General features: G+C 37.3%; 129 protein-coding genes, 1 tRNA gene, 1 other RNA gene, 1 pseudogene and 1 other annotated feature (2 of these 133 cut by a window edge). Of the genes and pseudogenes, 101 read left to right on the top strand and 31 right to left on the bottom strand.

The window, feature by feature from the left end:
- The 14 genes from JZO85_RS00925 to JZO85_RS00860 form a co-directional block, all read left to right on the top strand.
- Nucleotides 1-743 carry the 3' portion of a heterodisulfide reductase-related iron-sulfur binding cluster gene (locus JZO85_RS00925; protein WP_207106621.1) on the top strand. It extends 13 nt beyond the left edge of the window, so only the last 743 of its 756 coding nucleotides appear in the window; its start codon lies off the left edge, out of view; it ends in the stop codon at nt 741-743.
- A gap of 9 nt (nt 744-752) precedes the next feature.
- Complete coding sequence (locus JZO85_RS00920; protein WP_207106620.1) at nt 753-1991, top strand: ABC transporter substrate-binding protein; 1239 nt, start codon at nt 753-755, stop codon at nt 1989-1991.
- Nucleotides 1984-2838, top strand: coding sequence for an ABC transporter permease (locus JZO85_RS00915; protein WP_207106619.1), 855 nt, complete (start codon nt 1984-1986; stop codon nt 2836-2838). The genes JZO85_RS00920 and JZO85_RS00915 overlap by 8 nt, the downstream gene beginning before the upstream one ends.
- Nucleotides 2835-3629, top strand: coding sequence for an ABC transporter permease (locus tag JZO85_RS00910; RefSeq protein WP_207106618.1), 795 nt, complete (start codon nt 2835-2837; stop codon nt 3627-3629). Before JZO85_RS00915 ends, JZO85_RS00910 begins: the two co-directional genes overlap by 4 nt.
- Nucleotides 3613-4608 (top strand): ATP-binding cassette domain-containing protein, encoded by a 996-nt coding sequence (locus tag JZO85_RS00905; RefSeq protein WP_207106617.1) that lies wholly within the window; start codon nt 3613-3615, stop codon nt 4606-4608. The genes JZO85_RS00910 and JZO85_RS00905 overlap by 17 nt, the downstream gene beginning before the upstream one ends.
- Nucleotides 4605-5285 carry a TIGR04283 family arsenosugar biosynthesis glycosyltransferase gene (locus JZO85_RS00900; RefSeq protein WP_207106616.1) on the top strand — a complete coding sequence of 227 codons (681 nt, stop codon included), beginning with the start codon at nt 4605-4607 and terminating at the stop codon, nt 5283-5285. Before JZO85_RS00905 ends, JZO85_RS00900 begins: the two co-directional genes overlap by 4 nt.
- A 13-nt stretch (nt 5286-5298) precedes the next feature.
- Nucleotides 5299-6294, top strand: coding sequence for a phosphotransferase family protein (locus JZO85_RS00895; protein WP_207106615.1), 996 nt, complete (start codon nt 5299-5301; stop codon nt 6292-6294).
- On the top strand, nt 6287-6952 hold the full coding sequence (locus JZO85_RS00890) for a TIGR04282 family arsenosugar biosynthesis glycosyltransferase (protein WP_207106614.1): 666 nt from the start codon (nt 6287-6289) through the stop codon (nt 6950-6952). Before JZO85_RS00895 ends, JZO85_RS00890 begins: the two co-directional genes overlap by 8 nt.
- Complete coding sequence (locus JZO85_RS00885; RefSeq protein ID WP_207106613.1) at nt 6949-7800, top strand: nucleoside hydrolase; 852 nt, start codon at nt 6949-6951, stop codon at nt 7798-7800. Before JZO85_RS00890 ends, JZO85_RS00885 begins: the two co-directional genes overlap by 4 nt.
- 34 nt (nt 7801-7834) lie before the next feature.
- The gene (locus tag JZO85_RS00880; protein WP_207106612.1) at nt 7835-8509 is read left to right on the top strand and encodes a TVP38/TMEM64 family protein; all 675 of its coding nucleotides are present in this window, start codon (nt 7835-7837) and stop codon (nt 8507-8509) included.
- A gap of 142 nt (nt 8510-8651) precedes the next feature.
- Complete coding sequence (locus tag JZO85_RS00875) at nt 8652-9776, top strand: helix-turn-helix domain-containing protein (RefSeq protein WP_207106611.1); 1125 nt, start codon at nt 8652-8654, stop codon at nt 9774-9776.
- Nucleotides 9769-9978 carry a PLD nuclease N-terminal domain-containing protein gene (locus JZO85_RS00870; protein WP_207106610.1) on the top strand — a complete coding sequence of 70 codons (210 nt, stop codon included), beginning with the start codon at nt 9769-9771 and terminating at the stop codon, nt 9976-9978. The genes JZO85_RS00875 and JZO85_RS00870 overlap by 8 nt, the downstream gene beginning before the upstream one ends.
- The gene (locus JZO85_RS00865) at nt 9978-10913 is read left to right on the top strand and encodes an ABC transporter ATP-binding protein (protein ID WP_207106609.1); all 936 of its coding nucleotides are present in this window, start codon (nt 9978-9980) and stop codon (nt 10911-10913) included. Before JZO85_RS00870 ends, JZO85_RS00865 begins: the two co-directional genes overlap by 1 nt.
- Nucleotides 10910-11674 carry an ABC transporter permease subunit gene (locus tag JZO85_RS00860; RefSeq protein WP_207106608.1) on the top strand — a complete coding sequence of 255 codons (765 nt, stop codon included), beginning with the start codon at nt 10910-10912 and terminating at the stop codon, nt 11672-11674. The genes JZO85_RS00865 and JZO85_RS00860 overlap by 4 nt, the downstream gene beginning before the upstream one ends.
- Before the next feature lie 387 nt (nt 11675-12061).
- On the opposite strand, the gene JZO85_RS00855 is transcribed toward JZO85_RS00860, so the two are convergent.
- Nucleotides 12062-12379, bottom strand: coding sequence for a hypothetical protein (locus JZO85_RS00855; protein ID WP_207106607.1), 318 nt, complete (start codon nt 12377-12379; stop codon nt 12062-12064).
- A gap of 710 nt (nt 12380-13089) precedes the next feature.
- Here JZO85_RS00855 and JZO85_RS00850 point away from each other — a divergent pair.
- Nucleotides 13090-14343 (top strand): glycoside hydrolase family 73 protein, encoded by a 1254-nt coding sequence (locus JZO85_RS00850; RefSeq protein ID WP_207106606.1) that lies wholly within the window; start codon nt 13090-13092, stop codon nt 14341-14343.
- A gap of 40 nt (nt 14344-14383) precedes the next feature.
- Here JZO85_RS00850 and JZO85_RS00845 read toward each other — a convergent pair whose 3' ends face one another.
- The 3 genes from JZO85_RS00845 to JZO85_RS00835 all read right to left on the bottom strand — a co-directional run bounded on the left by JZO85_RS00845 (nt 14384) and on the right by JZO85_RS00835 (nt 15713).
- Entirely contained in the window at nt 14384-14602 is a 219-nt protein-coding gene (locus tag JZO85_RS00845) for a hypothetical protein (RefSeq protein WP_207106605.1), read from the bottom strand.
- 87 nt (nt 14603-14689) lie between these two features.
- Nucleotides 14690-15010, bottom strand: coding sequence for an AzlD domain-containing protein (locus tag JZO85_RS00840; RefSeq protein WP_207106604.1), 321 nt, complete (start codon nt 15008-15010; stop codon nt 14690-14692).
- A complete protein-coding gene (locus JZO85_RS00835; protein ID WP_207106603.1) occupies nt 15003-15713 on the bottom strand; it encodes an AzlC family ABC transporter permease in 711 nt (236 codons plus the stop codon). Before JZO85_RS00835 ends, JZO85_RS00840 begins: the two co-directional genes overlap by 8 nt.
- A 282-nt stretch (nt 15714-15995) precedes the next feature.
- Between JZO85_RS00835 and JZO85_RS00830 the strand changes: the two genes are divergently transcribed.
- Entirely contained in the window at nt 15996-16427 is a 432-nt protein-coding gene (locus JZO85_RS00830) for a universal stress protein (RefSeq protein ID WP_207106602.1), read from the top strand.
- Between the two features lie 252 nt (nt 16428-16679).
- On the opposite strand, the gene JZO85_RS00825 is transcribed toward JZO85_RS00830, so the two are convergent.
- The 4 genes and pseudogenes from JZO85_RS00825 to JZO85_RS00810 form a co-directional block, all read right to left on the bottom strand.
- Complete coding sequence (locus JZO85_RS00825; protein WP_207106601.1) at nt 16680-17837, bottom strand: site-specific integrase; 1158 nt, start codon at nt 17835-17837, stop codon at nt 16680-16682.
- A gap of 123 nt (nt 17838-17960) precedes the next feature.
- Nucleotides 17961-18269 (bottom strand): annotated as a pseudogene (locus JZO85_RS23480) (Ltp family lipoprotein); the annotation flags it as partial.
- Between the two features lie 667 nt (nt 18270-18936).
- Nucleotides 18937-19377 carry an ImmA/IrrE family metallo-endopeptidase gene (locus tag JZO85_RS00815; RefSeq protein WP_207106600.1) on the bottom strand — a complete coding sequence of 147 codons (441 nt, stop codon included), beginning with the start codon at nt 19375-19377 and terminating at the stop codon, nt 18937-18939.
- 3 nt (nt 19378-19380) lie between these two features.
- A complete protein-coding gene (locus tag JZO85_RS00810; protein ID WP_207106599.1) occupies nt 19381-19857 on the bottom strand; it encodes a helix-turn-helix domain-containing protein in 477 nt (158 codons plus the stop codon).
- Between the two features lie 174 nt (nt 19858-20031).
- Between JZO85_RS00810 and JZO85_RS00805 the strand changes: the two genes are divergently transcribed.
- The 15 genes from JZO85_RS00805 to JZO85_RS00735 all read left to right on the top strand — a co-directional run bounded on the left by JZO85_RS00805 (nt 20032) and on the right by JZO85_RS00735 (nt 26749).
- Nucleotides 20032-20229 carry a helix-turn-helix domain-containing protein gene (locus tag JZO85_RS00805; protein ID WP_242550136.1) on the top strand — a complete coding sequence of 66 codons (198 nt, stop codon included), beginning with the start codon at nt 20032-20034 and terminating at the stop codon, nt 20227-20229.
- A 71-nt stretch (nt 20230-20300) separates the two neighbouring features.
- Nucleotides 20301-20585 (top strand): hypothetical protein, encoded by a 285-nt coding sequence (locus JZO85_RS00800; RefSeq protein WP_207106598.1) that lies wholly within the window; start codon nt 20301-20303, stop codon nt 20583-20585.
- A 2-nt stretch (nt 20586-20587) separates the two neighbouring features.
- Nucleotides 20588-20743: a hypothetical protein gene (locus JZO85_RS00795; RefSeq protein WP_207106597.1), complete on the top strand. Its 156-nt coding sequence runs from the start codon at nt 20588-20590 to the stop codon at nt 20741-20743.
- 2 nt (nt 20744-20745) lie between these two features.
- Nucleotides 20746-20991 (top strand): hypothetical protein, encoded by a 246-nt coding sequence (locus tag JZO85_RS00790; RefSeq protein WP_207106596.1) that lies wholly within the window; start codon nt 20746-20748, stop codon nt 20989-20991.
- The gene (locus JZO85_RS00785; RefSeq protein ID WP_207106595.1) at nt 20988-21194 is read left to right on the top strand and encodes a hypothetical protein; all 207 of its coding nucleotides are present in this window, start codon (nt 20988-20990) and stop codon (nt 21192-21194) included. The genes JZO85_RS00790 and JZO85_RS00785 overlap by 4 nt, the downstream gene beginning before the upstream one ends.
- A gap of 32 nt (nt 21195-21226) precedes the next feature.
- Complete coding sequence (locus JZO85_RS00780) at nt 21227-21619, top strand: hypothetical protein (protein ID WP_207106594.1); 393 nt, start codon at nt 21227-21229, stop codon at nt 21617-21619.
- The gene (locus JZO85_RS00775) at nt 21612-22868 is read left to right on the top strand and encodes an SNF2-related protein (protein ID WP_207106593.1); all 1257 of its coding nucleotides are present in this window, start codon (nt 21612-21614) and stop codon (nt 22866-22868) included. Before JZO85_RS00780 ends, JZO85_RS00775 begins: the two co-directional genes overlap by 8 nt.
- The gene (locus tag JZO85_RS00770; protein ID WP_207106592.1) at nt 22865-23104 is read left to right on the top strand and encodes a hypothetical protein; all 240 of its coding nucleotides are present in this window, start codon (nt 22865-22867) and stop codon (nt 23102-23104) included. The genes JZO85_RS00775 and JZO85_RS00770 overlap by 4 nt, the downstream gene beginning before the upstream one ends.
- A complete protein-coding gene (locus tag JZO85_RS00765; protein WP_207106591.1) occupies nt 23101-23382 on the top strand; it encodes a VRR-NUC domain-containing protein in 282 nt (93 codons plus the stop codon). Before JZO85_RS00770 ends, JZO85_RS00765 begins: the two co-directional genes overlap by 4 nt.
- On the top strand, nt 23379-23603 hold the full coding sequence (locus JZO85_RS00760) for a hypothetical protein (RefSeq protein ID WP_207106590.1): 225 nt from the start codon (nt 23379-23381) through the stop codon (nt 23601-23603). Before JZO85_RS00765 ends, JZO85_RS00760 begins: the two co-directional genes overlap by 4 nt.
- On the top strand, nt 23593-25491 hold the full coding sequence (locus JZO85_RS00755) for an AAA family ATPase (protein ID WP_207106589.1): 1899 nt from the start codon (nt 23593-23595) through the stop codon (nt 25489-25491). The genes JZO85_RS00760 and JZO85_RS00755 overlap by 11 nt, the downstream gene beginning before the upstream one ends.
- A 45-nt stretch (nt 25492-25536) precedes the next feature.
- Nucleotides 25537-25683 (top strand): hypothetical protein, encoded by a 147-nt coding sequence (locus JZO85_RS00750; RefSeq protein ID WP_207106588.1) that lies wholly within the window; start codon nt 25537-25539, stop codon nt 25681-25683.
- On the top strand, nt 25676-25960 hold the full coding sequence (locus tag JZO85_RS00745) for a hypothetical protein (protein ID WP_207106587.1): 285 nt from the start codon (nt 25676-25678) through the stop codon (nt 25958-25960). The genes JZO85_RS00750 and JZO85_RS00745 overlap by 8 nt, the downstream gene beginning before the upstream one ends.
- A 118-nt stretch (nt 25961-26078) precedes the next feature.
- A complete protein-coding gene (locus tag JZO85_RS00740) occupies nt 26079-26258 on the top strand; it encodes a hypothetical protein (protein WP_207106586.1) in 180 nt (59 codons plus the stop codon).
- Nucleotides 26258-26749, top strand: coding sequence for a DUF669 domain-containing protein (locus JZO85_RS00735; protein ID WP_207106585.1), 492 nt, complete (start codon nt 26258-26260; stop codon nt 26747-26749). Before JZO85_RS00740 ends, JZO85_RS00735 begins: the two co-directional genes overlap by 1 nt.
- A gap of 34 nt (nt 26750-26783) precedes the next feature.
- Here the strand turns inward: JZO85_RS00735 and JZO85_RS00730 are convergent, their stop codons facing one another.
- Nucleotides 26784-27197, bottom strand: coding sequence for a hypothetical protein (locus JZO85_RS00730; RefSeq protein WP_207106584.1), 414 nt, complete (start codon nt 27195-27197; stop codon nt 26784-26786).
- A 76-nt stretch (nt 27198-27273) separates the two neighbouring features.
- On the opposite strand from JZO85_RS00730, the gene JZO85_RS00725 reads away from it, so the two are divergent.
- Nucleotides 27274-28944 (top strand): DNA polymerase family B protein, encoded by a 1671-nt coding sequence (locus JZO85_RS00725; protein ID WP_207106583.1) that lies wholly within the window; start codon nt 27274-27276, stop codon nt 28942-28944.
- Between the two features lie 82 nt (nt 28945-29026).
- On the top strand, nt 29027-29914 hold the full coding sequence (locus JZO85_RS00720; protein WP_207106582.1) for a DNA cytosine methyltransferase: 888 nt from the start codon (nt 29027-29029) through the stop codon (nt 29912-29914).
- A 124-nt stretch (nt 29915-30038) separates the two neighbouring features.
- Here JZO85_RS00720 and JZO85_RS00715 read toward each other — a convergent pair whose 3' ends face one another.
- Nucleotides 30039-31103 (bottom strand): protein NO VEIN domain-containing protein, encoded by a 1065-nt coding sequence (locus JZO85_RS00715; protein ID WP_207106581.1) that lies wholly within the window; start codon nt 31101-31103, stop codon nt 30039-30041.
- Nucleotides 31104-31313: 210 nt separating this feature from the next.
- On the opposite strand from JZO85_RS00715, the gene JZO85_RS00710 reads away from it, so the two are divergent.
- The 23 genes from JZO85_RS00710 to JZO85_RS00600 all read left to right on the top strand — a co-directional run bounded on the left by JZO85_RS00710 (nt 31314) and on the right by JZO85_RS00600 (nt 51931).
- On the top strand, nt 31314-33047 hold the full coding sequence (locus JZO85_RS00710) for a phage/plasmid primase, P4 family (RefSeq protein WP_207106580.1): 1734 nt from the start codon (nt 31314-31316) through the stop codon (nt 33045-33047).
- Between the two features lie 386 nt (nt 33048-33433).
- Entirely contained in the window at nt 33434-33853 is a 420-nt protein-coding gene (locus JZO85_RS00705) for a hypothetical protein (protein WP_207106579.1), read from the top strand.
- A 151-nt stretch (nt 33854-34004) separates the two neighbouring features.
- Nucleotides 34005-34340, top strand: coding sequence for an HNH endonuclease (locus JZO85_RS00700; protein ID WP_207106578.1), 336 nt, complete (start codon nt 34005-34007; stop codon nt 34338-34340).
- A 25-nt stretch (nt 34341-34365) separates the two neighbouring features.
- Nucleotides 34366-34647, top strand: a complete 282-nt coding sequence (locus JZO85_RS00695) for a hypothetical protein (protein ID WP_207106577.1) — start codon at nt 34366-34368, stop codon at nt 34645-34647.
- 132 nt (nt 34648-34779) lie between these two features.
- Nucleotides 34780-35118, top strand: coding sequence for a P27 family phage terminase small subunit (locus tag JZO85_RS00690; RefSeq protein WP_207106576.1), 339 nt, complete (start codon nt 34780-34782; stop codon nt 35116-35118).
- On the top strand, nt 35096-36790 hold the full coding sequence (locus JZO85_RS00685) for a terminase TerL endonuclease subunit (RefSeq protein WP_207106575.1): 1695 nt from the start codon (nt 35096-35098) through the stop codon (nt 36788-36790). The genes JZO85_RS00690 and JZO85_RS00685 overlap by 23 nt, the downstream gene beginning before the upstream one ends.
- A gap of 15 nt (nt 36791-36805) precedes the next feature.
- The gene (locus JZO85_RS00680; protein ID WP_207106574.1) at nt 36806-37984 is read left to right on the top strand and encodes a phage portal protein; all 1179 of its coding nucleotides are present in this window, start codon (nt 36806-36808) and stop codon (nt 37982-37984) included.
- Nucleotides 37956-38624, top strand: coding sequence for a head maturation protease, ClpP-related (locus JZO85_RS00675; protein WP_207106675.1), 669 nt, complete (start codon nt 37956-37958; stop codon nt 38622-38624). Before JZO85_RS00680 ends, JZO85_RS00675 begins: the two co-directional genes overlap by 29 nt.
- 12 nt (nt 38625-38636) lie before the next feature.
- Nucleotides 38637-39779, top strand: a complete 1143-nt coding sequence (locus tag JZO85_RS00670) for a phage major capsid protein (RefSeq protein WP_207106573.1) — start codon at nt 38637-38639, stop codon at nt 39777-39779.
- Between the two features lie 31 nt (nt 39780-39810).
- Entirely contained in the window at nt 39811-39933 is a 123-nt protein-coding gene (locus JZO85_RS23025) for a hypothetical protein (RefSeq protein WP_242550134.1), read from the top strand.
- Nucleotides 39923-40240 (top strand): phage head-tail connector protein, encoded by a 318-nt coding sequence (locus JZO85_RS00660; protein ID WP_207106571.1) that lies wholly within the window; start codon nt 39923-39925, stop codon nt 40238-40240. Before JZO85_RS23025 ends, JZO85_RS00660 begins: the two co-directional genes overlap by 11 nt.
- Entirely contained in the window at nt 40218-40586 is a 369-nt protein-coding gene (locus tag JZO85_RS00655; protein WP_207106570.1) for a head-tail adaptor protein, read from the top strand. Before JZO85_RS00660 ends, JZO85_RS00655 begins: the two co-directional genes overlap by 23 nt.
- Nucleotides 40555-40971 carry a hypothetical protein gene (locus JZO85_RS00650; protein ID WP_347401772.1) on the top strand — a complete coding sequence of 139 codons (417 nt, stop codon included), beginning with the start codon at nt 40555-40557 and terminating at the stop codon, nt 40969-40971. The genes JZO85_RS00655 and JZO85_RS00650 overlap by 32 nt, the downstream gene beginning before the upstream one ends.
- Nucleotides 40971-41372, top strand: coding sequence for an HK97 gp10 family phage protein (locus tag JZO85_RS00645; RefSeq protein WP_207106569.1), 402 nt, complete (start codon nt 40971-40973; stop codon nt 41370-41372). The genes JZO85_RS00650 and JZO85_RS00645 overlap by 1 nt, the downstream gene beginning before the upstream one ends.
- A 12-nt stretch (nt 41373-41384) precedes the next feature.
- Entirely contained in the window at nt 41385-41993 is a 609-nt protein-coding gene (locus JZO85_RS00640) for a phage tail protein (protein WP_207106568.1), read from the top strand.
- Nucleotides 41994-42036: 43 nt separating this feature from the next.
- Nucleotides 42037-42408: a hypothetical protein gene (locus tag JZO85_RS00635; protein WP_207106567.1), complete on the top strand. Its 372-nt coding sequence runs from the start codon at nt 42037-42039 to the stop codon at nt 42406-42408.
- Nucleotides 42409-42601: 193 nt separating this feature from the next.
- Nucleotides 42602-45904 (top strand): phage tail tape measure protein, encoded by a 3303-nt coding sequence (locus tag JZO85_RS00630; protein WP_207106566.1) that lies wholly within the window; start codon nt 42602-42604, stop codon nt 45902-45904.
- A 68-nt stretch (nt 45905-45972) separates the two neighbouring features.
- Nucleotides 45973-46821, top strand: coding sequence for a hypothetical protein (locus JZO85_RS00625; RefSeq protein ID WP_207106565.1), 849 nt, complete (start codon nt 45973-45975; stop codon nt 46819-46821).
- Nucleotides 46821-48041, top strand: coding sequence for a phage tail spike protein (locus JZO85_RS00620; protein ID WP_207106564.1), 1221 nt, complete (start codon nt 46821-46823; stop codon nt 48039-48041). Before JZO85_RS00625 ends, JZO85_RS00620 begins: the two co-directional genes overlap by 1 nt.
- 17 nt (nt 48042-48058) lie before the next feature.
- Nucleotides 48059-50425, top strand: a complete 2367-nt coding sequence (locus JZO85_RS00615) for a hypothetical protein (RefSeq protein ID WP_207106563.1) — start codon at nt 48059-48061, stop codon at nt 50423-50425.
- 63 nt (nt 50426-50488) lie between these two features.
- A complete protein-coding gene (locus JZO85_RS00610; protein WP_207106562.1) occupies nt 50489-50710 on the top strand; it encodes a hypothetical protein in 222 nt (73 codons plus the stop codon).
- The gene (locus tag JZO85_RS00605) at nt 50710-50907 is read left to right on the top strand and encodes a hypothetical protein (protein ID WP_207106561.1); all 198 of its coding nucleotides are present in this window, start codon (nt 50710-50712) and stop codon (nt 50905-50907) included. Before JZO85_RS00610 ends, JZO85_RS00605 begins: the two co-directional genes overlap by 1 nt.
- 10 nt (nt 50908-50917) lie before the next feature.
- A complete protein-coding gene (locus JZO85_RS00600; protein WP_207106560.1) occupies nt 50918-51931 on the top strand; it encodes a peptidoglycan recognition protein family protein in 1014 nt (337 codons plus the stop codon).
- A 19-nt stretch (nt 51932-51950) separates the two neighbouring features.
- Here JZO85_RS00600 and JZO85_RS00595 read toward each other — a convergent pair whose 3' ends face one another.
- Entirely contained in the window at nt 51951-52187 is a 237-nt protein-coding gene (locus JZO85_RS00595; protein ID WP_207106559.1) for a hypothetical protein, read from the bottom strand.
- An 828-nt stretch (nt 52188-53015) separates the two neighbouring features.
- Here JZO85_RS00595 and JZO85_RS00590 point away from each other — a divergent pair.
- The gene (locus JZO85_RS00590) at nt 53016-53336 is read left to right on the top strand and encodes a hypothetical protein (protein WP_207106558.1); all 321 of its coding nucleotides are present in this window, start codon (nt 53016-53018) and stop codon (nt 53334-53336) included.
- Nucleotides 53337-53454: 118 nt separating this feature from the next.
- On the opposite strand, the gene JZO85_RS00585 is transcribed toward JZO85_RS00590, so the two are convergent.
- The 3 genes from JZO85_RS00585 to JZO85_RS00575 all read right to left on the bottom strand — a co-directional run bounded on the left by JZO85_RS00585 (nt 53455) and on the right by JZO85_RS00575 (nt 54569).
- A tRNA-Gln gene (locus tag JZO85_RS00585) sits at nt 53455-53527 on the bottom strand.
- Between the two features lie 58 nt (nt 53528-53585).
- Nucleotides 53586-53981, bottom strand: coding sequence for a hypothetical protein (locus tag JZO85_RS00580; protein WP_207106557.1), 396 nt, complete (start codon nt 53979-53981; stop codon nt 53586-53588).
- Between the two features lie 60 nt (nt 53982-54041).
- Nucleotides 54042-54569 carry an HdeD family acid-resistance protein gene (locus JZO85_RS00575; RefSeq protein WP_207106556.1) on the bottom strand — a complete coding sequence of 176 codons (528 nt, stop codon included), beginning with the start codon at nt 54567-54569 and terminating at the stop codon, nt 54042-54044.
- 161 nt (nt 54570-54730) lie between these two features.
- On the opposite strand from JZO85_RS00575, the gene JZO85_RS00570 reads away from it, so the two are divergent.
- Complete coding sequence (locus JZO85_RS00570; protein WP_016180129.1) at nt 54731-54934, top strand: hypothetical protein; 204 nt, start codon at nt 54731-54733, stop codon at nt 54932-54934.
- Nucleotides 54935-54947: 13 nt separating this feature from the next.
- The gene (locus JZO85_RS00565) at nt 54948-55442 is read left to right on the top strand and encodes a hypothetical protein (RefSeq protein ID WP_207106555.1); all 495 of its coding nucleotides are present in this window, start codon (nt 54948-54950) and stop codon (nt 55440-55442) included.
- A gap of 100 nt (nt 55443-55542) precedes the next feature.
- Here the strand turns inward: JZO85_RS00565 and JZO85_RS00560 are convergent, their stop codons facing one another.
- A complete protein-coding gene (locus tag JZO85_RS00560) occupies nt 55543-56139 on the bottom strand; it encodes a nitroreductase family protein (RefSeq protein ID WP_207106673.1) in 597 nt (198 codons plus the stop codon).
- A 185-nt stretch (nt 56140-56324) separates the two neighbouring features.
- Between JZO85_RS00560 and lepB the strand changes: the two genes are divergently transcribed.
- The 6 genes from lepB to pheT all read left to right on the top strand — a co-directional run bounded on the left by lepB (nt 56325) and on the right by pheT (nt 68592).
- Nucleotides 56325-56867 (top strand): signal peptidase I, encoded by a 543-nt coding sequence (gene lepB, locus JZO85_RS00555; RefSeq protein WP_207106554.1) that lies wholly within the window; start codon nt 56325-56327, stop codon nt 56865-56867.
- A gap of 115 nt (nt 56868-56982) precedes the next feature.
- Complete coding sequence (locus JZO85_RS00550; protein ID WP_207106553.1) at nt 56983-60465, top strand: PD-(D/E)XK nuclease family protein; 3483 nt, start codon at nt 56983-56985, stop codon at nt 60463-60465.
- A complete protein-coding gene (addA, locus tag JZO85_RS00545) occupies nt 60455-64138 on the top strand; it encodes a helicase-exonuclease AddAB subunit AddA (protein WP_207106552.1) in 3684 nt (1227 codons plus the stop codon). The genes JZO85_RS00550 and addA overlap by 11 nt, the downstream gene beginning before the upstream one ends.
- 66 nt (nt 64139-64204) lie before the next feature.
- Entirely contained in the window at nt 64205-64549 is a 345-nt protein-coding gene (locus JZO85_RS00540) for a winged helix-turn-helix transcriptional regulator (protein WP_207106551.1), read from the top strand.
- A 47-nt stretch (nt 64550-64596) separates the two neighbouring features.
- Nucleotides 64597-64796 (top strand) — a binding site (T-box leader).
- A 328-nt stretch (nt 64797-65124) separates the two neighbouring features.
- The gene (gene pheS / locus JZO85_RS00535) at nt 65125-66168 is read left to right on the top strand and encodes a phenylalanine--tRNA ligase subunit alpha (RefSeq protein ID WP_207106550.1); all 1044 of its coding nucleotides are present in this window, start codon (nt 65125-65127) and stop codon (nt 66166-66168) included.
- A 6-nt stretch (nt 66169-66174) separates the two neighbouring features.
- Nucleotides 66175-68592 carry a phenylalanine--tRNA ligase subunit beta gene (gene pheT / locus JZO85_RS00530; RefSeq protein WP_207106549.1) on the top strand — a complete coding sequence of 806 codons (2418 nt, stop codon included), beginning with the start codon at nt 66175-66177 and terminating at the stop codon, nt 68590-68592.
- 60 nt (nt 68593-68652) lie between these two features.
- Here pheT and JZO85_RS00525 read toward each other — a convergent pair whose 3' ends face one another.
- The 5 genes from JZO85_RS00525 to JZO85_RS00505 all read right to left on the bottom strand — a co-directional run bounded on the left by JZO85_RS00525 (nt 68653) and on the right by JZO85_RS00505 (nt 73600).
- Nucleotides 68653-69006 carry a DUF1667 domain-containing protein gene (locus tag JZO85_RS00525; RefSeq protein ID WP_207106548.1) on the bottom strand — a complete coding sequence of 118 codons (354 nt, stop codon included), beginning with the start codon at nt 69004-69006 and terminating at the stop codon, nt 68653-68655.
- Entirely contained in the window at nt 69003-70265 is a 1263-nt protein-coding gene (locus tag JZO85_RS00520; protein WP_207106547.1) for an NAD(P)/FAD-dependent oxidoreductase, read from the bottom strand. The genes JZO85_RS00525 and JZO85_RS00520 overlap by 4 nt, the downstream gene beginning before the upstream one ends.
- Before the next feature lies 1 nt (nt 70266).
- Entirely contained in the window at nt 70267-71715 is a 1449-nt protein-coding gene (locus JZO85_RS00515) for an NAD(P)/FAD-dependent oxidoreductase (protein ID WP_207106546.1), read from the bottom strand.
- A gap of 182 nt (nt 71716-71897) precedes the next feature.
- Nucleotides 71898-72467, bottom strand: a complete 570-nt coding sequence (locus JZO85_RS00510; protein ID WP_207106545.1) for a glycerol-3-phosphate responsive antiterminator — start codon at nt 72465-72467, stop codon at nt 71898-71900.
- 158 nt (nt 72468-72625) lie between these two features.
- Nucleotides 72626-73600 (bottom strand): polyprenyl synthetase family protein, encoded by a 975-nt coding sequence (locus JZO85_RS00505; RefSeq protein WP_207106544.1) that lies wholly within the window; start codon nt 73598-73600, stop codon nt 72626-72628.
- A gap of 181 nt (nt 73601-73781) precedes the next feature.
- Here JZO85_RS00505 and JZO85_RS00500 point away from each other — a divergent pair, with 181 nt between their 5' ends.
- The gene (locus JZO85_RS00500) at nt 73782-74684 is read left to right on the top strand and encodes a prenyltransferase (protein WP_207106543.1); all 903 of its coding nucleotides are present in this window, start codon (nt 73782-73784) and stop codon (nt 74682-74684) included.
- A gap of 14 nt (nt 74685-74698) precedes the next feature.
- Complete coding sequence (locus JZO85_RS00495; protein WP_207106542.1) at nt 74699-75907, top strand: NAD(P)/FAD-dependent oxidoreductase; 1209 nt, start codon at nt 74699-74701, stop codon at nt 75905-75907.
- 111 nt (nt 75908-76018) lie between these two features.
- Here the strand turns inward: JZO85_RS00495 and trpS are convergent, their stop codons facing one another.
- Complete coding sequence (gene trpS / locus JZO85_RS00490) at nt 76019-77029, bottom strand: tryptophan--tRNA ligase (RefSeq protein ID WP_207106541.1); 1011 nt, start codon at nt 77027-77029, stop codon at nt 76019-76021.
- 261 nt (nt 77030-77290) lie between these two features.
- Here trpS and JZO85_RS00485 point away from each other — a divergent pair, with 261 nt between their 5' ends.
- From JZO85_RS00485 to JZO85_RS00470, 4 genes are read left to right on the top strand one after another with little or no spacing between them, the layout of a single operon-like run.
- Complete coding sequence (locus JZO85_RS00485; protein ID WP_207106540.1) at nt 77291-78028, top strand: amino acid ABC transporter ATP-binding protein; 738 nt, start codon at nt 77291-77293, stop codon at nt 78026-78028.
- 11 nt (nt 78029-78039) lie between these two features.
- Nucleotides 78040-78873, top strand: coding sequence for a transporter substrate-binding domain-containing protein (locus JZO85_RS00480; protein WP_207106539.1), 834 nt, complete (start codon nt 78040-78042; stop codon nt 78871-78873).
- The gene (locus tag JZO85_RS00475) at nt 78873-79517 is read left to right on the top strand and encodes an amino acid ABC transporter permease (RefSeq protein WP_207106538.1); all 645 of its coding nucleotides are present in this window, start codon (nt 78873-78875) and stop codon (nt 79515-79517) included. The genes JZO85_RS00480 and JZO85_RS00475 overlap by 1 nt, the downstream gene beginning before the upstream one ends.
- A 19-nt stretch (nt 79518-79536) precedes the next feature.
- Complete coding sequence (locus tag JZO85_RS00470; RefSeq protein ID WP_207106537.1) at nt 79537-80187, top strand: amino acid ABC transporter permease; 651 nt, start codon at nt 79537-79539, stop codon at nt 80185-80187.
- Nucleotides 80188-80304: 117 nt separating this feature from the next.
- Here JZO85_RS00470 and JZO85_RS00465 read toward each other — a convergent pair whose 3' ends face one another.
- Nucleotides 80305-80538: a hypothetical protein gene (locus JZO85_RS00465; protein WP_207106536.1), complete on the bottom strand. Its 234-nt coding sequence runs from the start codon at nt 80536-80538 to the stop codon at nt 80305-80307.
- Nucleotides 80539-80678: 140 nt separating this feature from the next.
- Here JZO85_RS00465 and racE point away from each other — a divergent pair, with 140 nt between their 5' ends.
- From racE to JZO85_RS00435, 6 genes are all read left to right on the top strand, one after another.
- Entirely contained in the window at nt 80679-81500 is an 822-nt protein-coding gene (gene racE / locus JZO85_RS00460; protein WP_277988911.1) for a glutamate racemase, read from the top strand.
- A 1-nt stretch (nt 81501) separates the two neighbouring features.
- Nucleotides 81502-82839, top strand: coding sequence for a ribonuclease PH (gene rph / locus JZO85_RS00455; RefSeq protein ID WP_207106534.1), 1338 nt, complete (start codon nt 81502-81504; stop codon nt 82837-82839).
- Complete coding sequence (locus tag JZO85_RS00450) at nt 82836-83348, top strand: metallophosphoesterase (protein WP_207106533.1); 513 nt, start codon at nt 82836-82838, stop codon at nt 83346-83348. Before rph ends, JZO85_RS00450 begins: the two co-directional genes overlap by 4 nt.
- Before the next feature lie 91 nt (nt 83349-83439).
- Entirely contained in the window at nt 83440-83922 is a 483-nt protein-coding gene (cbpB, locus tag JZO85_RS00445; RefSeq protein ID WP_207106532.1) for a cyclic-di-AMP-binding protein CbpB, read from the top strand.
- A gap of 322 nt (nt 83923-84244) precedes the next feature.
- Nucleotides 84245-84514 (top strand): 30S ribosomal protein S14, encoded by a 270-nt coding sequence (rpsN, locus tag JZO85_RS00440; protein ID WP_207106531.1) that lies wholly within the window; start codon nt 84245-84247, stop codon nt 84512-84514.
- An 89-nt stretch (nt 84515-84603) separates the two neighbouring features.
- Complete coding sequence (locus JZO85_RS00435; protein ID WP_207106530.1) at nt 84604-85191, top strand: DJ-1/PfpI family protein; 588 nt, start codon at nt 84604-84606, stop codon at nt 85189-85191.
- Nucleotides 85192-85229: 38 nt separating this feature from the next.
- Here JZO85_RS00435 and JZO85_RS00430 read toward each other — a convergent pair whose 3' ends face one another.
- Nucleotides 85230-86144, bottom strand: coding sequence for a mechanosensitive ion channel family protein (locus JZO85_RS00430; RefSeq protein WP_207106529.1), 915 nt, complete (start codon nt 86142-86144; stop codon nt 85230-85232).
- Between the two features lie 158 nt (nt 86145-86302).
- Here JZO85_RS00430 and JZO85_RS00425 point away from each other — a divergent pair, with 158 nt between their 5' ends.
- Entirely contained in the window at nt 86303-87316 is a 1014-nt protein-coding gene (locus JZO85_RS00425) for a branched-chain amino acid aminotransferase (protein ID WP_207106528.1), read from the top strand.
- Nucleotides 87317-87345: 29 nt separating this feature from the next.
- A complete protein-coding gene (locus JZO85_RS00420; RefSeq protein WP_207106527.1) occupies nt 87346-87501 on the top strand; it encodes a hypothetical protein in 156 nt (51 codons plus the stop codon).
- A 121-nt stretch (nt 87502-87622) separates the two neighbouring features.
- Here JZO85_RS00420 and fabI read toward each other — a convergent pair whose 3' ends face one another.
- A complete protein-coding gene (gene fabI / locus JZO85_RS00415) occupies nt 87623-88378 on the bottom strand; it encodes an enoyl-ACP reductase FabI (RefSeq protein ID WP_207106526.1) in 756 nt (251 codons plus the stop codon).
- Between the two features lie 162 nt (nt 88379-88540).
- Between fabI and fabZ the strand changes: the two genes are divergently transcribed.
- Nucleotides 88541-88990 (top strand): 3-hydroxyacyl-ACP dehydratase FabZ, encoded by a 450-nt coding sequence (fabZ, locus tag JZO85_RS00410; protein ID WP_207106525.1) that lies wholly within the window; start codon nt 88541-88543, stop codon nt 88988-88990.
- A gap of 59 nt (nt 88991-89049) precedes the next feature.
- Here fabZ and JZO85_RS00405 read toward each other — a convergent pair whose 3' ends face one another.
- Both JZO85_RS00405 and gap read right to left on the bottom strand, forming a co-directional pair.
- Complete coding sequence (locus JZO85_RS00405) at nt 89050-89799, bottom strand: peptidylprolyl isomerase (RefSeq protein WP_207106524.1); 750 nt, start codon at nt 89797-89799, stop codon at nt 89050-89052.
- A 155-nt stretch (nt 89800-89954) separates the two neighbouring features.
- On the bottom strand, nt 89955-90965 hold the full coding sequence (gap, locus tag JZO85_RS00400; protein WP_207106523.1) for a type I glyceraldehyde-3-phosphate dehydrogenase: 1011 nt from the start codon (nt 90963-90965) through the stop codon (nt 89955-89957).
- A gap of 246 nt (nt 90966-91211) precedes the next feature.
- Between gap and obgE the strand changes: the two genes are divergently transcribed.
- From obgE to JZO85_RS00360, 8 genes are all read left to right on the top strand, one after another.
- Nucleotides 91212-92525 carry a GTPase ObgE gene (obgE, locus tag JZO85_RS00395; protein ID WP_207106522.1) on the top strand — a complete coding sequence of 438 codons (1314 nt, stop codon included), beginning with the start codon at nt 91212-91214 and terminating at the stop codon, nt 92523-92525.
- A 713-nt stretch (nt 92526-93238) separates the two neighbouring features.
- Nucleotides 93239-93973, top strand: coding sequence for a winged helix-turn-helix domain-containing protein (locus JZO85_RS00390; RefSeq protein WP_207106521.1), 735 nt, complete (start codon nt 93239-93241; stop codon nt 93971-93973).
- 133 nt (nt 93974-94106) lie between these two features.
- Complete coding sequence (locus tag JZO85_RS00385) at nt 94107-94652, top strand: DUF456 domain-containing protein (RefSeq protein ID WP_207106520.1); 546 nt, start codon at nt 94107-94109, stop codon at nt 94650-94652.
- Nucleotides 94653-94738: 86 nt separating this feature from the next.
- A complete protein-coding gene (rnz, locus tag JZO85_RS00380) occupies nt 94739-95662 on the top strand; it encodes a ribonuclease Z (RefSeq protein WP_207106519.1) in 924 nt (307 codons plus the stop codon).
- A 37-nt stretch (nt 95663-95699) separates the two neighbouring features.
- Nucleotides 95700-96488, top strand: coding sequence for an SDR family NAD(P)-dependent oxidoreductase (locus JZO85_RS00375; RefSeq protein ID WP_207106518.1), 789 nt, complete (start codon nt 95700-95702; stop codon nt 96486-96488).
- 8 nt (nt 96489-96496) lie between these two features.
- The gene (locus JZO85_RS00370; protein WP_207106517.1) at nt 96497-96925 is read left to right on the top strand and encodes a LapA family protein; all 429 of its coding nucleotides are present in this window, start codon (nt 96497-96499) and stop codon (nt 96923-96925) included.
- Nucleotides 96926-97014: 89 nt separating this feature from the next.
- Nucleotides 97015-99294 (top strand): single-stranded-DNA-specific exonuclease RecJ, encoded by a 2280-nt coding sequence (gene recJ, locus JZO85_RS00365; protein WP_207106516.1) that lies wholly within the window; start codon nt 97015-97017, stop codon nt 99292-99294.
- Between the two features lie 14 nt (nt 99295-99308).
- Complete coding sequence (locus JZO85_RS00360) at nt 99309-99821, top strand: adenine phosphoribosyltransferase (RefSeq protein WP_207106515.1); 513 nt, start codon at nt 99309-99311, stop codon at nt 99819-99821.
- A 104-nt stretch (nt 99822-99925) separates the two neighbouring features.
- Here the strand turns inward: JZO85_RS00360 and JZO85_RS00355 are convergent, their stop codons facing one another.
- Nucleotides 99926-100192: a hypothetical protein gene (locus tag JZO85_RS00355; protein ID WP_207106514.1), complete on the bottom strand. Its 267-nt coding sequence runs from the start codon at nt 100190-100192 to the stop codon at nt 99926-99928.
- 245 nt (nt 100193-100437) lie between these two features.
- On the bottom strand, nt 100438-101061 hold the full coding sequence (gene lexA / locus JZO85_RS00350; RefSeq protein ID WP_207106513.1) for a transcriptional repressor LexA: 624 nt from the start codon (nt 101059-101061) through the stop codon (nt 100438-100440).
- A 132-nt stretch (nt 101062-101193) separates the two neighbouring features.
- Between lexA and JZO85_RS00345 the strand changes: the two genes are divergently transcribed.
- From JZO85_RS00345 to nth, 5 genes are all read left to right on the top strand, one after another.
- A complete protein-coding gene (locus JZO85_RS00345; protein ID WP_207106512.1) occupies nt 101194-101436 on the top strand; it encodes a DUF896 family protein in 243 nt (80 codons plus the stop codon).
- A gap of 92 nt (nt 101437-101528) precedes the next feature.
- On the top strand, nt 101529-103523 hold the full coding sequence (gene tkt / locus JZO85_RS00340) for a transketolase (RefSeq protein ID WP_207106511.1): 1995 nt from the start codon (nt 101529-101531) through the stop codon (nt 103521-103523).
- A gap of 276 nt (nt 103524-103799) precedes the next feature.
- Nucleotides 103800-105143, top strand: a complete 1344-nt coding sequence (locus tag JZO85_RS00335) for an FAD-dependent oxidoreductase (protein ID WP_207106510.1) — start codon at nt 103800-103802, stop codon at nt 105141-105143.
- Between the two features lie 108 nt (nt 105144-105251).
- Nucleotides 105252-105962, top strand: coding sequence for a DnaD domain protein (locus JZO85_RS00330; protein WP_207106509.1), 711 nt, complete (start codon nt 105252-105254; stop codon nt 105960-105962).
- A complete protein-coding gene (nth, locus tag JZO85_RS00325) occupies nt 105955-106608 on the top strand; it encodes an endonuclease III (protein WP_207106508.1) in 654 nt (217 codons plus the stop codon). The genes JZO85_RS00330 and nth overlap by 8 nt, the downstream gene beginning before the upstream one ends.
- A 17-nt stretch (nt 106609-106625) precedes the next feature.
- Here the strand turns inward: nth and JZO85_RS00320 are convergent, their stop codons facing one another.
- Nucleotides 106626-108926, bottom strand: coding sequence for a PBP1A family penicillin-binding protein (locus JZO85_RS00320; protein ID WP_207106507.1), 2301 nt, complete (start codon nt 108924-108926; stop codon nt 106626-106628).
- A gap of 4 nt (nt 108927-108930) precedes the next feature.
- Complete coding sequence (recU, locus tag JZO85_RS00315) at nt 108931-109536, bottom strand: Holliday junction resolvase RecU (RefSeq protein ID WP_207106506.1); 606 nt, start codon at nt 109534-109536, stop codon at nt 108931-108933.
- 80 nt (nt 109537-109616) lie between these two features.
- Here recU and JZO85_RS00310 point away from each other — a divergent pair, with 80 nt between their 5' ends.
- The 6 genes from JZO85_RS00310 to JZO85_RS00285 all read left to right on the top strand — a co-directional run bounded on the left by JZO85_RS00310 (nt 109617) and on the right by JZO85_RS00285 (nt 113480).
- A complete protein-coding gene (locus tag JZO85_RS00310; RefSeq protein WP_207106505.1) occupies nt 109617-110174 on the top strand; it encodes an SLOG family protein in 558 nt (185 codons plus the stop codon).
- A gap of 68 nt (nt 110175-110242) precedes the next feature.
- Nucleotides 110243-110644, top strand: a complete 402-nt coding sequence (gene gpsB / locus JZO85_RS00305) for a cell division regulator GpsB (protein WP_207106504.1) — start codon at nt 110243-110245, stop codon at nt 110642-110644.
- A gap of 14 nt (nt 110645-110658) precedes the next feature.
- Nucleotides 110659-111031: RNase P RNA component class B (rnpB, locus tag JZO85_RS00300), an RNA gene on the top strand.
- Nucleotides 111032-111219: 188 nt separating this feature from the next.
- Nucleotides 111220-112383 (top strand): THUMP domain-containing class I SAM-dependent RNA methyltransferase, encoded by a 1164-nt coding sequence (locus JZO85_RS00295; protein ID WP_207106503.1) that lies wholly within the window; start codon nt 111220-111222, stop codon nt 112381-112383.
- Nucleotides 112373-113020: an HD domain-containing protein gene (locus JZO85_RS00290; RefSeq protein ID WP_207106502.1), complete on the top strand. Its 648-nt coding sequence runs from the start codon at nt 112373-112375 to the stop codon at nt 113018-113020. The genes JZO85_RS00295 and JZO85_RS00290 overlap by 11 nt, the downstream gene beginning before the upstream one ends.
- Nucleotides 113021-113132: 112 nt before the next feature.
- Complete coding sequence (locus JZO85_RS00285) at nt 113133-113480, top strand: hypothetical protein (RefSeq protein WP_207106501.1); 348 nt, start codon at nt 113133-113135, stop codon at nt 113478-113480.
- Between the two features lie 12 nt (nt 113481-113492).
- On the opposite strand, the gene JZO85_RS00280 is transcribed toward JZO85_RS00285, so the two are convergent.
- Nucleotides 113493-113807: a hypothetical protein gene (locus tag JZO85_RS00280; RefSeq protein WP_207106500.1), complete on the bottom strand. Its 315-nt coding sequence runs from the start codon at nt 113805-113807 to the stop codon at nt 113493-113495.
- Nucleotides 113808-113918: 111 nt separating this feature from the next.
- On the opposite strand from JZO85_RS00280, the gene JZO85_RS00275 reads away from it, so the two are divergent.
- Both JZO85_RS00275 and JZO85_RS00270 read left to right on the top strand, forming a co-directional pair.
- Complete coding sequence (locus JZO85_RS00275) at nt 113919-115067, top strand: VanZ family protein (protein ID WP_207106499.1); 1149 nt, start codon at nt 113919-113921, stop codon at nt 115065-115067.
- Nucleotide 115068: 1 nt separating this feature from the next.
- A protein-coding gene (locus JZO85_RS00270) for a DEAD/DEAH box helicase (RefSeq protein WP_207106498.1) crosses the window boundary here: on the top strand, nt 115069-115343 show its start. Its footprint extends 1075 nt past the window's final position; the window shows 275 of its 1350 coding nt (coding positions 1-275); it begins with the start codon at nt 115069-115071; its stop codon lies beyond the right edge, outside the window.

Below are 115343 nucleotides of genomic sequence, written 5' to 3'. Positions count from 1 at the left end.
TTATGGCAGGATGTGCACTAAGTTCAAGCAATCCAAAGCAAATTGGCCTAATTATCGAGTACCTAAAAAAATATTATCCTGATTTAGCGATTATTCAAGGATGTTGCGGGAAACCAACACGAATGATCGGACAAGAGCAATTGTTTCAAAAACGCTTCAGCCGCTTAACTGAACAAGTTCAGTTGGCAAATATCGACGAATTGATTGTAGCATGTCAAGGTTGTATCAAAACAATGACAATTCAGAACCAGTTTCCTACCTCATCATTGTGGGTGAAGATGGCTGAACTGGGATTGCCGCAAGAACTAATTGGTAAAGCAGAGAGAAGTGATGTTGTTTTTTCAGTTCAAGATTCTTGTCCCACCAAAGAAATAACGGAAATTCATCAGGCCGTTCGCTATTTATTAGAGCAATTAGGGTATCAAGTCGCTAAAAATCGGTTAACCGGGAAAAATACGTTGTGTTGCGGTATGGGTGGAATGTGTGGTGTTTCAAACCCAGAATTGGCAAAGGATTTTGCTGAGAAGCGTGTTCAGGATTTTAAAACAGATCACATCGTTACTTATTGTGCCAGCTGTACTTCGGCGATGATACTAGGTGGTGGACAAGCTTGGCATCTATTGGATTTAATATTTGGTGAGGTCATACATAAGAGTGATAAAACTCCAACGCACCCATTAGACAATCCATTACGAGCATGGAAAAATCGTTATCAATCGAAAAGAATAGTAACAAAAGCATAGGAGAGTATGATGAAAAAATGGTTTATTCGTTTGTTGGCAGTAGGAATGCTTTTCTCATTAACTGCCTGCAAAACTAATCAGACAAAGGAAAGTAAAACAGAACAGTCAATTAGCAGCTTCTCTGATGCTGTGAAAAAAAGTAAAGGGGAAACGGTGACTTTTTACGGGTTTGGCGGTGACGAAAAAGCGAATGCGTGGGTGGACGAGATCGTGACACCTGCAATGAAGAAAAAATATGATATTACAGTCAAACGTGTTCCAATGGATATCGATCAAATTTTGAATAAACTGACAACCGAAAAGGAAGCGGGAACTAAAGAAGGAGATATTGATGTTATTTGGATTAATGGCGAGAATTTCTACACTGCTAAACAAGCCAAGTTGCTTTATGGACCCATTACTAAAAAGGTTGAAAGTTTTGATAAGCTAATGGCTGTTGACGGACATAATTCAAGGTATGATTTTGGAGTTGAAATTGATGGCTATGAAGTACCATACGGTAGTGCACAATTAACTTTTGCTGGGAATAGAGAGAAATTTAAGGATGGTTTCCCCAAAAATACACAGGCTTTAATGGAATATGCTAAAGCAAATCCTGGGAAGATCACTTATACGGCACCACCAGAGTTTACTGGCAGTGCATTTGTTCGCAATGTTATTTGTGATATTGTAGGCTATGATAAAGTTGAGGCAGCAAAGGCGAATAAAGAAGAGCTTTATAAGGTTATCAAACCCGGGCTAGACTATTTAAATGAAATCAAACCATACTTATGGCAAGAGGGAAAAACATATCCGACAACAACAGCAGAGCTAGATGAGATGTTTTCAGCCGGACAAATCGATATGAGCTACAGCTATTCTCAAATGCATGTAGCGAAAAAAAGAAATGATAATGAGTTCAAGCAAACATCTGAATCATTCTTATTTGATAAGGGGACGATTGCGAATCAAAGCTATTTAGCAATTGCCAGAACTTCAAAAGTTAAAGCAGGTGCGTTAGTCTTAATTAATGAGATGACCAGTGAATCTGCTCAACTAAAAAAAGCAGAAGCAAAGTATGGGTATAGCATACCTCCATTTGATCCAGAAAAATTAACTAAAGAGTCTGAACAAAAATTGACAGATCTATATAAAAATCAAGGAGTTCTTTCATTAGAAGAAATGCAGGAAAAACAAATCCCTGAAATTCAAGCGGAAAAAATTCCGATGATCGAAGCCTTATGGAAAGAGTATGTTTTACATGAGTAAAAAAAAATTATTAATCCTTCCTTTTTTATTAATAAATGGTGTTGTCATTTTTGCAGCGCTGTTTAAAGGGATACAAATTAGTTTAGGATACTATCCTCTGATTGGACTAAATCAGATTAGTTTGACAAATTACCAGCAAGTCTTGAATGATCCTTTTTTTCGAAAGTCGCTAGGTTACAGTTGCTACTTAGCACTGACCGCGACTTTTTTGTCATTATTGTTAGGAGTTGTTTTGTCATTTCTACTATTGAAGGTGAAAACTCCTTGGCTGCATAAAATTATCGGTCTGCCCATTTCCTTACCACATATTATTGTTTCATTAATGATTATGCAACTGATTGGACAGACGGGGATAATTTCGAGGATTTTTTTTCAGTTAGGCTTGATTCAAGAGGTCGGTCAGTTTCCCTTATTTATTCATGATCCTGGAGGCGTTGGAATCATCTTGGTGTTTTTATATAAAGAGGTCCCTTATGTTGCAATAACAACTTTAGCAATTTTGCGGCAGTTGCAGTTAGGCTACGTAGAGGTAGCTAGAAATTTAGGAGCTTCGACTATTCGTATTTTTTTCTCAATAATCTTACCAATGATTCAAAAAACCTTAATGACCCTATTTATTATTTTATTCTGCTTCACATTTGCCTCCTTTGAAGTTCCTTATTTATTGGGTAATCCGAGTAATCAGACAGTGGCACTGACTGCCCATGATTTGTTTACCCAAGCAGATTTAACAACTCGTCCTCAAGCTTTTGCATTGAATTTCGTGATGTCTGGCATTTGTTTAGTGGTTGCAACAATCGCTTTGATCATTAGCCGGATTTTACCGGGAGGGAGAAAAGCAGCATGAAAATATTATTTAAAAGGGGCTATTTTTCTTTATTTTTTTCAGTGATACTTGTGCTCTTTCCTTTAATTCTTTTATTTTTATGGTCATTCAGCACAAAGTGGATGTATCCTGCTGTTTATCCACAAGAATTTGCTATAAAAGTTTATAAACAAATGATAAGTGAACCAAATTTTTGGCCGGCAGTAATTAACAGCGTAGTAATTGCCTTTGCTACAACAGGAATAAGCGTTGCCATAGCTTTGCCAGCCGCAAGGTACTTTGCTTTTCAAAAAAAAATAGAGCATCGCTTTATCGAGATCGTGATATATCTACCATTGATTTTGCCTGCAATTGCAATTATTACATCTAGTCAGGTTTTATTTCTGCAGCTTCGTTTGACGGGGACTTTTTTAGGAATAATTCTGCTTCATACATATTTATGTTTACCTTATGCAATGCAAATTTTATTGGAAAGTTATCGTCAGCTGGGAGAGGGATATAGTTTGACTGCTCAGTCTTTGGGCGCTAACTCATGGACGATTTTTCGACAGATTACTTGGCCGTTATTACGACCGGGAATAACGACCTCTGCGATCTTTGTTTTCATTGTCTCTTGTAGTCAGTATTTACCAACTTTCTTTATTGGAGGCGGAAAGATTATTACCTTGCCGTTATTGTTACTTCCTTATGCAAATAATGGTCGCTTCGGATTGGCTTCATCATATAGTTTGGTCTTTTTAGGAGTTACAATGCTTGGGGGTTATATCTTAAAAATAGTTATAGGAGGAGCGCAACGTGGGTCTAAGCATTAGTGAGCTTCAATTAAATTATGGTAAAAATAAAATATTAAAGGACATCTCTTTTAATGTGGTAGAAGATGAGATCATTGCACTTTTTGGACCATCGGGTGTTGGAAAGACCAGTCTTCTTAAAATGATTGCAGGTATTCAGCAAGTCGATAAGGGAACGATTACTTTTACTAATGGGTTTTCCCAAGAAACGACTGTATTAGTTTTTCAGGATTTTTGGCTCTTTCCTCATATGACTGTAGTTGAGAACATCGCCTTTGGATTGAAAGCACGTAAATTTTCTAAAGAAACTATTATTCAGAAAATCAATAAAATCATTAATGTGTTTAATCTTGACGGGCTTGAAAACCATTTTCCAGATCAATTATCAGGGGGACAAAAACAGCGAGTAGCGTTGGCACGAGCCATTGTTCTAGAACCTAAATTGTTGCTACTTGATGAACCCTTTGCTAATTTGGACAGTCATTTGAAAGATTCGATGCGAGATTATATCCGCCGTTTACAAAGAGAATACAGCTTTAGTGTTATCTTGGTTACCCATGACAGGGAAGAAGCATTTCAATTGGCTGATCGGATGATTATTTTGTTGGATGGTAAAATTCAACAAATCGGCAAACCAAAGGATATTTATTTCTATCCGGCCAATCAAAAGGTAGCCGAAACTATCGGAGAAAGTAATTTAATTCCTGGAATTATTTATGAGAATATTTTTCGAATAAATGGTACTGAATTAGTGGTGAAAAATCCAGAAAAAATTCGTGGCGAAGCCTCGCTCTTTGTTCCTTTTGGCACAGAGATTGAAATTAGTGGAGATGGGCTGCCAGCAATGGTTGAATGTATCGAGTGGTCGCCAAAAGGGCAACGTGTTCAAGTAAAAATCGGCGAAACATATTGTACGTTTACTAATATCACACAAAAAATGATTAGTGAAGAGCAAGTATTTTTAACATTTAATGAGAAGCTGCAGGTGATTCCACGATGATATCGATTATTATTCCGGTTTTAAATGAAGAGATGCATATTGAACGTTTATTGCAGCAATTAAGTGAGTTAGAAACAAGTATCTCCTATGAAATAATCGTTGTCGACGGAGGTAGTCAGGATCAAACAGTAATGATTGCTAGAAAATTAGCTCAAGTGTATCAATTAAAGAATACCAATCGCGGTGCACAGCTAAAATATGGGGTCGAAAAAAGTTCTGGTGAATTTTTATGGTTTTTGCATGGTGATAGTCGACTAGGTAGCACTCGAAATCTATTAGAACAAATTCAATCGGCTTTGGGAGATGATGGTTGTAGTGCCGGTTTTTTTAAATTATCATTTGATTCATCCGATTTTTTCTACCGTTATTTAGCTATCACTTCAAATTTACGAGCACGTTATCTTGGTTTAATATTTGGTGATCAGGGGATGTTTACTAAGCGAAGTTGTTATGAAAAGATTGGCGGATTTGAGCCTATCCCGTTAATGGAGGATTGGCGGTTGAGTCGAAGATTAAAACAGCTAGGAAAATTTTATCAATTACCTGTACGAATCATCACATCAAGTCGTCGTTTTCATAAAGGCAAACTGCGAACACACTTAAAAATGCATAAGATCAAGCTATTTTATTTGATGGGGATGTCACCTGATAAGCTGATGCACCGATATTACAAATAAGAAGGAGTCATCCATGATAGAAAAGATACGAGAGTATTTGAAAGAGAGAATGTTAATTGATGAGTTGCGGTTGGAAGAGCCGTTTACAGTAGAGTTTCTAGCGCAGGGAGAATATAACCAAAATTTTCTGATTTCAGACAGCAAAAGGAAATATGTTTTTCGTTTAAATTATGGCAGCCAATTGCATTTAAAGAATCAAATTCGGTATGAGTATCAAGCCTTGAAGTGGCTGGAACGAACAAATAGAACGCCAAAAGTTTATTATGTGGACGATAGTTGCCAAAGCTTTCCTCAAGGGCTGTTGATTATGGAATTTTTATTTGGGTCGCCATTAAATTATAAAAGTGATTTGAAAGAGGCTGCTTTGATTTTTGGAAAAATCCATCAGCAACCAATTGATGAATCAGCAGAGAATTTTTTTATAAAAGAAAAAGCAGGAATTTTGTCTGCTCGTGTGATGGAATGCCAGCATTTGTTAGAGTCAGTTTTAACAAGTAGTTTCGTTCCACTTCAAGCGCAGCGACAATTAGCAGCTGCTTTAGAACGATGTGACAAAAATGTAGGCCAGCAACGTTTTTTTAACGATCTTGATCAATGGTGCATCAATAATACAGAGGTGAACTCTCATAATTTTATTATTGGGAAAAAAGGGTTTTTGATTGATTGGGAAAAACCAGTGATTAGCCACCCTGTTCAAGACATTTCGCAGTTTTTAGCTTCGACTACAACTCTTTGGCGCAGCAACGTGATCTTATCACAAGATGAAAAGCACACTTTTCTTACTAGCTATCTGCAAATAACCGGCTTTGAACGTGAAGCTTTCTGGGAGGCTTTGAAAATCTATCATCCCTACTTGATGCTGCGTGCTTTATCTTGGTCGGCGATGGCTTATGACAGTTATCAAAGTGATACAAAAGAATTAAGGAATCAAGAAATTTTTGAAAAGGTTACTAGCTATTTAGATGAAACATTTTTACGTCAAGCCTTAGGAGAACGAATTATTGAATAAACACGCTTATATTTTATTTACACGAGTTCCTGTACCTAACAAAGTTAAAACTCGTCTACAAAGTTTATTAAGCGGCGAGGAGGCTTGTCAGGTTCAACTCAAGCTGTTACAGGATAGTTTTTCAAAATTTAGAAGTTTAAATGAATCTGGTATTGATCTTTACCTTGCATACTCTAATGAAGGGGATCCATCAGATTTACTTTCGATTCTGCCAAATAGCTTCACTGCTTTTCCACAAAAGGGGGAAACAATCGGTCAACGAATGAATCATGCAATGAAACATCTTTTTGGTAAGGGGTATGAAAAAGTGGTGTTAACCGGCAGCGACATTCCCAATTTAAATGCAGAAATAGTCTTTGATGCCTTTACTCAGATGCAAGAAGTTGTACTAGGACCTTCACCTGATGGCGGTTATTACTTAATCGGCTGTTATCAAGAAATTGATTTAACGCCAATTTTTGAGACAGATATTGATTGGGGAGAAAGTGAAGTACTGAATGAAACCCTGACTCGACTGCCAGGAATTGATGTGACACTATTATCACCGCTACAAGATATTGATTATCCTATAGATTTAAAAAAAATTCGCTATGGATTGAAAGAAGAGAATCATCATTTTAAACACTGGCTGCAAGAAAATAGAGGACTATTAGAATGAGAAAAATTATTTTTGATTGTGACAATACATTCGGTCTATTGAATCGGGATATAGATGATGGCTTAACCTTACTCTATTTGTTAGGAGCGCCAATAGTTGATTTACTAGGTGTAACCTTGACATTTGGAAATGCACGTTTAACAGAAGTGGCTAAAATAACTCAGGAAATGAAAAAGCGTTTTGAATTAGCTTTTGACTTTTATCCTGCGGCTAATTTTCTGGTAGAACAAGTCAATCGTTATCCGAATGAAATTACGATTTTAGCAACGGGGGCTCTAACCAATTTGGCTGATGCTCAGGAAATTGATCCAGCTTTTTTTTCAAAAGTTCATGAGATTGTATTGATGGGCGGTACTATTGAGCCACTGCTAGTAAATCAACAGAAAGTTGCAGAGTTGAACTTTTCGTCTGATCCTATTGCGGCTAAAGCTGTCTTACTAAGTCAAGCAAGAATAACTGTTATGAACGGTCATATGACAGCAGAAGCATTCTTTTCGAAAAAGGAAATGCACGAGTTTTTACTCTCAACAGCAAATGTGATTACACCAGAAGCTCAAAGCTGGCTTAGTGAAACTTTGGAAAACTGGATAAAATGGAACGAAAAAGTTTTCATTTTCAGTGGTTTTTGTAATTGGGATGTGACAACAGCTGTGTATTTAGAGCGGCCAGAGTTATTCAGTGATGAATACTATTTTTTATCAAATGAACAGCCGGAACTATCTAAAGGGCAGATGAGTCTATCTGATGAATCAAAATATATTGTGAAGATGCCTAAAAAACTTTTGAATATTTCTGTTTTTAATCAATTGGTTATTAAACGAATGACAGCCGGACTGAAAAGTAACTGATTTATCTTGGTTTTGAAATGAGAGAGGTGTTTGGTTGAAAAAAATTATTTCATTTATTTTGTTTGTGCTATTGGTAATTTTTCTAGCCTATCAATTTGGGCTAGTTGATTTCTTGACTGATATTGCCGCACTAAGAGCTTATTTAGAAAATCTTGGTTGGCGGGGCTATTTGATTTTTATTCTATTATCTGTGTTAGTAGCTGTCTTTTTATTGCCTGGGCAATTCTTAGCAATTGTGGGCGGCTTGGCTTATGGTGGATTTGTGGGAGGAGCATTGACAATTATTGGTGCTTCTCTTGGGGCAAGTATTTCTTTCGTTCTTGGGAAGTACGTGGCGCGGGACTATATTTTACAACGTTTTGGTAATGATTTGACCTTTCAAAAAATTGAAAAGGGTGTTAGAGAAAATGGCATTTCTTTTTTAATCTTTACTCGATTGGTTCCGATTTTCCCTTATGCAATTCAGAGCTATGCGTATGCAATGACGCCAATGAGTATAAAAAAATTTAGTATCATTTCTTTTGTAACGATGATGCCTGCTAGTTTCATTTATGCGTTCATGGCCTCTGAGATAGCTTCCAAAGGAGTTTCAATGACCTTATTGCTGGAATTTGCAGGTGCAGGGCTTCTTTTAGCTCTATTAGCTTATCTTCCAAAAAAAATCAGCAAGAAAATCAATCAGCTCAATTCAGAGTATAAAAATGATTAATCCATTCTTCAGAACGACTAGAGTAAACACCTCTGGTCGTTTTTTGTTTCTTGTTAGTTGATTATTGTGCGTTAAAGTTAACAATTACTCGATTGTTTTCTCTTAGTAGACATTCTAAAATAGATATGAGGGGGAGATACAGATGGAAATGAATATAGGACCAATCATCATGGAAAAGCGCAAAGAAAAGCAAGTAACTCAGCAGGAGCTAGCGAATTTTGTTGGAGTATCGAAGGCTTCTGTATCAAAATGGGAAACAGGGCAGACCTATCCAGATATTACTTTATTGCCGCTATTGGCGGCGTATTTTGATATAACAATTGATTCATTGCTAACTTACGAACCACAATTAGACAATCATGAGATTCAACGGATTTATGGAATGTTAAAGAATTCATTAGTTACGCAATCACCCGAAGAAGTTTTAGCGACGATTCGCAGCTTTGTTCGGCGATACTACTCATGCTACCCATTTGTGCTGCAAATGGGCTTGTTTCTTCTTAATCATGCGGACTTATTACCTGGTGAGGAAAGCATCCAGACGTATACAAAAGAAGCCCAAGAGCTATTTGTTCATATCAGAACACAGTCAAAAAGTCCTGAGCTGATCACGCAGGCATTGAAGTATGAAGCATATACTTCATTGACTTTAAATGAGTTTGATCAAGTATTGGCTATTTTAGGAGATCAGGTGCCTACTTTATTTCCGATTGAAAGCTTGATCGCAGCGGCCCAGCAACAAAAAGGTGAGAACAGTCAAGCGGTCATCACTTTGCAGAGTGCAATATATCAATATACGACTGTCTTTCTTAGCTTTTTGGGAAATTACTTACAAGTATTGCTTAATGATCAAAAAAAGTTTTCTGAAACGGTCTCTCGAGGACTCGAATTTACAAATATTTTTAATTTTAAACAACTTCATCCAATTGCCTTAATGAATTTCCAATTGTCTGCGATTTCTGGCTATGCTCAAATGCAAAATGAGGCAGCGGTTTTTCCAATACTCAATGATTTTCTTGATGTATTAAAGCAAACAGATTTTCCAGTGGACCTTCATGGGGATGACTATTTTGATCAAGTGGATGAATGGTTGGGACAATTAGAAATTGGTCATCAATTGCCTAGAGATTCAATAAAAGTTAAAGAAAGCTTGATTAATTTTGTGATTGACAATCCAGCTTTTAACAATTTCGAAGATCAAGAACAATTGCAGACTATTTATACTGAACTGCGAATACTTAAAAGGGAGATGTCTAAGAATGAATAATTTTACATTTTTAAAAGATAATCTGCCAATTTTTTTGCCATTGATTATTTTAGAGCTGATTTTAATGATTACGGCGGTCAGACATGTGCTGACACATCCTCAATATCGTTTTGGAAATAAGTCTATGTGGCTGTTTGTCGTTGTGCTTCTTCAAATTATTGGTCCAGTTATTTACTTTGCTTTTGGAAGAGGAGAAGACTGATGAACATTTTGGAGGTGAAGCAAGTTTCAAAAAAATTTGGAATGAAAAAAATTCTGAATAATTTAAATTTAGCGGTGCCAACTGGCTCGATTTTTGGCTTTGTTGGAGAAAATGGTGCGGGAAAAACTACCACAATGAAGATAATCTTAGGCTTAGAAGAAAAAAATAGCGGTGAAATATTAATTAAAAAAATACCAGTTCACTTTGGAGACAATCAAACAAATCATCTAACGGGTTATTTACCTGATGTACCTGAATTTTATAATTACATGTCTGCTAAAGAGTACTTGAAATTTTGCGGTGAAATCACAGGTCTTTCCAAAGAACAGCTGAAGAACAAGATCCCTGAGATTATGTCATTAGTAGGTTTAACTGATGATAAAAAGAAAATTAAAGGATATTCACGGGGAATGAAGCAGCGCTTAGGAATTGCACAGGCTTTATTAAATGATCCAGAGCTATTGATCTGTGATGAACCAACTTCTGCTTTAGATCCTAGCGGACGCAACGATTTTCTCGAGATGTTAGCAACATTGCGAGGAAGAACAACCATTCTATTTTCTACGCACATTTTAAGCGATGTGGAACGAATATGTGATTATGTAGGTATCTTAAATAAAGGTGAACTAGTTGTGAGTGGTAAAATAAATGAACTGAAAAGACAATTTGCGAAAGATCAAATTGAAATTGAATTCTCTAATAAGGATGGAATTAATCGTTTTTCTAGGGAATTAGACAAATTAAACGATCAACAGGTAATCAAAGATTATTCATTTCTATCAAAAAAAAATTCATTCATTTTAAACTATTCGCAAGAGTACGACGCGGTTGCACTCAGACTTTTTCAACTGTTCGAGAACTGTGAGTTGTATCCAAAATCAATCAAAAAAATTGATCCCTCTTTAGAATCCATCTTTTTGGAGGTGATTCAGTGAGGAATTTATACTATTTTACGAAAAAGGAACTATTTGAAAGTTGGCGTACGTATCGTCTTTTACTTTTAGTAATAATATTTTTGATTTTTGGCTTAATGAACCCTTTGTTGGCAAAGCTGACACCGGAAATCGTCAAAATGGCGATCAGCGAAGAAATGGCAAAAACAATTCCTAAACCAACTTCATTAGATTCTTGGACGCAATTTTATAAGAATCTCAATCAAATAGGGCTGATTGTTTTGGCCTTAATGTTTAGCGGAACTGTTAGCAATGAGATCAGTAAAGGAACATTGATCAACTTGGTTACAAAAGGACTCCGACGTTGGACGATCATCATTGGGAAAACAATCAGTTTGATGCTCCAATGGAGTTTTTGTTTGTTAGTGACTTTCTTAGTAACTTGGGGATACACGGCTTACTATTTTCCTGATAATAAAAGTCCATATCTATTCCATGCCGTTTTTCCTTTGTGGCTTTTCGGCCTATTGCTATTGAGTGTGATTCTATTTACTTCAACAATTGCTAGAAATAATTATGAAGGATTATTGATGAGTGGCGGCATGGTGACTTTGTTAGCACTGTTGAATATGTTTGATAAAGTAAAACGGTTTAATCCGATATCACTCACATCTCAAAACATGATCATTCTTCAAAATAGTTCAACGTTTAAAAGCTATGTTCCAGCAATGATACTCAGCATACTTCTCTTTTTTGTAGGTCTTTTTTTGAGTGTTCTGGTTTTTAATAGAAAAAAATTATGAGAGGAGAGCCCAAATTAATCAGGGCTCTTTTTCATCTATTCTAAAATAAATGATGAATGCTTTTCTAGATTTAAGAACTAACCAGTTATATACGTATACCCTTTTAAAAGAGAATGCTTATAATCAAATTTTGACAATTCACGATCCTTTAGAAGTCTATTCTTTACAAAAAAGTGTTGAACGAGAATCGTTTGAAAGTGGGTAATGTCGATAATTATATGACTTCAGAAAGATTAGATGAGAGGGAGTTATAGACTTAACAAGTAGCAAAAAGGCTCCGTAAACTTACAAGGGTAATTCGCTAAGCTAGGCATGGATAACACTACTATTCTTAAGCAAGCTTTTTTACCGTAAAAAAACATCGACAAGCGTCGATGTTTTTGCTAGCTAAATAAAGATGTAAATAACGGAATAGATATAGTAAGACAATAAAAGTAATGCAACAATACACGAGAGTTTAGCCAAGAAACCTCCACGCGCTGGTTTGGTAGAACGGCGTGATTGTCTGCGAGTCATTTCTTCTGGTGCAATATTTGGTATCTCAGGTTTGGATGGACGTAAAAGTACCACAGCCAATAGATCGATAAAAAGCATTCCTTGTAAAACAATGCTAACGATGAAAGTAATTTGATCTCCTCTAACCATCCTGAATAAGAATAAAACAATCATCAGAAGATCAAATAATAGTGTCAATAAAAGCGCCATAACAAAGCTCCTTCAAATAGGTTAGAATAGACAAGCTTTATTATAGCATACAACTAATAAAAAGAATTACGAATTATTTGTGAAAGATTGAAATGGAAGAATCAATTTTTCCGATTCCAGAAGGAGTAAACTATCCAATATAGCATAAAGCTTACTAGTGAAATCAACATTAAAAGAGCCAATGTCCAAGCTCCTTCAACTGGTTGGGTATGAGGATAATTCATAAGAAGATAAATGCACAAAAAAGTCGGGATTAAGGAAAAGTATAAATGAATCAAAGCACGATCTTTTTTGAAAAGATAAAAGTAAATGATTGTCATGAAAAAAAATATTAAATAAATTACGCATGAAACAACATTGCCAATATCCATAAAGACTCCTCCCTCGTAGGTCATTATATCAGATCGATAAGATACACTAAATAACAATAGAATGAGAATTTGCTGACTATACGAGTCATAAATCAACATTTTGAGTGATTCATACACTTACTTACATATAATTAAATTTTTCTATTAAAACTCAAAATTTCTTTAATTTAACAAAATCGGAAATAATTGAGAAACAGGTGCTATCATCGCTTTTCTTATATTCAAAGTTAAAGAAAAAAATTTTACTTTGTGATTAATTTTTGTTACTTTATATAGAGAGAGCTAAGATAAAAAGTATTAATTGTAACCGTTGTTTAATGGTTGCTAGAGGGGGATGACATGAAGTATAAAAAACTGCTATGTAGCGCTATGTTGTTGGGAAGTTTGGGAAGTTCAACACTTGTTGCATTTGGAGAAGAGACAATTGATTCTACTAGTATAGAGGAAAGCACGGCAATATCAGAAACTTCTAGTTCTGTGAAAGCTGTAACCAATGCGCCAGCTACGTCAGAATTAACAATTGAGGAAACTCAGGCATCAACCGTAGCTTCGAGTGAACCGACTGAAGAAGCGACAGGTGTGGATGAAGAAGAATATGATGCGCAGGGAAATCTGCTTTTTCATCATCCGATTCCATTTGAAGAATTTACGATTGAGCCACCTGCTTTTAGAGCTGCGCGAGCAAGTATGACTACACAACAAGCATTTATTAATCAAATCGCTCCCTCCGCAAAGACATTGGCTAGTGCCAATGATTTGTATGCTTCAGTAATGATTGCTCAAGCAATCGTTGAAAGCGGTTGGGGCGGAAGCACACTATCAAAAGCACCGAATTATAACCTATTTGGTATTAAAGGTGAATATAACGGACAATCCGTTACGATGAAAACACAAGAGTGGAGTGAAAAAGAGGGTTGGCACTACGTCAATGCGAAATTCAGAAAATATCCTTCTTATAAGGAATCCTTAGGTGATAATGTTACCGTTCTGAAAAAGACTTCTTTCTCACCAGGAAACTATTATTATTCTGGTGCATGGAAAAGCAACACAAAATCGTATAAAGACGCAACCGCTTTTTTAACAGGAAGGTATGCAACAGCACCAACCTATGGATCGACGTTAAACAATGTCATTGAGACATATAAACTAACGCAATATGATTCCACTGGCGGCGGTTCAAACCCGGCGCCGATTCAGACAAATGCAATGTATCGCTTGTATAATCCCAATAGCGGAGAACACTTTTACACAGCAAATGCGGCCGAACGCGATAAAGTTAAGAAGGCTGGCTGGCGCTATGAAGGTGTTGGTTGGCAAGCACCTAGAAGTGGGACACCAGTCTATCGGCTGTACAATCCAAACGCAGGAGACCATCATTATACACCGCATGTATCAGAAAAAAATCACCTAGTAAAAGTTGGTTGGCGCTATGAGGGGGTTAGCTGGTATTCTGGAGGAAGCAAGCCGCTTTATCGTTTGTATAATCCCAATGCAAAATCAGGAGCCCATCATTATACACTATTGCAAAGTGAGCGGAACAACTTAATCAAGCATGGTTGGCGCAATGAGGGTATCGGTTGGTACGGGCAATAATAAAAAAGCTCTCGATGAAAAATATTCATCGAGAGCTTTTTTAACTGACATCAGATATTTCTGAAATAACAAAAAAACTATGAAGACTATCCGTCGGGTACTCATATTTTTTCCCTATTTCAGATAGAATCTTTTGATCTGATTCCAAAATAGGTTCGTTCCCATCATACAAAGTGTCCGTTGGAAGATGGATTTCGAAAGGTTTTTTTTCCTCAAGCACTAAAGGTTTTTGAAAGAAATATCCAGCGATCTTTTTCATGAGAATTACTCCTTTTTCTATTATTTTGTTATATATTACATCAGAGATGTATGTAAAACCAGAAATAAGCTCTATAACAAATGTAATTTAAAACAGCCGTAAGAGAGCAATTCCAAATACACCTGTTAAAACGATTTTCATTAGATCGTTTGTACGAATTCCAACGATCAAAGCCGGTATGCATGCGAAAAATTCTGGTAAACGTAATGTTGGAAAATATCCTGTTTGAAAATTTAGGAGACTTTGCAATAACAAAGCTGTCAAAATCGTCATTGGCAGGTAACTTAAAAATTTTTCGAAAGTCGGCGGCAAGCTTACAGCCTTTGTCAAAACAAAGGGTAATACACGAGGAATCCAGGTAACTAATGCACAACCAAAAAGGGTTAACAAATAATAGTAGTTACTCATCCTTACTTAACACCCCCGTTAGGCATCCTAGTAAAGTTGCTAAAATGACTGAAAGCTCTGCAGAAGTAAAACGCATCAACACAAAAAGACTAATTACCGTAACTGTCAAAATCTTAATGGTTTTTGTGCGCTGTTTTTTTAATGGTAGCTGTACTTGAAAAAGAAACAACCCAAGGAACATCGCTGTTAATGCAAAATCAAAGCCGAATACAGTTGGGTCGGGAATAAAATTCCCTAGTAAGGCGCCAAGCACAGTTGAAATAATCCATACAAGGTATGCCGTTATATTTAAACCATGCATCCAATTACTGGTTACTTTCTTTTCTTGAGCAAGCGTCGTCATCAAGACACCATAGGATTCGTCTGTTAGTAATGTTCCGATAGCTATACCGTTCAATAAAGAATCCTCTTTGAAATAATGAGCTACGGAAAGACTCATGAGCAGATGCCGTAAATTAACGAGAAAAACTGTAAAAATGATTGACAGAATTGGCGCACTTAGCAGTAGTAATCCGCATAAAATAAATTGGGCACTTCCTGCATATACCAGTGTAGACATTAGAAATATTTGCCAAATCGCGAGGTGGGCAGACTTTCCAACAATTCCCATTGCGATCCCAATGCCTAAATACCCCATGATCGTAGGTAAACAGGCTTTAACTCCGTCAGAAAAACTAGCAGTCTGTATCAAACGATTATCCATATATCCACCCTCTCATTTTGTTCTAATCATATTAGACCAAAACTAATAAAAAAACAAGCGGATAAGTAGTTAAAAAAAGAGCAACAATTCCAATGGCAAAACATACCAATTGGCGGGGAAGATGTTGCTCAATTTATTTTATCATAAAAACATTTTGGTAAATACTAAAAAAAATATTTTTGTTAGGTAAATAATTTGAAATTATCCGATTCAATGAGAGCCGCCTTTAATTTTAAAGAAAGAAGTAGTTGATGTATAATAAAGTCAAGGGAGGCGTTTTCAATGAAAGAAAGCTATAAAAAAATACTCGTTGCAGTGGATGGCTCACCCACATCAACAGATGCATTTTATGAAGCGTTAAATATTGCGGAACGTAACGAGGCTAAACTCTTTATTCTCACTGTAGTCGACTATAAATTTTCAATCGGTGATCCGGCATTTATTAATGATGCACTAAAATTTCATCTAAATAATGCGGAGATTGAACTAGAGCAATTGATCGCCAATTCGAACGTGAGTCAATTTGACTATGAAACTAAAATTGATTCAGGAAATCCTAAGCGCAAGATTATTGATTATGCATTGGAAAATCAAGTGGATCTGATCATACTTGGGGCAACTGGAAGAGGTGCTGTAGAGCAGGCGTTAGTGGGATCAACGACAGCTTATGTAGTAAATCATGCTAACTCTAATGTGATGGTAGTAAAATCCTAATTCATTATGACAAGTAGATCTCTAAAAAAGGGTCTTGCCCCAAAATGGGACAAAACCCTTTTTATTATTGGGATAGCAGGGCTCGAACCTGCACTTACCTGATTCAGAGGAGTAAGTACGTTATTTTTCAAGGTGCAAAACAAACGTAAATACCTTTAAATCAGTACTTATGTACAATCGTAATTTTTTATATATGGTATCGAATGATACTTGTGGTAGTCAAAAGGGTAGTCAAAATCGATTGACTGCATGTTATTTTGAAATATAATCAGCGAACAAATCAGCCGTTTTATCTCTTGCCGCTTCTGTTACATGAGCATAAATGTTCATCGTTGTGGTTATATCAGAATGTCCCAATCGATCTTGTACGGATTTTACTGATGCACCAGCTTCGAATAATAGCGAAGCGTGGGTATGTCTGAATCCATGAGTAGAAATCTGTTTAAAATCTTTTGGAACGTTTTTTTGATTATATATTCTTTTCAACCAGTGTTTGTCAACTGTTGGATGATAGTATTCATTTTCATCAGTAGTGAATAAATTTTGGTCATTCTTTTTAGTCGGATGACCTAGCTTCAATAATAACTGTCTTTGAGTGTTTCTCCAACGTTTTAAATGATTCATAGTATCTTTGTCCATCGAGATAGTTCGAACGCTTCCTTTGGTCTTAGGAGAGCTTATATAGAGTGTCTTATTTTCACCACGAGCTAGACTCTTTGAAATGGATATCTGATTCTTTTCAAAGTCAACATCTTCCCAAGTAAGAGCATAGGCTTCTCCTTTACGCATTCCAGAATAGGCTAGTAATCTGAAAAAAGTATACACTTTGTTTTGATCAAATTCCTGAGCATATGCAAGAAATTTATTTAACTCATCCTTATCGTAAAAACCAATCTTCCTTGGTTCAACCTGTACTCGTGGCATTAGAACTTTCTTCATTGGATTATCATCTACAACACCAATATTAACCGCATAATCAAAAATCTTACCAACATAGAATTTCGACTTCTTGAAAGTTCTAGGACGTTCATCAGCCCAATTGTTCACGATTCTTTGGCAATACATTACATCAATTTTATCAATCAATTTATCTCCGAACATTGGTGTGATGAATAAATCAATGATTGAAACAGTAGCGGTGTATGTCACTTCTTTGACTGTCCTTTTGTAAATTGGTAACCATAGTTTTGTAACCTCACCGAATGTTTTCGCAGGCTTATTAAACTTGAATTTTCCATTTGCAACATCTAATCTAATTTGTGCTAATGCAAGTTCAGCTTCTTTGATGGAAGTAAAGCCACGTCTGGTGGTTCGTTCTTTTTTACCTGTATAAGGATTGGTTCCGATATAAACAGAAAACTCATAATTCATAGAACCATCATTCTTACGGTATTCCTTTATCTTAGCCATAATTGAATCAACTCACTTTCGTATGATACAATAGGCACAACTAAATAAGCCTATCGTTAGGTTTTTTATGTTAGCACGTCACTCAATCTTTGGTCGGGGAGAGAGACGTGTTTTTTTATTAATTTATTGGTTTAAATGTTGTATAGCATAATCAGCTTCTTCGGGAGTGAATTTTTCTCCAGCATCAGAAGTAAGTTGGTCTCTGATTGCTTCGGGTGACATTGCCATTTTATCTTGATACGATTTAGCCTTTTCTAAAGCGTTAGCGTTATAATCTGCTTTGAGATTATCTACAGCATATTGAGCAGCTTCAGGAGTAAACTGTTCCCCGTAATCCGAAGATAATTGATCGTATATTCCTGCTTTAGACATATGCATAGTTTTTGAATACGATTCTGCTTTTCTAAGAGCGGATTTATATTCTGTTGGAATACTTGCTTCTTGTGCTTTTTGCTCTTCGGCTTGTTTTTTTGCGGCTTCATTTTCTGCTTTCTTTTGTGCAGCAGCAGCTAAGACTTGAGCATTTGGCTTTATGGTTACCTTTGAGTTTTTAGTGTTTCCATCCAAAGTTGAGTAAATCGTAATTTCCTTATTAGAATCACCAGAAAGTTCATAATCTAATGAAAAATCCCCATTAGAATCAGCCTCAGTTGAGTCTCCTACAATGCCCATCCCAACTGAAACGTTAGCCTTAGGCGATGTTTTTCCAATAATTTTAGCGACTCCATTATCATCGGTTTCAATCTCAGTAGAATTAAGAGATAATTGTAAATCTGATTCTTTTGAATTTTTACTACTAGATTTTTCTTCCTTCTTTTTACTAACAGTTTCTTTTTTGTCTTCTTTCGTTGTGCTGTCTTCTGACGATGGATTAGTTACACCAACTATCACCATTGAAATTATTGCAAGCCCAATAGCAATATTTCTATTGTTTTTGTTCGGTGATTTTTTTATAAAGTACCAAATCCCCACACAACTAATAATGAAAATAAGTGTAAATAAGTTAGACATTCTTTTTCCCCTTTTCTGTGTTAAAATTACTTTGTCATAAACCTTTGTAAGGGGAGACTAGTCCGTGTGCCAGCACGGGCTATTTTTATTAAAAATAGAATTCATCAAATTCATCACCAATACCAAACTCATTTTTCAAATCTTCTAAGTACATAGGTGAGTTTCCAGTTCTTTCTGTATAGAAATTTAACAATAATGCTGCTGTAAATTTATTTGCTTCATACTCCAATTTGTTTTTCTGTGATACTCCAGATGTGTAATAACTAACTAAACCTGGATGTTCAATTGCATGATAAAGTTCATGTGCCATTACTACAAAACGATAAGGAGAATCAATATATTTTGCATTGATCAGAAGTAACGGTTTTCCAAGTATATAGCTTGTTTCACCATGAAATGCATCTGATGTTTCAATAAACTTGTATTCAATACCAAAATAATCAGCAATAGCGAAGGGATCGAAAGTTGAGTAATTTCGATGTAAAGTTCTTATTAATTGTCGAATATTCTCATAATAGTAATACCTCATATATTAGGACTCTCTTTTCTCTTTAAGCCTTTCCCAAAATACCTGCTCGATTACAGCATTGATTCTTTCTCTATCCTCTTTACTCAACTCAATTCCACCATACGCCATTGGTTGATTAGACTTCAACACTTCTTCCAACTCGATTACATCGTCATCAGTAGCCCAATCAGGAGCATTTTCAGCACGTTTGATAGATTCAAAATGTTTGTCAGTTAATTTACCATCCAAGTCTTTCCAATCAGGTTTCCTATATCTTGGATCAATATCGCTTTTATCTACTCTAAATTTATCAGCGATTATCTCAAGATTATCTTCCTTAATAGTTGATCGTTTAGCAAAATAACCAGAAAGGGTAGATGTTGGGATACCAGTGAGTTCAGAAATTTGAGCTTGAGTCTTTCCTTTAGTAATTCTTTTTAAGTTGTTTGAAATATCTTCACGTAGTTTTCTTTCAAACTCATTAATTGGAGGTCTGCCCATGTTATTTACTCCTTTTTTTATCTATTTGATAAATACTATAATAACGAGTTTTTTCGTTTTAATCAATCATAAACTCGTTAAATAACTTTGTTTTTTAAATAAAAAAACGGAATTAATCGTTGACGAAACGAGTTTAATCGTGTAAAGTTTTGTGTGTAGAAAGGAGGAAACGAAATGACAAAGAAAATTTCTTTAGAAGCAGCTCGTGTATTAATGGGATTATCGCAACAAGAAGCGGCAGAAAAATTCAATGTTCACTATCAAACTCTAGCTAAATGGGAAGAAAATCCAAAATTGATGAAATATGAATATGTAGAGAAAATTCCATCAATTTATATGGTTTCACCTGATGCCATTTTTTTTTGGAAGTAAAAACGAGTTTAGTAGTTACTACCGAGAAAAAACAACGGATTAAGTAGTTAAATAACTAGGAGGTGATAACAGTGTCAGTATTAAGTGATGAGTTTTTGAACAGGTTACGTGAATCTGTTGTTTCAATTGTCCGTGATGCGTTCCAAATCTTCATGAAAGAGAAATCAGACGAAAGCAGGTATCTGCAGCAGAAAGATGCTCGTGCCTATATCGGTGGTATTGACGCTACTGATTTCAACAAATTAGTAAATGACGGATTACCTGAAATTAAACTTGGACCATCTAATAAACATAAACGATATGACAAACGAGCAATTGATGAATACATGTTGACCCACACGAAGAAAGGGGTATGAGGATGAAGCGTATTAACTTCCAAGCAACTCTTTTATCAATGGTAGCAATTCCAGCATTCACTTTAATTAATGTTTGGTTCGCTTATGCCTATATCTGCTTATTTCTATTATCAATTGGTTGGGAAGGGAAACGAAGAACGTTGAGAGGAGATGAATAAAAATGCCAAAGTATAAATCAAAAGACAAATATTCAATTAATGAAGAAGGGCAAAAGGTTTATTCAATCACACCAACAATTTATGTTGGAAAGGGAACTTTAGACAACGGCGAAGAGTTTGAGTTATTAACAACATGGGGACAATCACCAGTAATTAGATTTGCGAATGGTGATGAGGTTAGTTGGTCTTGGAGTGAGCTAGCAAATGAAGCAATGCGATTGAAAACGGAGAAGGAGGGTGAAAAATGAATCCAGTAGAAGAATACTTTTTTGACAACAATATTGAAGTTTGGTCAAAAAAATCAAGTGGAGCACTGACATACATTAGTACCAGTGAAGGTGAATACATTCTTGAGGACAATAATCGACTATACAAAGTTATCGGAAACCGAAAAGAACACATCATTCTAAAAAAAGAGCCAGTATCGTTGGCAGACGATACCAGCCATTAAATAAATATTACTAACTAAGGAGAGTGTAACACATGAAAACATTGAAAGCATCAGTAAGATTTATCAACGATTTGGAAAGACAACGAAGAACGGAAAAGGTTTATCACTATCTCACAATGATCCCTGATTTAAACGAAGGTGATTTAGTGGTTGTTGAAACTCAATATGGTTATGCGGTAGCAGAATTCATTGCGTATAAGGATGTTATTCGTAAAGCAGCTAAATCATTCATCATTCAAAAAGTTGACACTTCTCACATTGATAATCAAAAAGAGCAACAACGAAAAATCGAATCTTTGAAAGCCAAAATTGATGAAAAAGCTAAAGAAGCTTTGCAGCGTAAGAAACTGAATGAATTAGCTCAAGATGACATTGAGTTGAAGATGTTATTGGATACATTGGACAGTTTGGAAGGCAATGTCTAACCTAGTCAAACTCTTCAAACACCAAGAAGAAGCACTCAATGAAACCTATGAAAAGAATCGAGTTGCTTATTACCTTGATATGGGATTAGGAAAGACCTTTGTTGGGTCAGAAAAACTATGGGAATTGAATACACCATACAATTTAGTCGTTTGTCAAAAATCGCAAATATCCGATTGGAAAGAACATTTTGAAACTTACTATCAAGAATACAAAGTAATCGTATATGAGAAACAATCGTTGGAAATCATACCACCAGAATCAGTGTTGATCATCAACTATGACAAGGCGTGGAGAAGGGACGAATTAACTCGTTTAGAAGACTTTACGCTATTACTGGATGAATCTTCCATGATTAAAAACGAACGTTCTAATCGCTCGAAATTCGTCTTAGAGAAGCTACACCCAAACAATGTTATCTTGCTTAGCGGTACACCAGTTAGCGGAAAATATGAAGAGATTGTTTCTCAAGTCAATCTTCTAGGTTGGAAGATCAGTAAAGACTTATTCCTAAAACAGTATACAGAACGTGAATGGGATGAAATTGATGGTGGGTACAAGATCGTTGGTTATAAAAATGTCGATCGCTTGAAGAGAAAGCTAACGAAATATGGTGCGGTATTCATGAAGACGGAAGAAGTCTTTGACCTTCCACCACAAAACCATATCAATGTGAATGTGAAGAATACCAAGCTGTACAAAGAGTTTTCAAAACATCATATCGCTGAATATGAAGGTGAAACCATCGTAGGCGATACTCCAGCAAGCGCTAAAATGTATCTTCGTCAATTTGCTGGATTCATGAACAAGAATAAAGTTCAACGATTAAAAGAGTTGATTCAATCGACGAATGATAGGCTAATAGTTTTCTATAACTTTAAAAAGGAATACGAAATAATAAGTCAATTGTGTGAAGAGTTAGAAAGACCTGTAAGCACTGTAAATGGTCAGATGCGAGATTTATCAGCGTATGAAGAAAAGAACAATAGCATCACGCTAATCCAATATAAGGCAGGAGCAAGAGGGTTAAACCTTCAAAAGTCCAATAAGATTATCTATTTCACACTTACTGATGAAAGTGAACTATTTGAACAAAGTAAAAAAAGAACCCATCGAATTGGTCAAGATCAACCTTGTTTCTATTACTACCTATTATCAGAAGGAAGTATTGAATGGCGAATGTTGCAAGTGTTAAAAGAATACAAAGATTATACGGATGAACTCTTTGAGAAGGAGGAGGTCAAAAAATGAGTGCACCAGTGAGAAAGCATCATCAAGTATCCAAAACAAGAGGGTTATTTACAACTGGAAATCATTTTAACTCAAGGCGAAAGATTGATACGAATCTACAAAATGATGATTTCGCTATTGCTTTTGGATCAGATAAAGTAAGGATTCTCAAAATGTATAACTGTAGTGCGATGGTCGAATATGCCAACCTTGAAAGAACTGTTATCAGTTTCGACAATTTGGTGAAATGCAAATGAGAGAATCAGCATTTCAAAATAAAGTAATCAACTATTTGAAGCAACATGATGTTTGGTATGTGAAGTATTGGGCTGGAAGTAAGTTCACAAAAGAAGGTATTCCCGATATTTTAGCCTGTATTGATGGAACATTTCATGGAATTGAGTTGAAGAATGAAACAGGAACACCAAGTAAGTTGCAACTCTATAACATAAGGAAGATTCAAGAAAACGGTGGTGAAGCATATGTATTGCGACCACAAGATTATGAAGAATGGAAAGAGAGGTGGTTTAGGTGAAGAAAAATAAGACGTTGTATTTACCAATAGGAGTTATTGAGATAGCTCAACTTATAGAAGACGGTAAGGGGGAACAAATCTTTTATGAAGCTGAGGAAGGTGAGTTATTCAATGCTTCAAAAAGTTTCTTTAGCTTCGATGATTTACAGGAGAAAAACTATTACATCCGAACCGAGGATAAACCAGTGATTGAGCTAGGACGTGATATTGATGCAGTATAGCTATTCACGAGTGTCGCTTTTCCAAGATTGTCCGTACCACTTCAAATTACGGTATTTGGATAAATTGACGGAGTTACCAAACTATAGCGCAAGCAGTCCGCTAATTCTTGGTCATGCACTTCATAAAGGGATTGAGACGAATAAAGAAGAAATGTTGAGTGATTATTTCAACTCTTATCCTGTGATCACAGATGATCAAATCAACGAAGCAATTAAGTTAGAAGCGATGTTACCGAAGGTAAAAGAATGGTTAACTCAGTTCGCTGATTACGACGTGATTAATGAATATGAAATCAATGAACCAAGTTATAGAGGTTTCGTTGATTTGATAGTGAAGATGCCGGACGGACAATGCTTAGTAGTAGATTTCAAGTACAGTAATTCAATTGATAGATATATGGAGTCTGAACAGTTACATGTTTACAAGCACTATCTAGAAAAGCATGGTTTCAAAATAGAACAGTTAGCCTATTTATTTGTTGAAAAGACAAATGTTAGACAGGGAAAAAAGGAAGACCTCTTTCAATTTAGAAAGCGATTAGTTGAAAAATTGAGATCAGCGAAAATCACGTTCGTACCAATAGAATATGATCCAAAAAAAGTAAATGATTTTCTGGTAGCAATTAAGAAAATTGAACATGCGAAAGACTATCCAAGAAACGTATCAGGAAATTGTTTTAGTTGTGCAGCAATTGATGCAAAGAAAAAAGGTAAGTGGACCGTTTTAAAAGCACCAGAATATTTAGATGCAATTCAAGATGAGAATGGAGAGATAGAGATGATTTTACCAAAGAATGAACGACGAGAAAAGAAAGTTGATACTAGACCTGATTTATGGATTTATGCAGATAGTTACGTTGGAAAATCAACTTTCATTGATCAGTTTGATAATTTGCTTTTCTTAAATACAGATGGAAATACTGATAACACTACTAGTCCAGTAATGTACATCAATGATGAAGTTACTAAAACAGGGCGCATCACAAAGCGTAAATTTGCATGGGAAACATTCTTAGAAGTTGTTGAAGAATTAGAAGCTGATTCACAGGATTATGAAGCTGTTGCACTAGATTTGTATGAAGACATTCGTGATCACTGCCGCAACTACATCATGGATAAATATAATTGGGAACATGAGTCTGATGGATCATTTGGGAAAGGTTGGTCAATGGTCACAAAAGAGTTCCAAAAAGCTATTAAACGACTAAAAGCAATCGGACTTCAAATCATTTACATCTCTAAAGAATTGAAGAAAGAAGTCACACTTAGAGGTGGAGCTGTTAGAACTACTTTTATGCCAAACATTGATGATAAAACGGCGAACTTTACAACTGGAACTGTTGACTTAACATTGCGTGCTTACGTCGACGAAGAAGATAATCATATGTTGCAATTGAAAAAGGAATCAAATGTTTTTGGTGGAGGTCGCTATGAATTTCTAATAAACGAAGTACCTCTTGAAAAAGAAGCATTTCTGGAAGCACTTATTGACGCTCAGAAAGGGAAAACAGTAAAAAGCAAAACTACATCACAAGAAACGACTAAAGACGTTATTGGAGATAACAAGACTACTAAACGTGGTCGAAAGAAAAAAGAATCCGATACTGATGAAGTAGCAGAAGAAGTAAGTAAGGATACGACGGAAGAAAAAGTTGATGAACCAGTGAAAGAGAAAAAAGAGCGTCGGAAACGTCGTAAGAAAGCAGATGTTGAGGTGACCGACGATGAAACTCCTCCTGGAGAATCTGAACCAGATAACGAAGAGCAAGAAGAAAAAGAAGAACTACCAAAACGGAAACGTCGTGAGCGTAAAAAGGAAGAACCAAAAGAAGAAGAATCTAAAGAAGAAAAATCATCACGCCGTCGTCGCCGTAGAGATTCAAAATAGCTAAGTCATCTTGAAAAACGCAACATCATTCTAGGAGGATTCACAATGGAAGAATTACGTAATTGGAATGTTCAAGTTCTTGATGTAAATGGAAATGTTAAATTCCAAGCGTCTGTATATGGAAATGAAAAAGAAGCAAGATCACTGTTAAAAACATTTGAGGACAAATATTGGAGGAAAAAAAATGCGTAGACAATTAAACACAAAAGAAGAATGGTTTGCTAACACAGAAGAGGAAGCCAACAAAATTGTAGAGGAAGCAAAAGAAGAGTTTCCAGATGAATTGATTGGTCATTCAATCGCTTTGAAATCAAATAAAGCTGGCGAGTATTACTTAGTCAAGTTGGACGTTAAGTACAACACACCAGCAGGAATTATGGAATCAGAATTGAGTAAAGATCAGCAAGAAGATTCTGAGGAATGGGAAGATGAGAAACAAGAAACAGAAGAAGATGGTGACAAGGAATGACCTGTCCAATTTGCGGTGGGAATCTTGAGGAAGAAGTTGCAAACGAACACGGCTTTCACTGTGATACTTGCAGTTATCCTTATTCAGAAGACAAGGATGATAAAGGGGAAGATTAATAATGTGGCTATTCATTGATAGTGAAAATGACAGTGGGTTGCAATCCATCAAAGCCATAGCGGATTCTAAGCGAGAGCTATTAATTGAAATTGCAAAATACACTTTAGAGAAAGATGTGAGCACTGAGTATTTTCAAATCGGACAAATAAAAAATAATGAAATTACGGAGGAAAATGCATAATGACAGAACAAACATTTGATTGGAGCAAATTCGATAAAAAAGTAGACCTTGACGCACTCAAGAATGATGTTAAAGCAGCAGAAGAAAACGGCGGTGGAGATTTCCCTGATATTCCAATAGGCAAATATGAAGTCAAAGTAAAAAACATGGAACTAGGTCAGTCTAAAAAGGGCGATCCAATGTTGAAGGCTCAGTTTGAAATACTTGATGGTGAATTCAAAGGTAACTTGATTTTTTACAATGGCGTAATGCAACCAGAAAACGAAAAAGCCTTTGGCTTCCAAGTGCATAAGAATAATGAATTGTTACGTGCTCTTTGGGATGCAGACGAAGATGAAGTTAAGTTCGATGGATTTAAAGATTACGCTGATTTGGTTCTAGATATTGCGGAAGAAATCATTGAGGATGAATGGGAGTATATTCTAGAAAAAGGCGTTACCAAAAAAGGCTATGACACCTATGAAATCCTAGAAATCCTTAGTGAAGACTAAAAAAATAGGGGCGTATCAAAGCGCCCCTTACTTATTAAAACTCAAATGACATTATAATGTTTGTCTCATCGTTAGTGAAATCAACCTGAACAGTGTCTCCCATTGGAACATTTTTCACCGGTAACTTTTTATAAACAAAGTCAATCTGAGATTCAGTGTTTTCGTTAATAGGATAATTCAATAAGTATTCTTTGGTTACCTCTGAGGGAATCAACTTAATTTGATAAGCTGAGATACTTCCATGATTGACCTTGTGTACTTCTGGAATAGGGATTTCAAAGTTTATAACATTAGAAACTTTTTTATTATTAGAAGTGGTCTTGTATTTAACCGAATACTTAATTGAATTGTCCATCATGCTCAAAATAATATTCTTTATCGATTCTTCCATATTGAGCTTGTTGACACGGTCATTAGAAATTGAGTTCTCACCTGAAAAATTATTCATAAAATACCACCTTTTACAATTTTTAATCATTATCTCATGAAAGGAGTTGAGTGTCATTCTCTTTTATGATTATGAAGTGTTTAAGCACGATTGGCTAGTGGTGATCATGGACACTGATTCGCAGCAGGAACATATCTTTATCAATGACCGCGAAGCACACAATGAGTTTTACAATCAACATAAAAATGATATCTGGATTGGATTTAATTCTAATGGCTACGACAGATATATTTTAAAATCTTTGGTTTGTGGATTTGATCCAAAAGTAGTCAATGATTTCATAATTGAACAAAGAAAAAAGGGATGGGAGTTTTCCAGAACTTTTAATAAGATTCAATTATTCAATTATGATGTGATGGTGAATAGAGCTTATTCATTAAAACAATTAGAAGCCTTTATGGGTCATGATATAAGAGAAACGACAGTATCGTTTGATATTGATCGGAAATTAACGGAGCAGGAATTACAAGAAGTCATTTTTTATTGTCGTCACGACGTTCAAGAAACAATGCAAGTTTTTTCTCATCAGCTCGGAGAGTTTCAGGCTCAAATGGCACTAGTCAATGAGTTTAAACTACCACTTAGAAATATATCAAAAACTCAGGCTCAATTGTCAGCGACTATTTTAGCCGCAACTAAGTTACCAAAAGAGATTACCGAACAAAATGATATTTCTTTTCCTTCAACAATGAAAATTAGTAAATATACTCAAGTGGTGGATTTTTTTAAAAACTACAGTGAAGAGAATAAAGAACTATCAACCACAATTTCTGGAGTACCGCATAAGTTTGGTGGCGGTGGTATTCATGGTGCTATTCCAAAATATCAGTTTGAATGTGGACCGGATGAATATATGATCATGGCTGATGTGGATCAACTGTATCCAACATTAATGATTGTATATGATTTGCTGTCACGAGCGGTTTCTCAACCTGAGAAATTTGAAAATATTCTTTCAACTAGTTTGGAATTGAAAGCTGCTGGAAAGAAAAAGGAACGTGAACCATATAAACGAATTTGTAATATCACCTATGGTTCAGAGGGCGATAAATACAACGCTATGTATGACCCAAGAAATCGGTTGTTAGTATGTATTTTTGGTCAGTTGCTTCTATTAGATTTGATTGAGAAATTGGAACACATTCCAAGTATGAAACTAATTCAATCCAATACTGATGGGATCTTAGTTCGAATAAAGAAAAATGATTTTCAATTGTTTGATGACATTGTTTTTGAATGGGAAGAAAGAACCAAACTTCATATGAGTTTTGACTTCTATAAAAAAATCTATCAAAAGGACGTAAATAACTACATTGTCATTGATTACGATGGAAAGCATAAGTCAAAAGGTGCTTATGTAAAAAAACTAAGCCCTCTTGATTATGATTTACCAATCGTCAACGAAGCAGTGATTAAATATTTTGTTGATGGAACACGAGTAAAGAAAACAATCAATCAATGTAATGAACTAATCAAATTTCAAAAGGTCACAAAAATTAGCGGAAAGTTCGAATATGCCATTTATGGAAAAAGAAGACAATCAGAAAGAGTTTTCCGACTTTTCGCAAGTAAAAACGGTAAACAATTAATGAAAGTAAAAAACGGTACACCGCAAAAAATTGGGTACACACCAGAATCTTGTAAGATAGATAATTCGGATGTAACCAATAAAGCTGTGCCTGATTGGCTAGACAGAGAATGGTATGTGAAGGTGGCAAAAAAGAGAATTAAAGATTTTCTTGGTTAATTAAATTATGGAAGGAGTAGAGGTTTGCTGCAGCAGAAAAAAGCTTTTTACTCTTTTGTAATTAGACTTGCAGAAAATAAATGTGTTATCACTTTTTGATGGAATAAGTTGTGGTCAAGTTGCACTAGAACGAGCAGGAATTGAAGTTGAAAATTACTATGCTAGCGAAATAGACAAACATGCCATTAGCATAACTCAAAAAAATTATCCGTTTACAATTCAGCTCGGAGATGTGAAGAATTGGCGTGAGTGGAAGTTGCCAAAGATTGATTTGATTATGGCCGGTAGTCCATGTACCTATTGGACCATAGCTAAGAATTATAGAGCAAAACAAAAAAAGGAAACAGAACCAATAGGTGAAGGTTGGGATCTGTTTAAACAATTCTATAATACAGTTACTGCTTTGAAACCAACGTATTTTCTATTTGAGAATAATCATCGAATTTCTAAAAATATCATTGATGCTATCACAAAACATTTAGGAGTATCTCCAATCCTGATTGATAGTAGCACTGTTTCAGCTCAAAAAAGGAAACGACTTTATTGGACAAATATTCCCAATATAACGCAACCAATAGATAAAGGATTATTGATAAAGGATATTTACGAATATGATGAAAATCTTATCAAAAAGGATATCCGAATCTTTGATACAGCGGTAATTACAGATAACTACATTAAGTATGACTTGTCATATAAAGGACACTACTCACAACAAGATCGATTGTATTTTCTAGATGGAAAAGCTCCAACTGTGCCGAAAAGTCGAACTGAAACAAAAGTAAATATTCTAATATCGAGGGATGATATTTCAACTTACAAAAAAATAAGTCCTGTTGAAGCAGAACGTCTTCAAACTCTACCTGACAATTATACTTATGGATTACCAAAAACAAGAAGATTTGAAGCGATTGGAAACGGTTGGACAGTTGATGTGATCGTACACATTTTAAGATTCATGAAACATTGAAAAATTTCTTGAGGGAAGAAATACTCTCTGCTGTGAATTTTACGAATCAGCACTAAGGTATAGTTTGGAAGTTTATATTATTAGGAATGGAATATATAAAAAAAAGAGCTGAAAAACAGCTCTGTCACTTACCACCAACAATATAATTTGTTGGTGAAAAATCATAATCATCAGGAAAGTTGTTTAACCAACAATATGTCATGTTTGAATTTTCAGTAAGACTAATTCCATAAATTCTCAGAATATGATATTGATAATTTTCGTATCCATTTAAATTATTCTTGCAACTTTCCATTACGTAATATTCATTTTGAGACATATGAAAAGGTCGATTATCTTTTGAAGTAGTTGATTTTACTTCAATAAGGTGTTTTCCAGTTTTAGTTTCAACTAAAAAGTCAACACCAAATCTATCTCCGCCTCTTTCTTTACAGTATGGTCTCAATTTAGTTATATCCGTAAATTTATCCTTAATTAAATCAAATGCTAAGTCCTCACCCTTATCACCAATTTTTTTGTTATTCTCAGCACGCTTTGTATAATCAATTGAGATAGTAGATTTATCAGAATCAGGATGAGGCGGCGTAGATTTGGCTATTGGTTTAAGCACTTGATTCACTTGTTTCAATTTGGAGTATTCAACAGAGTCATGTTTCACTTCTGTATTGTTATCTAATCTGACATCAGAATCTAGATATTTTAATAATGAATCAGGTATTTCTGTAAGGTAGTTTGCATAACGATAGTTTTTCTCTACAATACTTTTGATTTGTTCAGTATCAACGTCTTTAGCATCAATGTGTACAAGCTTGTCTAAAAACCATATATTCGGGAAGTCAGAATCATTCCATAGCAAACGAGAAATGTCTGGTTTTTCAGTCAATGCTACAACAGCTCTTGCAATGGAAACGTATCTATTGGTTTTAGTGTTTGGATCGTATGTGTAGAAAAGTAAGTAAAAAGGTTCATCAGATTCAAAAAAGTCGGTTATAAACCTTTTATTACCATTTTTCATTCCCCAAACTGGATATGTTGAAGTACCAACACTTTCTTCAATTTGATTTACTATTTCCTGAGATAAAACGTTGTTTGCTAATAAGAATGAGCTGGATTGAGGGTTTTCCACGGTGTGTTTATAGTTAGGATATGCTTTTTGTTTATTAGAGGTGGTAACACTTATTATTTTCACTACGTATTTCCTCCTAAATTATTTTTCATTTATTTTACTTAATACTACCATTCATTGAAAGGCAGGTGAATAAAAATTTATAAAGGATATTTGAAGGGTTCTGAAAAACATGCTGCAGAATCTTTTAAGAATAAAGAAGAAAAATTACTTTCCTATAACACTGTGAGAAAGTTCGATTCTTTTGTAGGAATATTGGAAGACGACTTTGTAATGGTTGATATTGATACACCTGCAGAAGCCAAACTTTTATTAAAGATCATTGATTCTCTCTCTCTTGGTTGTGCTGTTCTAAAAACCAACAAAGGAATTCACATCTATTTCAAGGGTTACGAATTACGGAAGAATAATATCGAATGGTATTCGGCAATTGGTGTAAAGGTAACTACTAAGCTTGGAAGTAAAAATACTGCTGATCCTTTACGAATAAATGGAAAAAGTAGACGTTGGATCAGAAAAACGGATAATTATGATCCTCTTCCTCGGTGGATTTATCCAATGGACAAAAAGAAAAATCACATTACGGATATTGATGAGGGCAATCGAAACCAAGAGTTATTCAATTACATCTTGAAACTCCAATCAGTCGGAATGAATAAACGTGAAATACGTGAAACGATTCGAATCATTAACAAATTCATTCTATCTAAATCACTTTCGGATGATGAAATAAATGTGATTCTAAGAGACGAAGCATTTATGAAAGAATCCTTCTATAAAGGAAATGTTTTTCTTCATGATAAATTTGCTCAGTTTTTGATTAGTGAACACAATATAGTATTGATCCAAGATGTTCTTCATATTTACGTGGATGGAATTTATTCGGATCATCAAAACGATATTGAAAAGGCAATGATAAAACATTTGCCCGGACTTACGAAGGCAAAACGTTTAGAAGTTTTGAGCTACATCCAGTTAGAAGCAAAGGAACGTCAACTTGCACCAACGAATTATGTAGCGGTAAAGAATGGAATCCTAGATTTAAATACTTGGGAATTACTTGCTGCTACTCCTGAAATAGTTATTAAGAATAAGATTCCTGTGACATATAACAAAGGGGCATATTATGAAACAACTGATAAAACATTGAATAAGATTGCCTGTCATGATAAATCATTACGTAAAGTCTTAGAAGAAATATTTGGTTATATCCTTCTAAGACGTAATGAAATGGGTAAAGCTTTTATTTTAACTGGAGCTGGATCAAACGGGAAATCATCTTATTTAAAAATAGTTCGACGCTTAGCAGGATCAGATAACACTTCATCATTGGACTTGAAAGAATTGAATCAACGTTTTAAGACTGCTGAACTATTTGGTAAGTTAGCGAACATCGGTGATGATATCAGTGGAGAATATATCAAAGACAATTCAGAGTTTAAGAAATTAGTTACTGGTGAACCATTGAACGTTGAACGAAAGGGGCGAGACCCATTCGACTTTTCCAACTATTCTAAATTGATTTTCTCAGCAAATAGGATGCCACGAATCAACGATACATCATCTGGATTAATGCGGCGTTTGATGATGATTCCTTTCAATGCGAAGTTCAGTGCGAATGATAAAGACTATGATCCATTCATTCAAGACAAATTATTGTCTGACGAATCAATGGAATATGTTTTGAATCTAGCAATTGAAGGTTTGAAACGACTATTGAAAAATAAAAAATTCTCGCCTTCCAAAACAATTGAAAAAGAAACCTCTCAATATGAAATACAAAATAATCCGATTCTTGGATTTATCAAGGAATCAGATACAAAGATTGAGAATGAAGTAGTTGGAGATGTTTATCGCATCTATCAAGTTTGGTGTGTAGATAATGGTTATCAGTCAGTAGCAGCTAATACTTTCAGTCGTGAAGTAAATAAGGTATTAGGAATGGAAACGAAGCAACAAAAGATTGATGGAAAAAATAAGCGTATCTATATAAAAAAGGAAAAGTAAAAACCTATGTGATCGTTTTTTGATCAAAACAAGGGTCTATTGATCAAATTTGATACAAATATCATAGTTCATATTTGACTATTTACTCTAAAATTAGCTAAGTAACGATTAATACCGCTACTGGTAACGATAAGACCGTTACCGATTTATCATTATCATATCAATGTTTGTGAGCAGTTGGTAGCGGTGTAACGGTATGCTTCAACTTCTTTTATATAATAGTAGATAGAAAAATTAATAGTTAATATATAAAAGAAAATATATATAATATATCGCTACTATTACATATGTAAACGTTCTGTATCCATTGTGCCACAAGGGATACAAGCGGTAACGGTTAGTAACGATAGGTAACGGTAAATTAAGTAAAGTAGGTGATTCCTTCATTGAAAGATGAAATCAAAAAGAAAAAATCTTTTTTAAAACGATATCGAAACTATTTAATCCGAATCGAACGATTAGAAGAAAAGCTTTTAAGTATTGATAATCAGTTAGAAGGAATGAGTAGCAAACGTATAAGTGATATGCCAACAGGTGGTTTACCAGTCACGGTTGAAGATATCTTAAATAGGAAAGATGAAACAAAGAAACGAATTCAAAGACTGATTGATAATTCAGTATGTGTTAAGTCTGAAATCTATGAAGTGATCGACCACATAGATGATTATCGCTTTGCAGAAGTATTAGAAGCATACTTCATTGAATGTAAAACATTAGAATGTATTGCTGACGAAAAGCATTATTCCATTCGTCACGTTGGTTTTCTGTATGGTAAAGGAATTGAAATGATTCAAATCAATGAGTAATTCACTTCATTTTTAGTTCCTTTTCACTTCATTTTTATCTCATTACCATTTCTGAGTTTCTGTTGTAATATTGTAGTATCGAGAAATATATGAAAGGCATCTGTCATCGACAGGTGTCTTTTTTGTGTTTTATTCATAAGTAGGTGATCAAGTGACAGAAGAGTTTTATCGTTGGTTAGTAAATCTAATTCGTGATAATAACCTAAAGAAGTTTTATGACTGTGCCAAATGGAGAAAGTTAAGACAGTCCGCAATGAAGCGAGATAACTATGAATGTCAGATGTGTAAGCAGCAAGGCAAGTATCACAAGGTGAACAATGTTCATCACATCAAAGAAGTGAAAGATAGTCCAGCATTAGCATTGGATATTAATAATCTAATCTGCTTATGCATTGATCATCATAACGAAGCACATGAGAGATATGTTGATGGTCAGAACAAAAAGGTAAAAGCCTTTAAGAACTTTGATTCAAGTGAGAGGTGGTAATGATAGTGAACGGATGTGGTAACACATGATCATTAAAGATAACGCAAGAGAGTATGACATGAAGAAGTTCGATGAGTATTCATCAATGACTCAGGGAATCATTAACAGATTAATCTATTCAAGGTTTGATTCAATAAGAAGTCTGTTGGCAAACAATAGATGTAATAAGTTAAGAGCTTCAACACTTAAAGAAATGATTCAAAACGAAAATGATTTGGAAAGAATAAAAAAAGTTTTTGATTACTCGACAGAAGAAATTATTTTTTACGTTGACTACTCAATAAAAAATTTTCCGTTCGTAAAATAATCCCCCCATCAAAAAATTTTTGAAATTTTAAGGGAACCAACGAACGGGGAGGACTGACAGGAAAAAATATTTTTTTGATTTCTCACGTATAACCGTGGGGGTGGGTGGATTAAATGAAAAGAGGTGATGAGGTTGGCTCGCCAAAAAAGAAAAGATGTATACAATTCACTTTATTCTGCATTGGATGCTAAAGGCTTAACCGCTGCATATTTCCTTGATTTACTGGACCAATACATGGTTCTTTGGGATGTTCAAAGAAAGTTAACAACCGATATTAAAAAGAGAGGTCCAGTAGTCGAATGGCAAAATGGAGCCAATCAAAAAGGACTCAGAAAGAACGATTCTATAGTGGAATTACCCAAAATTTCAAAACGAATGACTGATATTTTGAGACAATTAGAAGTCGATTGTTTTATCGAAGTCAATCCTCTAGAAGGAGATGACGGCGATGACGAAGATATCGGATTATAAACATATCAAAAATTATTTTGATGCCATTGATTCAGGACAGATAAAAGTATGTAAAGATCAATTACTTTTAAAAGAGTATTTGCTCACTCGTGTTTTGAACCGTGATGATGTTTATATTAATGAAAAAATGATTGAGGATTCTATTGAAGTACCAAGCGAATACTTTCCTTTCGATTTATTTCTTTGGCAAAAATTTGCACAAGTATTCATCTATGGTTTGAGATGGAAGAAAGATGACTCGCTAGTTTTTGATACCTACTTTGTTTATGTCGGTCGTGGTTCTGGTAAAAATGGATGGGTTTCTTGGAATGGATTTTTCATGATGTCAAAAAAACATGGTATTCCTAACTACGATATAGATATATATGCTACCAGTGAAGAACAAGCTATGACATCATTCAACGACGTCTACAATGTTTTGAAGGATAATCCAAAACTTACAAGTGCTTATGCTTACAACAAAACAGAAATAAGAAATAAGACTACTAATAGTAAGCTACATTACAATACTTCAAACGCTCGAACGAAAGATAGTAAGCGACCAGGTATGAATGTTTTTGATGAAGAGCATGAGTACAACGATTACAACGTTATTGAAGTAGCTAGTTCAGGTGGTGGTAAAGTGAAAGATTATCGAGAGTTTCATATCACAACAGATGGAAATGTTCGTGGCGGTCCATTGGATGATATGAAAGAAGAAGCAAGAGCAATACTACATGGTGAATTAGGAATTGACAAAGAAGGGGCTGCTTTTTCAAGCATGTTCCCTTTTATTTTTAGGCTTGATGATCCTAGTGAAGTTGATGATCCATCAAATTGGGAAAAGGCTAGTCCTTCGTATAATTTGAATCCGTCACTGCATAAAAAAATGAATACTGAGTATGCAAAGATGCAGCGCCGCCCATCATTACGACTTACTTTCATGACCAAGCGTATGAATTGCCCGATGGAAGATAGTCGTTTTGCAGTAGCAAGTTATGAGGATGTTTTGCATACAAAAGAAAAAGAATTTCCAGAACAGTTAGAAGAAGTCATTGGAACTCTTGATTTTGCTGATCGTCGTGACTTTGCTTCGGTTGGTTTACTAGGGAAATATGTAAATGACGTTCATTTTGAGCAGCATACTTTTATTCATGAGTCTGCTTTAAAGCTACAAAACATCAAAAGAGAAATTATTGATATTGCTTTAGAGCAAGGAAAAGCTCAAATTGTACATGGAAAGAATATTGAAGCAGAGTATATTGTCAATTGGTTTCTTGAAATGAGTAAAAAATACTACATTAAAAAAATTGTAATGGATATGTTTAGAGCTAAAATACTAAAGCCTGCTTTAGAAGAAGCTGGTTTTATTGTTGAAATCGTGCGGAGCGGATCAATCACACATGGGAAGTTGAAAGATTTGGTCGATGATTTATTTATCAATCAACGTGTTTACTTTGGAGATGATGCAATTATGAGATGGTATTGCATGAACGTTTATGAAGAACATATTGCCAACGGAAATATTCGCTATGAAAAGATTGATGCGGAAACTAGAAAAACGGATGGATTCTTTTCTTTTTTACATGGGCTTAATTGTTTGGATGATATTTATGATTCTGGACCAATCACCAAAAAAAATACTGATCAAAAAGAATCCAAGAAAAAGAGTTTTAATACTCTTGTTTTCTAGAAGGGGGGTGGAAGAGTGGGGATAGTTCAACGAGCAATTGACTTTTTTTCAAGACGTTCTACACGGTCATTGGATGATTACTTCTATTCTTTAAAAGTAGATTACATTTATCGAAAGTTTGCTATTGAAACATGTATTGATTTAATAGCTAATGCAATGAGTAAGGCAGAATTCAAGTCATATGAAAATTCTAAGTTCACCAAAAATGAAATGTTCTATCGGTTAAATGTTGCACCGAATGGAAAAACAAACGCAACCGAATTTAGAAAGAAGATGATTCGAAGGCTTATTTACTATAACGAAGTTTTGATTGTTTCTCCTTCAAATTCTTCATCTGAGCTTTTCATTGCTGATAGTTGGAATGTTGAAGAATATGGTATGAAGGATGATATTTTCTCTCAAGTCCAAATTAACAATGTGGTTCTTGATCGTGAGTTCAAGGAAAGCGAAGTTATTTACTTTGAGTATGCGGATGAACACATTCGTCAAGTAGTCGATGCTTATTATTCAGCATATGGGAAATTGATATCAAGTGCTATGAATGTGTATAAACGTTCTAATGCAAAACGTTTGGTAATGAAAGGAAATTTATTTAGACCTCAAGACGGAACAGCACAAGCAGAAATAAATGAAATGATGACAGCTCAGTTTAAGGACTTTATGGAAGCTGATAATGCTGGTTCGGTATTTCAACTTCAAGAAGGATATACACTCGAAGATATTTCTGGAAATGCTCAATCAAATTCTAGAGATATAAAAAATCTAATAGATGACATTTATGAAATGACATCCTCAGCGTTTCACGTTCCTAAGAACTTACTTAAAGGTGACTTAAGTGGTTTATCGGATCAGGTGGACGCTTTTTTAATGTTCGAAATTAATTTTATCGCTGAGCTTATTCAAGATGCTTTTAATGCATCAATTTATGAAATGGATGAGTATCTAGCTGGTAACTATTTGCGAGTAGATACGACGATGATAAAAGTCGTTGGGTTCAAAGAACTGGTTGAAGCAGGAGATAAAGCCATCGGTTCAGGTCAATTCACGATTAATGAAATGCGTGAGCGTGATGGGAATGATCGTGTCGATGATCCGAGAGCAGATAAGATTTATATTACTAAAAACTATGATGACGCAACGAAGGGAGGTGACGCTAGTGACAACGATGAAGACAATTCTAGCAGTAAAAAATGAAAACACTGATAAACCCTCAATTCATATTCAAGGCTTTATTGGTTCAAGCTGGTTCTTCGAGGGAAACACAGACAAAGGAATCAAGAACATTTTAGATAGTTTAGGCGATAAAGAAGAAATTGATGTTGTAATCAATTCGAACGGTGGAGATGTATTTCAAGGTATTGCGATTGGAAACTTATTAAAAGCAAATAAAGCTAAAATCAATATCATCATCAACGGTTTAGCTGCAAGTGCTGCTTCAATTATTGCTATGGCTGGTGATAGTATCAAAATTTTTCCAAATGCTCAATTAATGATTCATAGAGCTTCAACGTGGGCAGAAGGAAATGTTGATGTATTTCGTCAAACCGCCGATCAATTAGAATCTATTGATAAATCAGTAAAAGCTTCATATAAAAATCGCTTCAATGGTTCTGACGAAGAACTTGATGAACTTCTAATTGCTGAAAAATTTATGGATGCAGAATCAGCCCTTAACTATGGATTAGTTGATGAAATTATTGACGAGATTCAAGTTGATCCATTAGAAGATGGGGATGACGAAGAAGATATTGATGCGGTATTAAATCAAGTGAGTGAAGAACGAGAAAAGAAAATGGCTGCATTTACAGCAGCAATAGAAAAAGCATTTGGATAAGGAGATGTAATAATGACAGTAAAAAATTTAAAAGGTGTAACGGATGCTAGTACTCAATTAATGACTGCATTCAAAGATAATGATGAAAACAGTTTCGGTGAAGCAATGGTTGCTTTATCTAGTGAAATTCAAGACCGTATTTTGAAGGAAGCTCAAACTACGAATCAGGATCAATTAGTATTAATGAACCGTGGTCAGCGTGTCTTAACCAGCCAAGAAACTAAGTATTACAACGAGGTAGTTAATAATGATGGTTTTGCAGGCGTGGAAGAATTAGTACCAGCGACTATTTTTGAACGTGTCTTTGAAGATTTAGAGAATAGTCATCCATTGTTGCAAAAAATCACTTTCGTTAATACCACTGGTGTTACTGAATGGATTATTAGCCGTGGTGTCAATCCAGCTTGGTGGGGTAAGTTGTGTGAAGAAATCAAGAAAGTTCTAGACAATGGTTTTGACACAATTAACATGAAGCAGTTCAAATTATCAGCATACATTCCAGTATGTAAAGCTATGTTGGAACTTGGTCCAATTTGGTTAGACCGCTATATTCGTACGGTTTTAGTTGAATCTTTACGTATCGGACTAGAGCAAGCAATTGTTGATGGTACTGGTAAAGATATGCCTGTTGGGATGATGCGTGATATGTCTTCTCAAACAAATGGCGAGCATCCTCAAAAAGCTGCCGAAGAAATCACTACTTTAGATGCTACTACTATGGGTGGCTTGATGGCTCGCTTAACTGAAATCAATATTGATGGTGTGACTGATCCAATTTATCGGACTATTAACCCAAGCGATGTGCTTATGATCGTGAACCCATTTGATTATTGGGCTAAGGTATTTCCGGCTAAATCTGTGTTGGCTGACAATGGTCAATACGTTCAAGTATTACCAGTTCCAGTATCAGACATGCAATCAGTGGCAGTTCCAAAAGGTAAAGCTGTTTTTGGTCTAGCATCCGATTACTTTATGGGTATTGGATCAACACTAAAAATTGAAGAATCTGATGAATACCATTTTGTTGAAGACGAACGCATCTATTTGGGCAAGCAATTAGCGAATGGTCAGCCAAAACGAAATGACAGTTTTATTGTCTTGGATATTTCAAAACTTGGAGCTGCTCAAGAGCCTGAAACTCCTCCAACACCCTAATGAACCCGCTAAAAAAGTAGCGGGTTTTTCTATGGCTATGACAGCCGATGAAATGCGCAATGAACTAGATATAAAAGGCGTTGAGTATAAATCTACTGACACAAAGCCGAAGCTACTAGAAAAGCTTTTAGAGGGTGATTCGAATGAAGCTTGATGCTATATCTAAAGAACTATTGGATGAAGTAAAGGATAAGCTTGATATTACTTGGGATGATAATGATGCTAGTGTGAAATCAATTATTTTCAGAGCTTGTACTTATCTTCAATCAAAGGTTTCTCAAAAATTACAATTCACTCAAGACTCAGAAGAATATTCGTTGTTGCTTGAGCGTTGTCGATATGATTGGAATAATGCATTAGATGAGTTCGAAACGAATTACGCAAGTGAGATATTAAGTTTCATTCAATCCTATGCTTTAAAAGATTGGCGTGATAAAAATGGTAAATCAACGAATTCGTGAAACTTTCAATGATGGAAATCTAACTATAAAAACACAGATTACGAAGCGGAATGAACTCAGAAAAAAGGTTGGGGCTGGTTACGAAAAAGTAGCCGGTCCTTTGCGTTATAGAAATCTGTCGATTCGTGAAAGTGATTTAGCTGCAATGGATGCGATAGGTTCAAAACTATCGAAGAAGGTTAAGACTCCTTATCATCCAATAGCAAAGAGTTACGAAAAGGACAAATACTTTGTAGTAATTGATGGTGTTCGATTCAATACAGTTTATGTTGATTCAGATAAACACTATCTCTATTTTTATCTAGAAAGAGTGGGTGATTTCACTGGAAGAATTGAATCAAAATGAGAAAAAAAGATTATCTACTCAATCTATTGAAAAGATGAAGTCGTTGGAAGACTATTTTTCGTTACCTGTCTTTCAAGACTTTTTAAGTGAAGATGAAAAGAAAGCTTTAGGTGATAGTTACGACTACTTCATTTTTGAAGAAAGTGAAATTGTCATGGCAACTGATGAGAAAAAGTACTCATTCCAGCAAAAAGTATATGTTTCATTCTATTCTGAAAATCGTGATTACTTAACAGGTGATCAGTTGGACGTGATCACTCTCTTACACAATGCGAACTACAAGTTTACTGGATCAGATGTTAATCACCTCAAATTAGACAATCAAGACCGATATATAGACTTGGTTGTTTTTTCTTTTTCTAGAATTATCAGGAGTGGTTGTTAATGGTGAACACATGGGAACTATCCATAACTGGTCAAGATGAATTGCTTATTAAAATGGAAAAGTATGCTAGTGAAAGTGAACGAATTATTAATAACGTTTTGAAACAAAAAGGTTCAGATATTGCAATCAAGAAAATTGAGCCTACTGTTCCAGTGTCAGAAGAACGTTTAAGAAACGGTCACAAGCATGCGAAGTTTAGTAACCCATTTAAAGCAACTCATGAAAATTTGAGGTTCACTATTCGACCGAAACCAAAATTCGGATATTTGAAGTATCCCGAATTAGGTATAGGTCATTCAAAGAATAATGAACCAGAGGAATTTATGCAACGAGGGTTACAAATTTCATTAGACCCTATTACGGAAGCTTTGCTAAAAGGCTTTGATGAATTAAATAAATAAGGAGGGCTTTTAATGCCACAAACAAAAATTGTACCAACTTTTGATAATGTCAGTATTAAGCGAGTTGCATTTATGTTTAAAGGATCATCAGCATCAATTAATACTGATTGTAATGGAAATTTAGATGGCGAAACAGAAATGCAAACAGTTGAGAAGAAATGCGGGTCAACTGTAGTAAAGACAAAGTCTAAACCAATTGGAATGACTGTAAAAATTACTGGTCATGTACCAATCGAAGTTTATCGACGCTTCAACGGATTAAAACAAGATGAGCGGATTAAAGCAGGTGTATACAGTTATGGACCTGATTCAGTAGGCGAAGACTTCTCTTTAGCTGCAGAAATCTTCGATGATTTTGAAGAAAATTCTAAATTGGTTGGAATGCTTGAGTGTTCATCTGCAACAGGTTTAACCTTCGCAATTGAAAACGGAGCAGATGAAGTTGCTGCACTCGAATTGGAAGCTAAAGTAATGGTTGATGAATTCAATAAGTTTTATCATGAAGCAATTGTTGCAGAATTGGATGAAGATTTAACTGATGATTGGATGAGTAAGCTATCTGCTGATGTAATCAAAAAAGCTGAACCAGTTGCACGAACAATGAAAAATACAAACGCTTAGGAGGACGAAAGTCCTCTTTTTTTTATTGAAAGGATGTTTTTAGATGAATGAAGAAATAAAAGATTACAACAAGCTTGAAATGCTTGATGGCACCGTTGTTGATTTAGAACCCAAACTAAATCTTAAAAAATTGATGTATATCAATAAGGATTTCAATACTGATGAATTTGCGAAAATGACGATGGGTAGTAATGAGATGAATGTTTCAGTAATTCAAGGTGCTAAAGCTGTTTATGTAGCTTATCGTCAAGCAAATATGAATGACTACATGTCATTTGATGAATTCATTTTAAATTGGGAATTCGATATGGAAGTAGCAACTATGGTCTATAACTTGATGATGTTTAAAAAAATGCGTGACGATTATCAAAAAACATTTGAAAGGGCGAATAAGGAAAAAAAGCTTCAAAAATAAGAATGCCAAAACTTCAAATAAAAACGTGGGTTGATGTCTATTCGATGCTAACCGACGTTTTTTCTTTATCTCATGATTTGGCATTTAGCGATTTATCTGTTTGGGAACTTTTGCAAATCGCATATAACAAGCAAGCCTATGAGGGTTGGCAAAACTTTGAAATAAACCGACTACAAGAGAAAGGAGGGAAATAATGGCTAAGAATAAAACAGAAGCTGAAATAGTTTTTAAGGCTACCGATGATGGTTTGAAAAATACTGTCAAAGGTATTACATCTGAAATGACCAAGAATAAAGCTGAGCTTAAACTTGAACAGGCTCAGTTACAACTTACTGGAAGTGAAACCCAAAAACTTGAAAGTAAAATGGGTGGGCTAGAAAAGCAATATGATCTTCAAGGAAAGAAGATTGAGGCGACTAGCGATCGTCTTGAAAATGCTAAAAAGTATTATGGTGAAAATTCACAAGAAGTTGCAAAGCTAGAAAAAGAATTAATCAACCAACAAACCGCACAACAAAAAACGGCGAATGAAATTAGTAAAACTGAAAAAGCTTTGTCAGAAGCTAAAGGTGAAACGAAGTCTTATGCGTCAACAATGAATGATTTGGATAAAGAACAAAAAGATATCCAAGCGAGTGCAGCATTAGCTGAAAGTGAATATCGTAAGTGGCAAGCCACAACTGGTAAGACAGCTAGTGAATCCGAAAAGTTTGCTAAAGCTCAAGAATATGTTGCAAAACAAAGTGAGTTAGCGGAGCAAAAAATTGATGTAATGGAACGTCAATTAGAAGCTACTCGACAAGAATTCGGAGAGAATTCAACAGAAGCCAAACGAATGGAAGCCGCTCTAAATGAAGCAGAAACAGAATTTCAACAATTAGGTGAAGCCGCACAAGAAGCAACTGAGAAAGGATCACTCGAAGAAATCGGCGGTAAGCTCGACTTGGATATTCTTCAAAATGCAGCAGATAGACTTTCTGATATTGGTCAAAAAATTGTTGAAGTTGGTAAATCTTCCTTAGAAGCATTTGATACCGTCGATGAAGGTTTAGATACTATCGTTACTAAAACTGGAGCTTCCCAGGAACAAATGGCTGGTTATGAGAAGATTTATCGTAAGCTTGGTGGAGAAATGCCCGTTGAATTGGCTAAAGTGGGTGAAGCTATAGGTGAAGTGAACACTCAGCTAGGTTTTCAAGGGAATGAGTTGGAAGCGGCATCTAAACAAGCTATTCAGTTTTCAGAGATTAATGGTCAGGACGTAACATCATCTGTTGTATCTGCTAAACAAGCATTATCAGCTTATGGCTTAGAGAATAAGGACTTTGCTATGGTTCTTGATACTGTTACGAAAGTAGCTCAGGACACCGGACAAAGTACACAGGACTTATTCAATAAAGCCGTTGAAGGCGCACCACAAATTAAAGCGTTAGGCTTATCTTTTCAAGATGGGGTTACTCTAATGGGTAACTTTGAAAAAGCAGGTGTTGACTCAGGTGCAGCACTATCTAGTTTGAGTAAAGCTTCTGTTGCATATGCTAAGGACGGTAAATCTTTACAAGATGGGTTAGCTGAAACTATAGATAAAATCAAGAATGCTTCCAGTGAAACAGAAGCATTATCTGTTGCGAGTGAAGTTTTTGGTACAAAAGGCGCTGTTCGTATGGTTGACGCTATTAAACGTGGAACTTTCAATCTTGATGAGTTTGGTAAAGTTTCTGAGGATACAACTGGAAAAGTAGCCAAAACATTTGAAGATACTCTTGATCCGATTGATGAATTAGCTGTTGCACAAAATAATCTAACTATGGTGATGGCTGATTTTGGTGCAGCACTGGCGGAAGTACTAGCCCCAATTTTGCAATCCATTTCTGGAATGTTAAAAAAGTTTGCTGATGTTTTTAATGGATTGTCTCCTAATATCAAAAAAACAATTATTGTCGTTGGTGGTTTGGCTACAGGCTTTATGTTGTTAGCGCCCTTTATTGTTTCCACCATAGCAGTCTTTACGACGCTAGGAGGTATGTTTGCTAGTGGCGGCATATTGGCTGGTGTAGGAACTTTTTTCACTGGAACGTTAATACCAGCAATACCAATTATATTAGCGGTCATAGCTGCTGTTGTGGCAGTAATTGCGATATTTAAGAATTGGGGAGGAATCACTGATTGGCTTAAAGAACAATTCTCTAAATTAGGGATTGATTTAGGTGCTATTTGGGAGTCAATAAAAACCACAATTGAAACTGTGATTCAATCTATCTCAAATTTTATAACTGAAATATGGGGAACATTGACTACATGGTGGACTGAAAATAATGCTTTAATACTTCAAACAGCATCAACGGTATGGAATGGGATTTTAACTGTAATACAAGCGATTTTGACTGTGCTTGGTCCTTATCTGCAGGTGGCTTGGGAGAACATAAAAATTATTGTTACAACAGTTTGGGAAGCTATTAAGGTAGTCATATCAACCGCAATCAATGCCGTTTTAGGAATCATCAAAGCGGTAATGCAGCTAATTAATGGCGATTGGTCTGGTGCGTGGAACACGATTAAAGGTGTGGCTGCAATTGTTTGGGAAGGTATCAAATCGGTTGTTTCAATTGCTATTAATGGAATTCTAAAAGTTCTTTCAAATGTGTTGAAGATGATACAAAGCTTATTTAGTACCATTTGGAATGCTATTAAGAATATAGTTTCAACGATTCTAAACGCTATCAAGCAAATCATTACGGACGTTTGGAATGGAATTAAGAACTTAATTAATACTGTACTTAATGGTATTAAGTCGGTGATTTCATCAGCTTGGGAAAATGTAAAGAGCGTTACTTCAAATGCGTTTAATAATGTTCGGTCAACAGCGACCAATATTTGGAATGGTATAAAAAATACTATTTCGAATGCTGCTAACGGTGCTAAAAATACAGTATCAAGTGTTTGGAATGGAATTAAGAATACAACTTCAAACGTTTTTAATAGCGCTAAATCAATGATCGCTAACATCTGGAATGGAATTAAGACAGCTATTACTAACCCTATTCAAAGTGCACTTAATACTGTTAGAAATATTGTAAATAGTATCAAAAACGCCTTCAATTTCAATATTCGGTTTCCTAGTATAAACATACCTCGAATTCCATTACCACATTTCAGAGTTAGTGGCTCATTTAATCCTTTTGAGGGCGAGATGCCTTCGATCGGAATTGATTGGTATGCGAAAGGTGGGTTGTTTAGCGGACCGCAAGTAATCGGTGTAGGTGAAGCAGGTCCAGAAGCGGTATTACCTTTGAGAGAAAATGTGCTTGGAAAGATTGGTAGTATGATCGCTAAAACAATGGAGAATGATAATCGTGTCAATAATGTTGGGACTACTATAAATAATATCACCGTAGAATGGAAAGGTGATATTGATTCAGATGAACGTTTAAGTCAGTTGGCTGATGAAATTGACAATCGGTTTGCTACAAGAAACACGAACACTGGTTTTAATTAATTATGAAAGAAGCGTGTTATACGCATCTTTTTTTATAATGGAATTACACATATAAGGAGGAACAAAGAATGAATGACTTTATAACAGTCTACATTGACTATGTTCCGTCTGTATTTTGGCGTATATGTTTAACAGAGCGACCAGAGATGCCCGTACCCAATCAAAAGTATATTAACGAGGAAGTGCTAGGAAAAAATGGTGCATTCTACAGTAAGTATGCCTTTAAAGATATGGATGTGACACTAACATTTAACTACTTAGAGGAAGTAACTGACTTCAAAGCGTTTAAAGCACAAATGCCATACATTCGTAAATGGTTAGCAGATGGCACGCGTTTAGAGTTCTCAGACGAACCAAATGCGTATTATTTAATTCGTCAAGTTGAATTTAAGGGAAACATTACAAATGATATGATTGAATACGGTGAGTTTGATGTTAACTTGACTCTAGCGCCGTTTGCTCGTATTAATGAACAACCTATTGAAATGCCTAGAAAATTAATAGGAACACAATACCTAGTTAATACTTTTTTCTATAACAGAACTGTAGAAGATAGTCAACCAACGATTATTCTTAACACTACTGAAAATATTGAACTTTATTTTAATAGTGATTCAACAGCTAGTGATCCAATTAGACCAATGCAATGGATTAATACTAACTTACCAAAAGCCACGTTTACTAGTAAGGGTTCAGTTACGTTTTATATTGACTCAGAAAAAGGACTGGTTAATTATTCACTAGGTGGAATAAATGAGAATCCACAACAGGTACTAACACAATACAATGCACCAGACGGACTGTTTAAGCTACCACGTGGTAATCATAGAATATCAGTTGACCCATATGGTATAAGTGAAGATCGTAGAACCGCAAGTGTCAACAAATTACTTTTATATAGAAATGGGTTGAAGTAATGACAGTTAGAAAAAGAAGACCTGTACCCATCATTGTGTCAAAAGACAACATTTACACTGGTGGGGTTGACCTAAAGAGTAAAGAAACTTATGTAGCACCAGACGCAATAAGCGTAAAGGCAACAAACGTAATTAATGGTGAGCAGGTAGTAACCATTATATATCCAGTAAAAGGCGCAAACGCCACCGCTTTTGGCGTAGGCTTACTTATCTATTTGAGAGTTAATAACTATCAGCTACCCCAAATTTATCGTATTTTCAGTGTTAAGAAAACTATGAAAAATCAGAGAATTGAAATAAAAGCAGAACCTATAATTAATGATTTACGTCATTTTGGTATTCCTGTTTTGAATGGTAACACTGTAAGCCCAAATAACTATTGGAATATGATAATAAAAAATGCACAACCAAAAGTTACAACGGCAATGAACGGATATTATGATAAAGCGCCGTTTAACTTTCCGTATAGATTCTACGACTTTAGTTCAGGTGTGCTGGGTGATGTTAAATTCGTACTTGGGACAGCACTTGAAGCAATCGCAGGCAAACAAGGCTCAATGCTTGATACATTTAAGGGCGGAGAGTTTTTAAAAGACAATAATAGTTTAAACTATTATGATCGCTTGGGTTCAGATAGAGGGTTTGTAATCGCATATGGTCTGAACTTGAAAGATGTAGACTTTTCAATTGACACAACGGACACTATATGGAATGTAATAGCATGGTATCAGTATCAAGACACTGACGGTGTAACGCAATATAAATATGGTAATCCAGCCTATAACACAAATGTAGATACACGCAACTATGGTTTGAAAACACTGTTTTTAGAGGTAGAGGAGGAAGAAGGAAGCCCGTCTGGTGCACTAACCAGACTCGCACGTGAGTATTTAAACAATAACACTGACATGATTGTACCAAAAACCAGTATGAAAATAGACTTTGTTAACCTAGAGGGAAAAGACGGATACGAGGATTACGCTCAACTTCAAGATGTTCGACTAGGTGATGACGTTACAATTAAGTACAACGAATTTGGCTTAGACCTTAAAACAAGGGTTGTATCATACGAATATGATTTATTACTAGGTCAATATACTAAGATGGAACTTGGAGACACTAGACGCTCGTTTGTTAATCAATATAGAAGTTCATTAGGTACTGTTTATAATCAAGCGTTTAATACTCGTGGGGCAGTTGTTGAAATACAACCAACATAAATTAAGGGGGGGAAATAATGGCAAAATTTAATTATGTAATGGATGTTACTAAAGAGGACTCTTTTGTACAATCTTGTACCGCTAGGCAAGGTGACGCAGGCGAAACAATCACATTTAATTTATACGACGACGGTTTACCAATTAGTAGAAATATAATTAGTAAAGCTGAATTAATCATGGTTACGCCAATGGGTCATTATATTGAACAGTCTATGACAATCGCAAGCGATCCATTAGAACCAACAGGGTCAATCTTAACAACGACACTAACCAGTAACTTCAATGCGGAATCTGGTATGGCTAAACGTATGTACGTTAAATTAACAATGACAACATCTGGTTTAGTTAAAACGTCACCAGATGTGATTTATTATGTAATTCCAGCAGGTGACATAAGTGGTGGAAGTGCCCACGATTATATTAGTAGGGTTGAAGAAATTATTCAACAAGTAACAGACTTATACAATCAGTATAAAGAAGACTTGAAGAATGTTTATGACACAACTACGCGAGAACTAAAAGACAAATACGATCAGGCGGTAGCAGAGTTAAACCAGTCAGTAACAGACTTCACTACCAACTTGACAAACCAACTAACAACGCTCACTGGTAAAATAGATGACCTAACAGACCGCATTAATGGTTTAGATGGTGCAGTTTCAGACTTACAAGCTAAGATGGATGATTTAATCGCTAACGGTGCAATGACTCAAGCGCAAGCGGATAATCGTTATATGGCGGCTAGAGGGTCAATAACTAGTGATACGCAACTTGATTCAACTAAACAAGTTGGAACATATGAAATAGCAATGACTCACCCTACATTAGGTAATTTGTTTGGAACATTATTAGTTCAAGGTAATGTGATTAATCCATTAAAACCAACTCAATTAATGGTACTAATGAATAAAGTAATGTATAGACGTTTTAATGGTACTGTATGGAACACATGGACAGAGGTTGGTCAACCAACCCAAGAAAAAGGAGCTATCATTCAGAAAAACACAATTATCACAAACCAAGCGTTAAATACTATTTTAGACGCTGGTGTGTATCGTATCAAAGCCTTTTCTGGTTCAAACGGTTTTGATTCATTAACTGGTTCAGATGGATACATAGAAGTGTATGGGTTTGAAAATGAAAGTCGTTTACAACGTGTTACGATGGGTAATCAAACAAGTGGATCAGTTAAGGAAGTGTGGTTTAGATATATTACATCTGTTACTGTAGGCGCTTGGACTAAAGTTGGTGGAACTGAAATAGACTACGCCACTGCTGAGGATATTGTCATAGGTGAATCAGATACACTTATGGTTACTCCAAAGGCTTTGAAAGAAGCTACAGAGACAACAGTACCATTCAAAGAATATTTTGGAATGGGTGAGCCAACTCAAAACGTTGCATCTGGTGAATACTCAACGGTTAAACTAGGTAAGTCACAAGGAACAAGCACCAACGGACAAACTAAAAGACCTTATACAATAAACTCAGATGGAACATTGACATTAACCAGAGCGGCTAGATTGAACTTTAAGGCTACGGTAAAGATTGTTGCAGGAAACACAGGAACAATTGCTTTATATATGTACTGGTATTTGATGAACCCTCAGACTCAGTTACCAAGTGGGATGGTTGGAGATGATGTTGAAATTGTTTCATTCGGTTCAACTAGAGCTACTAACGGTCAACTTAACTATAACTGGATTGCAAGCGGCAATAAAACACTTGATTTACCAGCAGGTCAAGTTATTAGTTTCAATGTAAGAACTCAAACAAATGCGGCATTTAGATGGGCACAAGTTGAATCATTAGAAATTGAAGAGGTTCTACCAGCAGGGACACAAGGACTAAACATTAGTTCACTAGCTGATAATCCTGTAGTTCGATTATCTGACCTAAACGCTATTTTGAAACAACAACAAGTAAATACAGGAATGCAAATGGTTAATGGTGAAAACTTCCAAGTAACTGACCCAACTTTACTCACTGGTTTACCTCTGTATGCTTCAAATTCAAGTAGTTATTCAACATTACCAGATGGAGAAACTTATTTCACACAAGACTCTAAGGGTCTGATAACTATAAAAAAGGCGGGTTATTATGAGCTTTCAGCAGTTGTTAAAACGCAATATAGGGTTGATATTAACAATTGGCATTATATATCAATGGTTAGAACACGAACGGATGGTAGTTCTACAGATTGGGACTTCATGCCAACAGGTGGAGCTATTAGAAACAGAAATAGGCGCTATGCAACTGTTAGAATAAAACTTGAAGTTGGGGAAAAAATAAGTTTCAAATCCGATACAAATTTACCTAGCGGTAGTACTGCTATTCAATTTATTAATGTTGATTGGTTCGCACTTAAACGATTAGGTGACTAATATAATAACTTTTAGCACACTTTCGAGTGTGCTTTTTATATTGATTTGGAAAGTTGGTGAAGTATGAATTTTGAGTTATTGCTTTCGTTTTTAAGTATTGGTGGCACATTAATAGGTACATTTTCAGGGATTGTTATTTCTAACAAGCTGACCGTATATAGGATTGAACAGTTAGAGAAGAAAGTTGAAAAACACAACAATGTTATTGAGCGAACGTATAAGTTAGAAGGTCGTATGACGGAAGCAGAGCATGACCTTAGAGATATGAAAGGTGGTGATAAATAATGAAAATTGATTGGAAGACTAAATTAACGAGTAGAAAGTTTTGGTTAGCCGTTGTTGGTTTTGTCACGTCAATACTATTCGCTTTCAATGTTGATTCTGGTTCTACAGAAAAGATTGTTGGCGTAATAACCTCAGCATCAATAATGATTGCTTATATCATCGGTGAGGGTTTAGTTGATTCGAACAGGAATGATTAGGAGGAACTACATGAAAAAGAAAATCACTTTATTGAGCCTGTCCATGGCTCTTTTTTTATTGCCAATCCAAAGTTTAGCCTACACGATTAACAACGAGTTTAATCTTGGTGCATATGAGGGCGATTCACGTTTAGCAAGTCAAGATTATATAATCTTACATGAAACAGGAAACTTGCGTGAACCAAGCGCAAGAAACGAAGCTACTTACATGCGTAACAATTGGCGGAATGCTTATACAACGGACATTGTTGGTGATGGAGGTATTGTTTATCGTGTCGGCCAATGGGGGTATGTAAGCTGGGGAGCATTGAACGCTAACCCTTACGCACCTGTTCAAATTGAATTGGAGCACACGACCAATAAGACTAAGTTCAATTTGAACTATAAAGCTTATATTGATTTAACACGAGATGCAGCAAAGACCTATAATATTCCTCTGACTCTAGATGGTGCGGGACGTGGTATTAAAACCCATTGGTGGGTCACTCAAAACTACGGTGGGGATCACGTTGACCCATATGGCTATCTAGCTCAGATGGGTATTAGCAAAGCTCAGTTGCAACATGATTTATTATATGGGGTAGGCGAAACTAGTTCACCGTCTGAGCCAAGTAATCCAAGTAAACCTACAGTAACTGATCCAACTACGGCAGGTAGTCACTATTCAGTTCTTACAGACAGCAAAGGGAACTTTGCTCACGTTGACCAGTACGGTATAAAAGGTAGTCAATTAATCGCTCGTGGTTGGCATATCGCTAATTACAAATATGAGTATATTTTTATTATTGATCAACGTACAGGAAAAGAACTTGTGCGAGTTAAAGCTAACGGTGGTTCACGCCCAGACGTTAATCAAGCGTATAAGACCAATGGTAATGTTGGATATAACGTTTCATTCAACGCTAGTCAGTTTAAGGGTAGACGTGTAATCGTTATGCAGCGAGCAACGAATGACCCATCAGGTAACACCAAAGGCGGTCATCAAGACTTTTATGAAACTCGTTGGTATCATGATATTAAGTAAATGACGAAACCTCTCAGCCTTAATCGGTTGAGAGGTTCTTTTTTGGTTTTCTAACCGTTGCATTATCTAAGTAAAAATCAATACCTTCTTGAGAAATTATGTTGTCTCGTCCAATTGTCATAATAGTATCTGGATGAAACCAATCTGGATGAAGTGAATACATTTGAGTTAAGTAATTGGGTTTTCTATTTAACTTTAAACTAGCTTCTTTAAAGGTATAAAGCTCTTTGCTGATTTCTGATAAATTATACTTCATTACGTTTTATTCTCCTTAGTGGATAGATAAGCGGTTGAATTAACGATTACAATCAATATGATGAAAATCAGCCAATTTATAACGTCAGTGAGCACCAGAATTAAACCAATGAGAGTCAACAACAATAGTAGAATTAAATAAACTTTTCTTTTCATGATAGCCATGATAAAATTTAGATGAAAGGGCGAGAGTTATCTCACCCTTAGAGTCAGTCGTTGTTATCGTCTTTTAGTAATTCTTTCAGTATCTTAGCGGATTGAAGAATTCCTAATACGATGGCAACGGCTTTTCCTATTTCATCTAACTTCATCTTTTCTCAACTCCTTTCTATATTTATATTATATACTCACGAGTATATAATGTCAACATGTTTCTACAAATAAATTTAAAAAAAGCCCAATTGATGGGCTTTTAAAAATCTTCCTTCATGAATTCATGTAACCTAACAAAATACATATTCTCAATTTCCAATTCTGTCAACATATCAATGTAGTCATAGAACTTTTCCTGTAAAATGAATGGATTATTTGATTCAAAAGAATAGTTTCTATTCGATGTTTTAAGTATCAACTTCTTATCGTCTAAAATGTAAACTGTACCCATTGAATTATTGAAAAACATTAGCAACACCTCCTTTAATAGAAGATACGCAAGTTCTTATATTTTTCTCATACATACGATATAACTTTACAAATTTAAAAAAATATGAGAACATTTGTTCGTAAAAATAAAATATGAAGGATAAGAAGATTAGTGAAACTAGGCAAATGAATAATACTCAAATCGAACTATTATCCTAGCTGCTTATTAGTAAGGAGGGGAATTAACATGGAACAGTTTCATATTATACGAAAAAGAAATTATATTGACATGCCATACTGGTTTAGTAAGAAAGGACAAGCGTATAGTATTCCTATTTCAAAAACAATAAAAGTGAATGATAGAAATTATCATGTCTACAAATATCATTTGGACGGGAAGACTAATTTGATCCTCGTTACAGTAAAAGATTTTTATATAAACGTTCATCATCACGAAGCAATATTCTTCCATATGACGCCTAAAGAAGCTTTTGAAGTAGGTCAGAATTTGGAACTAATAATTGCTGAGTATTTTTTTCAACACTCAAATAGTAAACAAGTGATGTAACAGATATTAGTTATTTTAAAACTCTTTAATTTAGTTAGGGGTAGTCAGTGTTAAAATATAGCACAAAAAATGACAGTCTAACCATTCGGAAAGACTGTCATATCAATGATTATACATATTGGGATAGCAGGGCTCGAACCTGCACTTACCTGATTCAGAGTCAGGCGCCTTACCAGTTTGGCCATATCCCACTAAGAACAGAAAGAATTATAACGCTAGTTTTTCTATTCTTCAAATAAAATGTCTCGATTATTTTTTTCCTGCTTGCTTTAAAGCAGCCAAAACTAAGTTTCCATCAGCAAAACCTAAGTTAATATTGACGGTCTCAGTATCAAAAACTAAAGATAGACGAATGCCATTTAGTTTCTTTTTGCCGCTAATTTCTTTACATTGATAAAGATTGTACTTGTATGACCTTTGCTTACTTAAGGCATATAATATGTTTCCAGAGATTCCATATGCCGTAAGACCTTCTTGATTCTTTAAACCTTCATATTTATGAAAGCCAATGAATGAAAAGGAGAAATTAGTTTTGGCAAATACTTGGACAAAACGATTGAACAAAAGAACTCCCTTATTTTCATTCGTATTATAATTAATGCCGTATTTTTGAGTAAAATGATAAAGTTCGATTGCTGTGTTCATAATGACCTCGCTTTTTTCTGTATATTCAGCATAAATGTTTCTTATATATAGAAGCTTTTTTTATTGACTAAAGCGTCGAGTATTAATAAATTCTGAAATAGCCATAGTGACCAACAGAAAACCAAAAATTTGGAATAAGACCATTAAACTGCTGAATGGATTGAATAAAAGGAAAAAACCGGTAAGAATCATCAGTGCACTATAAATAAGTTGTCCCGTGACTGGAAAACCGTTTCTTCTTGCAGTCCAGCTTTGTACGAATTGGCCAATTGCAAAAATTAGAATAATAAAACCTAAGAACATTGGTAAGATACTAATAATTCCTTTTGAAAACCAAAGAACAACAAAGGCGATGATGACTCTCATGATTCCACTAGTTGTCTCAAAACCGACATTCCCTGTATATTTTTTTGTTCTTAAGCCGCGAATAATTTGTAAAATACCAAAAATTAATAAATAGAAGAAGATGATGTAGACCATCCCTTTAAAAACACTTCGTGGTGAAAACAGGATAGCGATACCAAAGATTAGGTAGCAAGCACTTCTTAAATATCCATATTTCTTGATTGAATCGATAAAATTTGACATAAAATATCACTCCTCATAAATAATTTTACCTGATTTGGTGTCTTTTTGCTAATGAAGTGAAAATTTCGATTGTAAACCATTCCAGACTTAGGTATAATTGCGAATAACATTGATCCAAAAGCTAGACGAACAAATGAATGTCGATACTGGAGGGCTTACTTATGAATGAAGAAGAAATTGAACTTGGTAGAAATTATCGCTGCCATCCGATTGGTTTCGAAGAATGCGTGGAAGGCGAAGTAATTTCGAAGATGACAAATTGCGCTGTTGTTCGTATTAATCAATGCGAAGAAGTTGATCAAGAGCAGCGAGATGACAAATCTAACATGGTCGTGGTAAAATATTCTAATTTCATTCCAAGTTAGAAGGCGGTTCTTTTTGAATATATTTACACTGTTATTGGGAATTTTCACTATTGTTCTTTACGTTTTTTTATTATTGGCACGAAGAGACATCGTTATTCCGATTTTTAAACGACGTAAACAATACCCATTCTATATTTTTTTAACAATGTTGATTCTTTGGACTGGTTTTACTAGTTGGCAAGATTTCAACGGGCGAGCACAGACGATTTTAGCTGCCTTAGTAATGCTGAGTTTTTTATTGGATAAAAAGGGATTTACTGAAGATAGTCTGATTCTTTTTAGTTTAGATAACCGGGGGATTCCGCTCAATGAAATTGAACGAGTAGTCTTGTTTCAAGAAGAAAGCGGCTTGATTAAGTTAAACTATTTCCGGAAAGAGCGTCGCGGCCCCATTTTGACCTTTGATTATTCTTTGACTGAATTCGTTGTTTTTCTTTCGGCGCATCTCAGTGAAGGGAGTACCTTAGAAATTTTAACCAAAGACGATAAAGATAAAGACGGGAAATAAGATGGCAGAGATGTCATCTTTTTTTGCAAAACATAAACTTGCTTATAAAAAACAAGCGATGCTGGAAAATCAGCATCGCTCGTTTTGATTTTAAACTATATTAATGGAAAACACGGAAACGTTCGTCGTCAGCTAAGTATTCTTTTTCGTTAGCTTCGCCTTCTTTAGAACCGAAAACTAATTGAGAGCGTAATTGCCAATTAGCAGGAATGTTCCATTCTTCAGCAACAGCATCATCGATCACTGGGTTGTAATGTTGTAGGTTTGCCCCAAGACCAGCGGCTGTTAAAGCTGTCCAAGTATTTGCTGTAGCAATACCGTTTGATTGTTCAGCCCAGTCTGGGAAGTTATCAGCGTATAATGTAAATTGTTCTTGTAAATTTTTTACTGTATCCGTTTCTTTAAAGAACATTACAGTACCATAGGCATTACGGAAGCTAGCAATTTTAGCCTGTGTATTTGGAAATACTTCTGCTGGAGTTAGTGGTTTTAGAGCTTCTTCAACGATGTTCCATAATTTCTCATGAGCCTCTCCGAAAAGAATAACTGCACGAGGTGATTGTGCGTTAAACGCAGTTGGACTGCTTTTAACCGTGTCTTTGATTAATTCAGTAATTTCTTCTTCAGATAATTTTACATCGCGGCCTAGTGTGTAAAATGAACGGCGATCTTTTAATGATTCTAAAAATTGAGACATAATAATTTCCACCTTTTCTTGTTTTGTTCTTGTTGACAAAGCTTACTTTACCATCTTACAAAAAGTAAGAAAAGAAATATGCTCGCAGAATGGTAATTTTTTTTAAAGGGGAGATGAAACCTTTTTAATAATTACTTGAGAATATGATAAACTAGAAGTATGAACTGTAAGATGGAGGCTCTTAGATGAATATAAAAGAAATAGGAAAATCAATTATTTGGTTTTTAATTTTGGCGGTGATCTTGGTTGGTTTGCGCCATTTTGTTTTTACTCCTGTAGTGGTCAAGGGAGATTCAATGGACCCAACATTGATAGATGGTGAACGGGTTATTGCATTGAAAAACACTGATATTAAGCGGTTTGACATCGTAACTTTTCCAGCACCGGATGATGAGGGGAAAAACTATATCAAACGTGTTGTTGGATTACCAGGCGATACTGTTGAATATAAGAATGATGAACTTTACATCAACGGAAAAAAATATGACGAGCCATATTTGGATGAGTTCAAAGGCCAATTAACTGACAATCAGCCATTAACTTATGATTTTAATTTGAAAGAGTTATCTGGCTCTGAGAAAGTTCCTGAAGGAGAACTATTTGTTTTGGGAGACAATCGTCGAATCTCAAAAGATAGTCGAATCATTGGAATGATTAAAGAGAAGGATATCATGGCAGATGTGAAATTTGTTTTCTGGCCGTTAAATCGGTTTGGTACAGTAGACTAGCAATTTTGCTAGTCTTTTTTTACGGAATGCTTTTGTATTATCTTTCATTATGCGACTTTTTAACTGAACTGCTATAATAAGCACGTAACATAATTTGAAGAATCGAGGGGAAACGATGTCATTACAATTTTTGCTAGGTACTGGACAGAATGATGCGACAGAGCGAATGATTCAGACAGCACAAGCTTGGTTAAAGCAAAATCCTGAGAATCGTGTCTTTTTCTTAGTCCCCAATTACAATAAATTTGAACAAGAGATTAACCTTTTATCTGCTATGAGACGCGATGAGGGAGCGACAGAATTTAGTACGATTCGTACACAGGTTTTTAGTTTTCAACGATTGGCTTGGTACTTTTTACAGCGGGATGGTCAGGTGCCCGGAAATATTTTATCTGAAGCCGGCAATGCAATGATTTTAAGAAAGATTTTGCATGAACAACGTGAGGAGTTAACGATTTTTCGCGGTGAAGTCAATAAAACAGGATTTATTCAACAATTAGTCAGTTTTTACCAAGAAATGCAGATTGGAAATATAACCGTTGAAGATTTAGCAGAAAACGGCACTGGCCAAGATCAAGTTTTGAAGCTGCAGGACCTGCGTAGAGTATATGCAGCCTACGAAGAGGCTTTGTTGAATTATCAAGTGGCCAATGAAGATCCTTTATTGTTGCTGCAAGAATATCTCAGCAATAAAAATCTAACGAATAGCCTTTTTATTGTAAGCGGCTTTACCCGATTTAACGCTCGGGAGTTGAGCGTTTTAACTACTTTAATGCATTGTGGAGAATTACATGTTTCCTTGGAGTTAGATCGATCTTATCCAACGGAGGAACCTAGTCCCTTAAACTTATTTGCCGATCCAGGTAAAACTTATTTTCAATTAAAGCGTAGTGCAGATGAGAAACAGGTCCCAGTACGTCCTGATCAATTCTCACATACTAAGCAAACAGTTTTTAATCAAGTAGGAGAATATTGGGCAAATCAAAAAAAGACTGATTTATCTCAAACAGATCAGCTTCAGCTTACAAAATTTGGTACAGTAGCGGAGGAGATCCGTAAGATCGGTGAAGAAATAAGACGCCTAGTAAAAGATGAAGGGTATCGATATAAAGATATTCAGATTTTACTACGCAAGCCTGAAGTTTATAACAGTGTGTTGCCGGATATTTTCAATAAGCTGGATATTCCATTCTATCTTGATGAAACGCAAGAAATGGCTGCCCATCCGTTGATAGAGTTTTTACAAGCATTGTTTCTAGTTGATAATTATAATTATCGTATCAATGACGTTTTTCGGATGCTTCGAACGGAACTTTTTGCTCCTTTTGAGTGGAAAGCAGATACATGGTTTGCCCAGCAACAACAATATAGAGAAAAAATTGATCAAACCGAAAATGTTTGTCTGGCTTATAATTTCAGGGGGAATGCATGGACAAAAACAGCGGATTGGGAATTTGTAGATTATGATTTTGAAGCAGATGTTTTTAATGATGCGAAAGATTTAGAAACAACGACCAATGACGTGCGGCGTTCAGTCCAAAAAGTACTGCCAGAATTTTTCAAAAAAATGAAACAGGCAGATAATGGGCTAGAGGCGGCTACACTCTTCTTTCACTTTTTAGAAGACAGCGGTGTGAAGCGGCAACTACTATTCTGGCGCGACCAGGAAGTCGAAAAGGGGAATTTAGAAAAGGCTCGTAATCATGAACAAACATGGCAGGCATTGCTTGATCTTTTAGATGAGTATGTATTGATTTATGGAAATGATACTTTTGATTGGGTGAATTTCCAAGAAATATTTTTAGCTGGTTTGATGAACTTAAACTACGGAAAAATACCAACAGCGATAGATCAGGTGCGGGTTAACGATTTAGAGTTAGCACGCGTAGATCAAATGAAAGTTACCTTTGCAATTGGTTTGAACAATATTGATTTCCCAGCTCGTTTTGATGACAAGGGGTTACTATCGGCTGAAGAACGTTCGGCCTTCAATCAAAATTTGCCAGATGGAAAATTTTTGCCTGAAAGCAATAGTTCAAAAGTAAATCGTGAACCATTTTTAGCATACTCGGTTTTTCTTTCTGCTAGTGAAAAGCTCTATTTGAGCGTTGCAACAACAGTTGAAGGCGAGAAAAAGCTAGAGATTTCTTCCTTTTTGAGACAATTGAGTCAAGGTTTGCAATTGCCGATTAAAGAAAATGAATCATTGAACTTAATGAGCAGTCCAGAGGATCATTTAGGTACTATGCGAACACTTTTATCTGATTTGATTGCGTTAAATCGTTTCGCCCAGGATGAAAACCGAGCGTTTCTACCAGCGTGGCGAGAACTGCAAAAGTTCATTCAAAATAGTTCATTTGCTTCGATGGCACAACGAGTTTTCAGAAGTTTGCAGGATCTTAACGTTCCTCGTGAGTTATTGCCTGAGACAGCAGAACGATTATATGGGAAGAATCTGTATGTTTCAGTCTCAAGAATCGAGAATTTTTACAACTGCCAATATAAATATTTCGCCAATTTTGGTCTTGGGTTAAAAGAACGAACGGTTTATGGATTAACACCTGCGGCGGCTGGTGATTTTTACCATGAAGCGCTAGATTACTTTTTCCGCTTATTAAAAGAACAGGGTTTGCGTTTAGCGGAATTAGAAGAAGCCGAACGAAATCAATTAGCAGATCAAGTATTGAAAGAAATTTTTGGCGAACTGAAATTTGCTATTTTGTCCAGTTCAGCGCGAATGAATTATATTCGTTACCAATTGTCGCGAACTATTCAAAGAGTCAGTTGGGGGTTGGTACAGCAAAGTGCCCGTACTAAATTGGAGCCGCAGCAAACCGAAATTATTTTTGGTTCTATCGGCGGACAAAAAGGGATTCCAGGAATCAACTTGCCCTTATCGAACGGTGGAGAAGTCGCGATTCGTGGTAAAATTGATCGCTTGGATCAATTACAGAGTGCTGAAAATGATTGGTTAAGTGTAATTGATTATAAATCTAGTCCCCATAGCTTTAATGTGGCGGACGCGTACTATGGAATTGCATTGCAATTAATCACTTATTTAGATGTTGCAGTGACTGACTTCAATCAAGGAAGCGGAAAAGTGATCAAACCAGCGGGAGCTTATTATTTGCATGTCCATAATCCGGTTTTGAAAGAGCCTAAGAGCATTGAAAGGGATATGTTGAAGGCTTATCAATATGATGGCCTCTTTACAAAAGAGCCAGAGCTTTACGATCAATTGGATCAGAGCTTAAATGAAAAGGAAAACTCGCTTTTATTTCCAATCAAAAAAGATAAAAATGGGCAGACAGTGGTCGTCCCGCAATCCAAAGATAAATTTTATGAGTTATCAGAGATTGATCTATTGCGACAATACAATCGAGAGAAAATTCAAAAGGCGGGCAATCAAATCGTTTCTGGTGAAATCAAATTGAATCCAACCTACAAAGATAATCAACGGATTGCCTGTCAATACTGTCCTTTCCGCAGTGTTTGCAAGTTCGATGCGATGTTGAAGGAAAATAATTATCACCGCTTAGAAAAACTATCTAAGGAAGAAGTCTTAAAACGAATGGAGGAAGAACTACATGACAACTAACTTCTCTATCCCTCCAAAAGCGCCGAATGAAATGTATACAGATTCCCAGTGGCAGGCAATCTATGATCAAGGGGCTAATCTTTTGGTTTCAGCTTCAGCAGGATCAGGAAAAACAGCGGTACTTGTTCGGCGTGTAATCGAAAAGATTAAGCGACAGCAGCTCTCGGTCGATCAATTATTAGTCGTGACTTTTACTGAGGCGGCAGCTAGTGAAATGAAGGAACGAGTTCAATCAGCACTGCAGGAAGCAATTAATGAAGAAACGGATCAAAAATTAAAAAATCATTTTACGCGTCAATTGACACTGTTGCCAATGGCGAATATATCGACACTGCATTCGTTTTGTTCTAAAGTTATTCAACGCTTTTTCTACTTGATCGATCTAGATCCAAGTTATCGCATGTTGACAGATGACACGGAGACGATTTTATTGAAAGAGGATGTTTGGGATGATCTTAGAGAAACTTTTTATGAAGAAAATCAAGAAATCTTTTATCGTTTAACCGAGAACTTCTCTAATGATCGCAGTGACAGTGGTTTGGAAGATTTACTTCTCTCAATGTATGAATTTGCCCGAGCAAATCCTGAACCGTTCAAGTGGTTAGATGGATTAGTCGAGAATTATCGAGTAGGAAATTTAGTGGATTCAGATTTATATCGTGAGTTAATCCGTCCGCAAGTTTTGACTAATTTACAAGAGGCCAGTCAAACTTATCAGTGGATGCTCTCTGCCAGTCAAGGGATTGATGACTTGCAAAAGATTTCGGATGTTGCCCAAAACGAACAGAGTATTGTCCAGCAAATTGAAAAAGCCTTAGTAGAGGACGATTTATCGACGGTCTATACTTTTTTTGAGAATCTCAAATTTCCAGTGTATCCTTCTCCAAGAAAAAAAGATGTCAAAGAACTTTATGGCGATATAATCACGGAATGTAAGAATTATCGAGACCAGGCAAAGCAGAGTTTGACGAAGATCAAAGAAATGTACTTTTTAGTCTCACCAGAGGAGCAAGTGGAACGTTTGCAGGAAGCATTACCGATTGTGGAAGAATTGGTTCGTGTTGAAAAACGATTTATCGAAGAGTATTCCGCAAAAAAACGTGAAAAAGGGATGCTGGATTTCAATGATTTGGAACATTTTACTTTGCAAATTTTGCAAGCAGAGATTGATGGCACAAGACCTGCTGAGGATTATTATCGCAGTCGATTCACCGAGGTTTTAGTAGATGAGTATCAGGATATCAATCAGTTACAGGAAACTATTTTACGTCAGCTTAGTAATGAGGAGCCGGGAAATCTCTTTATGGTAGGTGATGTCAAGCAATCGATTTATGGGTTTCGTTTAGCCGACCCAACTTTGTTTATCCAAAAATATCATGATTTTGCTAATGAAAATGGAGGACGCAGAATCATTTTGGCAGAAAACTTCCGTTCTCGCAAAGAAGTTTTAGACTTCACCAATTTGATTTTCACTCAATTAATGGATCAAACAGTTGGACAGATTGAATATGATAAACAAGCAGAATTGATTAATGGCTTCACGGCGTTTCCTAAAACGGAGACATTTAGTCCAGAGTTACTAATCTATCAAAAAAACGGGGAGACTCCTGATTGGATAGAAGATAAATCCATGGGTGAAATATTTATGACTGCCGTCAAGATTCGTGAATTAGTTGATCAAGGATTTGAAGTCTATGATAAAAAACAAAAAGCGATGCGGTCAATACGTTATGAAGATATCGTACTTTTAACACCAACTAGAAGCAATAATTTAACGATTCTGGAAGTGTTTAAACAATTGGGAATTCCGTTATCTATCAATGATACACAAAATTATTTTCAATCAACAGAGCTGCGAGTAATGATTTCTCTCTTACAGATTATTGATAATCCGTATCAGGATATTCCTTTGGCCGCAGTTTTACGATCACCGATAGTTGGCTTGCAGGAAGAAGAGTTGGCACAGGTCCGCCTAGCATTGCCGCAAAAAGAGTATTATCAGGCAGTAAAAAAATATGTTCAAATGAATGATGATACCACTGTCCAAAAATTGACAGTCTTCTTATCTCAATTGGGTGATTGGCGTGAGTATGCTCGGCGCGAATCGTTGGCCAGCTTATTAGTGAAAATCTATAATGAAACAGCCTACTTGGATTATGTTTTAGGAATGCCTGCTGGACAGCAGCGCCATGCAAATCTACTAGCATTAATTGAACGAGCAAAGGATTATGAACGCAGTAGTTTCCGCGGCTTGTACCAGTTTATTCGCTTTATTGAAAAGATGCAGGAAAAAGATAAGGACTTAGGCGAGCCTCCTACTGAAGAAATTTCAGACGCTGTGAGAGTAATGACGATCCATGGAAGTAAAGGGTTAGAATTTCCGATAGTCTTTTTAATGGATATGAGCAAAAGCTTTAACGTTCAGGATACACGAAGAAATTATGTATTTGATGAGCGATTAGGACTTGGCGTGAAGTTATTGACGCCGGATACCCGAGTAAGGAAAGACACATTACTCTTTCAAACCGTCAAGCAGAAGAATTTGAATAAGCTGCTATCAGAAGAAATGCGGAAACTGTATGTTGCTTTAACTCGAGCAGAGCAAAAATTATTCTTGGTGGGTTCTTATGATGATGAAGCTGCAGCATATAAGACTTGGAGCAAAGGCTCTTTGAACGAAAATTTAGTTTTAGATGCAGGTCTTAGGAATGGTCAAAATGATAGCTTCTTTGATTGGATTGGCTTGAGTTTATTTAGACATCCGCTGATGGAAAATTATCAGAACGAGTATATTGTCAATCAGCCTGCTGTTTTGAAGCACCACCCGGCCACATTCAAACTGAATTTTACGGATCCGCAAATGATTGTCGAGAAAGTTCAGGGATATCTTCCAGAGATTAAAACACTAGAAATCCCCCAAGGAACGATCAATATCCAACCGTTGAAAAAAAGTTTGCTGTTTGAATATCCTTATCCTGAAGCGACGAAAACAACGAGTTATCAATCGGTATCAGAACTGAAACGACTTTATGATGATCCAGATAATCGATTAGCGCTGGAGCTTGATTCTTCTCGTGTACAAACACACTATCGATTTACTGAAAGCGACTTAGGAGAACCTAAATTTTTAAGTACGAAAAAGGAACTGTCCGCTGCTGAAATCGGGACGGCCACTCACTTAGTGATGCAGCTATTACCATTACAGAAGGATCCTAAGCGAGAAATGGTCGAAGCCTTGATTGAGGAGCTAGTTTCACGACAAACATTAACACAGGAAATTGCAGAGAAGGTTTCTGTTGATAGTATTATGCATTTCCTCGATACTAATATTGGTCGTTTTGTAATCCAACATGCAGACCGATTGTATCGTGAAGAACCATTTGCGATGTTGATACCTGCAGATCAATTATTTAATGATTACCAAAACCAAGATGAGATTTTAATTCATGGAATAATCGATGGCTATTTAGAGTTTGATGATAGAATTATTCTGTACGATTTAAAGACGGATTATTATACTCCTGAAAGGGAACAAACGCTGATTAACCGCTATCGTGGACAATTGTATCTCTATAAGGATGCTTTAGAAAGGGCGAAACAAAAGCCTGTTGAAGCAGCTTATCTAATCTTTTTACAAGGAAATCATGCAGTTGATTTGTTAAAAACTCCTTAGGTACAGGCAAGATGTACTTATAAAAGGTAAGTGATGTGCTATACTCTCTCTATCGAGGTGAGAATTATGGAACAAGTAGAAGTAATGGACTTTTCACTCTGTCCAAAATTTGAGAAGGGTTTTCAGATTTTAGGCAAAAAATGGAACGGTTTGATTATTGATGTATTGTTGGAAGGCGGACCGCAAAGATTTGTCGATATTGCTGCGATGATTCCAGATGTTAGCGATCGAGTTTTAACCGAACGACTAAAAGAATTAGAAGCAGAAGGTATTGTAGGTCGTGTGATTGCTTGTGGAAGCCAAAAACGGATGGATTATTGTCTGACAAATAAGGGCGAAGCATTGAAAAATGTAATGAATGAGATTCATCAATGGGGCGATACTTGGATCACGGATGAAGAATGTAGTTGATAAATTTTTTGATTTCTTGTAGTATTGGGATAGTCAATTAAATAGTTCAAAAAACGTTGATGGAAAAGAGTAATCTTTTTATATCTTAAAAGGGAATGTCTGTCGCTGACTGAAAGCAGACTAAGAGAAGAAAAGATGAAGTTCACTTCCGGAGTTTGTCGAAAGACCGGCATAGTCGTTAAAAAGCAAGAGCGCCAATTTATTCGGTTGGCGAATTAGGATGGTAACGCGAGACCTCGTTCCTTTGTGGAACGAGGTCTTTTTGCGATTTCTAGAAATAATCGCGTTTTTGCTCATTTTACATGAAGTTGGATAATGGAATGAGGGCCTTGACACATCTTGTTAAAGAATATGAATATGTTGGCCACTTTACAAATGGAAAGATTATTGCTTTTTTTCTTTATCAAACAGAGTAAAAATCAGAATTGACTTAATATTATGCAAGTTTTTTGAGGATCAGTTTGAAGAGCAGTAAACGATTCCTCACAATCATCCAACAGTCGAAAATTCGATAGGGCTTCATTTTCAATTTGAAGTTTCTATCTTTTTAAAGCAAATGGGAAAGGAAGAAAACAATGAGTTTACAAGAGCAATTAGAAGAGTTAAAAAGTCAGACGTTAGCAAAGATTGACGCAGCTGATGAGCTTTCTGCCGTTGAAACGATCCGAGTAGAAACTCTTGGGAAAAAGGGACCAATCACTGAAGTATTACGGGGAATGCGGGATCTTTCAGCAGAAGAGCGTCCTGTAGTAGGTGCTTTTGCCAATGAGATTCGCGATCTTTTAACCAAAGCAATCGAAGAGCGCAAATCAGCCTTAGCGGAGTTGGCTTTAGAAAAGCAATTATCGGCAGAAACTTTAGACGTCACTTTACCAGGAAAACAAGTTTCCCATGGTACACGACATGTATTGACTCAAATCATGGAAGAAATTGAAGATACTTTTGTTGGAATGGGCTACCAAGTTGTCGAAGGAACGGAGATTGAATCTGACCATTACAATTTTGAACGGATGAACTTGCCAAAGGATCACCCTGCACGAGATATGCAAGATACTTTTTACATTTCTGATGAGCTATTATTACGTACACATACATCCCCAGTTCAGGCACGTACTATGGAAAAACACGATTTTTCAAAAGGTGCGTTGCGGATGATTTCACCAGGTAAAGTATTTCGTCGTGATACAGATGACGCGACGCACAGTCATCAATTTCATCAAATTGAAGGCTTAGTCGTTGATAAAGGAATAACGATGGGTGACTTAAAGGGAACGTTAGAAGTACTACTAAAGGAGTTATTTGGTGCAGAGCGCAAGATTCGTTTACGTCCGAGCTATTTTCCATTTACCGAACCGTCTGTAGAAGTTGATGTCAGCTGTTTCAAATGCGGCGGTAAAGGCTGTAATGTTTGCAAGCATACTGGTTGGATCGAAATCCTCGGTGCAGGAATGGTTCATCCTGATGTATTAGAAATGTCGGGTATTGATCCAAAAGAATATTCTGGCTTTGCTTTTGGCTTGGGACCGGATCGGATTGCAATGCTGCGTTATGGAGTCAATGATATTCGAAATTTCTATTTAAACGATGTTCGTTTCTTGGAACAATTCAAGGGGGAGTAGGAAGCAATGTTAGTTTCATATAAATGGTTAAATGAATATGTCGACGTTAAAGATGTCGCACCGAAGGACTTAGCAGATCGTCTTTCATTGACAGGGATCGAAGTTGAAGGATTGGAATCGCCAGAAGATGGTTTGAAGAAAATCGTCGTTGGTGATGTAAAAGAATGTATCCCGCATCCTGATTCAGATCACTTATCGATCTGTCAAGTGGATGTAGGCGCGGAAGAATTGTCGCAAATTGTTTGCGGGGCGCCCAATATCAAAGCTGGTATTAAAGTGATTGTTGCATTACCTGGCTCTCGCATTGCTGGCAATGTAAAAATCAAAAAAGGGAAAATGCGCGGTCAAGTTTCAAATGGCATGATCTGTTCATTACAAGAACTTGGCTTTAGCGATTCCGTGATCCCTAAAGAATATTCTGAAGGAATTTATTATTTACCAGAAGAAGCACTTGTTGGCGATCCTGTATTTCCATATTTAGAAATGGATGATACGATAATTGACTTATCAATTACACCGAACCGTGCGGATGCACTAAGTATTCGCGGTGTTGCACATGAAGTAGCAGCTATTTATAAAAAAGAAGTCCATTTTCCTGCTGTCGAACTAAGGGAGTCAGAGGAGAAAGCCAGCGATAAAATCAAAGTGTCTGTGACTGATAAAAACGATGCGCCGCATTATGAAATTCGAATCATTAAAGACGTGAAAATCGGACCTAGTCCACAATGGCTGCAAAATCGGTTAATGAATGAAGGGATTCGTCCGATCAGCAACGTAGTAGATGTTACGAATTATATTTTATTATTATTCGGCCAGCCGTTGCATGCATTTGACTACGATAAATTAGGCAGCAAGGAAATCATGGTTCGTCGAGCAAAAGAAAATGAACCATTTACAACATTGGACAGTGTAGAACGGACATTGAATCCAGAAAATATCGTAATCACTAATGGTGAAATCCCTGTTGCACTGGCAGGGGTGATGGGTGGATTAGATTCAGAAATTTCTGATGAGACAACGACTGTCGCATTAGAGATGGCTATGTTTGACCATACATTGGTTCGCCGCACTTCACAAAGCTATAACCTGCGCAGTGAAGCATCTATGCGCTTTGAAAAAGGGATCAATCAGGGAGAAATCAGTTTAGCTGGAGAAGTAGCAGCTGCGATGATCGCTGAGTTAGCCGGTGGTAAAGTGTTACAAGGGGCTGTTAAGGGAAGTGAAGTGCATCCTGAAAATGTTGATGTAAGTACAACTCTTCAAAAGGTCAATCGTTTCTTAGGAACGGAATTGTCACAAGAACAAGTCAACGATATTTTTAAAGCACTTGGATTTACATCCGAAGTTAAAGAAGGTGTAACAACCGTCAGTGTACCTCCGCGTCGTTGGGACATCACGATTGAAGCTGATTTAATGGAAGAAATTGCGCGAATTTATGGCTACAATAATTTACCTTCGACACTACCGGAAGGACAAACAGTTGCAGGCTTCTTGACTGAAACACAAAAGACGACCAGAAAAGTACGGAATCTGTTAGAAGGTGCCGGATTATCAGAAGCGATTAGCTATGCCTTGACGACTGAAGAAAAGGCTCGACAATTCTTGTTGAAAGAAAGCAAGGTGACTCGGGTAGCTTGGCCAATGAGTGAAGAACGCTCAACAATGCGATTGAACTTAATTAGCGGTCTGCTGGAGGACTTGTCGTACAATGTTGCGCGCAAAAATAATGATGTAGCATTTTATGAAATCGGCCATGTCTTCTATCAAAACAATGATCCAAAAAAAGATTTACCGATCGAACAAAATCATGTCGCAATTGCTGTGACAGGTAATGTTGTTAACAAATCTTGGACAGGAAAAGCAGAAGCTTGCGATTATTACACAATTAAAGGAATGGTCGAAGCATTGGTTGAAGGCTTAGGTCTTACTGAGGAAATTTCTTACCAAGCAACCCAAATGTCTGAGATGCATCCTGGACAAACAGCTGGTATTTATTTGGGAGAAGAGCTGATTGGTTTTATCGGTCAAGTCCATCCTAAAATGGCTGTGAGTTATGAACTAAAATCAGCCTATGTGGCTGAAATGAATCTAGACGCATTGATTGGTAAAGAAAAAACACCATTAGTCTTTGAGGCTGTTTCAAAATATCCTGCAGTAAGTCGTGATATTGCGATGTTAGTGAATGAGACAAGTACTAATTCAGACATCACGGAAGTTATCAGCGACGCTGCCGGAAAATTCTTGACTGAGATGCAGCTTTTTGATGTCTATCAAGGTAAAAATATTGAAGAAGGCAAAAAGTCATTGGCTTATAATTTGACCTTTGTAAATCCTGATGCGACGTTAACTGATGAAGAGATTAATCGTATCATGGCTAAAGTTACTAAAAATTTAGAAGAAAAATTAGAAGCGGTTATCCGTTAAGTAATAAACAGCCCTCAAATGTTTTTTTGAGGGCTGTTTTATATAGTAGGAAGTGTATTTTTAGCTAATCTGAACATCACTTGTCACGATAACGTCGACACCGGTTTCTAAAAGATTTTTTACAGCAATATCGCCGATTTTTACTGGCGCCTTTAATGCGACTTTATTTATTTCCTTCATCGCTTCTAGTACTGCCTTTTTAGGAATGCCGTCAGCTGTTTTAACAGAACAGAGGTGCGTCTTGCCACCACTGACTCTAACAGTGGACGTGACTACTCGTATAGGATTAGTCGCTTCGGCTTTTCCATATTTCACTCCTTTATTGCAACTGTAACCACATACTTGATAATCGTTATTTTCATCAACCGATAGGTGACAGCCTTTTGGACACATTATACAGATAAAGTTTTTCATCCTTTCGATACCTCCTCGACACAAATTTCCAATTCTCCGTTCATGACTTTTTCCAAAACATTTTTAGATAGTTTAATTTTTTCCATCTCGCCCGGTACGATGTATGCTTTCTTCTGTTTGGCTAAGATTTCTCCTTGCGATTTTATCAATATTTGACTCTCATCAAAAACTTTATTAACACGGAAGAAAAGTTCAGTCCGGCGATCAATATTTTCATCTCGAATTTTTTGTGGAACAACATAAGTAACATGGGCGCCATTCTTAATAGTAAGACAATTTGTCGGCTCACTAGTTTGGGCTAAAATATATGAAGCCGCAGAAGTGCCTGCCTTTATACTCTCAGCAGTTACAAAGTCAACTAAATCATGGACGTGAACGACATTGCCGCAAGCAAAGATACCCGGAATTGACGTTTCCATATTTTCGAAAACAAATGGTCCGTTCGTTTTTGAATCTAAGTCAAGATTTGCATCACGACTCAGTTCATTTTCTGGGATCAATCCAACTGATAGTAAAATGGTATCGCAATCAAAAATTTGTTCTGTTCCAGCAACCGGCTGGCGGTTTTCATCCACCTCTGAAACGACTACTTGATTTACCCGGCTTTTTCCTCGAATTTCAGTAATTGTATGGGAAAGGAGCAGGGGGATCTCATAATCATCTAAGCATTGAACGATATTTCGAGTTAACCCGCCGGAATAAGGCATTACTTCAACGCAGGCTAAAACTTCTGCACCCTCAAGAGTCATACGTCGAGCCATGATTAAACCAATATCTCCAGATCCTAAAATAATTACTTTTTTTCCAACCATATAGCCTTCCATATTGACATATCTTTGCGCAGTACCCGCGGTGAATACACCAGCTGGACGACTGCCAGCAATACCGATAGCCCCACGGGTCCGCTCACGGCAGCCCATAGCAAAAACTAAGGCCTTAGATTTTAAGATTTGATACCCTTGCTCTTTATTGACAATGTGCACTTCCTTATTTTCTGTTACTTCCAAAACCATGGTATCCAATAACACCTTAATAGTTGTTTTTTCAATCATTTCGATGAATCGAGCTGCATATTCAGGACCTGTTAGTTCTTCCTTAAAATAATGCAGTCCAAAACCGTTATGAATACATTGATTTAAAATGCCTCCGAGCTTTTGATCACGTTCAATAATCAAGATATCTCTGACGCCTTTTTCGTAAGCTGCTATAGCTGCGGCCAAACCGGCTGGGCCTCCGCCGATGACGATTAACTCATGCATATTAACGACCTCCTTTGGTTTCATCAACTAAAATATAGCTGTCTTGACGATCCTGCAGAATATCTAGCGGCGATTTGTGTAGTTCATCAGCTAAGATCTCAACGACACGCGGTCCACAGAATCCGCCTTGGCAACGACCCATTCCAGCATTGCATCTTCGTTTGACAGCATCTACAGAAGCTGGTGGAATAGGGGATTGTGCTGCTGCGCGAATTTCACCTTCAGTAATTGTTTCGCATCGACAAATAACTCTGCCATAAGTATCATTCGTAGAAATAACTCTATTTTTTTCTTCAATACTGAGTTCCTCAAAGATAATTTTTTCTCGTGAATCAACATACTCGTCTTTTCGAACAAAGTTTTCTCCAGTAGATTTCTTTAATAATTCAATACCATATAAAGCAATTGCAGGAGCAGAAGTAAGGCCGGGTGATTTAATACCTGCCAGATCAATAAAACCGACAGCAGCCTCTTGAAGAACAAAATCTCCTGCACTATTATTTGCACGCACGCCAGAAAAATTTCTGATAGAATTTCGCAGGTTAAGCTCAGGAAGTGATTTCTTTGCTAAAGTTGCTACAGTGTTAAGTCCCGCAGCAGTATTTCCTGTATCTTTTCCACTGTCTAGGTCATTTCTCTGAACAGCCTCTGAATTTGGTCCGACAATTAAATTTCCGTGAACAGTTGGACTAACTAAAACGCCTTTTCCGATTTTAGAAGGGCATTGGAATATCACATGATTAACCATGCTTCCTTCTGATTTATCCAATAAAAAATATTCGCCGCGCTTTGGAGTGATCTCAAAATTAGGTTCCGCAATCAAGTTATGGATATCATCTGAATGAACGCCTGCTGCATTAAAGATATAGTGAGTCCGATAGCTAGACTGATTCGTTATAATTTCATAGCCATCTTCAATTTTCTTGATATCGATTACTCGATTGTTCAAAGCAATTTCTACATCGTTTTTTACGGCTGTTTCCGCCAAAGCAAGGCAGAATTCCCAAGGATTTACGATCGCTGCGGTGGGGGCGTAAAGCGCCCCCAAACTTTCGGCGGAAAGGTTGGGCTCCATCTTATGAAGGCTAGTTTGATCCAGAAGTTCCAAATCCTTCACACCATTTTTGACTCCGCGTTCATAAAGCGTTTGAATCAATTCAAGCTCTTCTTCTGAAAAAGCAACTACCAAAGAGCCAATTTGATCGTAGTGAACAGAGAGCTTTTGACAGAGCTCTTTTGCACGCTCTGCGCCATCAACGTTGAGTTTTGCCATTAAACTGCCAGGTTCAGGATCAAAACCAGCGTGCAAAATGGCGCTGTTGGCTCTAGTAGCTCCAAGGCTAACATCGTTTTCCGCTTCTAAAACCAGAGTATTCAGTTGAAATTTGCTTAGTTCATAGGCAGTTGCGGCACCAACGATTCCGCAACCGATTACAATTACATCATACATAGATAGTTCCTCCCGTTTATTTAAGTTTCTACTTACTCAGTAGTTGCATCCTGGAATGCAGCAAAAAAGAGTATAGGTAAACAAACGTCAATGTTTGTTGACGTTTGCCGCTATACTCTTTTTATCTCTAGCCGATATTCAATTAACTGTATTATAACACCTTTATAAAAAATCAACAATCGTTAAATTGACCAAATCAAACCTTCTGTGGTTGATACAGCAAGACTTCCAGCACCCAAAGCCCCCATGATGTCCTCTTTGTCGCGAATCAAACCGCCAACAATCAATGGTTTTTTAGAATGATTGACGAGTTCCTTAATGATTTTTGGTGAAACACTAGGTAACACCTCAACTAAATCAGCTTCCGTATATTTTAGTTGACGTACAACATTTTCTAAAGCGGAAGAATCTAATAGAAAGAAGCGCTGGATTGCTAGCAGTCCATGTTTTTTAGCGTGACGGATGATTGCTGGTTTGGTGGAGATAATTCCATCAAAGCAAGTAGACTGTTTGATATAATCAACGGCCTTCTCATCAGAAGAGAGGCCTTTAACTAAATCCGCATGTAAAATTGCTGTTTTCTTATTTGTTTTGATTTTTTTGGACAGCTCCGCCAGTTCCATTAAGTGTGATTGGAGAACAAAGATGACTTCACATTCTGATTGAATCGCGGCCTCCAGCTCGAACTCGTTTTTTGTAGCAGCGATTACAGGAGAGAGCTCTAATTTTTGATATAGTTCATGAGTATTCATCTAACATTGCTCCTTACATGTTTTCAGTTTTATTTTACCATGTAAAAAATGGAAGAAGAAGTACTGTTTACAATGATTGTGAAAAGAAAAAACAAAACCCCAAGCGTATTTTTTAGAAAAGCCACGTTTGGGGTTTTGTATAATCAATGTCAGTGATATCAATAAGAACGTTCCAACAGCTGAATCGCAACCGTATTAAGAATTTCTTTACTCTTGCCTTCGGGTAATTCTTGAATTTCATTTAAAGCCTTTTGTGTTAATTTTTCTGCAAACTCAAGAGCACCAGCGATACCATCAAAACGGTCAACATAATAAGCTAATTGAATTAAATCCTGTCTTGATAAGGCTTCTGGTCGTTCTAAGTAAGGACGAATGATTTCAGGCTGATTGTCGCGTGCAATTAATAAAGGTAAGGTGAAAATTCCTTGTTGGACATCAGTTAAAATCGGTTTTTGTTCATCCCCAAGCTCTAAAGAAAAATTCAAGATATCATCATATACCTGAAAGGCTAGACCAATTGCCGAGCCAATTCGCTTGGCACGAGCCTGTAGTTTTTCATCTGAGCCCCCAAAATAAGCACCTTCGTGGCAGCTGAGCCGAATTAATTCAGCTGTTTTTCCATTAATATTACGTAAATAGTCGACGATTGTTTGATCGGGATTAAAAGTGCAAGACATTTGTGTCAGTTCACCTTGCAATACTTTTTTCATCGCTTGTGCATTTTTTAATAGAAAAGGAGTAGCGCTCATACATTCTGCCAGTAATTCAAAATAACTAGTATACATAAAATCTCCAGTGTAAACTGCGATGTCCTTGCCAAACCGAGATTGAATTGAGGGCAACCCACGTCGAGTAGGAGAATCATCAATGATATCATCATGGATAAGCGTAGCAGAGTGCAGCAACTCAAGGGAAGCCGCTATCTTTACTAATTGATCCTGTTCTTTTTCCTCTCCAAAATCAGCGAAAAGAAAAAAGAGTGCCGGACGAATCATTTTTCCTCCTGTAGAAGAAAATTTTGTGATGGCCTCTTCAATCGATTTATTATTAATAACAAGCCTTTGCGAGATCAATTTCTTAACTTGAATTAGATTTTTCTGTATTTTAGGGTATTCGTTCCAATAGTCTAACATGAGAGCTCCTTCTTACAACGTTTTCACCTCCATTCTATCCTATGCTCACCAGAAAAACTACTAGAATGCTTAATTAGTGTTTCGTGAGAGAAGGCACATGAAAGACAAGCAAATCCTTTGAAGAAAAAGTATAAAAATAGCATAATGAATATGAAAAAGAAAATTGAGAAAGTTGGGTGAGATGAGTTTAACCGTTTTCTTGGAACTCGTGGAATTTAAAGCGAAAACCGCGAGCGTCCTGCCTTTTTTTATTGGGATTTGTTTTAGCCTGTATAATTTTCACAAACTTCATTTAGGTCTAGTCCTGTTATACTTTGTCGCGATGGTCATTTTTAACATGGCCGTGGATATATTAGACAACTATAACGATTATCACCATGCGACGGAAATACACGACTATCGAGAAAAAACCAATATCATCGGGAGAGAGAATTTAGATTTGAAATTGGTTTTCCGAATGATGATCGGAATGATTGTTGTTTCGGCACTGATTGGGATCGGACTGTCCTTCGTAGTCGGGTGGCCTTTTTTATTGATGGGGTTATTTTGTTATGGTGTTGGAATTTTTTATTCCTCTGGCCCGAGGCCACTATCCAGCTTGCCTTTAGGGGAAATCTTTTCAGGAGTAACGATGGGATTTATGATTACTCTCTTGTGTGTCTACCTAAACACGTATGAGGTTTTCCAGTGGGATTTTACTAATATTGGTGGGATTTTACTGATTTCGTTGCCGAATACGCTGTGGATAGCAAATCTTATGCTAGCAAACAATATCTGTGATTTAGAAGAAGACGAAAAGAACAATCGCTTTACTTTGGTTCATTATTTAGGAAAGTCGCGAGCAATCCGTTTATTTGAAGGAATGAATATCGCTGCTTTTCTTGCTATCTTGCTTTCGGTGATCATAGGCATTGCCCCGTGGTCCGTGCTTGGAACATTCTTAGCCGTACCATTCATTTACAAGCAAGTGCAACGATTTCGGGTCAAACAGGTCAAACGTGAAACGTTCATTTGCGCGGTCAGAATTTTAGCGGTAGGGGCCGTCGCGCAAGTTATCAGTTTTGCATTGACGTTCTTATTTTAAAGGAGGAAATAGAAATGAAGGAAATTGTCATTTTAGGTGCAGGTTATGCAGGATTGCGTGCTTTGCATGTGCTGCAAAAATCAGGAGCAGATATTCATATCAGTTTAGTGGATAGGAATGACTACCATTATGAGTCGACTAGTTTGCATGAAGTGGCAGCCGGCACACAGCCAGATGAAAAAATTTGTTATGCAATAAAGGATGTTGTAAATCCTAAAAAAACTACTTTTATCAAAGATACAGTTGAAAAAATTGATCCTGATCAAAAGGAAGTATACTTGGAAAACCAAACATTGAAATACGATTATTTGATTGTTGCTTTAGGTTTTCAATCTGAATCGTTTGGCATTCCTGGTGTGAAAGAAAATTCTTTAGAGATGGTCGATGTAAGAACCGCTGATCAAGTCCATAAACATATCCTCGAACAAATGAAACAATATAAAGAAACTAAAAATGAGGAATATTTACGGATTGTTGTTTGTGGTGCTGGCTTTACCGGAATAGAGCTAGTAGGTGCTTTGGTTGAAGGAAGTAAAGCATTTGCTGAAGTGGCAGGTGTAAAACCTGAAGATATCCAAATTTATTGTGTAGAAGCTGTCGACAAAATTTTACCAATGTTTAGTGATAAATTAGGACAATATTGTATTGATCACCTGAACAAATGGGATGTTAAGCTTCTGACTGGAAAACCGATAAAAAAAGTTGAGCCAGGTGCTGTTATTTATCAAAATTCAAAAGATGATGAAAATGATTTAGTAGCTCTTAAAGCCAAAACAATCGTTTGGACTACTGGCGTCAGCGGGAGCAAAGTAATTGGTGAGTCTGGTTTTGAAGAACGACGTGGTCGTGTAATGGTGAAACCTAACTTGACCGATCCAAATCATGATGATATCTATCTGCTAGGTGATGTTTCAGCTGTCATGGATCCTTCAAGCAATCGTCCATATCCAACAACCGCACAAATTGCACTTAAGATGGGCTCTTATGCAGGGAAAGATATCCTGAATCAAATGAAGGGGCAGCCAAGTAAACCGTTCTCGTTCAAATCTCTTGGCTCAGTGGCATCAATCGGAAATACCCATGCCTTTGGTGTTGTAGGCAAAACGGAAGTAACAGCTTATCCAGCCTCCTTTATTAAGAAAGCGATCATGGATCGTTCGTTGTATGAAACAGGCGGAGTAAAAGAAGTAATGGCGAAAGGCCGTTTCGACTTTTATCATTAAGCCGAAAATATTTTTTGCGGCAGTATAGTTTCAATAGAGGAAAAAACAAAAACACTCGATTTTTTTCGAGTGTTTTTGCTATCTGTATTTAATAGTTTAGAGATGTTCAGGCTATGCGAAATAATTAATTCCCATGGCTTGCTTCACTTCAGCTAAAGTCTCTGCAGCAACTGCTCGAGCCTGTTCACTGCCTTCTTTCAGCATTTGCATGATCGCATTCGGGTCTTTTGCATACTCCTCACGGCGAGCGCGAATAGGCCCAAATTCAGCTTCTAAAACATCGATTAAGTAGCGTTTGATTTTCACGTCACCAAGTCCGCCGCGGCGATAATGTTCTTTTAGCTCAGCGATTTTTTCTTTATCAGTGCCAAAAACGTCTAGATAGGTGAACACCATATTTCCTTCAACTTGACCAGGGTCTTCCACGTGGATGTGATTTGGATCAGTGTACATACTCATAACTTTTTTAGCTAAAATGTCTGCAGAATCAGCGAGATAAATTCCATTGCCTAGTGATTTGCTCATTTTCCCGTTGCCATCAATGCCAGGCAGACGACCTTGTCCTTTTTCAGGAAAAACTCCTTTTGGTTCTACGAGAATTTCACCATAGGTATGATTAAAGCTTTGTACAATTTCCTGTGTTTGCTCCAGCATCGGTTTTTGATCTTCGCCAACAGGAACAAGATTGGCTTTAAATGCTGTAATATCTGATGCCTGAGAAACAGGATAGATAAAGAAACCAGCAGGAACGCTTTCTCCAAAGTTCTTTTGTTGAATTTCTGACTTTACAGTTGGATTGCGTCGAACACGTCCGACACTAACCAAGTTCAAATAATACATTGTTAATTCAGCTAGTTCAGGGATTTGCGACTGAATAAACAGTGTTGAACGTTTGGGATCCAAACCAATCGCCAAATAATCTAGAGCAACTTGCAAAACATTTGATGAAACTTTTTCAGGATTCTTTGCATTATCAGTTAAGGCCTGCATATCAGCTATCATAATAAATAAATTATTATCAGGATCTTGTTGCATAAGCACGCGATTCCTCAATGAACCGACATAGTGGCCTAAATGTAGCTGTCCAGTAGGACGATCTCCAGTTAAAATGATATTTTTCATTAACTCACCTTTTCATAAAAATTCTTTCAATAGTCTCTTCAAATACTACCTTTTTTTTTCAAACATGACAACTCTTATCGATATTTTTATCGAAAGTCCAAACATATCTCGTGTTAAGAAACGTTACATCGCGATAGGAGTTATTGAAACATTTTTTTCTGCCAATGAGTTTTTTTCTTTACAAAGTAAAAAAATTTAGCTTATAATTAGACTCACATTGGAAAAATTAGAAAACGCTAAGGGAAAATGAGGTGGTTAAGCATGCCAATGGTTGAATTTAAGCATGTAGAAAAATACTATGGAAAGTTTCATGCCTTGAAAAATATTGACTTGGCCTTTGAGAAGGGTGAGGTGGTCGTTGTTATCGGACCATCTGGTTCAGGGAAGAGTACGATGTTACGTTGCATTAATGGATTAGAGGACATCACTTCCGGAGAGTTGCTAGTAAATGAAAAGAATTTACATAGTAAAGAAGTCAAATTGAAAGACATTCGTAAGAATATTGGAATGGTTTTTCAACATTTTAATCTTTATCCAAATAAGACTGCGATAGAAAATATCACTCTTGCTCCAATTAAAGTTTTGAAAAAGTCTTCTGAAGAAGCGACCAAGACTGCTGAAAAATTATTAAATCGAGTAGACATGCTGGATAAGAAGGACTCCTATCCTTCCATGTTATCTGGGGGACAGCAACAACGGATTGCCATCGCTCGTGGTTTAGCGATGAATCCTGACTTGCTGCTTTTTGATGAGCCGACATCAGCGCTTGATCCAGAAATGATCGGGGATGTCTTGAATGTCATGAAGAAAATTGCTCGTGATGGTATGTCAATGATCGTCGTGACACATGAGATGGGATTTGCGAAAGAAGTAGCAGATCGAATCATCTTTATGGCTGATGGTGAAGTATTAGAAGACACACGCGATGTCAAAGGATTCTTCGAAAGACCGCAGGATGAACGCGCACAACAATTTGTTAGCAAAGTTATCAATCATTAGGAGGGCGGCTTATGTCGAAGATAAAAAAATTAGTCTCCTTTTTATTTCTTCCGATGCTGCTTGCAATAGTGCTGTCAGGATGCAAAGGAGAAAGTGTCGCAAATAAAAACATTGCGAAACGGATCAAAGAGGAACCAACCATCACATGGGGAGTAAAGTATGATACACGCTTATTCGGAATGATGGATATAAAGACACGTAAGGTCGAAGGATTTGATATTGATATTGCTAAGGCCATAACAAAAGAAATTCTTGGTAAGGATGGTCAGGCAGAATTTGTTGAAGTGACGTCAAAGACACGAATTCCATTACTTAAAAACGGTAATATCGATGCAATTATCGCGACGATGACGATTACTGAAGATCGTAAGAAGGAAGTTGATTTTTCAGATATTTATTTTGATGCTGGACAATCTTTATTAGTGAAAAAGGGAAGCCATATCAAAAATATTAAGGATCTGACTGCTGCTGATACGGTTTTAGCAGTTAAAGGTTCCACTTCGACTATCAACATTCGCAAACATGCACCAGATGCTAAAATCCTCGAATTGGAAAATTATGCTGAGGCGTTCACTGCGTTACAATCCGGACAGGGACAAGCGATGACAACTGATAACGCAATTTTATTAGGGATGGCATCAGAAAACGATAATTATGGATTGACAGGCGGCACTTTTACAAATGAACCCTATGGGATTGCCATTAACAAAGGTCAAGATGATTTCTTAAAAGAAGTTAACACTGCTTTGCATAAAATGCATGACAATGGTACCTATAATAAAATATTTGAAAAATGGTTCCCTGAAGATGCAGATGGCCGGGCGAAGAAGGGGGCGCAATTTTAATGGCACAATTATTTCAGACTTTTTCTGCTGATTTTGTCAGCGGCTTTAAATTTACGATTTATGCGAGCTTGTTGGCACTAGTATTCAGTTTGATTATCGGAACACTGATGGCAATATTGCAACTATCTCATAATCGAATAGTTCGAAGCTTGGCTAAAGCTTATGTGGCGTTCTTCAGAAATATCCCGTTATTGATTATTGTGATGTTCTTTTACGTAGTAGCTCCGATGTATTTCTATAGCTTTGATGGGTTTCAAGCAGGGACGATTGGTTTGACCATTTATACTTCTGCGTTTATAGCGGAAACTGTTCGTTCAGGCATCCAAACAGTGCCCAAAGGTCAGATGGAGGCAGGTCTATCCTCTGGTTTTTCTTATGCTGAAACAATGCGATATATCGTATTACCTCAAGCATTCAAAATCGTAGTGCCGCCATTAGGAAATCAATTTATCAACTTGATCAAAAATTCATCGATCTTAGCGATGGTTGCTGGATTAGACTTGATGTACCAAGGAGATTTGATTGCCAGTACTACGTTTAACACCTTCGACACATATATCATCGTCGGATTATTTTACTTGATTTTAACGCTGCCTTTGTCTTATCTGATGAACTACTTAGATAAGCATTGGTCAAATGCCTAGAAAGGGAGGGTAAAAGAATATGAGTGATGCTTTTTCATGGATCAATTTGCGTTTCCTTTTAGATGGGCTGTGGGTAACGATTCAAGTTTCAGTTGTATCGATTGTTTTTAGTATGATTCTTGGTGGTATCGCAGGTACCGTTCGTTATAGTAACGTTCCTGTTCTTTCAAGAATTGTGGGCATTATCGTTGATATTATCCGAAACCTGCCGTTGCTGTTGATTATTTTCTTCACCTATTTCGCTTTGCCGCAAATTGGGATCAAATTGAATATTTTTTGGGCAGCAGTTGCCGCCTTAACGATTTTCGAATCAGCGATGTTGTCAGAAATTTTCCGAGCCGGATTGAATGCTGTACCAAGTGGACAAACGGAAGCTGGAATGTCTTCCGGTTTAACATATGTTCAAACGCTGACAATGATTGTATTACCGCAGGCATTTAAATCAATGCTGCCAGCAATTTTGAGCCAATTGATTTCTTTGATTAAGGATACATCCTTGGCGGTAATAATTTCGTTACCCGAACTGACTCACAACGCAAAGATTATTTATGGTCAGAATACAAATTACGTTATCCCGATGTTTATCGCGATGACTGCCATGTATTTTGTTGTGTGTTATGTATTGTCACTGATCTCCAATTTATTAGAGACCAGCAAATACAACTATTAAAAAAAAGCGAAAATCTCTTCTGTGATGAGGAGATTTTCGCTTTTTTGCATAGCAGTAAAAAGTATCGCTAACAATCAAAAACTGTTCATGCCATTTAGTTGATAACGGTTGCGTTGCTTATTCTTTATCTTTTTCAGTTTTACGTTCAGTTTCCTTCATCGCTGGATCTTCATAGACAGCACCGGCTTGTGTTTTGCCAAGCTTTTCTAGCAACCCTGGTTCAAGCGGCTCATCTTTTGAATCCTTCTTTCGTTTCTCTGCTTCTTTTTCAGTGGCTTTGATTGCAGGGTCTTGGTTACGATCGCCAGCAGAAACTTTCCCTAAGTTTTCGGTTAGTTCTTTTTTATCCATTTTCATCCACCTCTCTCATAATTAGTTTAGCACTGATCATTATTCATTCAAAAGAAAACGCTTTTTATCTTGTAAGATTCTAGGGCTTGAAATATTTCAACAAAAAGTGGAAAATAAGGTGATACTTGGAACTAGATAGGATGAGCGTTTTGTCAAATGAAAGACCAATTGGATTTATTGACTCTGGCGTAGGCGGTTTGACTGTGGTCAAAGAAGCGATGCGTCAGCTGCCAAATGAAGAAATTTTATATCTCGGGGATACGGCACGCTGTCCGTATGGTCCTCGACCAGCTGAGCAAGTCATTGAGTTTACATGGCAGATGACTCGTTTTTTATTGAAGAAAAATATTAAAATGCTTGTAATTGCTTGTAATACAGCAACGGCAGTCGCTTTAGATGAAATCAAAAAAAATGTTGATATTCCTGTGATCGGCGTTATCCAACCTGGTTCACGTGCAGCATTGAAGGCGAGTGATACAGGACGAGTAGGAATCATAGGAACGATCGGAACAGTCAAAAGTGGTTCTTATAAACATGAACTGCAGGAGAAGGCACCTGACACCCATGTATCTAGTCTAGCCTGCCCCAAATTTGTACCAATAGTTGAAAGTAATCAGTTCAATAGTTCTGTGGCGAAAAAAATCGTTTCACAAACATTGGCACCATTAAAGAAAGAAAAACTGGATACTTTAATTTTGGGATGTACACATTATCCATTGCTGCGTCCAATCATTCAAAATGTAATCGGACAACAGGTAACATTGATTGATTCAGGAGCTGAGACAGTCAATGATGTCAGTACGTTATTAGATTATTTCAATCTAAACAATTATGAACAGACTGATACTAAGGCGAGAAATTTCTATACCACTGGTTCCCCTAAAATGTTTAAGGATATTGCCAGTGAATGGTTGAATATCACGAATTTAAATGTAGAACACATAGAACTGGGAGGAAAATAATTTGCGACATGATGGAAGAGCGGTCCAGCAATTGCGGCCGATTAAAATTGAAACGAATGTTTTTAAACATCCAGAAGGGTCAGTTGTTATTACTTTTGGCGATACTAAGGTGATTTGTTCGGCGACTCTAGAAGAATCTGTTCCTCCATTTCTACGAGGGAGTGGAAACGGATGGGTAACTGCCGAATACAGTATGCTTCCAAGAGCTACCAATACGCGTAATCGCCGCGAGAGTGCCAAAGGAAAGCTAACTGGACGTACGATGGAAATTCAGCGATTGATTGGCCGCTCATTGCGAGCTGTTGTAGATCTAGAAAAGCTAGGCGAACGCAGCATCATTGTAGATTGTGATGTGATTCAAGCTGACGGTGGTACAAGAACAGCGAGTATCACTGGCGGGTTCGTCGCTTTGCGTTTAGCAGTCAATAAATTGTTAGCTAACGGAGAATTAGCTGAAGATCCAATCAATGAACATTTAGCTGCTATTAGTGTCGGCATATTACCTGATGGCACTGTTGTGACTGATTTGGACTATCAAGAAGATTCGTCGGCAGCTGTGGATATGAATTTGGTAATGACGGAAGCAGGCCGTTTTGTAGAAATTCAAGGGACTGGTGAAGAAGCGACATTTGATGACAACGAACTGAATGCCTTAATTTTACATGGTAAGGGGGCAATTGAAGAATTGATTGCTTATCAGAAAGAAGCTCTTTTCAACGAAGTGAAGACGGAAGAGAAAACTATTGTGATTGCAACTCGCAATCCAGGAAAAGCGAATGAATTTGCGGCATTATTTGCAAAGGAAGGGTATCAAACCAAAACACTGTTGGATTATCCTGACTTACCTGATGTGGAAGAAACAGGCACGACTTTTGAGGAAAATGCTCGTTTAAAGGCAGAAACAATTGCTCAACTATTACAACAGCCAGTATTAGCTGATGATTCAGGTTTAGTCGTAGATGCACTGAACGGAATGCCAGGAATTTTTTCAGCTCGCTTTGCTGGGGAACGTAAAAGTGATGCGGCAAATAACGCTAAATTACTACATGAGTTGACGGATGTATCCGATGAAAAAAGAACTGCGCATTTCCATTGTACGCTGGTTTTTGCTGCTCCACAAAAAGATAGTTTAGTTGTTGAAGCAGATTGGGAAGGACGGATCGGCCGAATTCCTCAAGGAGACAACGGTTTTGGATATGATCCATTATTTATTGTACCGGGATATGAAAAAACTTCTGCTGAATTAACAAGTGAAGAGAAAAATGAAATCAGCCATCGAGGGATGGCGGTTAAAGAACTAGAAAGAGTATGGAAGAACTGGTTGGAGGAGAATAAATGAAATATTTAGTTGTTAGTGATAACCATGGGGATCGCAATATTTTAGTGGAAATTGTCAATCGCTATATCGGCCTAGTGGATCACATGTTCCATTGCGGCGACTCAGAGTTGAAAGCCAATGACGAATTATGGGAACATTTTACGGTTGTTACCGGCAATTGTGATTATGATCCTGGCTATAAAAAAGAACAGATTTTTTCTATAGGTGATGATGTTATCTATATGACACACGGTCATTTGTCAAATGTTCGTTTCGGTCTTACGATGCTTTCACTGCAAGCTCAAGAAGCAGGAGCAAACATTGCTTTGTTTGGACACATCCATCAAGCTGTTGCGGAGTTTGATAAGAATATTTTATTTGTCAATCCAGGAAGTATCTCTCAACCTCGAGGACCTGTACAAATTCCTAGTTACGCAATCATTGATAGTGAAAACGACGGGTATCATGTGGAATTTTACAATCGAGCGCATCAGCCGATAGAGGAATTAGCTGCTGATTTTGAACATTAGTTCCTAATTTTTATTAAATATTTGGATAAACAACGCTTTCTTTTTAGCTGTAAGGTAAAATAAAGTGAAGATATTAGAACGGAGGCGTCACATGATCAGTCCTGCGATTGAACAACTAATGAAGGAACATGAAGAAACCATGGTGATTCCAGCAGAAAATGTTGCTAATGTAATGAAGGAACATCCACTAGAGCATGCTTTATTACTATTATCTCAAGCTGGTTATTCTACGATTCCGGTTTTGGATAAAGAGGATCATTTTGTCGGTTTATTGAGCTTGAATGATATTGTTAAAAAAATGTTGGGTATCGATGGTATCGATACATCCAATTTAGAAGAACTTACAGTAGCAGATGTCATGAAGACAGATGTATCTGTTATGCGTCCAGATGCGGAATTAGAGGATGTTTTACACCTATTAGTAGATGCTTCTTTCCTGCCTGTTTTGGATCATGACCGGGTATTTTGCGGCATTGTAACTCGCAGAGAGATTTTAAAAGCGGTAAACTATACTTTTCACGCATTTGAGCGAAAAAAACCAGAAGCCAAAGTAATGCTCCATGCAAACTTATAAAAAGACGAAAAACGGTTGAAGCAAAAGTCTTTTAAAAAAATACAGCAAATATAAAAGTGACTCCTCATATTTCTATCAATTCCGATAGTATGTGAGGTTTCGCTTTTTTAGTTAGTTTTCGTATCATTTTGTCCGCTCAATTCAATCAAAGCTAGGCCTGCTTTTTTGAGCGAAAGGTCAAAATGCTCTGAATCAGATATAAAAGTAAAACTAAAATACAGATAAATTGACTTTATAAAGCAGACATGCTATTTTTTCATAGTGTTTAAATAGGAACCATTACGGTTAAGCTCGATTAATTAAAATATAGGAGAGTAAATAAATGGCGAAAAAATCTAAAGTTGTAAAGATGTACAAGCAGCAGGCTTTGATCGAACAATATGCAGAACAACGCTTCGCATTAAAAGCGGCCGGAGATTATGAAGGACTGGCAAAATTACCACGAGACTCAAATCCTAACCGTTTAAAGCACCGCGATTTGATTGATGGCAGACCAAGAGGATATATGAGAAAATTTGGTATGTCGCGAATAAAATTCCGTGAACTGGCCCACCAAGGTCAAATACCAGGTGTTAAAAAAGCGAGTTGGTAAAAAAACGATAAACTAACGGAATCTATGAGCTTTCCCTTTTCATTTTTGTTAAACTAAGGGTATTCAATAAAATGGAGGGGAGAGATAGTATGAAAACTGCATTGTTTGTTTTACTGGATCAATATGCTGACTGGGAAGGTGCTTACCTGTTGAGTCTGCTAAATCAGAGAAACGATTGGCAAATAAAAACTGCTTCAAATTTACCGCAGGTAGAATCAATCGGCGGATTGCAGACAGTGGTTGATTTGAAATTTTCCGAAATCAATCAGAGAATCGATTTGCTGGTTTTGATTGGCGGCAATTCTTGGAATATTCATAGCCAAGAACTTTATCGTATAATTGAAAAACAACTATTGCACGAAATGCCTGTTGCTGCAATTTGCGGGGCGGTGGATTATTTGGCTAGACACGGTTTTTTAGAAGAGTATAAGCATACTGGAAATGCTCGTGCCGTTTTGCAAGCTTTTCCAAGCTATCGAACTCCAGAAAATTTTTATGAAAGACAGGCTGTTAGTGATCGAAACCTCGTCACTGCCAATGGCACAGCTGCATTAGAATTTACTGAATTTGTTTTGCAATTAATTGGTGATAGTTTAATTCAGGCAAAAAAAGAAGTTGATTTGTATCGATTGGGTTACTACGGGTATCGTGAAAAATATAGCGATACATTTTCTTAATAAAAAACGATCCATGAGAATTATTCATGGATCGCTTTTTATTTCCCGATAGAAATTGGATTATTCGGAATCGTAAAGCCGTTTTTAGTTAAGATTTTTACATAGGCAGATAAAAATTCTTCCTGCAGCTTGTATTGCTTGCCGTTTGTCACGTATAGAATTGTTCGAATAGCATAGTTGCTATTGCCTAGATCAACCATTCCAAAAAGCGACGGTCCATCAAATATTTCGTCATTAAATTCTTCTGCAAGCTTTTGATTTGCTTCATCAATTAGCCGACTAATCTTATCATAGCCTTCGTCTGGTTGGATACGAATATCTACCTTGACTTGCATATGAGCACGAGAAAGATTACTGATTGTTGTGATGTTTCGATTAGGAATAAAGTGAACAGTTCCATCCGTTGATTTCATTTGCAGCATCCGAATGCCAACAGAAGTGACGGTTCCTTCCACGCTCAGATCCGTTAGTCGAATGTAGTCGCCGACGTCAATCTGCTGCTCCATAATAATGAAAAAACCAGTGATAATGTCATTTGTAAAACCCTGTGCGCCTAAACCAATAGCGATTCCGGCAATTCCAGCACCGGCTAAAAGAGAACCGACAGGTATACCGAGTGTATCTAAAATGGAATAAAGGAAAAAGAAAAAGAGCGTATAGGAAAAAATATTGATTGATAAGGCATGAATTGTTTCAATTCTAGTAGCATTATCAGTCATTTTTTTCTTTTGTCGTTCAAATGATTGATTAATCAAGAAACTACCGATTTTTCTGATTAAATAAAACAGCAGTAATACGGCTAAAATCGTTAAACCTTTTTGGATCAAAATGGAAAATACCCGATCCCAATTGATTGCCTGCCAGTATTTTTGCCAAGCGGATAATTGTTCCGTTGCTTGATCAACGACATTTGTGCTACTGGAGTCCACTGTTTGCGTCGTAAATAAAAACATAAGCCACCTCGATAAATTAATAAAAATAGTGTAACAATCTTTCGCATTTCTGTCGACCGCTTACCTGTCCAATCATAATTTTCTTATAATCAAAAAAAATCATGACAATGGTGTGAGAAAATGATAGACTAACATTTAAATAAGAAGGAGATGATAGAATGGTGAATATAAAATGGGAAGAGTTAGGGTTTGACTATATTAAAACACCTTTCCGCTATATTTCTCATTGGAAAAATGGACAGTGGGATGAAGGCGTATTGACAGAGGATAATACGATCACCATCAATGAAGGCTCAACATGTCTCCACTATGGGCAAGAATGTTTTGAAGGACTAAAGGCTTATCGACGCAAGGACGGAAAAATCAATTTGTTTCGACCAGATGAAAATTCGAAACGCTTGAATAGAAGTGCCGAACGTTTACAGATGCCCGCTGTTCCAGAAGATAAATTTATTGATGCTGTTAAGCAAGTAGTGCGTGCTAACGAAGAGTATGTTCCTCCCTACGGAACGGGAGCGACTTTGTATCTCCGTCCTTATTTGATTGGAGTAGGGCCGAATATCGGAATTGTACCAGCACCGGAATACTTATTCGGCGTTTTTTGTATGCCAGTCGGTCCTTACTTCAAAGGCGGCTTGACACCGAGTAATTTTATTGTATCGGAGTATGATCGGGCAGCCCCGTTTGGAACTGGCGCTGCTAAAGTGGGTGGAAATTATGCTGCGAGTTTATTACCAGGAAAAATCGCTCATGATCGTGATTTTTCTGATTGCATTTATTTAGATCCAGCAACTCATACAAAGATTGAAGAAGTGGGCTCTGCGAACTTTTTTGGAATTACTCATGAGAATCAATTTATTACTCCTAAATCACCTTCAATTTTACCAAGTATTACGAAGTATTCATTGCTGCACTTGGCAAAAGAGCGATTTGGTATGGATGCCGTAGAAGGCGATGTTCATCTGGATGAATTGGATAAATTTGCAGAAGCTGGTGCCTGCGGGACTGCTGCAATTATCTCGCCAATTGCTGGGATCCAAAATGGGGATGATTTCCATGTCTTCTATAGTGAAACGGAAACAGGGCCAATGACAAGAAAATTATACGACGAGCTTGTCGGAATTCAATTTGGTGATGTTGATGCACCAGAAGGTTGGATTTTCGAGGTGTAGTTGCTCTTTGAAGAGATTAAGGGGAAAAGATGGATATAATTTGGGTTGTTTTAGGTGTGTTAGTCTTACTGTTTTTGATTCTTTGGTACTGTCTTGCACATATCCATTACATGAAAAGTACGATTAAGTCACCAGTAAGGCGTTTCTTTTTTGCGATGCTGATGGGGATATTAGAAATATTTTGAAATTGTAAAAAGGCTGCTTATTGAAAGCGGCCTTTTTGTTTGCAGCTAGTAATCATTACCCAGAAAAATGTTAACTAGTTCAATACAAAAAAACACGCCAAGATGACGTGTTTTAAAATAATTAACTTAAGTGAACGCCTTTATCGACATAGATAATGTCCCCGATGATTCCTGTCGCTAATGGGCTAAGTAAGAAGGCGCAAGAATTTCCAACCTCTTCAATCGTTACAGCAACTTTATCTGGTGTACGTTCCTCCGAAAGACTCAATAATGATTGATAGTCCTTCACGCCAGTTACCGCTAACGTTTTAATAGCTCCAGCCGAAATCGCGTTAACTCGAATGTTTTTTGGAGCCAACTCAGTTGCTAAGTAACGAACCTCTGCCTCTAGAGCGGCCTTGGCAATTCCCATCATGTTGTAGTTAGGGATCGAACGCTCAGAGCCCATATACGTCATAGTTACGATGCTGCCGCCATCAGTCATCAATGGAGCAGCATATTTTGAAACTGCTAGCAAAGAGTAGGCACTGATGTCTTGCGCCAATTGGAACCCATCACGAGTGATCTCAGTTACATTGCCAGACAATTCTTCTTTGTTGGCAAAAGCGATAGAATGGACCAATCCATCAATTGAACCAAAGGCTTCTCTAATCGACTCAAATGCCGCTGCGATTTTTTCATCACTAGCAACATCAAGCTCAAACATGTTGGCATCCTCACCAACTAATTTTACTAGATTTTTTTTCATTCGGTCATTTTGATAGGTGTAAATGATTTCGGCGCCTTGATCGGCGATTGCTTTGGCACATCCCCAAGCGATACTTTTTTTATTGGCTACGCCAGTTACGATTATTTTCTTTCCAGATAAAATAGACATTAAATGACACACTCCTAAATAATATAAAAAATAATATGCTCTCATTATGTTGGAAAAAGCTTTGATTGTCAAACTATTTTTTTGATTGTTCCAATACAACTTGATTAAACCGTTAGAATATGATAGTTTGATAATCAAATAAAATATTCATAGAGGTGCAAAATGGAAAAAATTATGAATGTCGAAGAAATAATGGCTGCGATCCCAAATCGCTTTCCCATTTATTATTTAGATGCAGTCACAGAATTCGAGGATGAAAAGCATATTACCGCAGTTAAAAATTTAACAATGAATGAGGACTTTTTCCAAGGTTATTTTCCTGGGGAACCAATTATGCCAGGAACATTAATCGTTGAGGCACTAGCTCAAGCTGGATCATTATTGATTTTGAAATCAGCTGCGTTTGAAGGAAAGACTGCTTATATCGGCGGTATCAATAAAGCTAATTTCTTAGAGTTTGTGCGACCTGGAGACACACTGTTTTTGAACTTTGATATCCAGAAAGTTAAAGGTCCAGTTGGAACGGCGAAAGCATGGGCTACCGTAGAAGAGAAGGTCGTTACAGAATGTGAGTTCACTTTCATCGTAGGCGATAAGGAACAAAAAAAATAATTCTATGCAAACAAAGAACCAAAATCCCGCTCACACAGGATTTTGGTTCTTTTCTTTTACTATTTTTTCGGTTCTTGCAGAACTTTTACTTCATTGACTTTCACGGGTTCAACGGGTGTTGATTTCTCACCTGAACCACTGTCTTTGACTTCACCACCAGCAATTTTGTCGACTACATCCATGCCTTCAGTGACTTGTCCAAATACGGTATACTCTCCATCAAGTTGAGGGGCGCCGCCTTTTTTATATTGTTCGATAATTTTTTCTGGATAATATTGAATTGCCAAACCATCACTAACATCTTCTTTGTTTGTTACGATGAAGAATTGGCTGCCATTGCTGCTGCGAGATTCTGATCGAGCCATGGAAAGGGCACCGCGAATATTATAAAGCTGTTTCGAGTCTTCAGTTTTAAAGCCTTTTTTCCAAATGCTCTCACCACCAGTGCCATCACCTTTAGGATCTCCGCCTTGAATCATGAAATCTTTGATCACACGATGGAAGAGAGTATCTTTGTAGTAGCCATCCTTAGCATGTTTTACGAAATTCTCTACTGCTTTAGGTGCTTGTTCTGGGAAAAGCTTGATTTTAACATTTCCTTCAGTTGTTACAAGTTCAACTAAATATTCGTCGTCTGTAACTTTGTCATTAAGCTGAGGCAGAGTCAATTTATTTAAATCCACACTAGATTCAGTTGATTTCGTAGCACTTTCTTTTGTTTCCTTTGTTCCGCCATCGTTGCCGCAGGCCGCGAATAAACCGATCGACAACACTAAGCTTGCGCCGATCATCATTTTTTTGAATTGCATAACATTCTCCTTTTAAAGTTATTATCATTCTTATGATAACAAACTTTTAATGGACTTCCTATGAAAAAACGGTGACTTTTGCTTCAAAAATTTTATTAAATGAGTGCAACAAAAAAGGAGATCAAAGTGATCCCCTTTAAAACGCATTCTAGCTCTTATAAGTTAGCAAACTTTTCTAGTAAACGAATCATTTGGCAAGTAAAACCGTATTCGTTATCATACCAAGCGACTGTTTTAACTAATTGGTAGTCCCCAGCAGAAGTTACTTCTGTTTGAGTTGGGTCGAAGATTGAACCTTGAGTTGTACCAATTACATCGCCAGAAACGATTTCGCGATCGTCATAACCAAATGATGGGTTATCAACGGTATGTTTTTTGATTGCTTCGTTTACTTGGTCAGCAGTTACTTTAGTTTTAAGTACTGAAACCAATTCAGTCAATGAACCGTCAACTACGGGAACACGTTGTGCATGTCCTTGTAATTTTCCGTTTAATTCTGGAATAACTAAGCCAATTGCTTTAGCAGCTCCAGTTGAATGTGGAATAGTATTGTCAGCTGCTGAACGTGCAGCACGTAAGTTGCCGCCTTTAACTGGTCCATCTAACAACATTTGTGTTGAAGTATAAGCATGAACAGTTGTCATTGTACCAACTTCAATGCCGAAATCTTCATTTAAGAAGTAAGCCATTGGAGCTAAGCAGTTTGTTGTACAAGACCCCGCTGAGATGATCTTGTCATTTGAATCTAAAGTGTCATCATTTACGTTGTAAACAATAGTTTTCATTTGACCAGCAGGAGCTGAGATAACGACGCGTTTTACACCAGCGTCTAAATGAGCTTGTGCTTTTTCTTCAGATGTATAGAAACCAGTACATTCAAGTACGATGTCAACACCGTTTTCTTTTACCCAAGGAATTTTGCTAGCATCTGGTTCTGCATATACACGAGTTTTTTCGCCGTCAACAACGATTGAATCTTCTGTAGCAGTAACTGTTCCAGGGTATGTGCCATGTGTTGAATCAAATTGTAATAATTGTGCCAACATTGTAGGACTTGTTAGATCGTTAATTGCAACTACTTCAATATCATCAGATACTTCTTTGATACGACGGAATGCTAAACGACCGATACGTCCAAATCCATTAATACCTACTTTTACTGTCATAACCAAAAGTTCCTCCTTTTTTATATCAAGCAAAGCTTGACGCCTTACATTTTTTATTGTGCAACGCATCAATTTTTTTGTCAAAAGATATTACCTGAGAGAAAATATCTAAGCAAATCCAACAAAATTTTTAAGCTTCTACCAATAAGAATGGACTTTTTCGCTTAATCTAGCTACAATATACAAGACTTTGTTTAGTGTGGAAATTCAGTAGTCAATATATAAAGAGATAAGGAGGACACCAACATGTCCATGTTTTTAGATCAAGTAACGATCGATGTCAAAGCTGGTAAAGGCGGCGATGGGATGGTAGCCTTTCGTCGGGAAAAGTATGTACCAGACGGTGGTCCAGCTGGGGGAGATGGCGGTCGCGGAGGCGATGTCATTTTAGTAGTTGATGAAGGATTGCGTACGTTGATGGATTTTCGTTACAATCGTCATTTTAGAGCTACACCAGGAGAAAACGGAATGAGTAAAGGAATGCACGGTCGTGGAGCAGAAGATACTTACGTGAGCGTTCCGCCGGGTACGACAGTACGTGATGCCGATTCTGGAGTATTAATCGGGGATTTAATTGAGAACGGTCAAGAATTAATCGTTGCTCACGGCGGTCGCGGCGGTCGTGGAAACACACGCTTTGCTTCACCGAGAAATCCTGCTCCTGAGTTAGCTGAAAATGGTGAGCCGGGACAAGAACGGAATATTGAATTAGAATTGAAAGTTTTAGCCGATGTCGGTTTAGTCGGTTTTCCATCTGTCGGAAAGTCAACCATTCTTTCAGTAATTTCATCCGCTCGTCCTAAAATCGGTGCCTATCACTTCACCACGTTAGTTCCTAATTTAGGTATGGTTACAACTAGTGATGGTCGCAGTTTTGCGGCAGCTGACTTGCCTGGTTTGATTGAAGGCGCGTCGCAAGGCGTTGGTTTAGGTACGCAATTTTTACGTCACATTGAACGTACGCGGGTCATTTTGCACGTAATCGATATGAGCGGAATGGAAGGCAGAGAGCCTTATGAAGATTATCAAGCCATTAACAACGAATTAGGTTCCCACAACTTGCGTTTATTGGAACGTCCGCAGATCATCGTTGCCAATAAAATGGATATGCCAAACGCAGAAGAGAACCTGAAAAAATTCAAGGAACAATTAAGAAAAGATAAGGAAGACGAGTTTGCTGATGATATTCCGGTTTTTGCGATCTCAGCGGTCACAAAACAAGGATTGGATAATTTATTGAATGCAACGGCTGACTTACTTGAAGTCACCCCAGAGTTCCTGTTGTACGATGAAGAGGTGGAAGAAGATACCGTTAATTACGGCTTCCAATCAGATGAGCCAGAGTTTACAATTACTCGTGAACCTGATGCTACTTGGGTTCTCAGCGGTGAAAAACTAGAAAAACTCTTTAAAATGACTAATTTCGATCACGATGAAACAGTCATGCGTTTTGCACGTCAACTTCGATCAATGGGTGTAGATGAAGCTTTGCGAGCTAGAGGAGCCAAGGATGGAGACCTTGTTCGCATTGATAAGTTTGAGTTCGAATTTGTTGATTAAGTATGTAGAATAAGTATTAATCATTTTTTAAAGCACAGCAAATCATTTTGCAGTGCTTTTTTGTGTATTGAAAGTACTTTTACAGGTCAACAATTTGAGGATTTTTCAGAAATAGCTGCAAAAGATAGTGTCGATTATTAATTTATTTTAAAGAGAAATTTTTGATTGAAGAATTTTGATTATTTAAAAAAACAGAATTGCGATTTAACAAGAAATTAATGGTGTTATTTTTGTCGTTATTTATAGTCGCTTTTAATTTAGCCTAGAATAGTATCTTAAATTCAATATTCTTTTTTTGCATAAGAGAAAAATTATTAAAATATCTAATGCTATAATTAATCACATAGAAAACAAAAGCTGTTTATACAGTGTTAGAAACGATTATATCGGAAGAAAAGAATGGATTTTGTTAATAAGACGGATCGCAAAAAATACGGCTGTTATATGTTCTAAATTTTTATGAATGATTGAGGAAAGTGTTGTTTAAAAATGACAATTGAATTATTTTATCTAAGAAAAGTTTTTTTAACCCAAAAATTTTATCAATAATTCTAATTGTGATTAATGAATTATAAACTTTTTGGTAGCGTTGGAGAGAATGGCGGTGTAAACTTACCTTGTAAGAAGTAATAATTATATTGTTAATTAATAAAACTTTCCTTACGCAATTTGTCGGAAACTTATTTTTAATAATAAAAAAGGGGAATAATGTGATGCAAGTATTAATTTTAACACACAATATCTTAGTTGAGAGACCTTTAGTTGAGAAGCTGCAGCGCTTAAACATTGAAGTGTTAAGCTCGGCAAAATTACTAACGATGCTTCAAGCGAAACGAGTGCCATTAGATGTTCTAAACTTTTTTGATGTCTTGATCGTTAGCGAAACGATCTCTGATCAAGAATTAGCGATTATTCTTAATGAGGTTGGCGGGAAGTTTACAATCATTAGAGAAACAGATCGGATACCTCAAAAAGATGAAAAAGCTGATTGGGAGTCAAGAGGTGTTGATGAATGGCTGCTTGAAGATGAAACACTTAGCGGGTTAAGAGAGAAGCTTGCTGAGAAGACGTTGAAAGAATCCGTTTATTCAATTGGTTTTGGTATGAGAGCTCAGCAAGAGGAAAATCAATATGAAAAACGACCTATCCCACTTTGGAATCTAACTCGTTCAGAACGCGAAATGTTGAGTACGCTAATTTCAACTAAAGACGCACCGATCAGTCGGAGTGATTTAGCTGTAAAAATTTGGGGCGATAGTGATTCTGCAAGCCATATGACTCGGTTATCTACTATTATTAAACACCTGCGCAACAAGTTGAAAATCGATGGCGTTGAATACGATGTTATTCGCACGAATTGGGGCGAAGGTTATCAATTATCAAAAGTTTTCTTTGATCATTATATTGTTGATGATCGTATTATGGAAGAGATAAAAACTGGAAATTAAGTCTCAGACAGACTGTAGTCAAAACCCATATGGGTTTTGACTACAGTCTGTTTTTGCGAAAAAACTCGTTCTATTTTCCAAAACCTCTATTTATTGCTAAACTAGCATTATAAGTATAAAGGAGCGATTTTAAATGGAAAAACGAGTGATAATCATGAATTTTGACGTAGAATCCAAAGCGTATGAGGCCTTTTCTAAAGCTAAACGTCTTCATATGAATAAAGCATTTAAAGGCGAACAGATGGCAGTTGTTCATCATTCTGATGATGGAGAGCACAAATTTGAAATTGAGGATTTTTTAGACTTTACTGGTAGCAATAAAAGCTCTACAGGCGGTCTGATAGGTATGATGGTCGGTATTCTTGGAGGCCCAATCGGTATCTTATTAGGTTGGTTCACCGGTGGAATGATTGGAGCGACACAAGATGCGAAAGAAGTTCGCGATGCGACTGGTGTTTTTGAATTTTTAGTTGATAAAATCGGCGAAGGAGATACTGCATTACTGTTGATTGCCGAAGAAGATGACAATCGTCCGCTAAATCAATTAATCATGATGGAACTGGGTGGAGAAATCACTCGTTTGGACTACGCAGATGTTGAAGCTGACGTGAAGAAGACACAAGAAATCGCTAAACATTCAAAAGAAGAAGCTGAACAGAAGAGAGATTCAGAGAAGTAACAGGAGAAAATTTTACTTTGTTTGGATTGCGTAAAGCAGGACTTTCTTCTAGAATGATAGTAATTTGATAGAAAGTCAGGAGAATTATGGAATTAGAATTTTTAGGAACAGGTGCTGGCGTGCCGGCAAAGCATCGAAACGTCAGCGGTCTTGCGTTGAAGCTACTAGATGAACGCAATGCGATTTGGCTGTTTGACTGTGGCGAAGGCACTCAGATGCAAATTTTACGAACAAATATAAAACCACGTAAAATAGAAAAGATTTTTATCTCACATTTGCATGGAGATCATATTTTTGGTCTGCCTGGATTGTTAAGCAGTCGGTCTTTTCAAGGTGGAGAGGAACCGATTACTATTTACGGACCAATAGGTTTGGAAAATTATGTTCGGACTTCGCTGCAAGTAACAAAGACGCACCTCGCCTATCCGCTGCAATTTGTTGAGCTTAAAGAAGGGATCGTCTTTGAAGATAAGCAATTTACTGTTGAGTGTATGCTGTTAGATCATGGTATTGAAAGCTATGGATTTCGAGTAACGGAAGCAAATCATGAGGGGATGCTGCAAGTTGAAAAACTGGCTGAATTAGGTATACCAGCGGGGCCGATTTATGGAAAATTAAAGCAAGGCCAAACCGTCACATTGGCTGATGGACAAGTGGTTGATGGGAAAGATTTTGTTGGTGAAGGCAAAAAAGGGCGAATTGTGACGATTTTTGGCGATACTCGCATCACAGACAGGTCCAGTCAATTTGCTAGAAATAGTGATGTGATTGTTCATGAAAGTACTTTTAATAAAAATGAAGCAAAACTCGCACGAGCCTACTTCCATTCCACGACACAGCAGGCTGCAATGATTGCGAAAGAGGCTCAAGCAGAAAAACTAATATTGACACACATTTCTGCTAGGTATCTTGCGAAAGAAGCAAAAGAATTAGAAGAGGAAGCGAAGGAAATTTTTCCGAATACTCAAATTGCGAAAGATTTGGATATTATCGATATTCCATTTTCATAAATGAATCAAATAACCTTTACAGAAAGAAGGGAACACAATGGATTTAACAGATAAAATCGTTGTCGTGACGGGCGGATCCGCCGGCTTAGGCGAACAAATCTGCTATGAGGCTGCGAAACGAGGAGCAATCGTTGTAACTTGTGCTCGCCGAATTAATTTGATTGGGCAAGTAAAGGAGCGTTGCAGCGAACTAAGCGGCAAAGAAGCGTTTGCTTTCCAATTAGATATTGCGGATCCTGATAATGTAGAATCAGTAATAGAACGAATCGAAAACGAAGTTGGTACAGTGGATGTGTTAGTAAATAACGCTGGTTTTGGATTGTTTGATAATTTTGTCGATTTTGATTTGGAAGCTGCCAAAAATATGTTCAACGTCAATGTTTTGGGTATGATGTACTTCACGCAGAAAATCGCGATCTCGATGGTCAACAATAAAAAAGGACATATATTTAATGTAGCATCCATGGCTGGTAAAATGGCAACGCCAAAGTCAACCGTTTATTCTGCCACAAAATTTGCAGTACTAGGTTTTTCTAACGCTCTGCGACTAGAGTTGCGTCCAGCTAATGTCTATGTGACTACCATCAATCCAGGACCGATCGCCACTGAATTTTTCGATAAGGCCGATCCAAGCGGCAGTTATTTGGAAAACTTAAGCGGTATCGTTTTAGATCCTCATAAGCTAGCCAAAACAATTGTTAATAAGATGGGGAAAGCAACACGCGAAATCAATCGCCCGTTCATTATGGAAGGCGCGAGTCGTTTTTATGGGTTATTCCCGCATATTGGAGATTTTTTAGCAGGCGGATTATTCAATAGGAAGTAGGAAAGCAAATGAAGAAGCAATGGAAAGTTTTTTTAGGATTTATTTTGGTTTTGCTGATCGTGATTTTTGCGCTTTCCAATAGTCAAGAAGTTCCAGTCAATTTCTTGATCAAAAAAATCTATTTATCGCTTGTTCTTGTTATCATAGGGTCTGCTTTGATAGGAGCATTGGTCGTTTTTCTAACTTCTGGAGCAACGCTTTTACAACAGCGCAAAGAGATCAAACAGTTAAAGGAAACGATTCAAGGCTATGAAACTAACAATGAACAAAAACTAGCAGAAGAAAAAGCAGCTTTTCAGCGTGAACAAGAAAATGAAATTGCTATGTTAAAAGCAAATTATGAGAGCCTGTTAAAAGATAAGGATCAGGCGTTAGCAGCGAAGGAAAATTCGCAGGCAGATAAAAAAGACAGTCAACCAATTGATTATTATGATTAGAAAGAGGACTTTAGTTGAAAAACTAAGGTCTTCTTCTCTTTCTTGTCTGATTTATTTTTGCTATACTGATACGGTTGGGAAGTGATAGAGTGAAAAAATCAAACTTCGATTGGCAGTTCGCAGACGCTGCACCGATTGATTCGACATTTAAAGAAGAATTGATGAGTCAGGGATACAGTGAAACTTTTGCTGAGCTTGTCTGGAATCGAAATATACATACGTTAGAAGAGTTTTCACAATTAATGAAAGCGAACATTGATGATTTACACGATCCATTTTTAATGCATGATATGGATAAAGCAGTAGAACGAATTCAAGCTGCAATTATGGAAGGGCAGCCAATTCTAGTTTATGGTGATTACGATGCAGATGGAATCACTAGTACTTCGATCATGCTGGAGACCTTAGAAATGATTGGTGCAGATGTTCATTATGTACTGCCGAATCGTTTTATTCATGGCTATGGTCCGAACAAGGAGTTATTTGCCGAGAAAATCAATGAAGGCATTCAATTAATTATTACTGTTGATAATGGAGTTGCTGGGAATGAAGCAATTGATTTTGCCAATTCTCAGGGTGTCGATGTGATCGTTACGGATCATCATGAGATGCCGCCTATTTTACCAGATGCTTACTGTATTATTCATCCTCGTCATCCTGAGGGACATTATCCCTTTGGTGAGTTGGCTGGGGCCGGCGTTGCCTTCAAATTGGCGACAGCATTACTAGAAGAAGTTCCGTTAGAAATGTTGGATCTAGTAACCATTGGGACTGTAGCAGATTTAGTTTCTATGACTGGTGAAAACCGTAATCTAGTTAAGCTGGGGCTGCAAGCAATCAAGCAAACGCAGCGTTTAGGTCTGTTAGAATTACTGAAGGTCAGTTCTGTTGACCTGCAAAAAGTTGATGAAACGAGTATTGGGTTTAGTTTAGGGCCGCGCCTAAACGCTATTGGACGTTTGGGTGATCCGAATCCTGCTGTAGAACTGATGACGACTTTTGATGATGAAGTTGCACGTGGCTTGGCTGAAAAACTTAACAAGATTAATGATGAACGCAAGCAAATAGTTCAAGAAACCACTGCTCAGGCAGCAGCGTTGATCAATCCTGAAGATGGGGTTCATTTGATTGCATCACAGGGGTGGAATCCAGGGGTCTTAGGAATCGTTGCTGGAAATATTCTTAAACAAACAGGACATCCAACGATTATTTTGTCTATTGATGAAAATGGTGTAGCAAAGGGGTCCGGTCGAAGTGTCGAAGCATTAGACCTATTCGGAATGCTGAACACTATGCGGTCTGAGTTTACTCATTTTGGCGGGCACGCGGCAGCTGTCGGATTGACAATGCCGTCGGAGAATATTCAGAATCTGAGAAGGATGATGAATGATTATATCGAGGCAGAACAGATTGATCTGACTAAAGGATCGACCCTGATGATAGATGAGTCGTTAAAGCTATCTGAAATTAAGTTGAAATTCGTTGAAGAATTGAAAAAACTCGCTCCATTTGGAACAGATAATCCTGCACCTCTTTTTTTGGTGGATGGAGAGATCAGCTTTTTCAAACGAATCGGCAGTGAACAACAGCATGTCAAATTTTCGTTAAAAGGTGAAGACGGCCAGTTGGATGCGATCGGTTTTGGTTTTGGTGAAGACGGTGAGAAAATCCAGCAGCCGGATACACAATTCGTAGGAGATTTAGAAATCAATGAATGGAACGGACAAAAGAAAGTTCAATTGCGCCTGATTGATTTTTCTTCGAACGGACTTCAAGTGATTGACCGCAGAGCCAAATATACTTGGTATGAAAAAATCGAAAACGGCAAAGTGCTGTATCTGGCTTTTCAACCAAATAGTCAAAAGTTTTTTGTGAACGAGCTGCAACAGCCGATCACCTTATATGATAAAACTATTGACTGGTCTGAGTATGACCAATTAGTCGTGTTGGATTGCCCAGATCAGAAAGAGCTGCTTAAAGAAATCTCACACAAGGGACAGTTTGAACGTATTTATCTTTATCTATATAGTCCAGATGAGGCTTATCTCAACGGGTTACCAGATCGTGAACAGTTCAAAGCGCTTTATAAATTCTTTGTAAAGCAGCCGCGAGTTGATATACGCTTCAAACTAAAAAATGTTTCGAATTATTTAAGAATTCCAGAAAAATTATTAGTATTCATGATTCACGTGTTTTCTGAGTTAAAATTTGTTACAATAGACGACGGTGTTTTACAAATGGTCGAATCTCCTCAAACTCGAGCTTTTGAAGAGAGCGAGATTTATCAAAAACGCATAGCTCGGATTGATAGCGAAGAGTTTTTATTAATGAATGATATTCAAACTATTAGAAATTGGCTGAAAGGCTAGGAGGAACAACCGAAATGAATTTGAAAGATTATATTGCCAGTATCCCAGACTATCCGAAAGAGGGAATAGTATTTCGTGATATCTCACCGTTAATGGCTGATGGCGAAGCTTACCGTGAAGCGACTAAGCAAATTGTCAATTACGCAAAGGAAAAACAAATTGATATGGTCGTAGGACCGGAAGCTCGCGGCTTTATCGTGGGCTGTCCCGTTGCTTTTGAATTGGGCTTAGGTTTTGCACCAGTTCGCAAGCCGGGTAAATTGCCACGTGAAGTAATTGAAGTTGAATATGAAAAAGAATATGGTACGGATACTTTGACGATCCACAGTGATGCCATCAAACCTGGTCAACGAGTGTTGATCACTGATGATTTATTGGCTACTGGCGGAACGATTAAAGCAACGATCGAATTAGTTGAAAAACTTGGTGGTGTTGTTGTAGGTTGTGCCTTCTTGATTGAGTTAGAGGAATTGCATGGACGTGATAAAATCCAAGGGTACGATATTTTAACTTTAATGGACTACTAAGAGAAAGCTGGAGAGATATTCCAGCTTTTTTATTTTGCCCTTTGAATTGATCGGGACAGTCAAAAAAGCTGTTAGAAAAAATCTAACAGCTTGGGGATTAATTTTTAAGCCGATTTATGATAGTGCTGATCATAAGTCACATAATAAAAATCTTCGGCCGGTTCTTTATAATAGTGTTCTTCTTCGATATCATCTTCATCATATTGACGTTCAGCATAATGCTGTGCATACTTCCGTTCATCCCACAACATAAACCAAACAAGGAACAAGCCAGAAAAAATGACGATCGTAGCTAAAGAACCTAACTTACCAATCAATAAACCTAGTAACAATACAGCGATAATCAAACCAAATCTTCTTACTGCTTTCATCAATAATCACTCCTAATTCGTATTAATGAACTCATTTTTACTAAAGTCAAAAATGAGGTTTATTCTCACCACGTAGATCATTCCGCTAAACTTGTTCTAATTTTTAGACTGTAAATCTAGTTTTAATTATTTATCGGGAAAAGCGGAACAGACATCCTACTATCATGCGAACATGTGTTTGTATATTCATTATACGAATGTTTGTTCGTTTTGTAAAGAAAAAAATAATCGGAAGTAAATTCCGATTAATAAATATGGTTGCGGTACAATCCAACGACCTTCCCAAGAATAGAAACATTGTCGAAAATAAGTGGTGCCAACTCATCATTTTCAGGTTGTAAACGAATATGATCCGATTCGCGATAAAATCTCTTACACGTGGCTTCGTTCTCGTCAGTCATAGCAATGACGATCTCACCATTTGTTGCTGTCGATTGCTTTCTAACGATGACATGATCACCATCATAGATACCAGCGTTAATCATACTTTCGCCGCGAATCGTTAACATGAATAGGCTGCCTTCTTCACTCGACAAATCTGGAGGAACAGGGAAGAAGTCCGATGCTTCCTCTACAGCTAAGATCGGTTCACCGGCTGTGACAACACCTAGCATAGGGATCACTTGCGGAGTAGCTCCTATTTTTTCTAAACCTGTAATGGTCAATTCAATTGCTCTTGGCTTTGTGGGGTCGCGTAGTATCCAACCTTTTTTCTCTAATCTGGATAAGTGTCCGTGGACTGTGGAAGTGGATGAAAGACTCACAGCTTCTCCAATTTCTCTTACAGTGGGTGGGTAACCTTTATCTTCAACGCGTTCATGAATGAAACGTAGAACTTCTAATTGTTTTGTTTCCGTTCTTTTTGCCAATGCCCGCACCTTCTTTCGTTTTTTTTAGTGTAGCATAGTTATCTGAACAAATCAAACAAGCGTTCGCATTTGTTTGTACTTTCAACTTATTTTTTTTTATGTATAATTAGAAAGGGAAAAGAGGTGCTCAAGATGATTAATGATGAAACAATTGCACGTATCAACGAATTAGCTAAGAAAAAAAAGACAGTCGGCTTAACAGATGCGGAAGCGCATGAACAGAAGGTTTTACGGGAAGAGTATATCGCTTCCTTCCGCAGTGGAATGCGCCATCACATCGAAGGGATGAAGGTCGTTGATCCAGAAGGCAACGATGTTACACCAGAGAAATTAAAAGAGATTCAAAAGAAAAAAGGATTACACAACAGAAAGTAAATCTTTTGTTGGTAAGTGATTGAAAAGTCAAAATAAATCGGTTACAATGAATCTGTAATTAAAGTATTTATGACCAAAAAGGAGGAAGTAATTTGTTCGACAAAATCGATCAACTAGGTGTAAACACAATCAGAACGTTAAGTATTGAGGCAATTCAAAAAGCAAACTCAGGTCATCCGGGGTTACCAATGGGTGCGGCGCCAATGGCTTATGCTTTATGGACCAAACATTTAAATGTTAATCCAGCAACTTCATTAAACTGGCCAAACCGCGACCGTTTCATTTTATCTGCAGGTCATGGTTCTGCAATGTTGTACAGCTTATTACATCTTGCAGGCTATCAAGTAACGATTGATGATTTGAAAAATTTCCGTCAATGGGAAAGTAAAACACCAGGACACCCTGAATTCCAACATACAGATGGTGTTGAAGCAACTTCAGGTCCTTTAGGTCAAGGTATTTCGACTTCTGTTGGGATGGCAATGGCTGAAGCCCATTTAGCGGCGACTTATAACCGTGACAGCTTTAATGTCATGGATCACTATACGTATGCACTATGTGGAGATGGCGACTTAATGGAAGGTGTTTCCGGGGAAGCTAGCTCTATGGCAGGTCATATGAAGCTTGGAAAATTGATCGTATTGTACGATTCAAACGACATTTCATTAGATGGACCTACTTCAAAAGCCTTCACTGAAGATGTTGGTGCTCGCTATGAAGCTTATGGCTGGCAGCATATTTTGGTCAAAGATGGCAACGACTTAGAGGCAATTTCTAAAGCAATTGATGAAGCAAAAGCGGAAACGGACAAACCTTCATTGATCGAGATCAAAACAGTTATTGGTTTCGGTGCTCCTAAAGAAGGGACTTCAGCTGTTCACGGTGCACCAATCGGTCAAGACGGTATTGATGCTGCTAAAGCTGTATATGGTTGGGAATATCCTAACTTTACAGTACCAGAAGAAGTAGCAAAACGTTTTAAAGAAGAAATCAATGATAAAGGGGCCAAAGCAGAAACTGACTGGGATGCGATGTTCGCTAACTATGAAAAGGCGCATCCTGAATTGGCGAAACAGTTCAAGCTAGCCTTCGCTGGTGAGTTACCAGAAAACTGGGAAGAGACTTTGCCTGTTTATGAGGAAGGCACTGCGCAAGCAAGCCGTGTATCAAGTAAAGATGCGATCCAAGCAATCACTAAGGCAGTTCCTAATGTATGGGGCGGTTCAGCTGATTTGTCTGGTTCTAACAATACAACAATCGCTGATGAACCAGAATTCCAGCCTGGCTCTTATGAAGGCCGCAACATCTGGTTTGGTGTTCGTGAATTCGCGATGGCAAGTGCAATGAATGGTATCCATCTGCATGGCGGAACTCGTGTTTATGGCGGGACATTCTTCGTATTTACTGACTACCTGCGTCCAGCTGTTCGTATGTCTGCGATCCAAGGATTGCCAGTCGTTTATGTATTAACCCACGATTCAGTGGCTGTCGGAGAAGATGGACCGACTCATGAGCCAATTGAACAATTAGCTAGTGTACGCTGCATGCCGAATGTACAAGTGATTCGTCCAGCTGATGGCAATGAAACATCTGCTGCATGGATTCAAGCGTTGGAAACGAAAAACAAACCGACGATTTTAGTATTAAGTCGCCAAAACTTGCCAGTGCTGCCAAACAGCAAAGACATGGCCAAAGAAGGCGTAGCTAAAGGCGGGTACGTGATCTCTAAAGCGGAATCAGATACACCAGATGGCATCTTAATCGCAACGGGTTCTGAAGTGAATCTAGCGGTTCAAGCACAAAAAGAATTAAAAGCACAAGGAAAAGATGTTTCTGTTGTTTCTCTTCCAAGCTTTGATTTATTTGAAGCACAGGATGAAGCATACAAAGAATCTGTTTTACCAAAATCCGTAACAAAACGTGTAGCAATCGAAGCTGCATCTCCATTTGGTTGGGAACGTTATATCGGATCAGAAGGTAAAATGATTGGCATTGATCATTTTGGCGCTTCAGCCCCTGGAGACTACGTTTTAGAACAATTTGGTTTCACAGTAGGCAATGTTGTAAATACATTTAACGAATTATAATTGTAATAGGTAAAGTTGAGAAGATCTCTCTTCTCAACTTTTTTTGTCCTATATTAGGTATTTGAAACAGAGATTAATAGTTACGACTTGCTATTATCAGTTTACATAATATTTAACTGTGGCACTTCTTTTTAACTGCGCTTACATATTTTCTTTGTAAAAAATAAAAATGTTTATTCGTGAGCAAATTTATTTAGACAGAATTTAAATTCTGTTATACTATCCTTGTGCAAAAGATTGCAAACAAAAAAACGATTAAACGAAAGAGGGACGACAATGAAAGTAGTAGTAGTAGGATGTACGCATGCCGGTACCGCAGCCGTTAAAAATATTTTAGCAAACCACCCAGATGCTGAGGTGACAGTCTTTGAGCGAAATGACAACATTTCTTTCTTATCTTGTGGAATCGCTTTATATGTAGGGGGCGTTGTTAAGGATCCAGCAGGTTTATTCTATTCTAATCCTGAGGAACTTACTTCTCTAGGTGCAAAAGTGAACATGGAACACGATGTAACAAACATTGATACAGAAGCGAAGAAAGTAACAGCAAAAGACCTTAAAACCAATGAAGAAAAAATTGTCGATTATGATAAATTAGTGGTAACTACCGGTTCTTGGCCAATCATTCCGCCAATTAAGGGAATCGAATCAAAAAATGTTTTATTATGTAAAAACTATAACCAAGCAAATGTCATCATTGAACAAGCCAAAGATGCAAAAAAAGTCGTTGTTGTTGGTGGCGGATATATTGGGATCGAATTAGTTGAAGCGTTTGCTGAATCTGGCAAGCAAGTGACTTTGATCGATGGCCTATCAAGAATTTTGAATAAATACCTAGATGAGCCTTTCACGAATCTTTTAGAGAAAGAATTAGTTGATCGGGGCGTAACGTTAGCCTTAGGCGAAAATGTAAATGAATTTGTGGCGGATGATTCTGGTACTGTAACGAAAGTGGTAACAGCCAGCCAAGAGTTTGATGCGGACATGGTGATCCTATGTGTTGGTTTCCGTCCTAATACAGATTTGTTGAAGGGGAAAGTAGATATGCTTCCAAGCGGAGCGATCAAAGTGAACGAATATATGCAATCAAGCAATCCAGATATCTTCTCTGCTGGTGATTCCACAGTCGTTCATTACAACCCAACAGGTCAGGATCAATACATCCCATTAGCAACAAATGCCGTACGCCAAGGGATGCTGGTTGGTCAAAACTTAGTTGAACAAAAAATGAAATACCGTGGAACACAAGGAACCTCAGGGCTATACTTATTTGGTTGGACAATCGGCTCTACAGGGCTTACTAAAGAAAGCGCGGCACTAAATGGTATCGACGTAAATGTAACAGTGATTGAAGACAATTACCGGCCAGAATTTATGCCGACAACAGAAAATGTTTTGATGGAGATCGTTTCGGAAAAGGGAACGAATAAGATTCTAGGTGCACAGTTCCTTTCAAAATACGATATTACTCAATCTGCGAATACATTATCAGTAGCAATCCAAAATGGGATGACGTTAGAGGATTTGGCCTTACAGGACTTCTTCTTCCAGCCACACTTTGACCGTCCATGGAACTATCTGAATATTTTAGCTCAAGCTGCCTTGGCAGAAGCTGAATAAAGAAAGAAGGAGGGGCTCCCCTCCTTTTTTTGTGTTGTTTAAAACATTTTCCAGGATTGGACTTCCTGTTTTTTTAGTGTAAACTAAAATGGGAACGGAGGATTCAAAATGATTTCACTAAAAGAATATCTAACTGGCGGAGAGACTACAATCTCAAATCTGTTATTACAAAACTATACAAAGCTTGGCTTGAATACAAATGAATTTATGCTGTGGTTGCAGCTTTATGCAGCGCATCAAGGGGGAGAGGACTTCCCTGATTTGGCAGCTATCGCTAAAAATATGGGGAGCACAACAGAAAACATATACAGTGTGCTGAATGCCTTAGTTGAAAAAGAGTTTGTCACTCTTGAAACAACTCCGGACGAAAACGGAAGACAAAGTGACCACTATAATTTACTTCCCGCTTTCGAAAAATTGAACATATTGAAGGAACAAGAACGCTTTGAAGCAGAAGAAAAGAATGATTTAGCGGCACAAAAGAAGATGCTGCGATCTTTTGAGCAGGAGTTTGGGCGTCCCTTATCACCAATTGAGTATCAGAAAATTGGCTACTGGTTGAACGATGACCAATATTCACCGGCTTTGATTGAACTGGCACTACAAGAAGCTGTGCTGAATCAAGCGTACAATTTTAAATATATCGAGACTGTCTTGCAAAGCTGGGAAAAGAAAAACATCCGTTCAAAGGCTCAGGTAGAAGAGGAACAACGCCGTAGGAAGCAGATTCTATTGCAAAAAGATGAACAAAATCACTCTGAAGAACTTCCGAAGGTCTCTTTATATAATTGGTTAGAGAGGAAAGATCCAGATGCTTAGTAAAGAAAAAACGATGGAAGCTATGTCGCGAATGTACCAAATGTTTCCAGACGCGGTGGGAGAGCTGCATTCAGAATCGCCTTTTCAGCTATTGATTGCAGTGATTTTGAGTGCCCAAGCTACAGATGTTTCAGTGAATAAAGCTACTCCTGCACTTTTTTCAGCTTATCCGACTCCAGAAGCATTGGCTCAGGCACCTATAGATGATATCATCTCCAAGATCAAAACGATTGGACTCTATCGCAATAAAGCAAAAAATATCAAGGCTTGTGCACAAATGCTGTTAGACGATTACGGCGGGATCGTTCCAGACTCCCGCGAGGAGCTAATCAAACTGCCAGGCGTTGGACGCAAGACCGCCAATGTCGTGCTAGGCGATGCCTTCGGAGAGCCGGCAATTGCCGTCGATACTCATGTTGAGCGAGTTACTAAACGTTTGCGAATCTGTAAATTGAATGCTTCTGTAACTGAGGTCGAAGCCACTTTGATGCGTAAAATCCCCAAGGAGTTGTGGGTCAAAAGTCATCACACCTTAATTTTCTTTGGTCGCTATCACTGTACGGCGCGTTCTCCTAAATGTGAAATATGCCCATTGTTAGACATGTGCCAAGATGGCAAAGATCGTTTAAAAGCCGCTCGAAAATAATTTTCGAGCGGCTTTTTCTAATTATTATTTACAGCAGATTGAATATTTTGCTGTGCAGGTGTCGGCGCAGGGTCTGGTTGACTGGCGCTTGACGATGGTTGAGAAGGCTGCGGTTCAACAGATGACGATGGCGTCGGAGTCGATGAAGGAGCCTCACTGCTGACCGGTGGAGCAACAGTCGATGATTCCGATACACTTGTCTCTGAGCCTAGGCCACTGCTTGAACCAGTTGTACTGAAGTAGTTGTTGTAATACGAGCTTTGAACAGAGTAACTTGGTTGCATCGGAACTGATGTTGCCCCTTTAACATAGAGCTCATTTCCGATTCTCAGTACATCATCTGGCATAACCCAGTCTTCGTTTGAAACATTTTCTGAAGCATAGCTCATCATTTCGCGATAAACATCTTGAGCAATATATTCAGATTGACTAGTAATTGGCTTCATTCGGTCATCATAGCCTGCCCAAATGGACAATGAGAAATGAGGCGTAAAGCCAGTGAACATCACATCCGGTGAAATTGTCCCATAATGAGGGATTTTGGCCAATTCATCGGTTGTATAATTAGAGGTCCCCGTTTTACCAGCTTGGAACAGGTTAGGTATTTGCGCTTTGAAGCCCGTCCCTTTTGTAATCACATCTTTTAAGATATCGGTTATCATATAGGCGGTATAGGGCTCCATGGCTTTCTTGCCTTTATTTTCAAAGGTTTGTTCAGAGCCATCTTGATATTTAATCTTGTTAATGTAAAGCGGCTCGTTATAGGTTCCGCCATTGGCAAAGGCCGCATAAGCAATAGCCATTTTCTCGGTAGAAATACCATATTTCGTTCCGTCTTGGGTTTCTGTATTACTGGAAATAGCGTTGGCTTGCAGAATATCTTTGTATTGAATATTCAATTTCTTCAAGAACTTCGATACATTTTCAGGTCCTACTTCATTAAATAATTTCACCGCAGGCACGTTCCGTGAATCGTACAACGCCTGGCGAAGGGAAATATTTCCCTGATAGCTGTTGTCCCAGTTTTTAACTTCTGTTTTCGTTCCTTCATAATAGTACGGTTTATCATCGATTCGATCGGCGGTTGATTTTTGCAAATACTCAAAGGCGGGACCGTAATCAGTGATTGGTTTAACCGTGGAACCAAAGTCTCGATTGGTGTTTACTGCACGGTTCATTCCTAAGTAAACATCATCAGCAATATTCCGACCGCCGATTTGTGCCGTGACTTTCCCTGTTTTGCTGTCAACTAATGTTGCGGCAATCTGTAATTCTTCGTCAGGGTATTGAACGTATTCATCGCCATTTACAATCGAATAAAGTCGATTTTGGGCATCAGTATCCAGATTCGTGTAGATGTCCAATCCATCTGTATAGACATTTTTACCCGTTTTTTCTTCCACCTGAGCAATTACTTCTTTTACGTAATTATCAGCAACTTTTCTTTCTTCGTTATCCGTTTCTAGTGGTAACAGCCCTTGATCAATCGGTTCATTTGTCGCTTTATCATACTCGTCTTGAGTAATTTTTTTATTGTTCAACATTGTATAGAGCACGGTATCCCGGCGATCCTTTGCAGCTTCTGGATGCTTATAGGGGTCGTAGGAATTAGGCGCTTGCGGCATGCCAGCTAATAACGCGGTTTGTGCGATAGTCAGGTGCTGCAATTCTTTGCCATAGTAAGTTTCAGCGGCAGTTTCCATGCCGTAAAGTCCATTTGCCATATATACCTTGTTAATATAGTAGGTTAAGATCTCTTGTTTGGAATGCTTCTTCTCAAGCTGAATTGCCAACCAAGCTTCCTGCGCTTTTCTTCGCAAGGTTTGATCAGAAGCCTTTGTCGAGAAGAAAGATAGCTTAACCAGCTGCTGCGTTAAGGTACTTCCGCCTTGGAGACCGCCCTTATTTGAAATATTGTGGATCAGCGAACCCATGATTCGAACCGGATCTACACCATTGTGTTTAAAGAATCGACGATCTTCCACAGAGACGATCGCGTCATCTAATTCTTGAGGGATCTTAGTAGCGCTGACCTTTTCGCGTTTCTCAGCTCCTAGATCTTCAAAGATATTTCCGTCACTGTCATAGAGCTTAGAGGATACAGTCGCATCCAGTTTCTTTTCGCTTAAGGCTGGTGCATCTTTAACATAGAAGAAAAAGATTCCTATACCAGTAAGTAATACTGCACAAAGAAAGCCTACAATTGCAATCGCTATTTTCAACCCGATATGGCGATTTCCTTTCTTTTTTTGTGCAGGTTTAGGTTTCTTTCCTTGGGAAGCTCGCATTTTTTTCTGCGAACGTGAGGGATTAGCCATTTGATTAACTCCTTTTTTCAAGATATTGTTCCACCGCTGCCAAGTAAGGGATTCTCGGCGCAATTTGCGGTGTGATCTCGATACCAACAGTTTCGATTAATGCAAGTGGTATTGATTTTTTACCATTTTCCTGTTCATTCCAATAGTTTACCAGTTCTTGGGCAGAAAGAAAAAAGCAACGATTTAAGCTTGAAAACCACAGTAAAACAAAACAAATCGCATCTTGTCTCAAGCATTGCTGCATATGAGTGATTTGATGCTGGTGGAAATTTTTCAATGGGAAAGAAGTTTTGTTTTTTGTTTCCTTTGCTTCAAAATCTAGATAGTATCCACGATAAACCCCATTATAATCAGTAGTAGAAGGTTGTCTAAAATACGCTTCCTTAATCACTGCTGCGCTGCGTTTGGGGTAATCAACTTTAACGATCTGAAGCGGCGTTGGCTTTTTATGGATAACTGCCCTATCATGAGTTAAGTAGTATTCGTTGCTTTGATTGATTGCTTCTTCAAAGCGCATCCCGCGATTAGCAAACGTCGTCTCTTTTTTTAATGAGCGTTCTCGTGGATTCTTTTGTGAAAATAGCTGACCATTAGGGTAGTGAAAGGTCATTTTCATCACACTCCTGCTAGCTATTATAGCAAATTTTTTCGAAAGATATTTTATTTTTAAGTGAAAGTAAGGAAAATGCAATGAATGAAACAATACAGCGATTATACGTAACCGGATATCAAAGCTATGAGCTGGGAATATTCAACGAGAAAGATCCTCGTGTGAAAGTCATTAAGAATGTTTTAAAAAGAGAATTGACTGCACTGATCGAAAATGGATTGGAGTGGGTCATGATCAGCGGAAGTCTTGGAACGGAAATTTGGACTGGTCAAATAGTCAATGAATTGAAACAGGACTATCCAGAGATAAAGTTAGCCATTATTTTTCCCTTTGAAGGTTTCGGAAGTAACTGGAAAGAACACAATCAATTATATTTGAGTGAGCTGGTCCAAACCGCAGATTATGTGGATTCTGTCAGCCATCAGCCTTATCAGAATCCTGGACAGTTTAAAAATCATGTAAATTTTTTGCTGCAGCATACAGATGCAGCATTGATCGTTTATGATACTGAGTATCCTGGTAAAAGCAAATTTTTCTTAGCAGATGTGGAAAAATATCAAGAAAGAAATTCTTATGAATTACTTACGATCACTATGGATGATTTAGAAAATTCCTCAGACTTTGGGGATAGTGTTTGATTTCCTTTGATATATCAGCTAGAATATATAGGAAAGTAAATTAAGATTAGAGCTAATGAGGTGGAAAAATGGCGAATGTAATCTATACTCCTAATGATATTTTGGAGCAAGAATTTAAAACAAAAATGCGTGGCTACGATCCAATCGAAGTCGATGAATTTTTGGACAATGTAATTAAAGATTATGAAGCTTATAACAAAGAATTATTAACATTGAGAGAAGAAAACGATCGATTGAAAGCCAAAGTCGAACAACTGTCAAAAGCTCAGCCAGCACCTTCACGTGTGAAAGAAGCGGCGCCTAAGAGTTCAGCTGTTACGAACTTTGATATCTTGAAACGTTTATCAAATCTTGAAAGAGAAGTTTTCGGCAAGAAACTAGATCAACAAGCATCTGCTCAAACTTCTTCAGACTTCGGTCAAAGCTATACTCAAGATGAGAGTGATATCGAAAAAACTCGTCAATTTTAAATTTGAATGATGCAATTTTTGGGTGATCGCGGTCTGCTTTGCGCAGGCTGAGGAAAGTCCATGCTCGCACAGACTGAGATGTCTGTAGTGTTCGTGCTTAGCGAAACCATAAGCTAAGGTACTTCTTTTGGAGTAACGGCAGAAAAAAGGGCTAAGGAGTAATCTATGCCTGAGTATTCTTGAAAGTGCCACAGTGACGAAGCATTTTGAGAAATCAAAATGGTGGAACGCGGTAAACCCCTCGAGCGAGCAACCCAAACGATGGTAGGGGCGCTCTTTCTAAGGAAATGAACGATGGAAGAGACGGCATTTATGCCGGAGATAGATGATTACCACGACGATCACACTTCCCTGAGTTGATCGCCGTACAAAACATGGCTTACAGAAAATTGCAGCAATTCAGGGTGTGCCTTCCAACTTTGTGTTGTGAAGGTTTTTTTCAGTTCTGCTTTCTACGAACAAGTATAGATCACTGATTCTGTTGTTTGACAGGGTGAACGAACTTGCTCGTCGATTCTTAATTACTGTTTAACAGAGAAACAACTATTATGGAAAAGAAATAAAAAGGAGCTCTTATGGAAAAACAATATAATTTAATTGCAACGGCAGCCGCTGGTATTGAGGCATTAGTAGGGAAAGAACTAAGAGAATTAGGAATCGATTGTCAGGTCGAGAATGGCCGGGCGCGGTTCAAAGGGGATTTAGAAACGATTGCTACAGCAAATCTATGGCTGCGTACGGCAGATCGAGTAAAAATCATTGTTGATGAGTTCGATGCGTTTACCTTTGATGAACTATTTGAAAAGGTCAAGGCAATCCCTTGGGAAGATTTTTTACCGCTGGATGCTGAGTTTCCTGTGGCCGGACGTTCGATCAAATCAAAGCTTTATAGCGTTCCTGACTGTCAATCCATTACTAAAAAGGCGATAGTTGAACGTCTGCGTGGAGTCTATCATCGTCCAGCGCGAGTACCGCTTCCTGAAACCGGCGCATTATTTCAACTTGAGGTTGCTTTGCTGAAAGATCATGTGGTCTTGACTCTAGATACAACCGGACCAAGCCTATTCAAACGAGGTTATCGCTTAGAAAAGGGCGGAGCACCTTTGAAGGAAAATATGGCTGCTGCATTAGTCATGTTGACAAACTGGCGCAAAGATCGGCCATTCTATGATCCGGTTTGCGGTTCAGGAACTTTGTGTATCGAAGCTGCATTGATCGGTCATAACATCGCGCCGGGCTTTAACCGCGAGTTTGCTTGTGAAGCATGGGATTGGTTTGACGCTGCTGTTTTTGATAAAGTACGTACCGCGGCCGATGAAGCAGCGGATTATGATATCGAGTTGGATATCGCCGGTTCTGATATCAATGGTCGTATGATCGAAATTGCTCGTGCCAATGCAGAAGAAATCGGCTTAGGAGATTCAATTCAATTCAAGCAGCAGGCAGTTAAGGATTTTAATACTCAAAAGGATTATGGGGTGATCGTAGCGAACCCGCCTTATGGAGAACGGTTAGGAGAAGAAGAACAGGTTCGGGTACTGTACCGTGTGATGGGAGATGTTTTCCGTCCATTAAAAACATGGAGCAAATATATCCTGACGAGCGATTTGGCTTTTGAAGAGTTTTATGGAGCTAAGGCAACTAAGAAGAGAAAGTTATACAACGGAGCCATCCGTACAGATCTATTCCAATATTGGGGCGAACGTCCACCGAGAAAGCCGCGTACAGATGCAGAATAGTAAAATAGCAGCTATCCGTAATTATGCGCAAGATAAGCTGAGCAGCGATCGCAGCGGACATGATTTTTACCATGTGGAACGAGTGGCGAAAATCGCAGTGAAACTAGCCTGGCAAGAGCACGTCGCAGATACATTAATCATAGAAGCAGCTAGTTATCTTCATGATGTGATTGATGATAAGGTCGTTGCAGATGTTGAAGCTGAAAGAGAAAGCCTTAAAAAGTTTTTAAAAGAACTTGATTTTTCTAAGGAAAACACAACGGAAGTTTTTCATATTATTGAAAATATATCTTTTTCAAGGGAAATTGAAGAAGGGAAGGCTGAGTTGACTCCAGCTGGGCAAATCGTCCAGGATGCGGATCGGATTGATGCCTTGGGTGCCATTGGGATTTTGCGGACCGCTTATTACGGTGGACATACGCAAAGCCCTTTATACGATCCGAATATTTTACCACAGGACTTTAAAAGCAAACAGGAATATCGTCAAAAAAGTACCGTGATCAATCATTTTTATGAGAAGCTTTTTAAATTGCCGGCAGCGATGAATACGGAAGCTGGAAAAAAGGAAGCCCAACGCAGAGTGGAATTTATGGAAGACTTTTTAGAAACTTTTTATTCTGAATGGAATTTATCATAAAAGTGAAGGGAAAATGATCGGTTAAAAATAAAAAAATCCTTGGGACAAGACATATTATTTCCAGTGGACCTGATTTTCTCCTATAATATCTTATGGTTAGGAGGAACTCTGAATGCTGCATCGTGAATTCTTGAGTCCCGAAGAAGTTTTAGACAAAATGCCAAGATTGTCTGAAGGATTGTTTGCTATTCGCTGTAAACTTAAACATAAAACCTATCAGGTAATTTTATATAAATATCAAGAGGACTATTTCTTAGTGGAAAATCCCGCATTGATCAGTGTTTTGCTTGAAAAAGATCAAAGCTTTTTTGGAACGCCTGAACAACTATTGAATGAGATCGAAATATCGTTTGAGGAGAATAATTATCAGCCTGCTTCAAAAGAGTGGGTCAATTTAGACTTGAACACGTTGAAATTATTGAATCATGTAGAAATCAAATTCTTTGATTTGGAAGAATAACAGGTTGACCTGTTATTCTTTTTTTCTAAATTGCCGGAATAAATAGTAGACGTTGATGACTGTAAGGATTGCTCCTAAAGCAAATGGAACGATCAAGCGCCCTTGACTGTAGCCAAAGTTTTTTTGAAAACTTTCTGCTGAAGTAAGCGAGATGACTGTTCGACTATAGTTATAGACTTGATAACTGAAAGTTGTTAGGAAAACAGCAATCAAGGTCAAAGCAAAACGTCGATAATCACTATTTTTCATTCGTTTCGCAAAATAGAAAATCATATAGGCGACTAATAAAGCCGCGGGAACGCCAAATGCAAAAAGCGGATTAAGCATCTGAGATCTACCTCCTTAAAAAAATGGATTTGTTTTTATTTTACCACAATACTAAAAAAAGCCTTGCTGATTCGAATGGTCAGTAGCAGATTCTATCAATGAGGGAGTTTTATGAACAGCTATATTTTTCCAATCAAAGCGGCGATGATCACTTTTCCGTTTTTAGCGCTGCTTATTACCGCACCGTTTTTAATCTATTACTACCGTAAATATGGACAATTAGGAAAGCTGAGAAGTGTCATTTTATATTCCTTTGTTTTCTACTTGCTCTGCGCGTACTACTTGGTAATCTTGCCTTTGCCCAGTATAACCGCGGTGTCTCAAATGACTGGTCCGCGATACGAGCTTCATTTGTTCCAATCATGGCAGAACTTCGCGAATCAAACTGTCTTGCAGCTGAATAATCCCAGTACATATTTAGCTGCAATGAAGCAGAGTGTCTTTCTTGAGCCTGTTTTCAATATTTTTCTACTATTTCCATTTGGACTATATTGCCGCTATTATTTCAAATTTTCACTAGCTAAAACGATTGTGGCAGGCTTTTGCTTATCTTTATTCTTTGAGCTGACACAATTAAGCGGTCTGTATTTCATTTATCCGCGGCCCTACCGATTGTTTGATGTGAATGATTTACTGCATAACACACTAGGCAGTATTGTAGGCTTTGCCTGCGCGCCTTTATTTACCTTCTTCCTGCCAACGAGAAGCGAGCTTGATTCAGAATCATTAATTAAGGGGCAACAGGTTTCATTGTTGAGGCGTTTCGTGGCCATGATCATCGATTGGTTGGCTATCGGTTTTTTCAGTACTCTGCTAAGTTTTTTCAGCCAGGTATTTCCTGCAAGTATTCGAGAATTTTTAAGTGTTCCCACCATCAGTTTCACCTTGGAGGTCGTGCTTTATTTTATGCTCCTTATGTATGTGTGGAACGGTCAGACCTTTGGGAAAAAAATCGTTCGTATCAAGGTTGTAGAGAAAAACAGAGCACGTATTCGATTGTGGAGTCTCGTTAAACGCTACAGTGCATTTTATTTACTGCTTAACGGATTGCTGCAGATTTTTACTTTTACGATGTCCCATTTGCCAACCAATAATCACTCGATTTTTATTGCTTATGTCACATTCGGTTTTATGAGTTTAGGAATTTTACTTTTATTTCTATTCAACTTATTGTATGCTCTCATAAGAAGAAAAAACCGCCTATTCCATGATAAAGCGAGTCGAACGTATACGATTAGTACGTTAAAGAAAGAGGTATAACATGCGAACTTTTGAATCATTCAATCTCCAGCCATTTATTCTTGATGCTATCAAGGATAAAGGTTTTACTGAGCCGACTGCGGTTCAAGAAAAATTAATCCCCTTGATCAAAAAAGGGAAAAATGTGGTCGGACAATCACAAACCGGATCGGGGAAAACCCACACATTCTTACTCCCTTTAATGAACAATATTGATGCCGCAAAGGATGAGGTACAGATCGTCATTACAGCACCTAGTCGTGAGTTGGCAACTCAGATTTATCAAGCAGCGATTCA

Source organism: Candidatus Enterococcus murrayae (assembly GCF_017315985.1).
Taxonomy (GTDB): domain Bacteria; phylum Bacillota; class Bacilli; order Lactobacillales; family Enterococcaceae; genus Enterococcus_A; species Enterococcus_A murrayae.
Note: the sequence above shows the minus strand (reverse complement) of the source record. Positions and strands in the feature narration are given on the sequence as shown.

Excerpts from the sequence above, each read along its gene's own strand:
- JZO85_RS00920 (WP_207106620.1), top strand. The coding sequence starts at position 753 with ATGAAAAAATGGTTTATTCGTTTGTTGGCAGTAGGAATGCTTTTCTCA.
- JZO85_RS00915 (WP_207106619.1), top strand. The coding sequence starts at position 1,984 with ATGAGTAAAAAAAAATTATTAATCCTTCCTTTTTTATTAATAAATGGT.
- JZO85_RS00910 (WP_207106618.1), top strand. The coding sequence starts at position 2,835 with ATGAAAATATTATTTAAAAGGGGCTATTTTTCTTTATTTTTTTCAGTG.
- JZO85_RS00900 (WP_207106616.1), top strand. The coding sequence starts at position 4,605 with ATGATATCGATTATTATTCCGGTTTTAAATGAAGAGATGCATATTGAA.
- JZO85_RS00895 (WP_207106615.1), top strand. The coding sequence starts at position 5,299 with ATGATAGAAAAGATACGAGAGTATTTGAAAGAGAGAATGTTAATTGAT.
- JZO85_RS00885 (WP_207106613.1), top strand. The coding sequence starts at position 6,949 with ATGAGAAAAATTATTTTTGATTGTGACAATACATTCGGTCTATTGAAT.
- JZO85_RS00875 (WP_207106611.1), top strand. The coding sequence starts at position 8,652 with ATGGAAATGAATATAGGACCAATCATCATGGAAAAGCGCAAAGAAAAG.
- JZO85_RS00870 (WP_207106610.1), top strand. The coding sequence starts at position 9,769 with ATGAATAATTTTACATTTTTAAAAGATAATCTGCCAATTTTTTTGCCA.
- JZO85_RS00865 (WP_207106609.1), top strand. The coding sequence starts at position 9,978 with ATGAACATTTTGGAGGTGAAGCAAGTTTCAAAAAAATTTGGAATGAAA.
- JZO85_RS00855 (WP_207106607.1), bottom strand. The coding sequence starts at position 12,379 with ATGGCGCTTTTATTGACACTATTATTTGATCTTCTGATGATTGTTTTA.
- JZO85_RS00850 (WP_207106606.1), top strand. The coding sequence starts at position 13,090 with ATGAAGTATAAAAAACTGCTATGTAGCGCTATGTTGTTGGGAAGTTTG.
- JZO85_RS00845 (WP_207106605.1), bottom strand. The coding sequence starts at position 14,602 with ATGAAAAAGATCGCTGGATATTTCTTTCAAAAACCTTTAGTGCTTGAG.
- JZO85_RS00840 (WP_207106604.1), bottom strand. The coding sequence starts at position 15,010 with ATGAGTAACTACTATTATTTGTTAACCCTTTTTGGTTGTGCATTAGTT.
- JZO85_RS00835 (WP_207106603.1), bottom strand. The coding sequence starts at position 15,713 with ATGGATAATCGTTTGATACAGACTGCTAGTTTTTCTGACGGAGTTAAA.
- JZO85_RS00830 (WP_207106602.1), top strand. The coding sequence starts at position 15,996 with ATGAAAGAAAGCTATAAAAAAATACTCGTTGCAGTGGATGGCTCACCC.
- JZO85_RS00825 (WP_207106601.1), bottom strand. The coding sequence starts at position 17,837 with ATGGCTAAGATAAAGGAATACCGTAAGAATGATGGTTCTATGAATTAT.
- JZO85_RS00815 (WP_207106600.1), bottom strand. The coding sequence starts at position 19,377 with ATGAGGTATTACTATTATGAGAATATTCGACAATTAATAAGAACTTTA.
- JZO85_RS00810 (WP_207106599.1), bottom strand. The coding sequence starts at position 19,857 with ATGGGCAGACCTCCAATTAATGAGTTTGAAAGAAAACTACGTGAAGAT.
- JZO85_RS00805 (WP_242550136.1), top strand. The coding sequence starts at position 20,032 with ATGACAAAGAAAATTTCTTTAGAAGCAGCTCGTGTATTAATGGGATTA.
- JZO85_RS00795 (WP_207106597.1), top strand. The coding sequence starts at position 20,588 with ATGAAGCGTATTAACTTCCAAGCAACTCTTTTATCAATGGTAGCAATT.
- JZO85_RS00790 (WP_207106596.1), top strand. The coding sequence starts at position 20,746 with ATGCCAAAGTATAAATCAAAAGACAAATATTCAATTAATGAAGAAGGG.
- JZO85_RS00785 (WP_207106595.1), top strand. The coding sequence starts at position 20,988 with ATGAATCCAGTAGAAGAATACTTTTTTGACAACAATATTGAAGTTTGG.
- JZO85_RS00780 (WP_207106594.1), top strand. The coding sequence starts at position 21,227 with ATGAAAACATTGAAAGCATCAGTAAGATTTATCAACGATTTGGAAAGA.
- JZO85_RS00775 (WP_207106593.1), top strand. The coding sequence starts at position 21,612 with ATGTCTAACCTAGTCAAACTCTTCAAACACCAAGAAGAAGCACTCAAT.
- JZO85_RS00770 (WP_207106592.1), top strand. The coding sequence starts at position 22,865 with ATGAGTGCACCAGTGAGAAAGCATCATCAAGTATCCAAAACAAGAGGG.
- JZO85_RS00765 (WP_207106591.1), top strand. The coding sequence starts at position 23,101 with ATGAGAGAATCAGCATTTCAAAATAAAGTAATCAACTATTTGAAGCAA.
- JZO85_RS00755 (WP_207106589.1), top strand. The coding sequence starts at position 23,593 with ATGCAGTATAGCTATTCACGAGTGTCGCTTTTCCAAGATTGTCCGTAC.
- JZO85_RS00750 (WP_207106588.1), top strand. The coding sequence starts at position 25,537 with ATGGAAGAATTACGTAATTGGAATGTTCAAGTTCTTGATGTAAATGGA.
- JZO85_RS00745 (WP_207106587.1), top strand. The coding sequence starts at position 25,676 with ATGCGTAGACAATTAAACACAAAAGAAGAATGGTTTGCTAACACAGAA.
- JZO85_RS00740 (WP_207106586.1), top strand. The coding sequence starts at position 26,079 with ATGTGGCTATTCATTGATAGTGAAAATGACAGTGGGTTGCAATCCATC.
- JZO85_RS00735 (WP_207106585.1), top strand. The coding sequence starts at position 26,258 with ATGACAGAACAAACATTTGATTGGAGCAAATTCGATAAAAAAGTAGAC.
- JZO85_RS00730 (WP_207106584.1), bottom strand. The coding sequence starts at position 27,197 with ATGAATAATTTTTCAGGTGAGAACTCAATTTCTAATGACCGTGTCAAC.
- JZO85_RS00710 (WP_207106580.1), top strand. The coding sequence starts at position 31,314 with ATGGTTGATATTGATACACCTGCAGAAGCCAAACTTTTATTAAAGATC.
- JZO85_RS00695 (WP_207106577.1), top strand. The coding sequence starts at position 34,366 with ATGATCATTAAAGATAACGCAAGAGAGTATGACATGAAGAAGTTCGAT.
- JZO85_RS00685 (WP_207106575.1), top strand. The coding sequence starts at position 35,096 with ATGACGAAGATATCGGATTATAAACATATCAAAAATTATTTTGATGCC.
- JZO85_RS00675 (WP_207106675.1), top strand. The coding sequence starts at position 37,956 with ATGAAGACAATTCTAGCAGTAAAAAATGAAAACACTGATAAACCCTCA.
- JZO85_RS00670 (WP_207106573.1), top strand. The coding sequence starts at position 38,637 with ATGACAGTAAAAAATTTAAAAGGTGTAACGGATGCTAGTACTCAATTA.
- JZO85_RS23025 (WP_242550134.1), top strand. The coding sequence starts at position 39,811 with ATGGCTATGACAGCCGATGAAATGCGCAATGAACTAGATATAAAAGGC.
- JZO85_RS00660 (WP_207106571.1), top strand. The coding sequence starts at position 39,923 with ATGAAGCTTGATGCTATATCTAAAGAACTATTGGATGAAGTAAAGGAT.
- JZO85_RS00655 (WP_207106570.1), top strand. The coding sequence starts at position 40,218 with ATGGTAAATCAACGAATTCGTGAAACTTTCAATGATGGAAATCTAACT.
- JZO85_RS00645 (WP_207106569.1), top strand. The coding sequence starts at position 40,971 with ATGGTGAACACATGGGAACTATCCATAACTGGTCAAGATGAATTGCTT.
- JZO85_RS00640 (WP_207106568.1), top strand. The coding sequence starts at position 41,385 with ATGCCACAAACAAAAATTGTACCAACTTTTGATAATGTCAGTATTAAG.
- JZO85_RS00635 (WP_207106567.1), top strand. The coding sequence starts at position 42,037 with ATGAATGAAGAAATAAAAGATTACAACAAGCTTGAAATGCTTGATGGC.
- JZO85_RS00630 (WP_207106566.1), top strand. The coding sequence starts at position 42,602 with ATGGCTAAGAATAAAACAGAAGCTGAAATAGTTTTTAAGGCTACCGAT.
- JZO85_RS00625 (WP_207106565.1), top strand. The coding sequence starts at position 45,973 with ATGAATGACTTTATAACAGTCTACATTGACTATGTTCCGTCTGTATTT.
- JZO85_RS00620 (WP_207106564.1), top strand. The coding sequence starts at position 46,821 with ATGACAGTTAGAAAAAGAAGACCTGTACCCATCATTGTGTCAAAAGAC.
- JZO85_RS00615 (WP_207106563.1), top strand. The coding sequence starts at position 48,059 with ATGGCAAAATTTAATTATGTAATGGATGTTACTAAAGAGGACTCTTTT.
- JZO85_RS00610 (WP_207106562.1), top strand. The coding sequence starts at position 50,489 with ATGAATTTTGAGTTATTGCTTTCGTTTTTAAGTATTGGTGGCACATTA.
- JZO85_RS00605 (WP_207106561.1), top strand. The coding sequence starts at position 50,710 with ATGAAAATTGATTGGAAGACTAAATTAACGAGTAGAAAGTTTTGGTTA.
- JZO85_RS00600 (WP_207106560.1), top strand. The coding sequence starts at position 50,918 with ATGAAAAAGAAAATCACTTTATTGAGCCTGTCCATGGCTCTTTTTTTA.
- JZO85_RS00595 (WP_207106559.1), bottom strand. The coding sequence starts at position 52,187 with ATGAAGTATAATTTATCAGAAATCAGCAAAGAGCTTTATACCTTTAAA.
- JZO85_RS00590 (WP_207106558.1), top strand. The coding sequence starts at position 53,016 with ATGGAACAGTTTCATATTATACGAAAAAGAAATTATATTGACATGCCA.
- JZO85_RS00580 (WP_207106557.1), bottom strand. The coding sequence starts at position 53,981 with ATGAACACAGCAATCGAACTTTATCATTTTACTCAAAAATACGGCATT.
- JZO85_RS00575 (WP_207106556.1), bottom strand. The coding sequence starts at position 54,569 with ATGTCAAATTTTATCGATTCAATCAAGAAATATGGATATTTAAGAAGT.
- JZO85_RS00570 (WP_016180129.1), top strand. The coding sequence starts at position 54,731 with ATGAATGAAGAAGAAATTGAACTTGGTAGAAATTATCGCTGCCATCCG.
- JZO85_RS00560 (WP_207106673.1), bottom strand. The coding sequence starts at position 56,139 with ATGTCTCAATTTTTAGAATCATTAAAAGATCGCCGTTCATTTTACACA.
- lepB (WP_207106554.1), top strand. The coding sequence starts at position 56,325 with ATGAATATAAAAGAAATAGGAAAATCAATTATTTGGTTTTTAATTTTG.
- JZO85_RS00550 (WP_207106553.1), top strand. The coding sequence starts at position 56,983 with ATGTCATTACAATTTTTGCTAGGTACTGGACAGAATGATGCGACAGAG.
- addA (WP_207106552.1), top strand. The coding sequence starts at position 60,455 with ATGACAACTAACTTCTCTATCCCTCCAAAAGCGCCGAATGAAATGTAT.
- JZO85_RS00540 (WP_207106551.1), top strand. The coding sequence starts at position 64,205 with ATGGAACAAGTAGAAGTAATGGACTTTTCACTCTGTCCAAAATTTGAG.
- pheS (WP_207106550.1), top strand. The coding sequence starts at position 65,125 with ATGAGTTTACAAGAGCAATTAGAAGAGTTAAAAAGTCAGACGTTAGCA.
- pheT (WP_207106549.1), top strand. The coding sequence starts at position 66,175 with ATGTTAGTTTCATATAAATGGTTAAATGAATATGTCGACGTTAAAGAT.
- JZO85_RS00525 (WP_207106548.1), bottom strand. The coding sequence starts at position 69,006 with ATGAAAAACTTTATCTGTATAATGTGTCCAAAAGGCTGTCACCTATCG.
- JZO85_RS00520 (WP_207106547.1), bottom strand. The coding sequence starts at position 70,265 with ATGCATGAGTTAATCGTCATCGGCGGAGGCCCAGCCGGTTTGGCCGCA.
- JZO85_RS00515 (WP_207106546.1), bottom strand. The coding sequence starts at position 71,715 with ATGTATGATGTAATTGTAATCGGTTGCGGAATCGTTGGTGCCGCAACT.
- JZO85_RS00510 (WP_207106545.1), bottom strand. The coding sequence starts at position 72,467 with ATGAATACTCATGAACTATATCAAAAATTAGAGCTCTCTCCTGTAATC.
- JZO85_RS00505 (WP_207106544.1), bottom strand. The coding sequence starts at position 73,600 with ATGTTAGACTATTGGAACGAATACCCTAAAATACAGAAAAATCTAATT.
- JZO85_RS00500 (WP_207106543.1), top strand. The coding sequence starts at position 73,782 with ATGAGTTTAACCGTTTTCTTGGAACTCGTGGAATTTAAAGCGAAAACC.
- JZO85_RS00495 (WP_207106542.1), top strand. The coding sequence starts at position 74,699 with ATGAAGGAAATTGTCATTTTAGGTGCAGGTTATGCAGGATTGCGTGCT.
- trpS (WP_207106541.1), bottom strand. The coding sequence starts at position 77,029 with ATGAAAAATATCATTTTAACTGGAGATCGTCCTACTGGACAGCTACAT.
- JZO85_RS00485 (WP_207106540.1), top strand. The coding sequence starts at position 77,291 with ATGCCAATGGTTGAATTTAAGCATGTAGAAAAATACTATGGAAAGTTT.
- JZO85_RS00480 (WP_207106539.1), top strand. The coding sequence starts at position 78,040 with ATGTCGAAGATAAAAAAATTAGTCTCCTTTTTATTTCTTCCGATGCTG.
- JZO85_RS00475 (WP_207106538.1), top strand. The coding sequence starts at position 78,873 with ATGGCACAATTATTTCAGACTTTTTCTGCTGATTTTGTCAGCGGCTTT.
- JZO85_RS00470 (WP_207106537.1), top strand. The coding sequence starts at position 79,537 with ATGAGTGATGCTTTTTCATGGATCAATTTGCGTTTCCTTTTAGATGGG.
- JZO85_RS00465 (WP_207106536.1), bottom strand. The coding sequence starts at position 80,538 with ATGGATAAAAAAGAACTAACCGAAAACTTAGGGAAAGTTTCTGCTGGC.
- racE (WP_277988911.1), top strand. The coding sequence starts at position 80,679 with ATGAGCGTTTTGTCAAATGAAAGACCAATTGGATTTATTGACTCTGGC.
- JZO85_RS00450 (WP_207106533.1), top strand. The coding sequence starts at position 82,836 with ATGAAATATTTAGTTGTTAGTGATAACCATGGGGATCGCAATATTTTA.
- cbpB (WP_207106532.1), top strand. The coding sequence starts at position 83,440 with ATGATCAGTCCTGCGATTGAACAACTAATGAAGGAACATGAAGAAACC.
- rpsN (WP_207106531.1), top strand. The coding sequence starts at position 84,245 with ATGGCGAAAAAATCTAAAGTTGTAAAGATGTACAAGCAGCAGGCTTTG.
- JZO85_RS00435 (WP_207106530.1), top strand. The coding sequence starts at position 84,604 with ATGAAAACTGCATTGTTTGTTTTACTGGATCAATATGCTGACTGGGAA.
- JZO85_RS00430 (WP_207106529.1), bottom strand. The coding sequence starts at position 86,144 with ATGTTTTTATTTACGACGCAAACAGTGGACTCCAGTAGCACAAATGTC.
- JZO85_RS00425 (WP_207106528.1), top strand. The coding sequence starts at position 86,303 with ATGGTGAATATAAAATGGGAAGAGTTAGGGTTTGACTATATTAAAACA.
- JZO85_RS00420 (WP_207106527.1), top strand. The coding sequence starts at position 87,346 with ATGGATATAATTTGGGTTGTTTTAGGTGTGTTAGTCTTACTGTTTTTG.
- fabI (WP_207106526.1), bottom strand. The coding sequence starts at position 88,378 with ATGTCTATTTTATCTGGAAAGAAAATAATCGTAACTGGCGTAGCCAAT.
- fabZ (WP_207106525.1), top strand. The coding sequence starts at position 88,541 with ATGGAAAAAATTATGAATGTCGAAGAAATAATGGCTGCGATCCCAAAT.
- JZO85_RS00405 (WP_207106524.1), bottom strand. The coding sequence starts at position 89,799 with ATGCAATTCAAAAAAATGATGATCGGCGCAAGCTTAGTGTTGTCGATC.
- gap (WP_207106523.1), bottom strand. The coding sequence starts at position 90,965 with ATGACAGTAAAAGTAGGTATTAATGGATTTGGACGTATCGGTCGTTTA.
- obgE (WP_207106522.1), top strand. The coding sequence starts at position 91,212 with ATGTCCATGTTTTTAGATCAAGTAACGATCGATGTCAAAGCTGGTAAA.
- JZO85_RS00390 (WP_207106521.1), top strand. The coding sequence starts at position 93,239 with ATGCAAGTATTAATTTTAACACACAATATCTTAGTTGAGAGACCTTTA.
- JZO85_RS00385 (WP_207106520.1), top strand. The coding sequence starts at position 94,107 with ATGGAAAAACGAGTGATAATCATGAATTTTGACGTAGAATCCAAAGCG.
- rnz (WP_207106519.1), top strand. The coding sequence starts at position 94,739 with ATGGAATTAGAATTTTTAGGAACAGGTGCTGGCGTGCCGGCAAAGCAT.
- JZO85_RS00375 (WP_207106518.1), top strand. The coding sequence starts at position 95,700 with ATGGATTTAACAGATAAAATCGTTGTCGTGACGGGCGGATCCGCCGGC.
- JZO85_RS00370 (WP_207106517.1), top strand. The coding sequence starts at position 96,497 with ATGAAGAAGCAATGGAAAGTTTTTTTAGGATTTATTTTGGTTTTGCTG.
- JZO85_RS00360 (WP_207106515.1), top strand. The coding sequence starts at position 99,309 with ATGAATTTGAAAGATTATATTGCCAGTATCCCAGACTATCCGAAAGAG.
- JZO85_RS00355 (WP_207106514.1), bottom strand. The coding sequence starts at position 100,192 with ATGAAAGCAGTAAGAAGATTTGGTTTGATTATCGCTGTATTGTTACTA.
- JZO85_RS00345 (WP_207106512.1), top strand. The coding sequence starts at position 101,194 with ATGATTAATGATGAAACAATTGCACGTATCAACGAATTAGCTAAGAAA.
- JZO85_RS00335 (WP_207106510.1), top strand. The coding sequence starts at position 103,800 with ATGAAAGTAGTAGTAGTAGGATGTACGCATGCCGGTACCGCAGCCGTT.
- JZO85_RS00330 (WP_207106509.1), top strand. The coding sequence starts at position 105,252 with ATGATTTCACTAAAAGAATATCTAACTGGCGGAGAGACTACAATCTCA.
- nth (WP_207106508.1), top strand. The coding sequence starts at position 105,955 with ATGCTTAGTAAAGAAAAAACGATGGAAGCTATGTCGCGAATGTACCAA.
- JZO85_RS00320 (WP_207106507.1), bottom strand. The coding sequence starts at position 108,926 with ATGGCTAATCCCTCACGTTCGCAGAAAAAAATGCGAGCTTCCCAAGGA.
- recU (WP_207106506.1), bottom strand. The coding sequence starts at position 109,536 with ATGACCTTTCACTACCCTAATGGTCAGCTATTTTCACAAAAGAATCCA.
- JZO85_RS00310 (WP_207106505.1), top strand. The coding sequence starts at position 109,617 with ATGAATGAAACAATACAGCGATTATACGTAACCGGATATCAAAGCTAT.
- gpsB (WP_207106504.1), top strand. The coding sequence starts at position 110,243 with ATGGCGAATGTAATCTATACTCCTAATGATATTTTGGAGCAAGAATTT.
- JZO85_RS00295 (WP_207106503.1), top strand. The coding sequence starts at position 111,220 with ATGGAAAAACAATATAATTTAATTGCAACGGCAGCCGCTGGTATTGAG.
- JZO85_RS00290 (WP_207106502.1), top strand. The coding sequence starts at position 112,373 with ATGCAGAATAGTAAAATAGCAGCTATCCGTAATTATGCGCAAGATAAG.
- JZO85_RS00285 (WP_207106501.1), top strand. The coding sequence starts at position 113,133 with ATGCTGCATCGTGAATTCTTGAGTCCCGAAGAAGTTTTAGACAAAATG.
- JZO85_RS00280 (WP_207106500.1), bottom strand. The coding sequence starts at position 113,807 with ATGCTTAATCCGCTTTTTGCATTTGGCGTTCCCGCGGCTTTATTAGTC.
- JZO85_RS00275 (WP_207106499.1), top strand. The coding sequence starts at position 113,919 with ATGAACAGCTATATTTTTCCAATCAAAGCGGCGATGATCACTTTTCCG.